The sequence below is a fragment of the Marinobacter sp. R17 genome (genome assembly GCF_003789045.1).
GTDB classification, from domain to species: Bacteria; Pseudomonadota; Gammaproteobacteria; order Pseudomonadales; family Oleiphilaceae; genus Marinobacter_A; species Marinobacter_A mangrovi.
The window spans coordinates 1-82405 of the sequence record NZ_RHGZ01000023.1; the positions used below are offsets into that span (position 1 = coordinate 1).

The 82405-nt window shown below is 61.8% G+C and carries 75 protein-coding genes and 3 tRNA genes; 37 read left to right on the top strand and 41 right to left on the bottom strand.

Annotated elements, in window-relative coordinates:
- Positions 1-356 precede the first annotated feature (356 nt).
- Both EB809_RS15380 and EB809_RS15385 read right to left on the bottom strand, forming a co-directional pair.
- Positions 357-1928 carry an ATP-binding protein gene (locus EB809_RS15380; RefSeq protein WP_123635720.1) on the bottom strand — a complete coding sequence of 524 codons (1572 nt, stop codon included), beginning with the start codon at positions 1926-1928 and terminating at the stop codon, positions 357-359.
- Between the two features lie 85 nt (positions 1929-2013).
- Entirely contained in the window at positions 2014-2751 is a 738-nt protein-coding gene (locus EB809_RS15385) for a response regulator (protein WP_123635721.1), read from the bottom strand.
- A gap of 318 nt (positions 2752-3069) precedes the next feature.
- Here EB809_RS15385 and EB809_RS15390 point away from each other — a divergent pair, with 318 nt between their 5' ends.
- Positions 3070-3849, top strand: a complete 780-nt coding sequence (locus EB809_RS15390) for a GNAT family N-acetyltransferase (protein ID WP_123635722.1) — start codon at positions 3070-3072, stop codon at positions 3847-3849.
- A complete protein-coding gene (locus EB809_RS15395; protein ID WP_123635723.1) occupies positions 3843-4658 on the top strand; it encodes a lysophospholipid acyltransferase family protein in 816 nt (271 codons plus the stop codon). The genes EB809_RS15390 and EB809_RS15395 overlap by 7 nt, the downstream gene beginning before the upstream one ends.
- Positions 4659-4665: 7 nt before the next feature.
- Here the strand turns inward: EB809_RS15395 and EB809_RS15400 are convergent, their stop codons facing one another.
- The 5 genes from EB809_RS15400 to EB809_RS15420 form a co-directional block, all read right to left on the bottom strand.
- Positions 4666-5127, bottom strand: coding sequence for a peptidylprolyl isomerase (locus EB809_RS15400; protein ID WP_123635724.1), 462 nt, complete (start codon positions 5125-5127; stop codon positions 4666-4668).
- A 48-nt stretch (positions 5128-5175) separates the two neighbouring features.
- Positions 5176-7341, bottom strand: coding sequence for an acetyl-CoA hydrolase/transferase C-terminal domain-containing protein (locus EB809_RS15405; RefSeq protein ID WP_123635725.1), 2166 nt, complete (start codon positions 7339-7341; stop codon positions 5176-5178).
- A gap of 143 nt (positions 7342-7484) precedes the next feature.
- Entirely contained in the window at positions 7485-7805 is a 321-nt protein-coding gene (locus EB809_RS15410; protein ID WP_123635726.1) for a hypothetical protein, read from the bottom strand.
- A gap of 180 nt (positions 7806-7985) precedes the next feature.
- The gene (locus EB809_RS15415) at positions 7986-9119 is read right to left on the bottom strand and encodes an alpha/beta fold hydrolase (protein ID WP_123635727.1); all 1134 of its coding nucleotides are present in this window, start codon (positions 9117-9119) and stop codon (positions 7986-7988) included.
- Positions 9120-9239: 120 nt separating this feature from the next.
- Complete coding sequence (locus EB809_RS15420) at positions 9240-10277, bottom strand: NADP(H)-dependent aldo-keto reductase (protein ID WP_123635728.1); 1038 nt, start codon at positions 10275-10277, stop codon at positions 9240-9242.
- 213 nt (positions 10278-10490) lie between these two features.
- Here EB809_RS15420 and EB809_RS15425 point away from each other — a divergent pair, with 213 nt between their 5' ends.
- Both EB809_RS15425 and EB809_RS15430 read left to right on the top strand, forming a co-directional pair.
- Positions 10491-11678, top strand: a complete 1188-nt coding sequence (locus tag EB809_RS15425) for a glycosyltransferase family 4 protein (protein ID WP_123635729.1) — start codon at positions 10491-10493, stop codon at positions 11676-11678.
- Positions 11647-12207, top strand: a complete 561-nt coding sequence (locus tag EB809_RS15430) for a phosphatase PAP2 family protein (RefSeq protein WP_123635730.1) — start codon at positions 11647-11649, stop codon at positions 12205-12207. Before EB809_RS15425 ends, EB809_RS15430 begins: the two co-directional genes overlap by 32 nt.
- Positions 12208-12216: 9 nt before the next feature.
- Here the strand turns inward: EB809_RS15430 and dinB are convergent, their stop codons facing one another.
- The gene (gene dinB / locus EB809_RS15435) at positions 12217-13278 is read right to left on the bottom strand and encodes a DNA polymerase IV (RefSeq protein WP_123635731.1); all 1062 of its coding nucleotides are present in this window, start codon (positions 13276-13278) and stop codon (positions 12217-12219) included.
- 106 nt (positions 13279-13384) lie between these two features.
- Between dinB and EB809_RS15440 the strand changes: the two genes are divergently transcribed.
- The 5 genes from EB809_RS15440 (at position 13385) to minE (ending at position 16048) form a co-directional block, all read left to right on the top strand.
- A complete protein-coding gene (locus EB809_RS15440) occupies positions 13385-13669 on the top strand; it encodes a DUF1244 domain-containing protein (protein WP_123635732.1) in 285 nt (94 codons plus the stop codon).
- Positions 13666-14082: a HopJ type III effector protein gene (locus EB809_RS15445; RefSeq protein ID WP_263317000.1), complete on the top strand. Its 417-nt coding sequence runs from the start codon at positions 13666-13668 to the stop codon at positions 14080-14082. The genes EB809_RS15440 and EB809_RS15445 overlap by 4 nt, the downstream gene beginning before the upstream one ends.
- On the top strand, positions 14082-14846 hold the full coding sequence (gene minC / locus EB809_RS15450; RefSeq protein ID WP_123635733.1) for a septum site-determining protein MinC: 765 nt from the start codon (positions 14082-14084) through the stop codon (positions 14844-14846). The genes EB809_RS15445 and minC overlap by 1 nt, the downstream gene beginning before the upstream one ends.
- 128 nt (positions 14847-14974) lie before the next feature.
- Entirely contained in the window at positions 14975-15784 is an 810-nt protein-coding gene (minD, locus tag EB809_RS15455) for a septum site-determining protein MinD (protein ID WP_123635734.1), read from the top strand.
- A 6-nt stretch (positions 15785-15790) separates the two neighbouring features.
- A complete protein-coding gene (gene minE / locus EB809_RS15460) occupies positions 15791-16048 on the top strand; it encodes a cell division topological specificity factor MinE (RefSeq protein WP_123635735.1) in 258 nt (85 codons plus the stop codon).
- A gap of 41 nt (positions 16049-16089) precedes the next feature.
- Here minE and EB809_RS15465 read toward each other — a convergent pair whose 3' ends face one another.
- Positions 16090-17085, bottom strand: coding sequence for a DUF2804 domain-containing protein (locus EB809_RS15465; RefSeq protein WP_123635736.1), 996 nt, complete (start codon positions 17083-17085; stop codon positions 16090-16092).
- Positions 17086-17236: 151 nt separating this feature from the next.
- Here EB809_RS15465 and EB809_RS15470 point away from each other — a divergent pair, with 151 nt between their 5' ends.
- The 3 genes from EB809_RS15470 (at position 17237) to EB809_RS15480 (ending at position 20069) form a co-directional block, all read left to right on the top strand.
- Positions 17237-17962, top strand: a complete 726-nt coding sequence (locus tag EB809_RS15470) for an START domain-containing protein (protein WP_223807995.1) — start codon at positions 17237-17239, stop codon at positions 17960-17962.
- A 161-nt stretch (positions 17963-18123) separates the two neighbouring features.
- Positions 18124-18612: an HPP family protein gene (locus EB809_RS15475; RefSeq protein WP_123635738.1), complete on the top strand. Its 489-nt coding sequence runs from the start codon at positions 18124-18126 to the stop codon at positions 18610-18612.
- A 101-nt stretch (positions 18613-18713) separates the two neighbouring features.
- A complete protein-coding gene (locus tag EB809_RS15480; protein ID WP_123635739.1) occupies positions 18714-20069 on the top strand; it encodes a PhoH family protein in 1356 nt (451 codons plus the stop codon).
- Between the two features lie 333 nt (positions 20070-20402).
- Here the strand turns inward: EB809_RS15480 and EB809_RS15485 are convergent, their stop codons facing one another.
- Genes EB809_RS15485 through EB809_RS15505 form a run of 5 tightly spaced genes read right to left on the bottom strand, consistent with a single transcriptional unit; the run spans position 20403 to position 24521 of the window.
- Complete coding sequence (locus tag EB809_RS15485; protein WP_123635740.1) at positions 20403-21467, bottom strand: succinylglutamate desuccinylase/aspartoacylase family protein; 1065 nt, start codon at positions 21465-21467, stop codon at positions 20403-20405.
- Positions 21468-21469: 2 nt separating this feature from the next.
- Positions 21470-22375 (bottom strand): 30S ribosomal protein S6--L-glutamate ligase, encoded by a 906-nt coding sequence (gene rimK, locus EB809_RS15490; RefSeq protein WP_123635741.1) that lies wholly within the window; start codon positions 22373-22375, stop codon positions 21470-21472.
- Positions 22372-22848: an ATP-dependent zinc protease gene (locus EB809_RS15495; protein ID WP_123635742.1), complete on the bottom strand. Its 477-nt coding sequence runs from the start codon at positions 22846-22848 to the stop codon at positions 22372-22374. Before EB809_RS15495 ends, rimK begins: the two co-directional genes overlap by 4 nt.
- On the bottom strand, positions 22823-23710 hold the full coding sequence (locus EB809_RS15500) for a mechanosensitive ion channel family protein (RefSeq protein WP_407944063.1): 888 nt from the start codon (positions 23708-23710) through the stop codon (positions 22823-22825). The genes EB809_RS15495 and EB809_RS15500 overlap by 26 nt, the downstream gene beginning before the upstream one ends.
- A gap of 7 nt (positions 23711-23717) precedes the next feature.
- Entirely contained in the window at positions 23718-24521 is an 804-nt protein-coding gene (locus EB809_RS15505) for a hypothetical protein (protein WP_123635743.1), read from the bottom strand.
- 208 nt (positions 24522-24729) lie between these two features.
- Here EB809_RS15505 and phrB point away from each other — a divergent pair, with 208 nt between their 5' ends.
- A complete protein-coding gene (phrB, locus tag EB809_RS15510; protein ID WP_123635744.1) occupies positions 24730-26133 on the top strand; it encodes a deoxyribodipyrimidine photo-lyase in 1404 nt (467 codons plus the stop codon).
- On the opposite strand, the gene EB809_RS15515 is transcribed toward phrB, so the two are convergent.
- From EB809_RS15515 to hemA, 4 genes are read right to left on the bottom strand one after another with little or no spacing between them, the layout of a single operon-like run.
- Positions 26127-26879 carry a HesA/MoeB/ThiF family protein gene (locus tag EB809_RS15515; RefSeq protein WP_123635745.1) on the bottom strand — a complete coding sequence of 251 codons (753 nt, stop codon included), beginning with the start codon at positions 26877-26879 and terminating at the stop codon, positions 26127-26129. The genes phrB and EB809_RS15515 overlap by 7 nt on opposite strands.
- A complete protein-coding gene (gene prmC / locus EB809_RS15520; RefSeq protein WP_123635746.1) occupies positions 26866-27729 on the bottom strand; it encodes a peptide chain release factor N(5)-glutamine methyltransferase in 864 nt (287 codons plus the stop codon). Before prmC ends, EB809_RS15515 begins: the two co-directional genes overlap by 14 nt.
- Positions 27722-28807: a peptide chain release factor 1 gene (gene prfA / locus EB809_RS15525; protein ID WP_123635747.1), complete on the bottom strand. Its 1086-nt coding sequence runs from the start codon at positions 28805-28807 to the stop codon at positions 27722-27724. The genes prmC and prfA overlap by 8 nt, the downstream gene beginning before the upstream one ends.
- Before the next feature lie 46 nt (positions 28808-28853).
- On the bottom strand, positions 28854-30197 hold the full coding sequence (hemA, locus tag EB809_RS15530; protein ID WP_123635748.1) for a glutamyl-tRNA reductase: 1344 nt from the start codon (positions 30195-30197) through the stop codon (positions 28854-28856).
- A 495-nt stretch (positions 30198-30692) separates the two neighbouring features.
- Here hemA and EB809_RS15535 point away from each other — a divergent pair, with 495 nt between their 5' ends.
- From EB809_RS15535 to EB809_RS15580, 10 genes are all read left to right on the top strand, one after another.
- Positions 30693-32444 carry a tetratricopeptide repeat protein gene (locus EB809_RS15535; protein WP_123635749.1) on the top strand — a complete coding sequence of 584 codons (1752 nt, stop codon included), beginning with the start codon at positions 30693-30695 and terminating at the stop codon, positions 32442-32444.
- Between the two features lie 11 nt (positions 32445-32455).
- Entirely contained in the window at positions 32456-33094 is a 639-nt protein-coding gene (gene lolB, locus EB809_RS15540) for a lipoprotein insertase outer membrane protein LolB (protein ID WP_123635750.1), read from the top strand.
- On the top strand, positions 33091-33945 hold the full coding sequence (gene ispE / locus EB809_RS15545; protein WP_123635751.1) for a 4-(cytidine 5'-diphospho)-2-C-methyl-D-erythritol kinase: 855 nt from the start codon (positions 33091-33093) through the stop codon (positions 33943-33945). The genes lolB and ispE overlap by 4 nt, the downstream gene beginning before the upstream one ends.
- Before the next feature lie 19 nt (positions 33946-33964).
- A tRNA-Gln gene (locus tag EB809_RS15550) sits at positions 33965-34039 on the top strand.
- 52 nt (positions 34040-34091) lie between these two features.
- A complete protein-coding gene (locus tag EB809_RS15555) occupies positions 34092-35036 on the top strand; it encodes a ribose-phosphate diphosphokinase (protein ID WP_123635752.1) in 945 nt (314 codons plus the stop codon).
- A gap of 158 nt (positions 35037-35194) precedes the next feature.
- A complete protein-coding gene (locus EB809_RS15560) occupies positions 35195-35842 on the top strand; it encodes a 50S ribosomal protein L25/general stress protein Ctc (RefSeq protein ID WP_123635753.1) in 648 nt (215 codons plus the stop codon).
- A gap of 21 nt (positions 35843-35863) precedes the next feature.
- A complete protein-coding gene (gene pth / locus EB809_RS15565; protein WP_123635754.1) occupies positions 35864-36454 on the top strand; it encodes an aminoacyl-tRNA hydrolase in 591 nt (196 codons plus the stop codon).
- A gap of 132 nt (positions 36455-36586) precedes the next feature.
- Positions 36587-37678, top strand: coding sequence for a redox-regulated ATPase YchF (gene ychF, locus EB809_RS15570; protein WP_123635755.1), 1092 nt, complete (start codon positions 36587-36589; stop codon positions 37676-37678).
- A gap of 18 nt (positions 37679-37696) precedes the next feature.
- A complete protein-coding gene (locus EB809_RS15575; RefSeq protein ID WP_223807996.1) occupies positions 37697-38434 on the top strand; it encodes a 4'-phosphopantetheinyl transferase in 738 nt (245 codons plus the stop codon).
- Between the two features lie 145 nt (positions 38435-38579).
- Positions 38580-38656 (top strand) — tRNA-Met (locus tag EB809_RS15580).
- Between the two features lie 104 nt (positions 38657-38760).
- Here EB809_RS15580 and EB809_RS15585 read toward each other — a convergent pair.
- Positions 38761-40188, bottom strand: coding sequence for a diguanylate cyclase (locus EB809_RS15585; protein WP_123635757.1), 1428 nt, complete (start codon positions 40186-40188; stop codon positions 38761-38763).
- Between the two features lie 340 nt (positions 40189-40528).
- Here EB809_RS15585 and EB809_RS15590 point away from each other — a divergent pair, with 340 nt between their 5' ends.
- On the top strand, positions 40529-40996 hold the full coding sequence (locus tag EB809_RS15590; protein ID WP_123635758.1) for a PACE efflux transporter: 468 nt from the start codon (positions 40529-40531) through the stop codon (positions 40994-40996).
- 33 nt (positions 40997-41029) lie between these two features.
- Here EB809_RS15590 and EB809_RS15595 read toward each other — a convergent pair whose 3' ends face one another.
- Together EB809_RS15595 and EB809_RS15600 are read right to left on the bottom strand one after the other, a co-directional pair.
- Entirely contained in the window at positions 41030-42040 is a 1011-nt protein-coding gene (locus EB809_RS15595) for an HAD family hydrolase (protein WP_223807997.1), read from the bottom strand.
- Positions 42041-42136: 96 nt separating this feature from the next.
- Positions 42137-43780, bottom strand: coding sequence for an arylsulfatase (locus EB809_RS15600; RefSeq protein ID WP_123635760.1), 1644 nt, complete (start codon positions 43778-43780; stop codon positions 42137-42139).
- A 418-nt stretch (positions 43781-44198) separates the two neighbouring features.
- Between EB809_RS15600 and EB809_RS15605 the strand changes: the two genes are divergently transcribed.
- From EB809_RS15605 to EB809_RS15630, 6 genes are all read left to right on the top strand, one after another.
- Positions 44199-45869, top strand: a complete 1671-nt coding sequence (locus EB809_RS15605; protein WP_123635761.1) for a methyl-accepting chemotaxis protein — start codon at positions 44199-44201, stop codon at positions 45867-45869.
- Between the two features lie 53 nt (positions 45870-45922).
- A complete protein-coding gene (locus EB809_RS15610) occupies positions 45923-46336 on the top strand; it encodes a YkvA family protein (protein ID WP_263317001.1) in 414 nt (137 codons plus the stop codon).
- A gap of 82 nt (positions 46337-46418) precedes the next feature.
- Positions 46419-47039, top strand: coding sequence for a flavin reductase family protein (locus tag EB809_RS15615; protein WP_123635762.1), 621 nt, complete (start codon positions 46419-46421; stop codon positions 47037-47039).
- A 146-nt stretch (positions 47040-47185) separates the two neighbouring features.
- Complete coding sequence (locus EB809_RS15620) at positions 47186-48547, top strand: glycine cleavage T C-terminal barrel domain-containing protein (RefSeq protein ID WP_123635763.1); 1362 nt, start codon at positions 47186-47188, stop codon at positions 48545-48547.
- A gap of 30 nt (positions 48548-48577) precedes the next feature.
- A complete protein-coding gene (locus EB809_RS15625) occupies positions 48578-49495 on the top strand; it encodes a methylenetetrahydrofolate reductase (protein ID WP_123635764.1) in 918 nt (305 codons plus the stop codon).
- An 18-nt stretch (positions 49496-49513) separates the two neighbouring features.
- The gene (locus EB809_RS15630) at positions 49514-51250 is read left to right on the top strand and encodes a formate--tetrahydrofolate ligase (RefSeq protein ID WP_123635765.1); all 1737 of its coding nucleotides are present in this window, start codon (positions 49514-49516) and stop codon (positions 51248-51250) included.
- 7 nt (positions 51251-51257) lie between these two features.
- Here the strand turns inward: EB809_RS15630 and EB809_RS15635 are convergent, their stop codons facing one another.
- Together EB809_RS15635 and EB809_RS15640 are read right to left on the bottom strand one after the other, a co-directional pair.
- Complete coding sequence (locus EB809_RS15635) at positions 51258-52400, bottom strand: GlxA family transcriptional regulator (protein WP_123635766.1); 1143 nt, start codon at positions 52398-52400, stop codon at positions 51258-51260.
- Between the two features lie 341 nt (positions 52401-52741).
- Complete coding sequence (locus EB809_RS15640) at positions 52742-55312, bottom strand: FAD-dependent oxidoreductase (protein ID WP_123635767.1); 2571 nt, start codon at positions 55310-55312, stop codon at positions 52742-52744.
- Positions 55313-55351: 39 nt separating this feature from the next.
- Here EB809_RS15640 and EB809_RS15645 point away from each other — a divergent pair, with 39 nt between their 5' ends.
- On the top strand, positions 55352-56092 hold the full coding sequence (locus tag EB809_RS15645) for a cytochrome b (RefSeq protein ID WP_223807998.1): 741 nt from the start codon (positions 55352-55354) through the stop codon (positions 56090-56092).
- Positions 56093-56187: 95 nt separating this feature from the next.
- Here the strand turns inward: EB809_RS15645 and EB809_RS15650 are convergent, their stop codons facing one another.
- The gene (locus tag EB809_RS15650) at positions 56188-56931 is read right to left on the bottom strand and encodes a Crp/Fnr family transcriptional regulator (protein WP_123635768.1); all 744 of its coding nucleotides are present in this window, start codon (positions 56929-56931) and stop codon (positions 56188-56190) included.
- A 120-nt stretch (positions 56932-57051) separates the two neighbouring features.
- Here EB809_RS15650 and EB809_RS15655 point away from each other — a divergent pair, with 120 nt between their 5' ends.
- Both EB809_RS15655 and lipA read left to right on the top strand, forming a co-directional pair.
- Positions 57052-57924: a LysR family transcriptional regulator gene (locus tag EB809_RS15655; RefSeq protein WP_123635769.1), complete on the top strand. Its 873-nt coding sequence runs from the start codon at positions 57052-57054 to the stop codon at positions 57922-57924.
- Between the two features lie 205 nt (positions 57925-58129).
- A complete protein-coding gene (lipA, locus tag EB809_RS15660) occupies positions 58130-59173 on the top strand; it encodes a lipoyl synthase (protein ID WP_123635770.1) in 1044 nt (347 codons plus the stop codon).
- Positions 59174-59236: 63 nt separating this feature from the next.
- Here the strand turns inward: lipA and EB809_RS15665 are convergent, their stop codons facing one another.
- Together EB809_RS15665 and EB809_RS15670 are read right to left on the bottom strand one after the other, a co-directional pair.
- Positions 59237-60091: a fructosamine kinase family protein gene (locus EB809_RS15665; RefSeq protein ID WP_123635771.1), complete on the bottom strand. Its 855-nt coding sequence runs from the start codon at positions 60089-60091 to the stop codon at positions 59237-59239.
- Between the two features lie 32 nt (positions 60092-60123).
- Positions 60124-61851, bottom strand: coding sequence for a diguanylate cyclase (locus EB809_RS15670; protein WP_123635772.1), 1728 nt, complete (start codon positions 61849-61851; stop codon positions 60124-60126).
- Positions 61852-62297: 446 nt separating this feature from the next.
- Between EB809_RS15670 and fabB the strand changes: the two genes are divergently transcribed.
- Positions 62298-63512: a beta-ketoacyl-ACP synthase I gene (fabB, locus tag EB809_RS15675; protein WP_123635773.1), complete on the top strand. Its 1215-nt coding sequence runs from the start codon at positions 62298-62300 to the stop codon at positions 63510-63512.
- Between the two features lie 134 nt (positions 63513-63646).
- The gene (fnr, locus tag EB809_RS15680) at positions 63647-64393 is read left to right on the top strand and encodes a fumarate/nitrate reduction transcriptional regulator Fnr (protein WP_123635774.1); all 747 of its coding nucleotides are present in this window, start codon (positions 63647-63649) and stop codon (positions 64391-64393) included.
- Positions 64394-64414: 21 nt separating this feature from the next.
- Here fnr and EB809_RS15685 read toward each other — a convergent pair whose 3' ends face one another.
- Entirely contained in the window at positions 64415-65278 is an 864-nt protein-coding gene (locus EB809_RS15685) for a sugar nucleotide-binding protein (RefSeq protein ID WP_123635775.1), read from the bottom strand.
- Positions 65279-65540: 262 nt separating this feature from the next.
- On the opposite strand from EB809_RS15685, the gene EB809_RS15690 reads away from it, so the two are divergent.
- Positions 65541-65900, top strand: coding sequence for a hypothetical protein (locus tag EB809_RS15690; protein WP_123635776.1), 360 nt, complete (start codon positions 65541-65543; stop codon positions 65898-65900).
- 18 nt (positions 65901-65918) lie between these two features.
- Here EB809_RS15690 and alr read toward each other — a convergent pair whose 3' ends face one another.
- From alr to mpl, 14 genes are all read right to left on the bottom strand, one after another.
- Positions 65919-67010, bottom strand: coding sequence for an alanine racemase (alr, locus tag EB809_RS15695; RefSeq protein ID WP_123635777.1), 1092 nt, complete (start codon positions 67008-67010; stop codon positions 65919-65921).
- On the bottom strand, positions 67010-68407 hold the full coding sequence (gene dnaB, locus EB809_RS15700) for a replicative DNA helicase (protein ID WP_123635778.1): 1398 nt from the start codon (positions 68405-68407) through the stop codon (positions 67010-67012). Before dnaB ends, alr begins: the two co-directional genes overlap by 1 nt.
- Positions 68408-68626: 219 nt before the next feature.
- Positions 68627-69073 carry a 50S ribosomal protein L9 gene (rplI, locus tag EB809_RS15705; RefSeq protein ID WP_123635779.1) on the bottom strand — a complete coding sequence of 149 codons (447 nt, stop codon included), beginning with the start codon at positions 69071-69073 and terminating at the stop codon, positions 68627-68629.
- A gap of 20 nt (positions 69074-69093) precedes the next feature.
- A complete protein-coding gene (locus EB809_RS15710) occupies positions 69094-69960 on the bottom strand; it encodes a hypothetical protein (protein WP_123635780.1) in 867 nt (288 codons plus the stop codon).
- 21 nt (positions 69961-69981) lie between these two features.
- Positions 69982-70212 (bottom strand): 30S ribosomal protein S18, encoded by a 231-nt coding sequence (rpsR, locus tag EB809_RS15715; protein ID WP_123635781.1) that lies wholly within the window; start codon positions 70210-70212, stop codon positions 69982-69984.
- Between the two features lie 29 nt (positions 70213-70241).
- Positions 70242-70655, bottom strand: a complete 414-nt coding sequence (rpsF, locus tag EB809_RS15720; RefSeq protein WP_123635782.1) for a 30S ribosomal protein S6 — start codon at positions 70653-70655, stop codon at positions 70242-70244.
- A gap of 193 nt (positions 70656-70848) precedes the next feature.
- Positions 70849-71583 carry a 23S rRNA (guanosine(2251)-2'-O)-methyltransferase RlmB gene (gene rlmB, locus EB809_RS15725; RefSeq protein ID WP_123635783.1) on the bottom strand — a complete coding sequence of 245 codons (735 nt, stop codon included), beginning with the start codon at positions 71581-71583 and terminating at the stop codon, positions 70849-70851.
- On the bottom strand, positions 71584-74115 hold the full coding sequence (rnr, locus tag EB809_RS15730) for a ribonuclease R (RefSeq protein ID WP_123635784.1): 2532 nt from the start codon (positions 74113-74115) through the stop codon (positions 71584-71586).
- 160 nt (positions 74116-74275) lie between these two features.
- Positions 74276-74362, bottom strand: a tRNA-Leu gene (locus EB809_RS15735).
- Positions 74363-74569: 207 nt separating this feature from the next.
- On the bottom strand, positions 74570-76438 hold the full coding sequence (locus tag EB809_RS15740) for a hypothetical protein (protein ID WP_123635785.1): 1869 nt from the start codon (positions 76436-76438) through the stop codon (positions 74570-74572).
- A gap of 167 nt (positions 76439-76605) precedes the next feature.
- On the bottom strand, positions 76606-77745 hold the full coding sequence (locus EB809_RS15745) for an acyl-CoA dehydrogenase family protein (protein ID WP_123635786.1): 1140 nt from the start codon (positions 77743-77745) through the stop codon (positions 76606-76608).
- A 194-nt stretch (positions 77746-77939) separates the two neighbouring features.
- Complete coding sequence (locus EB809_RS15750) at positions 77940-78704, bottom strand: ATP-binding protein (RefSeq protein WP_123635787.1); 765 nt, start codon at positions 78702-78704, stop codon at positions 77940-77942.
- A 23-nt stretch (positions 78705-78727) separates the two neighbouring features.
- Positions 78728-79411: a flavin prenyltransferase UbiX gene (locus EB809_RS15755; protein WP_317848728.1), complete on the bottom strand. Its 684-nt coding sequence runs from the start codon at positions 79409-79411 to the stop codon at positions 78728-78730.
- Positions 79404-80777, bottom strand: a complete 1374-nt coding sequence (gene mpl, locus EB809_RS15760) for a UDP-N-acetylmuramate:L-alanyl-gamma-D-glutamyl-meso-diaminopimelate ligase (RefSeq protein WP_123635788.1) — start codon at positions 80775-80777, stop codon at positions 79404-79406. The genes EB809_RS15755 and mpl overlap by 8 nt, the downstream gene beginning before the upstream one ends.
- A 212-nt stretch (positions 80778-80989) precedes the next feature.
- On the opposite strand from mpl, the gene EB809_RS15765 reads away from it, so the two are divergent.
- On the top strand, positions 80990-82252 hold the full coding sequence (locus tag EB809_RS15765) for a 6-phosphofructokinase (protein WP_123635789.1): 1263 nt from the start codon (positions 80990-80992) through the stop codon (positions 82250-82252).
- The last annotated feature ends 153 nt before the right edge of the window (positions 82253-82405 follow it).

Below are 82405 nucleotides of genomic sequence, written 5' to 3' on the forward strand. Positions count from 1 at the left end.
CGGCAGCGCCTCGTATCCGATTCTTGTTCATCGGCTCACGGTTTACGCTCCACGCTTCCTCCCCACGGTCGGTCGCCCTTCCGCAGTTGCGCTTCACTTCGCTCGCTGTGGCCAGCTCACGGGAGGACTTGCACCTCCAGGAGTGCGCCCGTGCCGGGCGCACAAAAAAAGGGGCCAAAAAATGGCCCCTCTAAAAATGACGAATGAAACAAGGAAAGTTCGTAAGAACTACAACCTCAAGTAGTCATCCCTTACGCTTTTCATCCTAGGCCGGCCGGAACAAGGCGTCAGTGGTGCTTGTGTAGCGGTTTGTTACAACACGTGTGCCGGTGCGACACGGTTCTCATCGCCACTGATCAATGGCTGTTTTCGCCCTGTCGGCGCGGCCATACCAGACTGAACGCAGCGCCGCCCATATCCGCACTGCGGGTGACAAAAGCCTGGCCGCCGTGCCAGTAGAGAATACGCCGTACGATGGACAGCCCCAGTCCATACCCCCCCGACGTGCGAGTACGACTGTCGTCAAGACGGGCAAAGGCCGTGAAGACCTTTTCCCAATCGCTCTCCGGGATACCGGGACCGTCATCCTCCACGTCAATGCGGCAGTTCTGTTCATCGAACTGGCAACGAACCCGCACCTTGCCCGCAGCATAGCGCCCGGCATTGCCCACCAGATTCTGCAGGGCCCGATGGATGTAACGCGGCTCCACGTCCGACAGGGCCCAGGATTCGCTGTCACCCACGAACTCCGCACTGAACTGCATGGCCGGTCGCAGTCGCTGCTGCTCGTCCACCACCTGCCGCGCGATGTCCGCCACGTTGGCCTCCTGGAGGTTCATGATGGGCCCGCCCTGCTCCAGCCGGGCGTAGGTGAGGATCTCGTCGATCAGCTCGTCCAGCTCCTGGATATCGCTGTCGATGCCGGTCAGCTGCTTTTCCCGGGACGCTTCGTCCGGGCAGTCCTCTATCATCTGCACGCCGAACCGGATTCGCGCTACCGGCGTGCGCAGTTCGTGGGACACGGCGTGAATCATTTCCCGCTGGACTTCCACCAGACGCTGGATGTGTTCGGCCATGCTGTTGAAGGTTCGGCCCAGGCGGCGTACCAGCAGGCCGCGTCGCGGGTCGACCCGGGCATTGAGCTCACCCCGGGCAATGCGCACGGCGACGGACTCCACCGCCCGCAGGTTCTGGTCCACGTCCCGCAGCAGCAGATACAGGAAGATGCCGGCGATGGCCGCCGCCACACAGAACACCAGCAGGATGACCGACCAGGCCATGGCGTGGAACGGCTCGGGCATCTCCATGCGCACCACAGTGCCATCATTCAACCGAAGGTAGACCCGCGCCGCATCCGATTTATCCAACTGGACGAAGGCCAGCCCCCGCTCCACCAGGCGCTCCAACGTCGGTCCGCCGGGAATATCAGAGGCTCCGGTGACCGGCTCGATAGCGACATTCAGTTCATCAGACAGGCTATCCATGCCCGCCGAGCGGTCCCGGGGCAGCAAGCCATTGAGATGGGTCAGGACCAGTAGCGCCGTCGCTTCACTGACGTCCCGATAGAGGTCACGAAAGGTCACGTCGATGATGTCGCCGGAGTTGGCCAGCCGTCGCACTCGCACCCCCAGCCCCTCGGTCGAGGTCACGACCTGGCCGTAGGACAAACGCTCTTCGTCCACCGGATCGAGCGTCATCTGCCCGACCGGTTCCAGGCGCAGACCGTACAGCGCAGCCAGCCACGGGTAACTCATCTGGGGGTGTGGGGAAACGGCGAGCCAGTCCATCAACGGGGTGGCGAAGCGCTCTTGCCAATCGCGCTCGCGGACCGAATTCACTCCGGAGTACAGCCCGGCAGACAGGGCCAGGATGACGAGCGCCACCAGCAGGAGGCGGCCGAACATATTCAGGAAGGGTACTAGGGGCATAGGGCCTTTCCGATGAACGCAACGTCGGACCGGATCAGGCCGGACAGCTTCCGCCGTTGCGATGGATCAGACAGAGATGGTCCCGTCAGGCTTCCTTGACGAACAGATAGCCCTTGCTGCGTACCGTCTTGATGCGACGCGGGTGTACCGGGTCGTCACCGATTTTCGGTCGAATACGGGAAACGCGCACGTCGATGGACCGGTCCTGGCCATCGTATTCAATGCCGCGCAGCGCGGTAAAGATTTCTTCCCGGCTCAGGACGCGGCCGGCGCTGGATGCCAGCAGCCACAACAGATCGAATTCGGCGCTGGTGAGATCGATGCTCTCGTTATTGAGCCAGGCCTCGCGCATGGAACGATCGACCACCAGGTCGTTGAACTCCAGTCGCACCGGTTCTTCGGTGGACTTGGGTTCGGCTTCACTCTCGCTCTTGTCGTTGACACGGCGCAGCAGCGCCCGGATACGCGCCAGCAACACCCGGGGTCGCACCGGTTTGGAGATGTAGTCGTCGGCGCCCATCTCCAGCCCCAGAACCTGGTCCAGATCGTCGGTACGCGCCGTCAACATGAGGATCGGTCCGGTGTAGAACGGGCGTACCCGCCTGCAGATCGAGAGGCCATCCTCTCCCGGAAGCATCAGGTCAAGGACGATAATGTCCGGCTCTTCCCGGCGGATACGCTCGACGGCATTGGCCCCGTTTTCCTCAACAGACACCGTCAGGCCGTTGCTTTCCAGATATTCCCGCGTTAAATCCGCCAGGCGCTTGTCATCCTCAACAATGAGAACTCTACAACTCTCGTTAGCTTGTTCCACGCCATCCATCTCTGATTTTGTTTTTCCGTTTACCGTCGATTGCCGCCGTCGGGTTCCGGCCCGTTCCGGGGTGCATTGCACCGGCCCTGCCGAGGAGGCCGGAGACCACTGAGGTTATCACCGCGGCAATCACGCTGCCTGAAGCTACGCCATGTAACAGCAATTATACATGCTGTTCAGAAAAATACATGGAATAGCCCCACAGTAACAAGTCGTGACATGGCCCGAAATCACGATTCCTGTCACGGGGACGTCACACACCGTTCATTCAACTGCAATCCGCGATTCATAGGCTCGACGGGAAACGGTCATAAAGAGAAACCTGTCATGTCAGCAGAACAAGCCCGTTCCGTCAGCAGCCCCCGCCGCCTGCAGGCCGCCATCACACGCGATCCTGCACAAGTGGAGGCGGCCCAACGATTGCGTTACCGCGTATTCTCGGAGGAGTACGGCTCTGACCTCGGCGCCACAACACCCGGCATCGACCAGGACACCTACGATGCCTATTGCGATCACCTGATTGTTACCGACAGCCTGACCGGGGAACTGGTCGCCACATCCCGCGTACTGCACCAGCGCGATGCCGAACACGCCGGCGGCTTCTACTCGGAAGGCGAGTTCGAACTGGACAGCCTGCGCCGACTTCCGGGACAGCTCGCCGAACTGGGACGCACCTGCGTCCACCCGGATTACCGCAACGGCGCCACCATCAGCCTGCTGTGGTCCTCCCTGGCCGAGTACCTGATTCGCGAACAGGTCGACTACCTGATCGGCTGTGCCAGCATCGGGATGGCGGACGGCGGCCTGAAAGCCTGGCGCATCACCCAGCAACTGCAGAAGCGCTACCTGACCGACACCAGCCAGCGGGTCAAGCCCAAGCGCGACCTGCCCCACCTGACGCATGTGTCCGCCGCCAGTCAGGCCAGCGTCGCCATTCCGCCACTGATTCGCGCTTACATGCGGCTGGGCGCCCGGGTTTGCGGCGAGCCCTGCTGGGATCCGGAGTTCCGCTGCGCCGACCTGCTGGTGCTGCTGGAAGTCAGCCAACTGGCCGGCCGCTACAGTCGCCACTTCATGCGTCCTGCGGAGGCGTCTGCCGCATGTTGATGCGACCGCTGCGCCTCACCTCACGGCTGACCCTGTTCGGCGTGGCGCTGCTGTTTTGCGCCGCACTGGCGTCGGTGATCACCGTGTTCGAGACCCTTACCCGACGATCCGTCGGGCGGGCCCCGTTTGCCCGCTTCTGCTTCGCGCTGGCCTCCCGCTGCCTCGGCTTTCGGGTCACCATCCGGGGGCAGCGTCCCGACACCACGGCGTTGATTGTCAGCAATCACATTTCCTGGTCGGACATACCGATCCTGGGCGGCGTGGTGCCCCTGCGGTTCCTGTCCAAGATCGAAGTGCGGCGCTGGCCGGTGATTGGCTGGCTGGCCGAGCAGGCGGGCACGCTGTTTATCCGCCGCGGCGGCGGACAGGCCCATGCCACCCGGGATCAGATCACGGAGACGCTGAGGCATGGGGAATCGGTGCTGGTTTTTCCGGAAGGCACGACGACGGTGGGCATCACGGTCTTGCCGTTCCACAGTCGGCTATTGGCGGCAGCGGTGTCGGCCGGCGTGCCGGTCCAGCCTATCAGCATCGGCTACCGACGCGATCAGCATCCCGACCCTCTGGCCCCGTTTGTAGGGGATGACCAGTTCGAGAAGCACCTGGTGCGCATGCTGCGGGAACCGGCCGTCCAGGTGGACATCATCCTGCATGCCCCGGTTTACCTGACGGCAGACGACGACCTCCCGGCTAAAGTCCAGGAGCTGTACGCCACTGTCCGACAGGGTCTGGCGGACATCCATCGTGGCGCCGGCCAGCCGGGCGCCCAGCCCGACGGCCAACCGCCGCGTCCGCATCTGGGCACCTGAAGCGGAATCAGGGCTCCAGCGGCTGGCCGGCGGCCATTTCGTCGTCGGTGGCCGCGCGCTTGTTGATGATTTCCAGTTCGAAGTAGAGCGTAAAACCCGCCAGCGGGTGATTGGCGTCCACCTTCACCAGGTTACCGTCGATCGCCACCACCTGCACGATCTGCGCGTCTTCACCGCTGTTGGTCTGGAACTTCATGCCCGGCTTGAGATCCTCCACACCGGCGAACGCCGACCGCGGCACCTTGCGGATCAGCTCGGGATTGATCTCGCCGTAAGCCATTTCCGGAGGAATGGTCACTTCCAGGCAGTCACCAATACCGCGATCCTTGACCGCTTCCTCGAGGCCCCGGATGACGTTGCCCGCGCCCAGCATGAACTGCAGCGGTTCCGCGCCGTCGGAGGTATCCACCACTTCGCCTTCCTGGTTTTTCAGGCGGTAGTGAACGGTGTAGATGGAAGAGCGTTGCATAACTCCGGTCCTGTCTTGCGGCCGCACGCCCTCAGGCGCACGGCAGAATTAAATGTGTCGCAGTGCGTGAATCAACAACCGCTGATCCAGCTTGGCCCGCCACCCCGAAGGTGATTCAAGATCCATGCGGCGTAAATACGGTGCCAGGGCGTCATCCGCCGGCTCCGTCCGCATCGCCTGCCACAACAGCTTGAATTTTCCGCTCCGTGACTTGGAGGCGCCCTGCAGCCGTTTCAATGCCCGCATCAGGGTCAGCTCATCATCGGTGAACTCACAGCCGAAAGGAAACTCGGGAAATCCGTTATCTCCCGCCGCCCGCAATGCCTGCCGAACGGAGTCGGGGGTATTGCGCTGCCAGGCGTCCGGCAGCTTGAACGAGGCGCGCACCTTACCGGCTTTCTGCGCCTGTTTCAGCAATTGCGGCTGGAAACGGGCATCGGCGATACGGATCAAAGCCAGGTAGACGTCTTCGTCGGAACGACCGCGCAGATCCGCAATGCCGTATTCGGTGATCACGATGTCCCGCAGGTGGCGCGGAATCGTGCAGTGGCCGTAGCTGAAGACGATATTGGACTGCGCCTTGTCGCCACTGCCCCGGGTACTGCGCAGGGTCAGGATCGAGCGGCCCCGCGGCAGTTCGTGGGCCATGGCGACGAAGTTGTACTGACCACCGACGCCGCTGACCACCCGGCCATCGTCCAGACCGTCCGAGACCACGCTGCCATCGAGGGTCGCCATCATCGCCGAATTGATGAAGCGGCTTTCCTGCCGCTGGGCGACCTTGAGACGCTGATCCCCAAACCGGTGATCGTAGAGATGGTTGATAAAATTCACGCTGGTCATGCAGATCTGTGACGCCTCGTGGGGCGGCAGGTGACGCAACTGCTCATAGAAGTCCGCAGGACCCAGGTAGAAGCCACCGTGCAGCACCGTGCCACCGGTCAGCCGGGTGCCCAGAATCGCCGCAATGAGCGCGCGGGCTTCCTCGTCGTCGAGGTCCGGATCGAAGCTGATGTCACTGACCTGCAAACGCCCTCCGCGGAACGCCACGTCGTCACGCACAATACCGAATTGCTGCAGCCACTGGACATCCCGTGCCCGTAGCGGTGAATCGATCAACTCCTCCGCTCGCAGGGTGTCGAGCGTGGCCAGGGACACATCGTGCCCCAGTTTGCCGGCGTTGATCAGTTCCTGCAGGGCCGTGTCCGGGTAGACCGCCCGGGTCAGGATGCCGGCCTTGAGCAGATGCAGGAAGCCGTCGACCATCATTTCGCTGCAGCCGTACAGCCCTTCATCGAACGGTTCGACGCCGCCCCACTCGGTTGCGACCGGGAAACGACCGGCCACATCCAGATGCTCATACACGCGCCGATAGGCCTCGTTATCCCGATGGCGCAGGATGGCTGAATGCACCACCGCGGCGCCCAGCGAGCCGATGCCCACCTGCAGCGTGCCACCATCCCGCAGCAGCGTACTGGCGTAGAACCCGATCAGATGATCGGCGGGCTTGATGGGCTGTTGGGGCACAGGAAACAGCGGATAGTCATCGGCCGGCGCGTCCACCATCAAATCGAACACGTGAGCCGGCACTTCCGCGTCATTGGCCAGGTAAGGCAGCGCCCGGTTCACCTCGCCGACGATCGCCACCGCGCGCCCTTCACTGGCCTGTTCGCGCAGCCGCGGAATCAGATCCAGCGTCAGGTCCGGGTTGCAACTGAGACTGTAGGACTCGTTACCGCCGTCCGGTTGCGGCGCCACCATCTGCGCCACCACATTGACGCCCAACGCCATCAGATCGCGCACTGCATGGGTGTAGTTGGTACAGATGTAGTTCTGCTGCTGCTGGCGATTGTTCAGGAAAGAGCCGGCCTTGAAGAAAAACTCGGAGACCGTGACGTTGTCGGGCAGCCGGCCATTCACCACATCCCGCGCGTAGGCCAGCTCGGGAATGTGCCCGAACAGCCGTTCCGCGAAGGGCTGGATGAAGCGCTTTTCCAGGGACGACTTGCCGGCGGGCGCGAGCGGCGAGATCGCGGTCACAATATGCAGTTTCAGCCCGGGGTCGGCCTTGGCCCGGGCGTAGAGGGCATTGGCCAGATGAATGGGTTTCCCCAGTCCCAGGGGCAATCCCAGGGTAATGTCACGCCCCACCCGTTCGATAATGGCATCGACACAGGCATCGGGCCGGGGAAACACAATCGGTGCAACCGCCATAAATCTCTCCTTGACCAGAGCGGGACGTCATCCGGTGAATCGACCGGAAGGCCCATCGTTCAGTGCCAAAAGATCATCACATGAGGGCGGCGGCGGGACAACGTTTTCAGGGGAAAATCAGTAGGCGAATCAGGCCGGTTGGCTCAGAAATCCCACTTCAGGTTCAGGCAGGCGCCATCACCCTGATCGATCAGTGCCAGGCCGTGATCGGCCTGAAAGCTCTCGGATGCGTAGCGTTTGCCGTCATCGTCGGTGCGTGAGAAACGCCACTGCAGCAGCCGTGAGCCCAGCTCGACCGCGGCATCCACGTCGTCCTGCTGCAGATCGTCTGGCATGGTGTCCTGCGAGGTATAGCGGTTGTCGAAAGCATCCTGACGGTATTCGGCACGTTCGGCCGCATCTGCCTTGACCATGAAGGCCAGCGAGTTGAGAACCAGCAGCAGGAGGAAGATGCGAATGACCATGGAGACGCCCGAAAATGCCCGATATCTATTCAAATTGGTTAGACATTAGTCTATCAATGAACGATCTGTAAAATGTGATTTAACGCAAACTTTGACGGCATTCCGGCGTCCGGCGGCCACTTTTTTGTCAATAAACGGTCACGCCATGTAACGTTATTTTTCAGGTCTGCCCGAGTGCAACTAATCGGACCGTTTTGACAGCCAATCCGCACTGATCCGCCAGGTGTTTTCCGGCGCACTGGCACCGGCAAAAACGCCGGCGTGACCGCCGGGAACCACGCAGAATTCCCGGTCCTCTGACGCGACGATATCCATCACCTTGTGGGCAGCCGGCACCCTCACCAGCTTGTCGGTTTCTCCGGCAAACGCCAGCAACGCGCAATCAATGCGATCAAACGTGGCCTTTTCTCCACCCAGTCGAATGCTGCCCCGGGCCATGCGGTTGTTGAGCGCCATGTGGACCACCATGCCCTTGATGGTCTCGCCCGGGTAATCAACCATGTCGTTGAACCACTTCTGCATGGTGCTGTGCACCTTCACGTAGTCCCGGTCCCACAGGTTGACCGCCAGTTCCAGCGAACTGACCAGGCTTCCGACCGGATTGGTCAGTTTGAACGCCAGGGCATTCATCCAGCCCGGAATGTGGAAATAGCGCGCCGGCAGGTCCAGAAGGGACACGTTAAGCACGCCGGAAACGATCTGGGCCGGCCGATAGACCGCAGACAGGAAGCCGCCGGCGATTCCCATCTGGTGCATATCCACCGGGCTGGCCACCGTCACCATATTGCGGATGTGACGATCGCCGGAGGCCGCCGCATACATCAGCGACAGCAGTCCGCCCATGCAGTAGGCGAAGATGGACACATCGGCCTGACCACTGTCCTCCCGAACCGCTTCAAGGGCAGCCGGCATCCAGTCGAGCACGTAGGTTTCCAAGGAGAGATCGCTGTGATCGGCCGTCACCTCGCCCCAATCCACCAGATAGACGTCAAAGCCCCTGGCCAGCAGGTAGCGCACCAGCGACCGCTGCGGCAACAGATCGAAAATCATGGAGGTGGCGGCCAGCGGCGGCACCAGCAGGACCGGCACCCGGAAACGGTGCGGCGATACCGACAGCGGTTCGTTGCCAACCTGGACTTCGTCAACGCCGAGAGGCTGGTAATGACGAACGCTCATGATGCCGTCACGATGAATCGTGCGGTACGGCGTCTGGTTGGAAATGTTGAAGTTGTCCGAAAACAGGCGCCGTTCCACCGAATGGATGGCAGCCGAGAGCAGTTTGCCGGTAAGACTGTCTTTGCGACGCGGGCGCATCAGGTATTCCGTTATTGTTATCAGCCGTGTTGCGATGATGCGTCAGCCGCCCCGGGCGCGCAATGGCACCGGGCACGGCTGGATCGTGCGGTTCCGGCCAATCGCTGGCCGAACAGCCCGCTACGGGCAGGGGTAGGTGAATTCAGCGTGCAGGTCTTCAATCGCCTGCAACACGTCGTCCGAGAGCGTCACCTCCGCCGACGCCACGTTTTCCTGCAACTGCGCCATGGTGGTGGCGCCGATAATGTTGCTGGTCAGGAAGCTTCGACTGTTCACGTAGGCCAGCGCCAGTTGCGTCAGGCTCAGACCGTGCTGTGCCGTCAGTTCAGCGTAGGCCCGGGTGGCCGCATCGGCCCGCTCACCGTTGTAGCGCTGGAAACGCTCGAACAGGGTCAGGCGGGCGCCGTCCGGCTTCTGGCCACCCAGGTATTTGCCGGACAGCACGCCGAACGCCAGCGGCGAATAGGCCAGCAATCCCACATCCTCTCGATGGGCGATTTCCGCACCGCCCACCTCGAACGAGCGGTTCAGCAGGTTGTACGGATTCTGGATGCTCACGGGCCGTGGCCAACCGTGCTGCTCCGCCAGCTGCAGGTAGCGCATGGTACCCCAGGGTGTTTCATTGGACAGGCCGATATGGCGGATCTTGCCTTCCTGCACCAGCTCAGCCAGGGCTTCCAGCGTCTCCTCGATCGGGGTCGCCTGCTCGTCGGCGTTATGCTGATAGCCCAGCTTGCCGAAAAAATTGGTGTTCCGATCCGGCCAGTGCACCTGGTACAGGTCGATGTAGTCGGTTTTCAGCCGCTGCAGGCTCGATTCCACCGCCGCGCGAATATGAGGCCGTGTCAGGCGGGGCCCGTCACGCAGATAGTCCAGACCGTTGCCCGGACCGGCGACCTTGGAGGCGATGATCAGGTCGTCCCGGCGACCACGCTGGTGCAACCAGTTGCCCAGGCAGCTCTCGGTCGCGCCCTGGGTCTCTTTACGCGGCGGCACCGGGTACATTTCGGCGGCATCGATAAAGTTGATGCCATTGGTCGTCGCGTAGTCCAGCTGTTCGAACGCCTCGGCTTCGTTATTCTGCTGGCCCCAGGTCATGGTCCCCAGGCAGATCAGGCTGACCTCGAGGTCGGTACGTCCCAACTTGCGCATTTGCATATCTACATCTCCAAAGCCGGTGCATTGTTCAACGGAATGTCACGGGGCTGTCGTCTAACTGTCATCTGGCCTTTCCATAGTGGAATGAGCGGCAACGGCGCACCCTGAGCGCGCGTTGCTCCAGAGATTCACCCGGACTCGCTGGCAGGAAAGCGTACTGACTATACCCCAAACCATCCAGCCGGCCCGAGTCGCCGTCATGACGGAGCGCACTTGATCGAGCGTCAGCGACACATCGCCATCGTCACCGAGACCTTCCCGCCGGAAATCAACGGCGTGGCCCACACCCTGGGCAAACTCTGCGAGGGCCTGCGCAGCCGCGGCCATCGGTTGTCGGTGATCCGCCCACACCAAAAGGGCGAGAGCAAATCAGCCGCATCGCCCGGCATCGATCAGACCCTCACCCTGTTTGGCCTGCCCCTGCCCGGCTACCCAGAGCTGCAGTTCGGACTGACCCGGGCCGGACGACTGGTTCGTCACTGGCAGAAGGCGCGCCCCGATGTCGTCTATGTCGCCACCGAAGGGCCGCTGGGCCTGGCGGCACTGAATGCGGCCCGCCGTCTGCAGATTCCGGTCTGCTCCGGCTTCCACACCAATTTCCACCAGTACAGCCAGCACTACCGGGCCGGCTGGCTAAAGAAAGCGATCGAAGGTTACCTGCGCTGGTTCCACAACCGGACCCAGCTCACGCTGGTGCCGACACGCTGCATGCAGTCGCGGCTGCATCGCATGGGTGTCGCCCCGGTCGCGGTCTGGAGCCGCGGAGTGGATTGCGAGCGGTTTGCACCCGGCCGTCGAGACAAGGCTCTGCGGGAAAGCTGGCACCTTGGCGATCGCGACCTCGGGGTTATCTACGTAGGCCGCCTGGCTGCGGAAAAAAACCTGGCGCTGGTGGTGTCCACCTTCGAGCGCCTGCGTCATATCCACCCGCGCGCCAAACTGATTCTGGTCGGTGACGGGCCACTGCACCGACGCCTGCAAGAACGCCATCCTGATTACATTTTCTGCGGCATGCAGCGGGGTGAAGCACTGGCCCGCCACTACGCGTCAGCCGACCTGTTCCTGTTTCCCAGCAAAACAGAAACCTTCGGCAACGTGGTCACCGAAGCCATGGCCAGCGGCCTGGCCCTGGTGGCCTTTGACGACGCGGCCGCCAGCGAGTACCTGCGCCATGAGGAAAACGGCATGAAAGTGCCCCTCGATGACGCCGCCGGCTTTGTCGAAGCGGCCCTGCGGCTGGCGGATCAGCCGTCGCTCGTCAGCCGACTGCGTAGCCAGGCCCGCCTGGATGCCCTGGATATCCACTGGCCCGGACTGGTCGAACAGTTCGAAAACATCGTGTTCAATCTCCGTTACCGGGAGAAACGTCATGCCGGCAAGCAAAGCGTCTCGCTTCTTTGAACGGGTCGACCAGCGGGAATTCCTGCTGTGTCAGAGCATCAACGGTTGCCTGCGCTACCGGTTCGTCCTGCCCTACTTCCGGGTGGTGAGCCGGCTGGGTGACGGCTGGTTCTGGTACGCCCTGATCCTCGCCCTGCCCATCCTGCACCCTCAGGCCGGCCTTGCGCTCGCACTGCTGATGGCAGCGACTGGCGGCGTCTGTACCCTGACCTACAAGGGGTTGAAGAAAACCCTGATCCGCGAGCGACCGTTTATTTCGTTCCCGGCGATCCATTGCGGCACACCGCCTCTGGACCGCTACAGCTTCCCGTCCGGCCACACGCTGCACGCGGTCTGCTTCAATACGCTGCTGGCCATGACGCTGCCTGAGCTGGCCCTGCTGATCCTGCCCTTCACGCTGAGTGTGGCGGCGTCCCGCGTGGTGCTGGGCCTGCACTATCCCAGCGACGTGCTGGCCGGTGCCGTGATTGGCGGGAGCATGGGAACCGTGGCGTCTTATGCCCTGCCGACGTTTATGCTGCTCGCCTGATCAGCCGGTTTACTCAAACAGACGTAACTGGCGCGTTGGCGCCGCGTCATCGCGGAAGCGCACCCCCAGCCCCAGCAGACGTACCGGCCGATCGGCCTGCTTGTAAAGCTCTTCCAGCAACGGCTGGAAATCCTCCGCGGCCGGGACCTCGATACGATCCCGCACCCGCTCCAGTGTGTGGGTGGAAAAGTCGCTGTAGCGCAATTTGACGAACAGTTTGTGGATCGGCCGGTCGGACTTGCGGCTCAGGCGGCGCTCCAGATCCTGCACCAGCGACGCCATCACGCGATAGCAGGCCTCGCGATTGGGCAAATCCTGGGAAAACGTCCGCTCCACCGACACCGACTTGGCGATCCGGGTCACCGTCACCGGCCGGTTATCCTCACCTCTGGCCATGTGATAGAGACGGGCGCCGTGGCGGCCGAAGCGTTCCACCAGATCCTCCCGGCTGAACTGCTGCAGTTGGCCGCAGGTGGTCGCGCCCATATCGTGCAGTTTGCCGGCGGTGACTTTGCCGACACCGAACAGTTTTTCCACCGGCAGATTGACCACGAACGCGTCCACATCCTCAGGCCGGATCACGAACAGGCCATCGGGCTTTTCCCAGTCACTGGCGATCTTGGCGAGAAATTTGTTGGGTGCCACGCCGGCCGACACCGTAATACCCACCTTTTCCCGCACCCGCTCACGCAGGTAGCGCGCCATCAGCGTGGCACTGCCTTTATGGTCCTCGACGTCGCTCACATCCAGGAAGGCCTCGTCCAGGGACAACGGTTCGATGAGATCGGTCAGTTCCCGGAAAATAGCCATTACCTGCTGCGACACCGACCGGTAGCGCGCCATATCCACCGGCACAGTGACCAGATCCGGACAGCGCCGCCGCGCCTCGGCACCCGGCATGGCCGAGTGGATGCCGTATTCCCGGGCCAGATAGTTGCAGGTGGACACGACGCCACGCGCCCCACCGCCACCCACGGCCAGCGGCACAGTCCGCAGCGACGGATCGTCCCGCATTTCCACCGCCGCATAAAAGCAGTCGCAGTCCAGATGAATGATTTTGCGTTGTGCCATAACCCCGGGCTAACCTGCCAGATCGAATGACTGTATATTTATACAGACTTGTATCTTACCGCTGTATGCCGAGAATGTCAGGATTCATCAAGAGGAGACGCCTGCAATGACTGACCGGACCCCGGATCAAACCGAAATCGAAGCGGCGGTGTTTCGTCGGCTGGTCGAGCATCTGCGCACCCACACCGACGTCCAGAACATCGATCTGATGAACCTGGCCGGATTCTGCCGTAACTGCCTGTCTAAATGGTACCGCGCCGAAGCCGAATCCCGCGGTCAGGAACTGTCCGACCCGGAAGCCCGGGAACTCATCTACGGCATGCCCTACGAGGAGTGGAAGGCCCGCTACCAGACCGGTAGCAAGCAGCCCACCGGCAAGTCGGACCAATGATGGATTTCCAGAACGCCCTGCGCGTCCATCTTGCGGCCCTCGACGCAGGGCGTTCCGACTTTGAGGACACCCTGGCGCTGGTAGACCGTTTCTTCGAGTTCACCCCGACCGCGTTTCGCAACGGACTTCTGGAAAATCGCCCCGACGAAAACGGCGGCTCCTGCCGCATCTTCGCCCTGGGCCAACTGGCTGGTCTGGCCGAACAGCAAACTTTGGCGTGTTTCGGGCGCCATTACCGCACCGTAATGGATGATCCGTCCGGAAGCAGCCACGCTAACATCAGACAATTCATGAGCACCGGCTGGTCGGGCATTGCGTTCGACGGGCGGGCGCTGGTCTTCCGGGCGTCGCCGCTCGACTCCCTGGATTCTGAATCCACTGACGACAACACCAACGACGGAGAAGGACGCTGATGCCGGAAGCGGACGCCACTCAAACCAGTCAATGCTTCCAGCTCAAGGGCGCGAACGTCTCGCTGACCGCCCTGGAACTGCATTTCTTTGAGGAAGACGCCTTCGAGGAAACCCTGCGCGACAAGATCCGCCAGGCGCCAGGCTTTTTCCGGGACATTCCGCTGGTCGTGAGCCTGGAAAAATACGAAGGCCCGACGGCCGAGCTGGACTTCTTCAAACTGATTGGCATCTGCCGCCGCCACAACATCCATGTGGTTGCGGTTCGCGGGGGCGACGACGACCAGCGACGGTTGGCCCGAAATGCCGCCTTGGCGCTGCTGCCGGCCACCGCACAGCGCGAACCCCGGGCGCCGGAACCGGCCGAACCCGCGGTTGAGGAAGCGGCGCCGACCACGCCCGATCCAGCGCCAACCGCCGCCGGTCCTGTTCCGGCGGCGGCTCGGCTGGTTACCCAGCCAGTCCGCTCCGGCCAGCAGGTCTATGCACCTGAAGGCGACCTGATTATCCTGGCGCCGGTTCAGGCCGGTGCCGAAGTTCTGGCCGCCGGCAACATCCATGTCTACGGCCCATTGCGCGGTCGCGCCCTGGCGGGTGTGCACGGCCTCTCAGAAGCGCGGGTTTTCTGCCAATCACTGGAAGCAGAGCTTGTCTCCATTGCCGGACACTATAAAATCTCGGAAGATCTGCAGGAACACGGCTGGAAGCAGGCTGTACAGCTCCAGCTCAAGGATGATTTGCTGGTGGTCACGCCACTCGACAAATAGGAGACCCGACAACGGGCTCCGAATAATAAGCCTCCGGCTTGATGCCAGAGAGGCCGGAAACAGGGAATCGCCCTACCGGGCCATTGAATTGATAGAACGCTTCACTTTCAGCTAACAGGACTGCAACCTTGGCTAAGATAATCGTCGTTACCTCAGGTAAAGGTGGCGTGGGCAAGACCACAACCAGCGCCTCGATCAGCACCGGCCTGGCGCGTCGCGGCTTCAAGACCGTAGTCATCGACTTCGACGTGGGCCTGCGCAACCTCGATCTCATCATGAACTGCGAGCGTCGTGTGGTGTACGACTTCGTCAACGTGATCCAGGGCGAAGCCTCCCTCAACCAGGCGCTGATCAAGGACAAGCGGGTTGAAACCCTCTACATCCTGCCCGCCTCCCAGACGCGTGAGAAAGAAGCGCTGACCCAGGAAGGCGTCGAGAAGGTTTTGAACGAGCTGGCCGAAACCTTCGACTACATCGTCTGCGACTCCCCGGCCGGAATCGAGCACGGCGCGCAGATGGCGCTCTATTACGCCGACGAGGCGATCGTTGTCACCAACCCGGAAGTTTCCTCGGTGCGCGATTCGGATCGCATCCTGGGCATTCTGCAGAGCAAGTCCCGGCGTTCGGAGATGGGGCTGGATCCGGTCAAGGAACACCTGCTGCTGACCCGCTACAACCCGGACCGCGTCGATCGGGGCGAGATGCTGTCGGTCGGCGACGTGGAAGAGATCCTCGCCATTCCGCTGCTGGGTGTCATTCCGGAGTCCCAGATCGTTCTGAACGCGTCGAACCAGGGGCTCCCGGTCATCCTGGAAGACGATAGCGATGCCGGCCAGGCCTACGAGGATGCGGTGGGCCGACTGCTGGGTGAAGAGCGCGAGCACCGCTTCCTGACTGCGGCCAAAAAGGGATTTTTCTCACGCATGTTCAAGGGGTGACGCCGAATGAGTTTTTTCGACTACTTCAAGAGTAAGAAGAAGAACACGGCAAATGTCGCCAAGGAGCGATTGCAGATCATCGTCGCCCATGAACGTGGCATGCGGGATCAGCCGGACTACCTGCCACAGTTGCAGCAGGAACTGATTGCCGTGATTCGCAAGTACGTGCAGATCGATGACGACATGGTGCAGGTCGAGCTGGATCGCAATGACGATTGCTCGGTACTGGAACTGAACGTCACCCTGCCCGAACACCAACAGTAGACCATCCGGACCGGCGCGCCTCGTGTCGGTCCGTGATTCGCCTACCAGCGGGCAAAATGATCCTCCATCAGCCCGCGCATGCCTGACACCGCCACCCGTTGCCCGTCGTTGCCCACAACATGGCCGTTGAACGTCCCCGAGTATTGGCGGAAATTGGACGCCAGCAGCCCCACATTCAGTTTCTCTCGCCGCACGCCGGCCGGTTCAAACGTGAGGTCGACGCGCCCGTCAGACGTGGTGACCCGCCAGGCGGAATCCGGCGCATAACGATCGAACTCGAACCGGGCCAGATCCAGTTTGATGAGTGTCCCATCCAGCCACAGGGCGTTTTCGGTCACGCCGGTCTCGTTGACGCCCGCGGCCAGGTTCAGACCGACAACCGTGCCGTCATCCGCCGTTCCGGCCAGACAGGCCCAGTTCCAGGCCGTTTCCCGGCGCATGAAACCCGCACTCCAGTCGATCGTGCCGCGCATGCGCTCATCCATCGCATACACCCGATCGCCCCAGCGAGCCTCACCACTCACCGCCAGACCGGCCGATTTACGGGTGAAGACCCAGCCGTCATAGCCGGCGCGACTGCAGACCCGCAGAGGAGCCGAGTCACCGCTCAGCGTCAGGTTCAAAGACACATCGCCCGCTGACAGCTCAACATGTCGCTGGTGCCCGTCACCCTGGATATCGATGCGCGTCCTGCCCCGATGAAAGCGGCCATGGCCATGCTCCGGATACTGATCGCAATCGGTGCCCAGCGCCAGCGGACTGAGCCAGCTCTGCTCACGCATCTCGCCAGTACGGAAATCAAAGATATAGAAGAAGGCGTTGCTGACCAGCCTCAGGTCCACCACCGCCAGCCCCATCAGCCAGTCCGGTCCCATCGCGCTGATGAACTGGAACTGATTGAATCGCCAATACCGGGCCACCCGTGAACGCGGTCGGTCCATCACCGAGCGCAGGTCAAAATCGCAATAGTTAACGTGGTCAATCGGTGTATCGAGAACACCGGTAAGGGGCTGTCCGGAGGGCTGGATCAGGTCCATGAGTGGTGGTTGTCCTTATTCTGACAGCGCCCGATCAGGCCGATGGGGACAGCGCTCGGCGGATCCCCAAAACTGCCGGTCAGGTATCATTCTGGCGTTTAAAGCGCGTGTTATCGTACCGCCCACTATCGCCGAAAAGAAGGATCCCCCGTTGAGACTGACGACACGCACACGCTTTTCCCTGCTTCTGACCGCCCTGCTCACACCAGCTTTGGGCCATGCCGGCACCCTGCCGCCACTGGACGCGGACTGGCAGTTGCAGAAGGAGGACGACAACATCCGCATCTACACCACCGAGGTCAAGGATTCGGATTTCGAGGCCTTCAAGGCGGTGGCGGACCTGGACGTGTCCATGGCGGAGCTGATGGCGGTAATGATCAATCCCGAATCCTGCCTGGAATGGGTCCACAACTGCGCGGCGTCGGAAGCCTTCGGTGATGGCAACTTCCATGACCGCTACGCTTACTCCGTCAACGACATGCCCTGGCCAGTGCAGGATCGCGACTACGTCCTGCGCATTCGCACCCATGGCGACCGGCAAAGTGGCGTGGTGGAAATGGATCTGAATGCCGTCCCCGGGGCGCGGGCGGAAGATGACGACTACGTGCGCGTGGATAAATCGGACACCCTGTATCGCTTTGAGCCCCTTGGACCGCAACGCACCCGCATGACCTGGGTCCAGCACACCGAACCCAACGGCGCCATCCCCAGCTGGCTGGTGAACTCACTGGTGATCGATATTCCCGTCAAATCCATGCGCAGCCTGGAAAAGGTCGCGCACAAGCCCCGCTATGCGGGCTACCGGCTCGTCTACAACGACCAGGGCGAACTGGTGAATGTGGTCAAATCGGGTCACGCGGAGGGTGACGACGATTAGAAGAGCGTATAAGCTTCCAGTTAGAATCCTGAATAGGATGCAGGTGAAAGGCACCTGAAGAGCGCCGCACCTGTTGGTACACCAGGGGCCTGAAGCAGTCCAGCTGGACGGGACGCCAACACCGGTTTAAAGGCCCCACGCGTCAGAGCAGGATAGCGATAATGACGGTTCTCGCACGCGAGATCATGACACCCAGTGTAAAAGCAGTCCCCCAGTCCTGGACGATGGACCAGTTCACCCGGTTCCTTACCGACCACGAAATCACCGGCAGCCCCGTCACCGATGATGAGGGCCGTATCATCGGCATTGCCACCCTCAAGGACGTGGCCGAATTCCGCTGGTCGTCTTCCCGCCCCTCCGATGCCGAACAACAGTTGACGCCGGAAGAGCAGAAGGAAGCCCGCCGCCTGCGCATGTTCATCTTCGAGGAAATGGGCAAACTGCCGGTGGAAGTCCGGGACATCATGACCCCGATTGTCGTCTCGGTCGCCGAGGACACCCCCGTGCGGGAAATTGCCGACCTGATGATGGAAGAACACCTGCACCGCATCTTTGTTACTCACGAAGGAGAAGTCACCGGCATCATAACCACCTACGACATGCTGAAACTGATCTCCGACAACTCGCTGACACAGCGCTGCCTGCTATGACAGAAACGGCAACGCGTGCCCACGCGTCTGCGGAGAACGATCAAAACGTCCATTGCGAGGTATCGAGCCCTATGCCCTCAGCACCGCAAGAGCGGAAAAAGATGTACGTCCTCGACACCAACGTCCTGATCCACGACCCCAACGCCCTGCTCAATTTCGAAGAACACGATGTGATCATTCCCATGACCGTTCTGGAGGAGCTGGACAGTCTGAAGTCCGGTAAACAGGCGGTTGCGGCGGATTGCCGCCAGGCCATCCGCAATATCGATAAACTCCTGGGCGACGCCACCCCGAAGGATATCGAACGCGGCGTGCCCATTGTCCGGGCCCGCAAGGCGGACCCGCTGGGTACGCTGTCGATCCTGATGAGCACCGAACACTCGAGCAATCACGCCCTGCCCGAGCACCTCAACGACAACAAGATCATCAACACCTTAGCGGCACTGCAGGCCCGCAATACCGACCGGGACATCATCCTGGTCAGCAAGGACATCAACATGCGCCTGAAGGCGCGCGGTTTCGGCGTGGAGGCACAGGACTACCACAACGATCAGCTGCTGGACGATATCGACCTGCTCCCGAAGGGCTACCGGGAATTCAGCGGGTCGTTCTGGGACACCATCAACAAGGTGGAAACCGTACAGCGCGAAGGGGTCACCGAGCACATCCTGCGGCGCGAAGAGGAACTGGCCAAACTCAACATCAACGAGTTCGTGCTCGACGAGCAGGGCTTCGTCGGCAAGGTCGTGGATATCGAAGAGGATCGTCTGGTCCTGCAGGACCTGCACCAGCAGGATCTGCTGAACCGGGAGGTCTGGGGCCTGGTGCCGCGGGACATCTACCAGGCGGTGGCCCTGAACCTGCTGATGGACCCGGATGTCCACCTGGTCAACCTGACCGGTTCTGCCGGCTCCGGTAAAACCATCCTGGCCCTGGCGGCTTGTATCGAGCTGACCGTCGCCAGCAAGACCTACAAGCGCATCATCGCCACGCGAAGCACCCAGGGGCTGGACGAGGACATCGGCTTCCTGCCGGGCACCGAAGCGGAGAAGATGGAGCCCTGGCTGGGCGCGATCGTCGATAACCTGGAGGCGCTGCACGAGGACGACGAGAACATGACCGCCAGCGTGGACTACATCCTGTCCAAGGTGCCGCTGCACTTCAAATCGCTGAACTACATTCGCGGGCGCAGCTTCCAGCACAGCCTGATCATCATCGATGAGTCCCAGAACCTGACACCGCACCAGATCAAGACCATCATCACCCGGGCCGGCAACGGCTCCAAGGTGATCTGCCTGGGCAACCTGGCGCAGATCGATACGCCTTACCTGAGCGGCCTGAGCTCCGGCCTGACCTACATGACCGAACGCTTCAAGGGCTTCCGCCACGGTGGGCACATCCACCTGCAAGGGGTGCCGCGGTCGGCGCTGGCGGAGTTTGCGGAGGCAAACCTTTAGGGGGATAGACGGCGAACCGAATTCTTCGGTACGCCGTCCCCTCTCTCCAGACCTCCGCTCCTAGCCCCTGCCCATTGTCAGAGACAATGGGCGTTTCGGCGGACGAAGCGATGCTTCGTTGTCTCCGCCTCCACCCCGCCAGCAAAGGGAGGCCTATTCACCGACGGCTCGCGTTGCACATTATGTTTGGGGATAGCCGCTCCCCCTCTCTCCAAACCTCTCTCCCGCCAGGGGAGAGAGGCCTATACGGCCGACAGCTCGAGTTAGCTCCCCTCTCCCCTCGCGGGAGAGGGGCTGGGGGAGAGGGGAATCCCGACCTGGCACACTTTCGGGCTACTTCTCCCGATCGTCCCAAGGATGCACCGGCAACACCGCCTCGGTCACCTCCGAATCGAACTTGGAGCGGAAATAGTCCATCGCCTTCTCCGCTTCCGCCAGTTCCTCAAAGCGGGCGATGTGATAGATCGCCTCACCTTCGTTCACCAGCGGCAGGTTGTTCATGCCGATGACGATGCCGGACACCGATGCCAGCAGTGCGGTTTCCGTCTCGCCGAAGGGATCGGCAATCACCGCCAGCTTCTGCCCTTTGCGCACCCGCTGCCCCAGGCGCACGATCGGCCGCATGATCCCGTCGATGTCGGCCCGCACCCAGGTGGAACTTTCCGCCAGCTCGGACCGTTTCCGGACCTTGATGCGTGAAGCCTTCTGGGGAAGCATCTCCAGCGCCCGCATCACCCGGATAATGCCCCGCACGCCGCTGGAGATGATCACATCGTCGAAACGAAGCGCCTCGCCGCCTTCGAACGTGATAACCGGAATATCCAGTGAATCCGCATACTCACGCAAGGTGCCTTCGCGAAGGCTGGCATTCAGGATCACCGGTGCCCCAAAAGCCTCCGCAATACGGATCGTTTCCGGGTTCTTCAATTCCGCGCGAACCTGCGGCAGGTTGAAGCGGTGGATCGCGCCCGTGTGCAAATCGATGATGTGGGTGACGCTCTCCATAATCTGGGTGCGGAACAGGTAGGCGATCCGACCGCCCAGGGAGCCAGTCTCCGACCCCGGAAAACACCGGTTCAGATCACGCCGGTCCGGCAGGTAGCGGGTGCGCTGCACAAAGCCGAACACGTTGACGATGGGCACCGCGATCAGCGTGCCGCGCAGGTGGCGTAACGCCCCGTAACGCAGGACCCGGCGGATGATTTCCACACCGTTGATCTCGTCGCCGTGGATGGCCGCGCAGACCAGCATCACCGGGCCATCGCGCCGGCCGTGAACCACTTCCACCGGAATATGCAGCGGCGTATGGGTGTAGAGCTTGGCCACCGGCACTTCGACGGTCTGTCGTGACCCGGCGGGGATTTCGTGTCCCGCAATCTTGAATGGGGCGCGCGCCATCGTCAGCCTCTCCCTTTGGTCCGTGTCTTCCACGGCTTCTGGTTCTTTTCCGTCCAGTCGACGATCATGCCCGCCACGTTCTTGCCAGTGGCGGTCTCAATACCTTCCAGGCCCGGTGACGAATTCACTTCCATCACCAGTGGCCCACGGCTGGAGCGCAGCAGATCCACCCCGGCCACGTTCAGGCCCATGGCCTTGGCGGCGGCAATTGCCGTACGGCGTTCTTCGGGAGAGATACGGACCAGGGAGGCCGTGCCGCCGCGATGCAGGTTGGAGCGGAATTCGCCCTCGCCCGCCTGGCGCTTCATGGCCGCAATCACCTTGTCCCCAATCACGAAACAACGGATGTCGGCCCCGCCGGCTTCCTTGATGAACTCCTGCACCAGGATGTCCGCCTTCAGGCCCATAAAGGCCTCAATCACACTTTCCGCCGCCTTGCGGGTTTCCGCCAGCACCACGCCGATGCCCTGGGTGCCCTGCAGCAGCTTGATGACCACCGGCGAGCCGCCCACCATGCGGATCAGCTCGGGCACGTCATCCGGCTTGTTGGCGAATCCGGTCACCGGCATGCCCACGCCCTTGCGGGCCAGCAACTGCAGCGAACGCAGCTTGTCCCGGGAGCGGCTGATGGCCACGGATTCGTTGACCGGGAACACCCCCATCATCTCGAACTGGCGCAGCACGGCGGTGCCGTAAAACGTCACTGACGCGCCGATACGCGGGATCACCACATCGAAATCGTCCAGGATTTCCTTTCGATAATGGATCTCCGGATTGGCGGAGGTGATGTTCATGTAGCAATGCAGGCAGTCGATTACCCGCACATCGTGCCCGCGGTTAATCCCCTCTTCGACCAGTCGGCGGGTGGAGTACAGGGATTTGTTGCGAGAAAGCACGGCAATCTTCATTTAGAGCTCCCAGGGGCCGGATCACCGGCCAGATAAGAGTGTTCGGGAACGACCAGCGCACGGCCGGACATGGCGGTGCGCCCCAACAGCATGCGGAAGCGCATGGTATCGCGGTTGGTCAGGGTCATTTCAATGGGCCAGTGGGCTTCGCCCACCACCACGTTCGTGCTGATCACCAGACGTTGCTCGCGGTGGCCGCCGGAATCCGAGACCATCCGTTCGTCCAGCACCAGGGCATCGCATTCCACCACCGAGTGCAGGTTGTTCTGTTCCGGGTGGACCCAGAATCGGACACGGCGCTCTCCCTTCTCCGTGTAGGGTTCCATTCGAAACGTGTGCAAACAGGAGGTGCGTGCTCCGGTGTCGATCTTTGCCTTGATGCGATCGATACCCAGATCGGGCAGGCCCAACCATTCGCGCCAGCCGAGTGGCGTCAGCGCCAGGGGATCAACGTTCTTCTTGCTTGTCGTCATCGGTTCCTTCCTGTCGGTTCTTCTCCGGAATCAACTGCACCTGGAAAGGCGCTGAGGCGCTGCCCGCGTGAACGCTCGTCTGCGGGAAAGGAATCTCAATGCCTTCCCGGTCAAACAGGGCCTTGATGGCCTCCATCATGGAACTGCGGCCTTCAAGCACCTTGTCGGCCGGGACCCAATACGAAAACTGCAGGTCTACCGAGGATGGGCCGAAACCGGTGGTCAGGACAAACGGCTTCGGTTCCTCCAGGCAAGCCGGATTGTCGCCAGCCAGCCCCAGCAGCAAGGTCTGAACGCGCTTCAAATCCTCCCGATAGGCCACGCCAACGTTCAGGTCGAGGCGGCGAATCGGGAAGCGCGAGCGGTTAATGACCCGCGTCTTGATCAGCGTTTCGTTGGGAATCCTGACGTACAGGTTGTCCGCCGTTCGCAATTTAACGCTGAGCATGTCGATCCCGATCACCTCGCCGATGGTCCCATCCACTTCGATGAAGTTACCAATCTCGAACGGCTTCTCCACCAGCAGGAACAGTCCGCTGATCATATTCGAGGCGGAAGTCTGGGAGGCGAAGCCGATGGCAACGGTAAGAATGCCGGCCGCCCCCAGCAGGACGTCCGGCGCGAAACCGGCTTCCCGCAGTGCCGCAATGATAAAGATGACAAAGACAGCATAGAACACCAGCCGTCCGAACATCGCCGTCACATGCCTCGAGGAGCGGCTGCTCAACAAACCGCCCATTCCTCTCGATGCCAGGCTCGCCAACACAAACCCCAGCGCCAGCAGGATGGCCACCCGGATCCAGGCAAACCAGTCGATACCGCCCAACTCCGTGGTCAGCGCTTGTCCAATTCCGTCCAACAATCGTCTCCTATCCGAAAATCCGGTCCAGCGCCTTGGTCAGCACGCCCCGGTCATAGCGCATGCGACCGGCCGCGAGCATCTCGCAGGCGCCGGCTTCCGACGGCAAACGCCGGGAAATCCGCATGGCCGCATGCTCCATATCGGTGTCGCAGGTTACGGTCACCCGGGGCGTCCAGAGCTGGCCGCGATCGTTCATGTGCAGCGACAGATAGGGTGTCGGCAGACTGAAGCGCTCCAGCAGCAGGGGCTCCGGCCGCCGGTTGCAGATCCGCACCGGGCTGATGGCGCGCCACGGCCGCTTGGGCACCGCATCCAGCACCAGCCGGGCGTAGGTGGGCGCTGTGTAGCACAGTTCGCCGTCCATCGTGGATCGGCCGACCCAGGTCAGCGACGGCTCCGCCAGCGGCAGCTCGATCAACTGGGTTCGTGTATTGCCCACCAGGATGCGCAACCACACCAGGGTCGCCACGTAGATGGTGCATTCACGGCCGGCCGGCAGGGTCAGCGGCTGATAGGGGCGGATCATGGTCGGCCGGTCCGCCAGCGCCGGCATGAACAGCACGTCGCCCCCCTCATCCGGGCGGATAAAGCGGTGCTGCTTGACTTCGCTGCCGGGCAGGACGTGGCTGACCAGCTGGCGCCAATCGGTCCGGTCCGTTTCACCGGCATCCCGCTCCCAGCGGACCTGCCATTCATTGTCGAGCAGCGTCACCCAGAGCCGGGTTTCACTGAGTTCGTGTTTCTGGGTCTGGCCGGACTGCAGCGCAAAAGCGTGATTCCAGCGGCCGGGGGCATCCTGTGCCTGCTCCATGGTCTGTCGTGTGTCTCGCTTGAAATGGGGATGGGCGGTTCCTGGCGCACTATTTAGACCGGAACGCGGACTCGCTCAAGTAAGCATTAATCCCCATGGGGAGTTGCCCATAAAATCCAATAATTTCATTTAACTATAATCCAAACATCCGGGGGCCGCGAATACATGGGTAGCATTGGCTCACGGCAACACAGTGAAAGGACATGACATGACGCAGCTCGCCTGGTTCCGCAACGATCTCCGGGTCGCCGACAACCCCGCCCTGGTGGCCGCCTGTGCTGGTGACGGGCCGGTGGAAGCCTGCTTCCTGATGACGCCGGGCCAATGGACCGAGCACGACTGGTCGCCGGCGCGTGTGGCACTCGTACTCGACCATCTGGAAGATCTTGGCAGGCAACTGGCTGGCCTCGGTATTCCGTTGCACGTTCTGGAAGCGGACCGGTTTGACGACAGCCTCGACGCACTGGAAGCCCTCGTACGCGAACGCAACGTGACCACGATCCATATCAACGAGGAGTACGGCGTCAACGAACGGCGCCGGGACAAGGCCGCTCACCAGCGATTGGCCGACCAGGGTATCGCCTTGCACAAATACCGGGATCAGACCGTTGCGCCGGTCGGCAGCGTGCTGACCCAGCAGGGCGATCCCTACTCGGTGTTCACCCCCTTCTCCCGCCGCTGGTGGGACTGGGTGGAGACCACGCAACCGGAATGCCTGGCCATTCCCGCGCCCCAGGGCCCGAAAATCAAGGCACCGCCACGCCCGACCACACCCGAAGCCTTGCGGAATCCACCGCCGTCATTGGTCGCCGTGGGTGAAGACGCCGCACACCGGGCTCTGATCGAATTCCTGGAAGAACGGGCGGGCCGCTACAAGGAGGATCGGGACTTTCCGTCGATCGACGGCACCAGCCTGGTCTCGCCCTACCTGGCCAGCGGCATCCTGTCCGGCCGCCAGTGCCTGCAGGCTGCGCAGGAAGCCATGCGCCACCAGAAGGACGCGACCGGAATCCGGGGCTGGATCAACGAGATCTGCTGGCGCGACTTCTACGTCCACATCCTCTATCACTACCCGCGGGTGAGCATGCACCGGGCCTTCAAGCCGGAAACCGAGGCGCTGGTCTGGAACACCTCCGAGGACCATCTGAAAGCCTGGCAAAATGGCGAGACCGGCATCCCGCTGGTGGACGCCGCGATGCGGCAACTGAAGGAAACCGGCTGGATGCACAATCGTCTGAGGATGGTGACGGCGATGTTCCTGTCCAAGAACCTGTTCCTCGACTGGCGCCAGGGTGAGGCCTGGTTCATGAGCCACCTGGCGGACGGCTTCCTGGCCTCCAACAACGGCGGCTGGCAGTGGAGCGCCTCGACGGGGACCGACGCCGCGCCCTACTTCCGGGTCTTCAATCCGGCGACCCAAAGCGAACGCTTCGATCCGGATGGTGCCTTTATTCGCCGCTTTGTGCCGGAGTTGCGGGATCTGGACAACAAGCGCATCCACAACCCCGCAGCCGGTGGCACGGTGCCCAAGGGGTATATCCGGCCGATTGTGGATTTAAAGGAAACGCGGAAAGAGGCGATCGCCCGGTTCCAGGCGTTAAAGGATCAGTGACGCTCGCGACAGACCGGGCAGTTCGGATCGCGGGCGAGTTTCATTTCACGCCACTCCATGCGCCAGGCATCGAGTAGCAGAAGCCGTCCGGCCAGGGAAACGCCCACACCGGCCAACACCTTGATGGCTTCCATCGCCTGGCAGGCGCCAATCATGCCCACCAGCGGTCCGATCACACCGGCTTCGGAGCAGCGCAAATCCTCATCGCCGGTTTCCGGATACAGGCACTGATAGCAGGGCTGCTTCGTATCCCGGGTGTCAAACACGCTGACCTGCCCTTCCCCGCGAATGGCGGCGCCGGACACCAGCGGTACGCCGGCGTTGACGCAGGCGCGGTTGATGGCAAAGCGGGTGGCGAAGTTGTCGGTGCAATCCACCACCAGGGCCGCGGCAGCGACTTCTGTCTGCAGGGCATCGCCTTCGAGGCGCGATTCGACGGCGTCCACCATGATCTCCGGGTTCATCGACCGTACGGCTTCCGCCAGACGCCCCGCCTTGGGCTGATCCAGGTCGGCCTGACGAAAAGCCACCTGGCGCTGCAGGTTCGCAACGTCGACCCGATCGTCGTCGGCGATCACCAGATGGCCCACGCCGGCCCCGCCCAGGTAGAGCGCTACCGGGCAGCCCAGGCCGCCGGCGCCCACAATCAGCACGCGCGCCTGCTTGAGACGCAGCTGCCCCTGCACATCCAGCTGCGGCAACAGCAACTGGCGGCTGTAGCGCATCAGCTCGTTATCCGTCAGCATCGTTTTCTCCCTTCTCGATTCTTCCCAGGGTATACCGGTCATTGCTGCCATAATCCCGACCGGTCTCGACCTTACTGAACCCCGCCGCCATAAACAGATCGCGCACGGCCGGTCCCTGATCGAACCCGTGCTCGACCAGCAGCCAGCCGCCCGGTCGCAACCAGTCCGGTGCGGTGGCGGCAATTTCGCGGATATCGTCAAGCCCGTCGGCACCCGCCACCAGAGCCGACGCCGGCTCGAAGCGGACATCCCCCTGGTCCAGGTGATGGTCTCTCTCGGCGATGTAAGGCGGGTTGCTGACGATCAGGTCAAAACGGGCCGACGCCAGATCCCGGAACCAGTGGCTGCGACTCACCTGGACCGGCAGGCCCAGCCGCTCCGCATTGCGACGGGCCAATGCGACCGCATCGTCCACCGCATCGGTGGCCTGGACCGACCAGTCCGGCTTCTCACTGGCCAGCGCCAGGGCGATCGCGCCCGTGCCGGAGCCCAGATCCAGGACGCGCGCCTGTTCGGGCAACGGCAGATCCAGGGCGGCTTCCACCAGGCACTCAGTATCGGGGCGGGGAATCAGTGTGCGGTCACTGACCTCCAGCGTGAGTGACCAGAAGCCCTGATGGCCCAGCAGGTGGGCCACGGGATGGCCGGTCATCCGGCGTTCGACGAGGGTATTGAAACGGGCGATATCCGTTGGCGCAACTTCATGTTCTGGCCATGTGCGGAACCAGGTAGGATTGCGATCGAGCACCGCTTCCAGCAGCAACTCGGCATCCAGCCGGGGCGAGTCACCGCCAATACGGGCGGCGGCATCGGCGAGCAGACGGGCGACGGTGTCGGGCGCGTTACTCATCCGCCTGACTGGCCAGCAACTCGGCCTGGCGCTCCTGCTGCAATGGGCCGATCACCGGGGACAGGTCGCCGGCAATGACTTCGTCAAGCTTGTACAGGGTCAGGTTGATGCGGTGATCGGTCACCCGGCCCTGGGGGAAATTGTAGGTACGGATCCGCTCCGACCGATCGCCACTGCCCACCAGGCTCTTGCGCTGGGCCGCTTCGGACTGCTGCTGGCGCTCGGTTTCGGCGTCCTGCAGCCGGGCCGACAGCAGACTCATGGCCTTGGCGCGGTTCTTGTGCTGGGACCGCTCGTCCTGGCACTCCACCACAATGCCCGTCGGCAGGTGGGTAATGCGGATCGCGGAATCCGTCTTGTTAACGTGCTGCCCACCGGCGCCGGACGCGCGGAAGGTATCCACCCGCAGGTCCGCTTTGCTGATTTCAATGGCATCCGCCTCGTCGGCTTCCGGCATCACCGCCACCGTGCAGGCGGACGTGTGGATGCGGCCCTGGGATTCGGTTTCCGGCACCCGCTGTACCCGATGGGCGCCGGACTCGAATTTGAGGGCACCATAGACCTGGTCGCCGGTCACCCGGGTGATGATTTCCTTGTAGCCCCCATGCTCGCCCGGGCTGTCGCTGATGACTTCCACTTTCCAGCCACGGGTTTCGGCAAAGCGGCTGTACATGCGGAACAGGTCACCCGCAAACAAAGCCGCTTCGTCGCCGCCGGTGCCGGCACGGATCTCCAGGAAGGCATTCTTACCGTCGTCCGGATCTTTCGGCATCATCAGACGCTGCAGTTCTTCGTCGAGTGCTTCAACTTTCTGGCGGGCGGACGCCATCTCTTCCTCGGCCATTTCCCGCATCTCGGCATCGCCGTCGCGGAGCAGCTCCCGGGCTTCAGCCACGTCGTCGTTGGCACGCTGGTAGGCCTGATAGCACTGCACGACCGGCTCGATTTCCGCGAATTCCTTGGAAAGGTCCCGGAAGCGATCCTGATTGGCAATGATGGACGGGTCGCTGAGCAACGCGCTCACTTCCTCGAATCGGTCATTGAGCCGATCAAGTTTGGTCTGAATCGAAGATTTCATGCAGTGTCCAGGTCAGCGGACCCGGGCGGGTCCGGAAAAAGCGTGGTCAGATCTTACCATTGAAATGGGGGTGGCGCGCAGGGTCGGACTCATCGGTCGTGTCTGCTGCTGACGGGGGTGCCAGCAGGTCGTCCTGGGCACGGCCCAGTTGGTGCAGTTCACGCAGCCAGTAGGTGACTTCGGTGCGGCCTTCCGCGGTGGCCTTGCGCACCTGGACGGACGGTTCGTGCAGCAACTTGTTGGTGATCCCCCGTGCCAGGCTGCGCAGCAGGGTTTCCGGATCGCCGCCGTTGCGCAACTGCTTGAGAGCGCGTTCGACTTCCAGGTCGCGCAGGTCTTCGGCATGGTTGCGGTACTGCTTGAGGGTCGATACCGCATCCAGCGCCCGCAGCTGATACAGAAAGTCTTCGGTGCCGGACTCGATCAGCCGCTCGGCTTCCCGCGCTGCCCCTTCCCGGGAGCGGAGGTTTTCCTCGATCACCTGGCGCAGGTCGTCGACCGCATAGAGATAGACGTCGTCCATCTGCGCCACTTCCGGCTCGATGTCCCGCGGGACCGCCAGATCCACCATGAAATACGGCCGGTGCTTGCGGATTTTCAGGGCACGCTCAACGGCTCCCTTGCCCAGTACCGGCAACTGGCTGGCGGTGGAGGCAATCACGATGTCCACGCCGGGCAGATGTTCGGGAATCTCTGACAGCAGGATGCCGTGACCGCCGTGTTGCCGAGCCACTTCCTGGGCCCGCTCCAGCGTCCGGTTGGCCACAATCAGCGACGGCACGCCGGCCTCGCGCAGATGGCTGGCCACCAGGTCGATGGTGCGACCGGCGCCGATCAACAGCGCCTTGTTGCGGCGCAGGTCGGAGAAGATGTTGCGCGCCATGCTCACTGCAGCATAAGCCACAGACACCGGGTTCTCGCCGATGGTGGTTTCCGTGCGGACCCGCTTGGCCACGGAGAAACTCTGCTCGAACAGACGGGACAGCAACGAGCCACTGGCCCCGTGGGACCGGGACAGCGCATAGGCTTCCTTCAGTTGTCCCAGAATCTGGGGTTCGCCCAGCACCATGGAATCCAGCCCGGACGCCACCCGCATCATGTGACGTACGGCTTCGGCATTGGAGTATATGTAGAAGGACTCGGCGAGCTCGTCGGTCTCCATATCGTGGAAACCGGCAATCCAGCGCAGCACAGCGTCTGCGCAATCGTCTTCGGCGGCGAGGAAGAGTTCGGTGCGATTACAGGTGGACAGGATCGCGGCTTCGTTGACGCCAGCCACGACTTTCAGGGCGGAGAACGCCTCCCCCATGCGCTCCGGGGTGAACGCCACCCGCTCCCTCAGTTCAAGGGGAGCCGTACGGTGATTGATGCCCAGAGTCAATAATGCCATCGAACAGCGCAAACCTGTATAAAAAGCGGGATGTAGGATGCTTCTTAACACCCCATTCTAGCGACGCCATCCCGATGGCGCTACCCACGGGTTACCGCTATGCCACCTACTTTGGTACCGAATCCACCTTGAAGCGCATGAGAAAACAGTCATTGGGCAAGCGTTTAGCCTTGTGCCATTATAAGCCAGCAATAAGGGAGCCTCTGAGTCACTCCAGAGCACCTCTGGCTCTCAGGGCGTTCCACGTTCTGCGCCGTGTTTTCAGTTCATGGCGACTCACAAGAGCCCGGCCCGACCGGAGAGCCGCGTCGATTTGCCGCACCAGATCGAACTGCTTTCATAGTGTGGAGAACTGTCAGGAGTGATTCAGCGGCGCCGGACTCAGGAACTTTTTCCAACGGTTCCGCGAACTTTTACAGGGACGAACTGACAGACGTGACGACACGCGAATGGATTAATCAGAGGTCCCTCAAGCCAATGGCCATCGGACGTACCATGAAACCTGTTTTTTCTGTTGTAACCGTCCTTCTGGGACTCGGGCTCGCAGGCTGCGCCAACCTCTCCGGAACAGACGATCAGACCGATACCGGAAAATCGACCGAACAGCAGGCCGTCACGCCGCCCCCCGAAGACACGATCAATTACGCCGACTTCGATCAGGACACCCTCTATAGCCTGCTGGCAGCCGAAGTCGCCGCCCAGCGCGGCCGCTATGACGTGACCCTGGTCAACTATGTGGAAGCGGCGAAGTCCTCCCGGGATCTCGGCGTCATCAAACGCGCCATGCGTATCGCCCAGTCACTGAACGCCGACAACGCCCAGCTGCAGCTGGCCAACCTGTGGCTGGAAGTCGAACCGGACAGTCTTGAAGCACACCGGGTCGCTGCTATCCAGTACGTGCGCCAGAAGGACTTTGATCTGGCGCTCTATCACATGGAGCAGATCCTGGCCCAGGGTGAGGACGCGGATTTCGACGATCTCGCGGCGCTCTCGGCTCGCTTGCCCAAGGAAGATCAGGCGCAATTGCTGGCGCTCTACCAGGATCTGGAAAAACGCCATCCGGACAATCGTGAGATCCAGTACGGCATCGCCCTGCTGCTCAAGTCCCAGGGCGAAACCCAGGCCGCTATGGACAAGCTGGAACCGCTGCTGGACGAATCCGAGCAACCGGCCTTCCAGCCGGCCATCATCCTGCGCGGCGACCTGCTCTACCAGATGGGCCAGAAGAAGGAAGCGCTGGACTACCTGCGCCACCAGTCCCGCCGCTACCCGAACAATCGCAAACTGGGCACCCTGTATGGCCGCATGCTGATCGAAGAACAGCAGATGCAGGCCGCCGAAGACCAGTTCGAGGATCTGATGACGCGTTTCCCGGACGTGCCCGAGTTGCGCCTGTCCTACGCCCTGGTCGCCCTGGAAAACGGCAACACCGATGACGCCAAGGAGTCGCTGCAGATCCTGATCGACAAGGAGCAGCACGTCAGCGAGGCCCACTATTACCTGGGCCGCATTGCCGACGAAGCGGGCGACACGGAGGAAGCCATAGCCCAGTACAGCCAGGTTGGTGAAGGCAACCACTTCCTCCCGGCGGTGTCCCGGGCCACGCACCTGCGAGGCAGCAGCGGCGATCTGGACAACGCCCTGCGGGACCTGCGCGCGCTGCGCCAGCAGATGCCGGACCTGGCCGAGAACCTGTGGCTGGTCGAGGTCAACACCCTGCTCGACCTGGACCAGAATGACGACGCCCTCGGCGCCGCCACCGAGGCCCTGCAAACGTTCCCGGACAACGCCCGTATCCGCTACGCCCGGGCCATGCTGTTCGACGAGATGGGCCGCACCGAGGAAGCGGAAGCCGACCTGCGTCAGATCATCGATACCCATCCGGACAACGCCGTGGCGCTGAACGCCCTCGGCTACATCCTCACCGAGAAAACCGACCGCCTGAAGGAGGCGCGCGAGCTGCTGGAGAAAGCCCTCAAGCTGGATCCGGACAATCCCGCCATCCTCGACAGCGTCGGCTGGGTTCACTTCAAGCTCGGCCACATGGCCCAGGCCCTGGACTTCCTGCGTCGCGCCTACGACGCCTTCCCCGATCCGGAAGTGGCCGCACACTACGGTGAAGCCCTCTACGTCAGCGGCGACGAGGATCAGGCCCGCGTGATCTGGCGCCGCGCCCTGGACGAGCACCCGGACGACACCCAGGTCCCCGCCACCATGAAACGGCTGGGTGAGGAGCAGGATCTTTGAGTCGGTACCCGATGACTGTCCTGCGTTACGGCTTTGCCCTGATCCTGACCCTCACATTAGCCGCCTGCGCCAGCGTTCCCAAGGCGCCGCTGCCGGACGGCCTGACCAACCAGCCGCCGGCGGACTGGGCCCAGCGCAGTGCCCAGCTGACGCAACTGACCCGCTGGGAGCTGCAGGGCAAGCTGGCCGTCAAGCAGCCCGACGACAGCGGCTCGGCCATCATCAACCAGTGGCAACAGGTGGACGAGCAGTACCATCTGCTGCTTTCGTCGGCGTTCCTCGGCGTTGGACGCACCGAACTGGAAGGCATGCCCGGCTACCTCAGCCTGACCATGCCGGATGGCAAGAACTACCGATCCAACGACCCACAGCAGCTGATCCAGGCGGCCACCGGCTGGCATTTCCCGCTGGAAAGTCTGACCTGGTGGATCCGCGGCCTGCCCGCCCCGGGCGACGACTTCGAGCTGCTGTTCGACAGGGGCGGCGAGCTGGCCGCCATTCGCCAGCAGGGCTGGGATATCCGTATCGATCGCCGTCAGTCGTTCATTGACGGTTATCCGGCGCTTCCGGCACGCATCACGGCCCTGAAAGGCGAGCGCCGCATACGACTGGTCATCACCCAATGGCAGGCGCTCGGCACCTCGTCATGACGTTTACGCTGCCGGCGCCGGCCAAACTCAACCTGTTCCTGCACATCATCGGCCGCCGCCCGGACGGCTACCATGAACTTCAGACGCTGTTCCAGTTCCTGGAGTACGGCGACGAGCTGACCTTCTCCCCCGCTGCCGGCTCTGAGGTCATCCTGGAACCGGCCATCGAAGGCGTGCCTGAGGACAGTAACCTGATCATGCGGGCCGCGCGCCTGCTGCAAGCCGAAGCAGCACGTGAACTGCCGGGCGTCCACATCCACCTGACCAAACGTCTGCCCATGGGCGGTGGTATCGGAGGCGGCAGTTCCGACGCCGCCACCACCCTGCTCGGCCTCAACCATTTCTGGCAGTTGGCTATCCCGATCGATCGACTGGCCGAACTCGGCCTGCAACTGGGCGCCGATGTGCCGGTGTTCGTACGTGGTCACGCCGCGTTTGCCGAGGGCGTCGGTGAGCGCCTAACCCCCTGTTACCCCCCGGAAGACTGGTTCGTTGTGATCAAACCTGACTGCGAAATAAACACTGGAATGATTTTTTCCGAGGAAGGGTTGACAAGGAATACGCCGCCGATCACAATAGCGCCCGCTTTTGAGGGAGACGCCTCAAGGTACCGAAACGACTGTGAGGATATAGTCTGTAAGCTGTATCCTGAGGTTGAAAAAAGCCGGGACTGGCTTTCAAAATTCGGACCTGCAAGATTAACCGGAACCGGGGCTTGCATATTTGGACGTTTCCCAACAGAATCCAAGGCCCGCGAGGTTTGGGATTCTAAGCCCTCCGGCATCACCGGGTTCGTCACGAGAGGGGTGAATCGCTCACCGCTTCACGCAAAGCTGACAGAGCTAGACTGATGCCGAAAAAGCACGATACTGGGGTGTCGCCAAGTGGTAAGGCAACGGGTTTTGATCCCGTCATGCGCAGGTTCGAATCCTGCCACCCCAGCCACCTTTCTCCCGCTTCTTCTGAACTCAACGCTGAAACTGAGAAGGACTCCGTCGTGTCCAAGTTAATGATTTTCGCCGGCAACGCCCACCCGGAACTCGCCCGTAGTATCGCCCAGAAACTGCACATTCCATTGGGTGAAGCGACCGTCGGTAAATTCAGCGATGGCGAAACCACCGTTGAAATCAATGAGAATGTCCGTGGCCACGATGTCTTCATCATCCAGCCAACCTGCTACCCGACCAACGACAACCTGATGGAACTGATCGTGATGGCCGACGCCCTGCGTCGCGCATCCGCCACACGCATCACCGCCGTCGTGCCCTACTACGGCTACGCCCGTCAGGACCGCCGCGTTCGCTCCACCCGGGTTTCCATCAGCGCCAAGGTCGTCGCGGACATGATTACCAGCATCGGCATCGACCGGGTATTAACCGTCGACCTGCACGCCGATCAGATCCAGGGTTTCTTCGACATCCCGGTGGACAACATCTACGCCACCCCGGTCCTGCTCGACGACATCGAACGCCAGCGTTTTGACAACTTCATCGTCGTGTCTCCGGACGTCGGCGGTGTGGTTCGTGCCCGTGCCGTGGCCAAGCGCCTGAACGATGCCGACCTGGCCATCATCGACAAGCGTCGTCCGAAAGCCAACGTCTCCCAGGTGATGCACATCATCGGTGACGTGCAGGACAAGACCTGCATCCTGGTAGACGACATCGTCGATACCGCCGGCACCCTGTGCAAGGCAGCCAACGCGCTGAAAGAGCATGGCGCCGCCCGGGTTGTGGCCTACATCACCCATCCGGTTCTGTCCGGTCCGGCGATTGAGAACATCAACGCCTCGCAACTGGATGAACTCGTGGTTTGTGACACCATTCCACTGGGTGACAAAGCGCGCAATTGTGATAGAATCCGCCCCCTAGCAATGGCTGAACTGCTCGCCGAATCGATCCGTCGCGTCAGCAACGAAGAATCGATCAGCGCAATGTTCGAATAAGCCCGCGATTTTATTGAGTTAATGAACAGGGAGCCCTCATTCGGGCTCCTTGTTTGTTTGAGCCCCGGAAAATGGTTACGGCTGACTTCCGGGATATTGGAACCACCCTGCAATCACTTGGTCGCGAGTCTGCACGGGTGTTTATTGAGGTAATGATCATGGCCCAAGAATTTGTTCTCGAAGCATTCCTTCGTGACGACCAGGGGAAAGGTGCGAGCCGCCGCCTGCGTCGCGAAGAGCGTAAAATCCCTGCTGTCATCTACGGCGGCGGTAAAGATGCGCAAGCCATCTCCATGTGGCACAACGACCTGAAAAAGGCCCTGGAAAACGAAGCCTTCTTCTCTCACATCCTGACTCTGGATGTTGCGGGCAAGAAAGAAAGCGTGATCCTGAAGGACCTGCAGCGTCACCCGTACAAGCCGACACTGTTCCACGCTGACTTCCTGCGCGTCGACAAGGACCACGAGATCCACGTCAACGTACCGCTGCACTTCCTCAACGAGGAAAATGCACCAGCCATCAAGCTGCAGGGCGGCGCGGTCAACCACCAGCTGAACGAAGTGGAAGTCATCTGTCTGCCGCAGGATCTGCCTGAGTTCATCGAAGTCGACATGATGGACATCGAAATGGACCAGACCCTGCACCTGAGCGACCTGAAACTGCCGAAAGGCGTCAAGGTTGCGGCTCTGCTGCAAGGCGAAGACTACGACCAGGCGGTCGTCTCCGTTCACCTGCCGAAGGGCACCAAGGCTGACGAAGCCGAAGATGCCGAAGCAGACGGTGAAGAAGGCGAAGACAAGGAGTAATCGCTCCAGGGGCGCAGTCGCATGGCACAGGCAGTACGCATGGTGGTGGGTCTCGGTAATCCCGGAGCGGATTACGAGAACACCCGTCATAACGCCGGCGCCCTCTTCGTGGAAGCTCTGGCCCGCGCCGCGGGCCAGAGTCTTCGTCCCGAAAAGAAGTACCATGGGCTCTATGCCCGCATTCAGTGGCAGGGTCACGACCTGCACCTGCTGAATCCCACCACGTTCATGAACCGCAGCGGCCTGTCCGTCAAAGCCCTTGCGGACTTCTTCAAGATCCAGCCCGAAGAGATCCTCGTCGCCCACGACGAACTCGACCTGCCACCCGGCACGGCCCGCTTCAAGAAAGGCGGCGGCCACGGCGGTCACAACGGTCTGCGGGACATCATCGCCCATCTGGGCACCAGGGAATTCCAGCGCCTGCGCCTTGGTATCGGCCATCCCGGCGACAGCCGCAAAGTCACCGGCTACGTGCTCAGCCGCCTGACCAAAGCCGACACCACGCATCTGGACAACATCAGCGACGACATCATGCGCGTGCTGCCAGACGTTCTCAACGGCGACCTGGCCAAGGCCATGAACGCCCTGCACAGCGTTCGCCCAAGCGCCTGACGCTATCCTGAGCTGATCCGGCCTGCTCCAACCTATCGACTGAAATCCGTTTACGGCCTTTGCATATTCGCACCGGTCGGGCCACATCGGTATAATCCAGCATCAAATTTTCGCATTCAGCAGAGGCTTTTCATGGGTTTTAACTGCGGCATCGTCGGCCTTCCCAACGTCGGCAAATCCACCCTGTTCAACGCGCTGACCAAAGCGGGTATCGGGGCGGAAAACTTCCCCTTCTGCACCATTGAGCCGAACGCCGGCGTCGTTGGCATGCCCGACCCGCGCCTCAACAAGCTCGCGGAAATCGTCAAGCCGCAGAAGGTCATCCCGACCACCATGGAATTCGTCGACATTGCCGGCCTGGTGGCCGGGGCGTCCAAGGGCGAAGGCCTGGGTAACCAGTTCCTGGCCAATATCCGCCAGACCGATGCCATCGCCCAGGTGGTGCGCTGCTTCGAGGACGACAACGTCATCCACGTGTCCAACAAGGTCGACCCGGCCGCCGACATCGAAGTGATCAACACCGAACTGGCCCTGGCCGATCTGGAAACCGTCGAGAAAGGCATCAAGCGGGTCGAGCGCGTTGCCAAGAGCGGCGACAAGACCGCCAAGGCCCAGCTGGAGGTCTTCCAGACCCTGCTGCCGGTGCTGAACGAAGGCAAACCGGTGCGCAGCATGGAACTGGATGAGGACAGGATGGCCCTGATCCGCGAGCTGTGCCTGCTGACGGTCAAGCCGACCATGTACATCGCCAACGTCAACGAAGACGGCTTCGAGAACAACCCGCACCTGGACAAGGTGCGTGCCATTGCCGCCGAAGAAAACGCCGTAGTCGTGCCCATCTGCAACAAACTGGAGGCGGAAATCGCCGAACTGGAAGACGACGAGAAGTCCATCTTCCTGGAAGAGATGGGCATGGAAGAGCCGGGCCTGGACCGCGTCATCCGTGCCGGCTACAAGCTACTGGGCCTGCAGACCTACTTTACCGCTGGTGTGAAGGAAGTCCGCGCCTGGACCGTCCGCATCGGCGCCTCGGCCCCACAGGCCGCCGGCGTGATCCACACCGACTTCGAGAAAGGCTTTATCCGCGCCGAAGTGGTGAGCTATGACGACTTCGTCGAGAACAACGGCGAACAGGGCGCCAAGGAAGCCGGCAAATGGCGCCTGGAGGGCAAGGACTACATCGTCCAGGACGGTGATGTCATTCACTTCCGCTTCAACGTATGAGCCTGCGCGGGGATGTCCATGAAGACCTCCCTACCCCTCTGCTGCAGCAATCTGGATGACGGCTGGCCCTGGCGCCAGCCGTTGCCCGGCTTGCAACTGATCTCCCTCGATTTCGATCCAGACCAGCTCCGCCCCGGCGATTTCCGCGACTGCGAGATCCTGCCCCCAGCCGCCGTCCAACGTGCCCGGGGTAAGCGCCAGACCGAATACCTGGCCGGTCGCCTCTGCGCCCGTGAAGCCCTGCAACGCCTGACCGGAGAGGGAATCGTCCCGGAAACCGGCCATGACCGCGCTCCGCGCTGGCCGGCTGACTGCGTCGGCTCCATCACCCACAGCCAGGGTAAGGCTGCCGCGATTGTCGGCGCCCGCCAGCACTACGCCGGCGTGGGCCTGGACCTGGAAATCACCATGACCGATGCCCGGGCCCGCAAGCTCGCAGGGCAGATCCTGACCGCCGACGAGCACACCCGCGCTGCCGACGCCATGGCTGCGGCCCCCGGTCTCTGCCTGACCCGCATCTTTTCGCTCAAGGAGAGCCTGTTCAAGGCGCTCTACCCCATCACCGGCCAGCGATTCTATTTCGAACACGCCGAAGTGCTGGAGACCCCCTCAGAGGGCCACAGCCGCCTGCGCTTGCTAAAATCTTTGTCGGACGACTGGCCCGCAGGGGCCGTGATTGACGCCCAATATACCGAGCACGACGACCACATCCTGAGTCTGATCGCCATCCCCGCCGGACCCGCTCCGACGCCCTGACAGCCCCTTTCCGCGCATTTTTTCAACCAATCCGGGCGCACGCAATCGACGGCATCCACGGATCCCCCAAAAGGGGTTGACAGCTTCGCCCAAAATCCCGAGAATACGCGCCTCGTTTGGAGCGCTTCTGGCCTCAAAACGAGATGGCAAGGTAGCTCAGCTGGTTAGAGCACGGCACTCATAATGCCGGGGTCGGCGGTTCGACTCCGCCCCTTGCTACCAGTATTCAAAAAAGGCCCCTCGCGAACGCGTGGGGCCTTTTTTAATGCTCGACAGAAAGCGAGTTGAACCGCCAAATGGGGATTCACCCGGAGTACGCCTACCCTTCAACCAGCCACCTCATCCCCAACCGCCAGACAGATCCGGTCCCGGCCCCCGGTCTTGGCTCGATACATCGCCTCATCCGCCCGATTCACCAATGTGTCCCGATCATCGTCGCTGTGAGCGAGGGCCAGGCCGATACTCATGGTCAGCTCGACCGGCTTGCCTGTCGGGGCAAAGTCGGCCGCGCGCAGGTTATCCGCCAGGCGCTCGAGAAAATTCTGGGCGCCTTCGAGGTCGGTTTCGGGCAGCACCATCAGGAACTCCTCGCCGCCCCAGCGGGCCGTGATGTCGGTGGTCCGGGTGAGTTCGCGAACTGTATCGGCAAACAGTTCCAGCGCGGCATCGCCGGCGGCGTGGCCGTGTTTGTCGTTGATGGCCTTGAAATGGTCGAAGTCGAGCAACGCGACGGCCAGGGCGTTACCGTAACGTCTGGAACGATCCAGTTCGGCGTTCAGGCGCTCTTCCATATAACGTCGATTGAACAGGCCGGTCAAGGAGTCGGTACGCGCGAGCACTTCCAGTTCCAGCCGGGCCTGTTCGAGCTTTTGCATGTCCTCCCGCCGGGCCAGTTCATGCCCCACCCACTGGGCAAACAGGCGAACCAGCTCGATATCCTGGTTTGAGAAGGGGCTGGTCGGCTCGGGGCTGGAAAAGTTCAGGGTGCCGTACCGTTCGCCATCCACGAAGATGGTCGCGCCCAGATAGGCCTCCAACTGGAAGTTGATGTAGCAGGGGTGCGTGCGGATATCGCTTTTGCTGGCATGGTAGAAACCGCGGACATCCCCGACGTTGAACACCTGGCTGCAATAGGTTTCGGCAAAGCGGAACGTCATGCCCGGATGCAGGGCATTGTCCGGGTCGATAGCCCGCACGATGGTGTAGGTGTCGCCTTCGATATGACTAAAAATGCCGATCGGCAGCCCGAAATGTTCGGTACCCAGCCGGAGGATCGCGTCGACCCGCTCGTCAAAATTCAGTTCGCGAGATGTGGTGATGGCGTGCAGCTGACTCAAGGTCTGCTCCGTCACCAGGCGATGAGTGACGTCCCGGATAAACGTCAGGAACACAAGATGCTCCTGCTCCGGGCTGTCGATGGGGCTAATCAGGGTCTCGCCGTCGAAAGCATGGCCGCTTTTGCGCCGATAGTGAACCACCACGGTCTCATCTCCCGGATCGGCCTCCGTGTCGATCGAGCCGGCACTCGGGAAGTCGGTGGCCTCGTCGGGATCGGCGTGAAGCATTCGGGTCTTCTGCCCGACCAGCTCGGCTTCGTCGTAACCGAAGATCTCACAGGCCTTGCGATTGACCATGACAATCCGCTGCTCGGAATCCGCCGCAATCACGGCCACGTCCATATTGGCAAAGACGAATGGCAGCACACCACCCAGTGCGGACAACGAGGTGCCCTGGAATACGGAGGTCAGTGGCATAGACAACACTCCCGCCCACACGCCATCCTCTCTGGCCACTCGGAGCGGTATCCATACTGCTGCCCGGTTATTGTTTGATGATCGGTCAAAACCGACAACACGTGATGCATTGATGACCCTGTCAGTATATCGCATATAAACCTATCGGCTTGCATTTGGCGCTTCTGCAAGCATCCGGCCACGCCATGTACGCGTGGTCCGGGTTTGCGATCGCGGTAAAACTACGCATTCAACTCTTCCGTGCGAATCGCTAAAAAGGCAACATTCAACGCTTTTGAGGACGACCTCACCCAGTCTGGGACTCGAATGCGGGACGACCCGCTTTGTTTGGAGCCCTGCCATGCGCACCCCCAAAGACCGGATTCGTCAAGCCGTCAGTTTTGAAGTGATTGGCTTGGTCCTGGTCATTCCACTGGCCTCCTGGGCCTTCGACCTGCCGGTCAGCGACACCGGCGTTCTCGGCCTGATCGGCGCCTCCCTGGCGACCGGCTGGAACTATGCCTTCAACCTGTTGTTTGACCACGGACTAAAGCGCTGGAGAGGTACGACCCGGAAGACCTTCCGGATGCGTTTGGTGCATGCGATCAGTTTCGAGACGGGGCTGATGCTGGCGTTTCTGCCCATTGTTGCCTGGTGGCTGGAGGTGGGACTGGCCGAGGCCCTGGTGATGGATCTGTCGTTCGTCCTGTTCTACCTTGTTTATGCCTTCGTGTTCACCTGGGCGTATGACACGATCTTCCCGGATCCGGATGCCTCGCCCTCACAAGCTCACCGCGACAGCACCGCCTCCCTGTCGTCTTCACGTTAGACGGCCGGGGGCCATCGCCCCCGGCGTCACTCGTCAGCTTCCTTCGGGAAAGACGCGGCTCCAGTCCTGCTTCATATCGATCACCACCCAGCCTCGTTCGGGCGCCTCGTCCAGCGCCTTGTCGAGTTGGCCGATGTGGGACTGGCGGTCGTAGGCCCATTCCCGGTCGCTGTCGGTGTGATGCAGCAACACACCCAGACGCGGCACCTGATCTTCTTCGCTGCGCGGGATGGTGGTGTACTGCAGCATCTGCAGATCGCCATCGGAGTTGCCGACGGCCATGATCGGACGGCGCCCGATCTGGCGATAGATGCCAACGGGTTTGCCTTCCTTATCGTCCACCAGAATGATGTTGCCGGTCTTGACGATCTCCGGCACGCCATCGCGCATCTCAAACTTGGCATCGCTGGTGGTGCCCATCACCTGTTCCGGTGGAATGCCGTAGGTGTCTTCGGCAAATACGCGAATGAAGTCGACACCGCCGCCGGAAACGATGTAGGTCTTGAAGCCATTGGCGCGCAAGTAAACCAGCAATTCCAGCATCGGCTGGTACACCATTTGGGTGAACGCCCTGTTTTTGGTGGGATGTTTGGCGGTGGCAAACCAATCGGTCACCGAATCCTGAAAGGCTTCAGCGGTCACGTCGGCATGGGCCGTCAGCAGCACTTTCATCACGCCCTCCATACCATTGGCCATCAGCCCTTTCACGTCACCATCGATAGCGCTCTTGAAGGGTTCAGTGGTTTTCCAATCGGGATGATCCGGCGCCATCTGGCGAATCCGCTCCAGGGCATACAGGGCCTGAAAGTACACCGGCTGCTCGGCCCAGAGCGTGCCGTCGTTATCGAAGGTGGCAACGCGTTCGGCCGGTGGCACAAAATCCTTCGAGCCCTTGTCAGTCACTTTCTGGACGAAACCGATGATGGCCGATTTGGTCTGGCCATCGTTCCAGGATGCCAGCGGGTCGCTGTCGGCGGATTGCGCGACGGCGCAACAGGATGAGAAAAAGATTATAAAGATAATACGGAACCATTGGATCTGCATCAGACACAGCCTCCGGAAGCGTGAATCGGGAAAGCCCATGGAATGAGTCAGCGATCTGAAAGCGGCGAGCCTCAGCCCGCCGCCGGTTTCAGAGGGTTACTCGGTGTGGCCCATATCGATACCACGCTTCTCCAGTTCCTTCTTGACACTCTGCATTGCCCGGAAACGATCAATGGTCATCGGTCCGGAGTAGGCATCCGACTGCAGAGGACGCGGTGGATACTTTTTATAGGATTCGGCCACTTGCTCCAGCTTCGCCGAGAAGAACGGCAACGCCCAGGTATTCTCGCGACCCGAGGTCATGAAGATGTCGTAGCGTTCCTGCGGATCTTCCCAGAGGTTGTAGATCTGCGGCACTACGGCGGAATACTGGGACGGGCCGCGCCAGCCCAGCTCGGCAGCCGGCGCTTCGGATCCGGCAATCGCACCGTTGTCGCCCCGCTGGTTGAAGACCGCTTTCCACTGATCGATGCGAATGGCACCAGGCATCAGTTCGGTTTCGGTGAAGTAGAGCCAGAAGTCCCGCTGCCACTGTTTCTCGTCCACGCCGGAGAACAGGATGGGGGCCATATCGAAGCTGTCGAAGATGATGGGTTCGCCGCCACGATCCTCCGTCGGCAGTTCAACGCCAGCGACATGGGCAAAGGTGGCCATCAGATCCAGGCCGCCGGCGATTTCGGTGGCCTTGCTGTCAGCCGGAATCTTGCCGTTCCACTTGAAAATGGCCGGTACCCGGAAAGCCCCTTCACGATCCGTCCCCTTGGAACCGCGGAACGGAGTCATACCGGAATCCGGGTGCACATCCTGCCACGCGCCGTTATCTACCGTGTAGACGATCAGGGTGTTGTCCTCGATACCCAGTTCCTTGATCTTTTTCAGGATCTTGCCGGTCTGGGCATCCATTTCCACGACCTTGTCACCGTACTTGGATTTGACGCTGGAGGCTCCGACGTAATCCTTGGCCGGCAGGTTCGGCTGGTGGTTGGCGGACCAGTTAATGGACATGAAGAAGGGCTCCTTCTTCGCCGCAAGGCGCTCCATTTCTGCCACGGCCTTCTCAGCGGACACCGTATCCAGGTTGGCCAGGTCCTCTTCCGTCATATCTTTCATCGACAGGACTTCCTTGGCCTTTTCACCGGCGTTGCCCTCGAGAATGCCGATGGTGTTCTTCTCGAAGAATTCGCGCTGTTCTTCGGTGATCTGCGGATTCCAGCCTTTCAGCGCATAGGTCATGGCGTTGAGGTGATAAAGCAGGACGTTTTCCATCTTGTCGTAACCCTGAGCATTCGGCAGCGCATAATCCGCTTCACCCAGGTGCCACTTGCCTGTGAAATAGGTGTTGTAACCGGCTTTCTTCAAGACCGAGGCCAGAGTCCACTCTTCTTTGGGCAAACCGCCGCCTTGCCCCTGGAACGCCACCGTCGTCATGCCCGAGCGATTGGGATTACGGCCGGTCTGCATGGCGGCGCGCCCCGGCGTGCATGACGCCTGGGCATAGAAGTTGGTGAACATCATGCCTTCTTTGGCCATTTCGTCGAGATTGGGGGTATCCATCCCGCGGGAGGCTCCACCGAGGTAGGCACCCAGATCCCAGTACCCCGTATCGTCCGAAATGATCATGACGATGTTGGGTTTGGAGCCGTAGGTGGAGTAATTCTTGTGGTTATCTTTGGTTTCTTGGGCAAAACTCTGGCTGGCTACAAACAACATCAGAAAAGCCGACAACACTAGACGTTGCATGGCATGTCTCCCTGTCGATATTAGGCCGCCGAACGCTCAGCACTTCATCGGGCGATGAAAGCATCCTATCGCCGCCTTCACTGGCAGCTTGGAGTTTTCAGTTTAGTCATTTCTGAGCAATTTGCCGATTTTGTCTCCTGAATGGACCCTGACCGTATGTGCTCGCAATGGCGTCACATTGATCCCAATCATTACGCTGGTCAGAAAAGTGGTTTTAAATCGCGCTTTCAACGGATAGCCCCAGCAACCGTGTAAAATACTAACGACAAATGGTTGCATTTATTCGCTTTCCAAACCTATTGGGCATTACTAGAGTGTCGATAAAGAAGGCACCATCGCGCGCCAGCGTATCTGGCATTGCGCGAACCCGGTAAAGACGGCCCTGGTGGGCCAAGCGCTGCTGTCTGGAGAACCATCCGTGAATGCTTTTCTGAACCAGTTTTCCCTGAAAACCAAAATTGTCGGGATTGCCGTCACCATCCTGATCATCTTTCTGGCCAGTTCCGGCTACGCTCTCTATGCCATTTCCGGCATCGGTAAGGAACTGGCGCTGGTGTCGGATAAGGACATCCCCCTGGCCGGCTCACTCTCCCGCATCACCGAGCACCAGCTGCGCCAGACCATCGCCTACGAGACGGGCTATCGCGCGGCACTTTCCGGTAACGGCAGTAAGGAGGCCCTGGCCACAGCCCGGGATCACTTCGATGCCCTGTCCCGGGAAATCGATGAACAGATTCGCCAGGCCCGGACCATGGCGGCGGATCCGGGTGCAGACGCGGACACCCGGTTGCGGCAGGAACTCGACACCGTGCGCCAACAACTCAAGGATATTGCGTCGGCCCATGGTCGATTTGAGCAGCATGTGGATCAGGCGTTCGCAGCTTTTGCAGCGGGTGACCTGGAAACTGCCGGCAACCTGACCGACGACATCGACCAGGCCGCCAGCCAGCTGGACGACGGACTGGGAGCGCTGCACGAGGACGTGGCCGGCTTCACCCAGCGCAGCGCCCAGGAGGCGGAAGCGCACGAGCAGGCGGCGCTGGGCACCCTGACCACGCTGATTGTGATCAGTACCCTTGTGGGGCTGCTGGTGAGCTGGGTGGTGGCCAACGCCATTGTGCGCGGTATCCGCCGGGCCATCGTCACGGCGTCCGGCGACCTGACCCAGGAAATCGATGTGGACAACAAGGACGAAGTCGGTGAGCTGTTGCACGCCATGAACGGCCTGCGCCGGAAACTGCTGGACATGATCAGCCAGATCTCGGCCATCACCGCGCAACTGGCGGCCGCTTCCGAGGAAATGGCGGTGATCACCGAACAGACCAGCCGGACCATCGACGAGCAGTCCTCGGAAACCGAACAACTCGCCACCGCCATGAACGAACTGGCCAGCACCGCCCAGGACATCGCCCGGAACATCAGCGACACGGCCCAGTCGGTCAACGAGGCCAGCGATCACGCTAACGGCGGCCGGGCCACGGTGGAAAAAAGCATCCAGGAAATCTCGAAACTGGCGGACGACATCGAGACATCCGCCCAGGCCATCCGCCAGCTGGAGGAAACCAGCACCACCATCGGCAACGTGCTGCAAGTGATCCAGGCGATCGCCGAACAGACCAACCTCCTGGCCCTGAATGCCGCCATCGAGGCAGCCCGGGCGGGCGATCAGGGGCGCGGCTTCGCCGTGGTGGCGGATGAGGTGCGGGCCCTGGCCAGCCGGACCCACGAGTCCACCAAGGAAATCGACGACATGATCAACCAGCTGCAGTCGGTGTCCCAGAAGGCGGTCGCCTCCATGGACAGCAACCGCCAGCAGGTCAGCCGCACGGTGGACTACGCGTCCGAGGCCGGCTCCCAGCTCACCACCATCACCCAGGTGACGGCACGCATCCAGGACATGACGCGTCAGATTGCCAGCGCGTCGGAGGAACAGGTGGGCGTGACCGAGGAAATCAACAAGAACATCGTGCAGCTCAACACCATGTCGGAGCAGACGGCCCAGGGTGCAGAGGAAACGGCGACCGCCGGTCAGGATCTGACGCGGATGGCCAATGAGCTGCAGTCGATCGTCTCGCAGTTCCGGGTGTAGAGTTCCAGAGCGATCCCGGCAGCGACTCCAATGACGACAGGCTATCATTTACCGTGAACCTGCTGTTTTGTCTAAGGCAGCTTGCCACTCGCCTGAAAGCAGACACCCTCGCCCTGTACCTGGCGGCCCGGGACCCTCGCACACCCTGGCTGGCCAAGGCCGTCGTCGCGATCGTGGTGGCCTACGCGCTGAGCCCCATCGACCTGATCCCGGACTTCATCCCGGTGCTGGGCTATCTGGATGACATCATCCTGCTGCCACTGGGGATTGCGCTGGCGATCCGGCTGGTGCCGGAAGCGGTGATGTCGGACTGCCGCGCCCGCGCCCTCGATGCCTTCAAAAACGGAAGGCCGGTCAATCGCTGGGCAGGGGTGGCGGTTGTCGCAATCTGGATGGCGGCGATCGTCGTACTTGGCGTGGTGGGATACCGGATGTGGCTTGAGGCAGGCCAAGGCGCCCGTCACTGACTCCCGCGGCGTCGGCCGACTTCCGTTACACTGCAGGCACTGTCCGTATCCCTGCTTCCCATTCACTGTTCAGGAAGGCGTTATGTCCGATTCGATGTATTTCTATGAACCCGCCAACGGCCATGGGCTGCCCCACGATCCGTTCAACGCGCTGGTGGCGCCGCGCCCGATTGGCTGGGTGTCCACACGCGGCGCCGACGGCATCCTGAACCTGGCGCCCTACAGTTTCTTCAACGCGTTCAACTATCACCCGCCGATCGTCGGCTTCTCCAGCATTGGCTACAAGGATTCCGTGCGGAATGCCCAGGCCACCGGCGAGTTCTGCTGGAATCTGGCCACGCGCCCGCTGGCCGAGGCGATGAATGCATCCTGCGCCGCGGTCGCGCCGGAGGTGGATGAGTTTGAACTGGCGGGCCTGACACCGGAACCGTCCCGGGCGGTGAACGTGCCCCGGGTGGCGGAAAGCCCGGTGTCGCTGGAGTGCAAGGTCAGTCAGGTCCTGCAACTGGCGGGTGCCGACGGCCAACTGGCCGACACCTGGGTGGTGTTCGGTGAAGTCGTCGGGGTCCATATTGCCGAGCACCTGCTGAAAGACGGCATTTACGACACAGCCGCGGCCCAGCCGATCCTGCGCGGCGGCGGTCCAGCGGACTATTTCCAGGTGGAAGAGGCCCAGCGCTTCCAGATGTACCGCCCCGGATAACCCCTCTCCCTACACCGGCTGGCGTCCATCATGAGCCGGCCGGTGCCGCTTTCAGTCTTTTCCATGTCGCCTCTGTCCACGCTGGCCGATGCAATAACGCTCACATTGAAACCATCGAAAACCGCACAAACCCTGAGGAGGCGGCGATGGCGATCAAGTTCGAGCAGGCCCTGTTGGATTATCCACAGCAACGTGCCGGCGCGGCGCGACACCCACAGAGTGTCGACCAGTCCGACCGCCGGGTTCCCATCAATCTGCGCCAGTCCGGCCCCACGCCGGTGGAAATGCTGATTTCCACCCGGGTGCGCAAATCACCCTACTGGCATCTGTCCGTGGAATCCGGCTGCTGGCGTGCCACCGTGTATAACCGTATGTACCACCCACGCGGCTACGTGCATCCGGAAGATGGCGGTGCCATGGTGGAGTACGACTCCCTGATCCATGACGTCACCCTCTGGAACGTGGCGGTGGAACGGCAAATCCAGGTGAAAGGCCCGGATGCCGAGGCGTTCGTGAACTACGTCATCACCCGCGATGCCACGAAGATCAAGCCCATGCGCGGCAAGTACGTCGTCCTCTGTAACGAGGAAGGCGGCATTCTCAATGACCCCGTTTTGCTGAGGATTGCCGAGGACGAATTCTGGTTCTCCCTGTCCGACAGCGACCTGGAACTCTGGCTGCGCGGGGTCAATACCGGCAAACGTTTCGACGTCAGCATTGCCGAGATCGACGTGGCCCCGGTGCAGATCCAGGGCCCCAAATCCGAAGCCCTGATGGTGGATCTGTTCGGCGACGCCGTCAGCGAGCTGCCCTACTATGGCCTGATGGCCGGTCAGGTGGCCGGACACGACGTGATCGTCTCCCAGACCGGCTTTACCGGCGAGAAGGGTTATGAGATTTATCTGCGCGACGCCACTCTGCACGCCGAGGATCTTTGGTACACGGTCCTGCGCACCGGCGAGAAACACAACCTGCGGGTGATCGCGCCGGCCCACCATCGCCGCATCGCGGCCGGCATCCTGTCCTGGGGACAGGATGTGGACCAGGAAACCCTGCCCTTCCAATGCAACCTGGCCTACCAGGTCCCCCGCAACAAGGATGCGGACTACATCGGCAAGCAGCGACTCGAAGAGGTCCGCGCCCAGATGGAAGCCGGCAACCCGCCTTTCCGCCAAATCATGGTGGGGCTGCGCTTTGACGGCGCGCCGGTGACCGACTACGCCAACGATTTCTGGCTGATCAGCCAGGCGGCCGGCGAAGAGCCGGTGGGCTATGTCACCTCGCCCTGGTACTCCCCGGAGCTGGAAACCAACATCGCCCTCGGCTACGTGCCCTACGAGCTGCGCCACATCGGCACCCGCCTGACAGTGAAGTTACCGCCGGAGTATGTCGGGGCGGACGGCAACCTGGAAGTTGACGCGGAAGTCGTCAACGTGCCCTTCCGACCGTCGGTCAACCCCAACGCGCGGGAGCGGGCCAAAGCCAAGGGTATCGACTTTGCGGATTAAACAGACCCACAGACAGGTGGTGAGCGTGCCATGCAACTTGTCCATGAACAGATGACCGATCCCGACGCCGATACAGCCTGCGGCGAGGAACTGGACTTCCTCGCCCGGTCGGCGTCCATAGAGCTGACGCCCCGGCAGATCCTGACCACGGATGATCTGAGCCGCTGGCTTGCACCGGGCACCGCCGTCTACGTCCCCTTCCTGCCCAAGGCCCGCTACGACGACACTGTCGATGCCTGCTGCCAGCTTCGAGCCGCGGGGTTGGACCCGGTCCCCCACTTTCCGGCGCGGGCGGTTGCCAGTGCCGGACAGGGTCAGGAGTGGCTGGAACGTCTGGGTGCGGCAGGCGTCGACAAACTGATGGTGATCGCCGGCGACAACGGCGATCCGGTCGGCCCCTTCAAGGACACCCTGGCTTTGCTGGAGAGCGGTCTGCTGACCCGCTACCCCTTCGCCCTGGGCGTGGCCGGCCATCCTGAGGGCCATCCGTCGGCGGACCATCCCAGCCTGATGCAGGCCCTGCAAATCAAGCGGGACTATGCCGCAACCACCCAGACACGCATGTGGGTCACCACCCAGTTCGCGTTCGAGGCCGACAGCTTTACCGACTGGCTGCAGACGGCAGGCGACCACCTGGCGCCGCTGCCGGTCTACTTTGGCATCGCTGGCCCCACCAAGTTGCGCACGCTGATGGCCTACGCCGCCCAATGCGGTGTCGGGGTCTCAGCCCGGGCGCTGATGCGCCATCCGGAGACCGCCCGACTGCTGCGCTCGTGGACGCCGGACGGATTGGTGGAAGCCTTGGCGCAGTACCGGGTGGCGCATCCGCTCACGCTGTTCAAGGGGATTCACCTGTTCCCGTTCGGTGGTCTGAAACGGGCTTCCCGGTGGCTCGAGGACCTGCGCAGCGAAACGCCCGACTGCGCGGCCTCCCCGGGCAGAGCCTGACGGCAAGGAGGACACCCCATGTCCGTTCAATACCACGAATCGGCCTCTGTTACTCCGGCCGAGCCGGAACTGCCACCGCCCGGCACGCCGGACATCGAGATCGCCCGCGCGGTCCAGCCCCAGTCGATCCTGTTGCTGGCGCAGCAGCGGTTTGGCCTGCCCGCGGACAGTCTGATTCCCTTTGGCCATTACAAGGCCAAGCTCAACCTGAAGCATCTGGGACTGCCGGATCCGGCCACCTACGGCAAGCTGGTACTGGTCACAGCCGTGACACCGACGCCGGCAGGCGAAGGCAAGACGACCACGAGCGTGGGCCTGAACGACGGCTTGAACCGATTGGGCGTAAAGTCCTCGGTGTGCCTGCGCGAACCCTCGCTGGGCCCGTGCTTCGGTATGAAAGGCGGCGCCGCCGGCGGCGGACGGGCGCAGGTGATTCCGATGGAGGACATCAACCTCCACTTCAACGGCGACTTCCACGCCATCACCGCCGCCCACAACCTGCTGGCGTCGATCATCGACAACCATATCCACTGGGGCAGCGAATCCGGACTGGATCCCCGTTACATCAGTTGGCGCCGGGTGATGGACCTGAACGACCGGGCCCTGCGCAACACGATCATCGGCTTGGGTGGTGCGGCACACGGGCTGCCCCGGGAAACCGGCTTCGACATCACCGTGGCGTCAGAAATCATGGCCATTCTCTGCATGTCGGACAGCCTGGCCGACCTGCGCCAGCGACTGGCGCGGATCATCGTCGGCCGTCGCCGCGACCTGTCGCCGGTCACCGTGGGCGACCTGGGCGCCGAAGGCGCCATGACTATCCTGCTGCGGGATGCCCTGCAACCCAACCTGGTGCAAAGCCTGGAGCACAATCCGGTCTTCATCCACGGCGGTCCGTTTGCCAACATCGCCCACGGCTGCAATTCGGTGATGGCCACCCGCTATGCCCTGAGCCTGAACGATGTGGTGGTCACCGAAGCCGGCTTCGGCGCCGATCTGGGGGCGGAGAAGTTTATCGACATCAAGTGCCGCCAGAGCGGGCTTCGGCCGGATGCGGCGGTGCTGGTCTGTACGGTCCGGGCGCTCAAGATGCAGGCGGGCACGGCTCGAAACAAACTGGCTACGCCGGATGTACAGGCGGTCTATACCGGCTCCGATAACCTGCAGCGGCATATCCGCAACCTGCGCCAGTTCGGACTGACGCCCGTTGTTTCCATCAACTGCTTTCCCTCTGACAGCGACGATGAAATCGCCGCTATCCAGGCCCTCTGCAACGACTGGGGCGTGCAGGCCATCCCGGCCCGGCATTGGGCTGAAGGCAGCGCCGGCGCCAGCGATCTGGCCCAGGCGGTGCTGGATCAGATGGACAGTGGCACGCCCGACGTCCAACTGCTCTACCCCGATGAACTGCCACTGGCCGAAAAGATCGAAACCATTGCCACGCGCCTCTATGACGCGGCCCGTGTCGACTTCTCGCCGGACGCGGCACGCCAACTGGAAGAATACGAACAGCTCGGTTTCGGCCACTTGCCGGTCTGTATCGCCAAGACCCAGTACAGTTTTTCCGCCAATGCCAAGTTGCGGGGCGCACCGAGCGGGCATGTATTGCCGGTACGGGAAGTCCGGTTATGTGCGGGCGCCGGATTCGTTGTGGCCGTCTGCGGTGACATTATGACCATGCCCGGCCTGCCACGGCATCCCGCGGCGCTTGATATGGGGCTGAATGCCGACGGCGACGTTTACGGGCTGGTATAGGAAGTGTTCAGAGAGTGCCGCTGCCAGACTTCCGATCGTCCGGCAGCGGCGTATAGGTGAAAACCCCGAATGTGGGTTCCGCCCGAGCGCGCTGGAGCGCTTCCGATGCGGGCGAGCGAAGTTCGAAGGCCTGCGTCGGTGCGGGCTGATCCATGGCGTTGATCGGGCGCACGTTGGCCCGCGCCGATCGCGGTGGCGTTCCCATGTACTTGCGGTAGCAGCGGCTGAAATGAGTGGCCGAGACGAAGCCACACATGGACGCGATTTCGACGATGGAGCAGGACGTTTGCTTGAGCAGCCGCCGCGCCCGGTCGAGTCGCAGTTTGAGATAGTAGCGCGAGGGCGTACAGCCCAGGTGTTTGAGGAACAGCCTTTCGAGCTGCCGCCGTGAAATCCCAGCCAGCTGAGCCAGTTCCCTGAGTTCGATTGGTTCCTCGATATTGGCTTCCATGAGCTGGGCGACTTCCGCCAGCTTGGGCTGGGCCACCGCCAGTTGGTGTCGAAGAGGGACCGGCTGCTGCTCACTGTCCTCACGCATCCGGTCGCACACGAACATATCGGAAATGGCATCGGCCAGGGACTGCCCGTGGCGGCGGCACAGCAGGTTCAGCATCAGGTGCAGCGGCACTTCGCCGCCGGTGCAGGTCATGCGGTCACGATCGACGGTGAACAGGCGATTGTTGCAGTGCACCCGGGGAAAACCTTCCTGCAGGGCGGCGAGGCACTCCCAGTGGGCGCTGCACCCATAACCATCCAGCAGCCCGGCACTGGCGAGCACATAGGCCCCGGTACACAGGGCCCCCAAAGTCACCTGTTTACGGGCGAGACTGCGCAGCCAGGAAACGTCGCGACTGGAAAAGCTCTGGGTGACGTCGATTCCCGCCACCACCAGCACCAGATCGAAATCCCGGGAGGTACCCGTCGCGGCGTCGGGAACCAGGGTAACGCCATCACTGGCGTGGACGGGCTGGCCGTCAACGGAGAGCAGCTGCCAGGTGTAAAGTTCTGAACCGGTGAGCTGATTGGCCATGCGCAGGGGTTCAATGGCGCTGGCCAGGGCCATGAGGGTGTAGTTCTCGATCAGCAGGAAGCCCACCCGATATGGCCGGGTCTCGCGGCTAACTGCATCGCCGTTGGTCGAGCCAGTCATGCCCTTACCCCTGAGGACGCTGTGGTCCTTGCTAGACCTCTTTCTCGACAATAAGCCTCACACGAACCAGGCGCAATGACTTATCGACGAGCGGCTTTCCGGTAGGCTCCGGGGCCAGTTTATGACGGCACCGTTTTGGGGCATGATCCAGATGCGACAGAATTCGGGCCGCATCTGTTCGTCTGCGACATCCTGAATAGATCCCGCTGGGGTTCGAACGGCGTCATGGGCCGGGTGAGCGGGACCGTCTGGGGCCATGGATGGCCCCAGTCGAGCGTACAGGGACGTATTTACAGCGTGTCCCGGTCAGCCGGCCCATGACGCCGCCCCGAGTGACCGTCTCAGGACCGCATCCTTTCATTGTCCGGATCATAAAGCGCCCGATAACCCACCGACTCAATCCGGATCCGGTACTTTTCACCGAAGTATTCCAATAGAAGCTCCCGACCTTCCTGGGCGTATGCGTGGGGAATGTAGCCCAGCAGGATAACCTTGCCGACCGATGGGCCGAAAGCAGCGCTGGTGTTGTAGGAACGTCGGCCCTCACTGTCCACCAGCACTTCGCCGGTCTCCGGATCGAGGATCGGCCACTGCCCCACCGGATAGCGAGCCACGCCTTTGGCGTCCCGGTTCTCCAGCATGGTAAGGGTACACAGATAAGCGGGTTGGGCCGGTCGCTCGCGTTGCTCCAGGTAGGCCGCCTTGCCGTGGAAGTCCGCTTCCTTGACCTTCTTGCGGGCCAGGTCCGCTTCATACAGGTTGTACTCGGTTTCCAGATCCACGTTCTGCAGGCGCAGGCTGTTTTCCAGGCGCCGAGTGTTGGCGTACGTCTCGATGCCCACCGGTGTGACGCCGGCTTCGAACAGCAGATCCCAGAGCCCCAGACCGTAGCTGAACGGCACATAAAGCTCCCAGCCCTGTTCGCCCACATAGGAAATGCGGAACGCCCAGACCGGAATGCCCTGCACCCAGATTTCCCTGGCCGTGGCGAAGGGGAACCGTTCGTTGGACAGCTCATCCGGATCATCCAGGAAGTGGGCCAGCGTCTCCCGCGCCTTCGGCCCCCAAAGGCCCAGGGTGGCCAGGGAATCGGTGCGGTCGTCCAGCCGGTAGCGGGTCAGACCCCGCTCTTGCGCCATGCGTCGGATCCAGACCAGGTCCCGGTGGCCGGTATCGCCGCCGCAAACCACCCGGTAGGCGTCTTCGGCCAGTCGGATAATGGTCAGGTCGGAATGAATACCCCCTTGGCCATCCAGGAAGTGGGTATAAACGCCCTTGCCGACCGGCGTGGTGCCGCCCACCCTGGCGACCGACAAGTATTCCATCAGCGCCTCGGCGTCCTGGCCGGAGATGTCGTAGATGGCAAAATGGGACAGGTTGATCATGCCCACGTTCTCGCTCATCTCCAGTTGCTCGGCGTTGGACACGTCCCAGAAATGCCGGCCGTCCCACTCGTTCTCCCGCACTGGAATCCTATCGCGGTACCTGGCCAGCAATGTGGCCTCGTTGGACTGGTAGCCGTGAGCCCGCTCCCAGCCGGCCGCTTCCATGAAGTAGCCGCCCAGCGCGACTTCCCGTAGATAGAACGGACTCGTACGCAACTGCCGGCCACTTTCGTAGGGTTCGCGTGGGTGGACGGCTGGCGTGTAGATTTTCTTGGCCACTTCATAGCAGCGGCCGTAAACGTAGCGGGAGGTCTTCTGGGCCGGATAGAAGCGGGCGATGTCGACGCTGTGCGGATCCATTTCCGGACAGCCGGTGGTCATCCAGTCCGCCAGCAGCTTGCCGGCCCCGGGACCATCCTTGACCCAGATGGCCTCGCAGAACCAGAGATTCCGCACTTCCGGCGTTTCGCCGATCATCGAGCCGCCATCCGGCGTCACCGACAACAGGCCATTGAACGAGCGTTTCTCTTCCCAGCCCAGTTCACCGAGGATCGGCGTCATCTCGATGGCTTTCTCGTAGGCATGCATGACCTGCTCCAGCGACAGGTCGCGCATGGAGGGCGACAGCCGCGCCTCGCCCGGCTCGGCGATGTCCCGGGCGTAGACCAGCCGCGGGTTTTCATGCTCGTAGTAGCCCCACTCCATGTGCCCGCCCTCAGTGGTGGACGGGTCGCCGGTGTCCCGCACGTAGGCGGAGTTGCCCTGGTCGCGGAACAGCGGCCAGACCAGCTCCTCGCCGGTGCCCTTGAGCGCCTCATAGGGTCCGAAGAACAGCAGAGGATGCTCCACCGGCATCAACGGCAGGGGCGCCCCGGCCGTGCGGGCCATCAACGGGCCCCAGATCCCGATGGTCAGCACGACGTATTTCGTCTTGATGTACCCCCGGTCGGTTTCCACACCCTGGACAACGCCGTCCTTGACGTCGATGCGCCGCGCCGGGGTGTTGGCAAACGCCTGAAGGTGGCCGCTGGCCACCGCCTCATCCACCAGATCCCCCGCCACAGTCTGTGAGCGTGGCACCACCAACCCCGCATCCGGGTCCCACAGGGCGCCCTGGATTTTGGTCTCGTCCACCAGGGGGAACAACTCCTTGGCCTGAGCCGGCGTGATCATGCTGACATTGGTGCCAAAGGCCCGACCCGAGCCCACCTTGCGGATCAGCTCCGCCATGCGCTCGTCGTCATCAATATGCGCGACTTCCATGCCGCCCTTTTTCAGGTAATTACCACGCTTGGCGTAAAACGCCTGACTGTATTTCGTGGTGTAGACGTTGAGCTTGTCGTGAGAGGTGGTGAAACAGAAATCGGAAGCGTGGGAGGTTGACCCGATGTCCGTCGGGATGGCGGATTTCTCGAGGCCGACGATGTTGGTCCAGCCCTGCTCGATCAGGTGATGGGCCACCGAGGCGCCGACGATGCCACCCTGCCCGATGATAACGACATCTGCACTTTCCGGAAGTTTTGCCATGCTCTTCCCCCGCTGCTGGGGCCTGACGGCCACTGAAGGATGAATCAGGCTGCATTCCGGGCTACCCTGAGAAACCAGCCTGCATTCAATCTGAATCCGAATCCCTATGGCTGCCTAATCGGATACGACACACAGTTGTCCAAAAGCGGCATTGGCGCCAGAAGGACCACTTTTCCGGTCGCCGCCGGCCAACGAGTTATCAGCGGCAAGTGGCTGGGCGTTGCGGCCAACGGCCACGATCAGAGGGTACAAGCGATGAGAGACAACACGGAGCGTTACGGGCAGGTCAGCCGTTTTTTGCATTGGGGGATGGCGCTGCTGATTTTATGGCAGTTCCTGAGTGCGATCGCCCACGCCCTGATCAAGGACACCCCGTTGGAGTCGTTCCTGTGGGGAACCCATAAACCGATGGGATTGCTACTGCTGGTATTGGTGGTGATCCGGGCCCTTTGGGCGCTGTCCAATTTGGCCAACAGGCCGGCAGCCATCAACAAGTTGGCGAAACTCGGTCACCTGGGGATCTACCTGCTACTGCTGATCATTCCTTCCCTCGCGCTGTTGCGCCAGTATGGCTCCGGCAAGCCATTCGAGCCTTTTGGCGTGCCTTTATTTGCCGGTTTTGAGGGTGAGGAAATCAACTGGATGACCGCGCCTGCCAATCTGCTTCACAGCTGGCTGGGCTGGCTGTTGCTGCTGACCATTATCGGTCACATCGCCTTCGTCATCCGTCATCGCCGCAAGGCAAACGAAGTCGATGTCTTGCCCCGCATGTGGGGCTGACGGCGTCAAAAATAGAGTAGAGACCATCCGGGATCGCGAAGGGCTGCGATCCCGAACAGGGTACGGCGCACCGGAACCAGCCGGTCGGCGACGTCTCAGACGCGGCGGCTGCGTCCGTTCTTCAAGCGGGAATAGGTGGCGGTGGCCACACCCAGCCAGGCGGCCAGCTGGTAATCCGGCACCCGCTCGACCAGTTCCGGATAGTCGCGCACCATGATCTGGTAGCGCTCTTCGGCACTGAGCGTCTGGCGCTCGAACTCGCGCATGGTGGAGCGCTCGGCCAGCTCTTCCATCAGGGCCAGGGCAAACTGGGCCCAGGCGCCTTCGCCGTCCTGCTTGATGCACTCACGGAACGGCAGGAAATCCGCCTCCCAGAGAGTGCATGGGGTGACGGTGGTCAGGCACAGGGTGTTGCGCTCGGAGCGGGTCCGGGCAAATACCGGCCAGATGGCGCTGCCTTCGTCAAAGAAGTGGTGGATGCTGACACGACCGTCCTCGTTCTTGCGATAGAGACGTGCAATGCCGTACTCGACGAGGTAGATCTTTTTCCAGGTGTTATGGCGTTTCTCGAGATTCACTTCCGCCCCGTAGGTGCGGTGCTCGAAAAGAGACGCCATGTCTTCCAGTAACTGCCGACGCTGACGGGAAAGCCGGTCCGGAATCCCCCAGCCCAGAACCCGTGCCAAACTGTTACGCAATGCCCGTAGACGCCCTTCGCCGGGATCCTTGGTGGACCAGCCGTAGGCTTCGGGAAATTCATTGGCAAGGCACGGTGCAGAGGACGGTTGGTTCAGGACGTGCGTGGCAGATGAAGCAAGTACATCATCGTGTTTACCCATTACATAACTCCACCCGAACGTGCGAAATCGTTAGCGCGCTATTATTGCATCGACTTTCACTCACAAAAACTGATTTATATTGCTATTATTGAGCAATATTTCTGATTGAATGCAGGATGTATGGACACCGAACTCGCTCGCACGTTCCTGGTCGTGGCCGAGACCGGCAGCTTCGTAAAAGCTGCCGACCGGCTGAACATTTCCCAGACCACCGTCACCGCCCGCATCCGCTCGCTGGAAACCCAGTTGGGGCAGGCCCTGTTCGAACGCGGTCGGCACGGCGCCAGTCTCACCCCCCAGGGGGATCGGTTCATGCCGTCGGCGATGTCGATCCTGCAGGTCTGGGAGCGCGCCCGACACGACGTCAACGTCTCCACCGAGCACGAGCATGTGCTCTCCGTCGGCGGCGAGCTGAGCCTGTGGAATCCGCTGTTGCTGAACTGGCTGGTATGGATGCGAAAGAACTGCCCGGAGATTGCCGTGCGCGCGGAGGTGGGCGATTCCACCAGCCTGATCGGCAAAGTCGAGCGCGGCATCCTGGATATCGCCGTGGTCTATTCGCCGCTCTACCACCCGGGCCTGGTGGTGGAAATGCTCGAGGAAGAACGCCTGATCATGGTGACCACCGACCCCTCCGGTTCCACGGCGGAGAACGAGCATTACGTCTACGTGGACTGGGGACCGGAATTCTCGTCACAGCATGACAAAGCCTTCCCCTCCCTGAAACGCTCCGGCATTTTCGTCGGCATGGGGCCAATGGGGCTGAGCTACATTCTGTCGGCCGGCGGCGCGGGCTATTTCCGGGAGCGGGCGATTCGCGGGCTGCTGGACGAGGGGCGGCTATTCCGCGTACCCAACGCGCCGGCCTTTCCCTACCCGTCCTATATGGTGACCACCGAGAGCGACCATCCCCAGGCCGCCATCGGCCGGGGCATGGTAGGCCTGCGCCGGGTTATCCGGGACGGTATGTCTCCCTGGGTCATGCCGGTATAATAGGCCAGGTATACGCGGCAACGCAGCCGCCGGTTCTCGGTATTCACCTACCGGGCCAATGGGACATTAGCCGTAGATGGCTTGTCAGGTTCCCGTGCAATCTTTAACCTTTAGAGACCACGGGCCTCGATGTAAAACGCTCCGGCGTTCCCGGCCCCGTAAAGATGGATTCCCCCTTTTCTAACCGTAGTGAGCAGCATTCCCCATGACTGATGGCGCCAGCAATCGCATTACCAGTGGTTCAAAATACCGCAGCGAGCAAGGATTCTCGGCCATCAAGGACGGCATCAAGCGGTCCGGTAACGCAGACAAACCGGTCAGCCGCAAACCCAGCTGGCTGCGCGCCCGCATGCCGGGTGGCGAGCGTTTCGACGCCGTGCGCCGCAATGTGGCCGAACACCGGCTGAGCACCGTCTGTCAGGAATCCCACTGTCCCAACATCGGTGAATGCTGGAACAACGGCACCGCCACTATCATGGTGATGGGATCGGTCTGCACCCGCGCCTGCAAGTTCTGTGCGGTTGATACCGGCAACCCGAAAGGCTGGCTGGACCAGGAAGAGCCCGAAAACACCGCCAAGTCCGTCGAACTGATGGGCCTGCGCTACATTGTGCTGACCTCCGTCGACCGGGACGACCTGGACGACGGCGGCGCCGCTCATTACGCCGCCTGCGTCAGCGCCATCAAGACCCGCACGCCGGAAGTTGCCGTTGAGGCGCTGACGCCGGACTTCGACGGCGTGCATTCTGCCATCGAGGCGGTTGTGGATTCCGGCCTGGACGTGTTCGCCCAGAACGTCGAGACCGTCGAGCGCCTGACCCACTACGTGCGCGACCCACGTGCCGGTTACGAGAAAACCCTCAAGGTACTGGAACACGCCAAGAAGCACCGCCCGGATGTCCTCACCAAGACCAGCATCATGCTGGGCCTGGGCGAGACCGACGAGGAAATCCTCCAGACCATGGATGACCTGCGCGCCGTGGGCGTCGATATCCTGACCCTGGGCCAGTACCTGCGCCCCACCCCGAACCACCTGCCGGTCGAACGCTACGTCACGCCGGAAGAGTTCAACCGTTATCGGGAAATCGGCCTGGAAAAAGGCTTTATGGAAGTCCCCTCTGGCCCCATGGTTCGCTCCAGCTATCGCGCGGACCGGGTGTTCGAGCAGAACAATCTGGGCCTGGCCATGCCAGCGGTGCCAACGCCGGAGAAGGACGAGAACCTGATCCCGATGAAGGCCGTGGACTGACAGACCGCACCGCCCGGAAATCGAAGCCAGCATCACGATGCTGGCTTTTTTGTGTCCGCTCGATCAGCCGGTAAATCTCGCCAGCACCGAACGCACGGACGACCGGTAGCCGCCGCCAAACAGGTTCAGGTGATTGAGCAAGTGGTAGAGGTTGTACAGCGGCACCCGCTCTTCCCAATCCGGTGCCAGATCGGCGTTGGCGGCATAAGCGGCGTAGAAGTCAGCGGACTGGCTGCCGAACAATGTGGTCATGGCAAGATCCGCCTCGGCCCAGCCGTAGTGGGCCGCCGGATCGATCAGGACCGGCTCGCCGTCCGGGCCGGCGTGGATGTTCCCGCTCCAGAGGTCGCCGTGGATCAGGCTGGGCGGTTGCTCCGGAATCCAGTCGGCCAGGCGGTGGGCAATGGTCTCCACTGCGCGCACGTCGGCCGCAGGCAGCAGCCCCTTGTCCCGGGCCAGACGGGCCTGGAACAACAGCCGGGCCTCGCCAAAAAAGGCGAAACCGTCCGCCATGCGCGGATTCGGTTGTGGCGTCAGGCCGCAGTAATTGTCGCAGGAAAAGCCGAAGGCACTGTCCGTGGCACGGTGCATCTTTGCCAGTTGCTCGCCCAGTTTGCGGCCAAAATCAGGCCCTGGCGAGCCGGACACCCATTCCAGCAAGAGCCCCTGATCCGACACGGCCAGCACCCGGGGAACCCGGATCGCACCGGTGGCCGACAGGGCTCGCAGGCCCTCCGCTTCGGCCTCGAAAAAGCCGGCCGGAGGCGCCTGATGAACCTTGAGAAAAACCGTCTCACCGTTTTCAAGCACGACACGAAACGCGTCGTTGATACTGCCGCCGCCCATGCCAGGGCGCTCATTCGCCGACGGCAGGCCGGCCTGGGTCAGCAGGGATTTGAGGATCGAATCCGTCGACATGAGGCACTCCTTTCGGCGTGTCTGTGCGGTGGTTACCGGTATTTGCCCCGATACAGCCGGCAGCGATTGCGCCCTTCCCGCTTGGCCTCATACAAGGCCCGGTCGGCGTCCCGGATCATTTGCTGCGGGGACAACTGAACGTCGGCCGCAAAGATCGGTGCTATGCCGGCCGTCAGTGTGTGGGTGATGGTTTTCCTCTCATACTCGGTCGGGTGCTCCGCGAAGTCCAGCCGGATCCGGTCGGCGATGGACAAAGCCACGTCTTCCGAAGGCACCTGCAGCAACAGGACAAATTCTTCCCCACCATACCGGATGCAGACGTCGGCAGGCCGGCAGGTGCGAGTCAGCATGTTCGCCAGATCCACCAATACGTGGTCCCCGGCCTCGTGGCCATGAGTGTCGTTGATCACTTTGAAGTGATCCAGGTCGATCAGGATCAGGAACACCGGCAGGTGGGTCCGCTCGAACCGCTCGCGGAACGTCTCATAGGCGATACTCAATCCACGTCGGTTATTGAGGCCGGTCAGCGGATCCTGGTGCGCCATGCGCAGGGCCAGGCGGCGATCGCGGTCCCAGCCCATCAGCCGTTCGCCCAGGGCCACCAGCAGCAGCAAGGCTTCCAGCACACCGGCGGCCTGGGCGAAGCCCAACGACTCCATCCCCCAATGCAGCCAGGGGGTGCCCGCACTGATCACGCTCAGGGCCAGACCGATGCCGTAAATCACCCAGGCAATGGCGTACCAGCGCGCGTAGTGCTGACCCTGGCGATAGGCCCAGAACCCCAGCGGCGCCAGCAGGATCAACGAGATCAAGCTAATGAATGACAGTACCAGCACCGGTTCATAGAGGCCGGCAAATCGCATCAGAATGCCCAGCACCATGACCGCCTGGATGCCCCTGATCGTCCGGTCGATGCCCGGAAAGCGCTGCCGGGTCCGTAGGAAGGTGCGGGAAAACTGGAAAGCACTGGCCGCCATCAATAAATAGAGAATGTGGAAGCCTTCGTTGTGCCAGAACACCGATTGGGGCCAAAGGAACTGGAAGGCGAATCCGTTGAGCAGCGCCCACATCAGCGTACTGGCCACCAGGAACACGGCATACTGGAAAAACAGCCACTGGCGCAGCAACCAGGCCCCGATCAGCGAAATGAACACCAGCACCAGCATGGCGCCGTAATACATCCCGTAAATAGCATACGACTGCCGCGATTGCGCCGCGAACCGATCGGCGTCGTCGAGTTTGATGTTCAGGCTGACGCTGTCCGGCTTTTCATAGGCCAGTCGCAGATAAAGCGTGGTGGAGCCGCCCGGGGGCGTGACATGATGGAACGCCAGCGTGCGGTAGTTCAGGGGGCGACTGTGGTAAGGCGCGCGGTCGGTGAGCGACAGCGTGTGCGGCGGCCCACCGTTATCGGCCCAGTAGACCGTCATCAGGTCGAGATAGGCGGTCTCGTGGCTCAATACCCAGCGCCGGGGCCGGTCGGCTTCGTTTCGCAGTTTGAGGCGCACCCAGAAAGCCTGGTTACTGATGCCCTGATTGACGTCCCGGTCGGTGAGCGGCCGGAACCTGTCCAGGGGCAACTGATCCAGCGTGGTGGCCTGTGGGGTGACCAGAAATTCCGCCGGAGAACGGAGGAGCTCGTCACCCAGATGCGAAATATCCAGTACGGGCGCCGGTGGAAGAGCTGCGGACGCAACACGGGCGACGCACAGTAAGCCTATAATAGTAACGAAAATAAATGATCTGACGACAGCGAACATGCCAGGGTCTGTTTCAATGAGTCGGTGCAAGTCTAGACGAAGTTGAAGCCCTAGTGTCCCGTCTGGTTAATTCGTTGATCTACTGAGCGCCTGAACGCTTTGAGAGCAAGGCGCGGTAGCGAAGGTTTGGCGGCCGGCGCTCCGGTGGTTCCAAATCGAGCTGCCGCAACACCGCTATCAAAGCGTTCAGGCGCTCCCGAAGGGCGCACCGCTGACGCCTCTGGACCTGCGTTGCCAACCCTGGATGTGGAACCACCACACCGGCGGGCTGGCGCCTTGGCCAGAGACGTCAGCGGTACGCAGTAGGTCAACGAATTAACCAGACGGGACACTATTCAGTTTTTCCGGGAACACGGTCGCTCGACCAAGGTCACATTCCGTAGGCGGCCAGCCAGGCTCTAGAATGGTAGTCATCATTTTCGACCACGTCACGGATGGAGACTGCGATGAGACGTGTTGTGATCACGGGCATGGGTATCGTGTCGTGCCTGGGAAACAGTATCGAAGCGGTGAATGACAGCCTGAAGACAGGCCGTTCCGGCATTCGCTTCAACGAAACCTACCGGGACCAGGGCTTCCGCAGCCAGGTCTCCGGCTCGGTCGATGTCGACACGTCGGTGATCGACCGCAAGGTACGCCGCTTCATGGGCCAGTCCGCGATGTACAGTTATCTGGCCATGCAGGAGGCCATCGAATCCGCCAAGCTCGACGAGAGCCTGATCTCCAACGACCGAACCGGTCTGATCGCCGGTTCCGGCGGTGCGTCCTGCTCCAGCCAGGTGGAAGCCGTGGACATCATGCGCGAGCGTGGCGTCAAACGGATTGGGCCGTACATGGTGCCGCGCATCATGACCAGCACCGTATCCGCCTGTCTGGCCACGGCCTACAAGATCCGCGGTGTGAACTATTCCATGTCCTCGGCCTGCGCCACAAGTGCTCACTGCATCGGGCACGCCATGGAACAGATCCAGGCCGGCAAACAGGACATCGTTTTTGCCGGCGGCGGCGAAGAGGAAGACTGGACCCTGACCATGCTGTTCGACGCCATGGGTGCCCTCTCAACCAAGTACAACGACGCACCGGAGACCGCCTCCCGTCCGTTCGACAGTGGCCGTGACGGCTTTGTCATCGCCGGTGGCGGCGGCATGCTGGTGGTCGAGGAGCTGGAACACGCGAAACAGCGTGGCGCCAATATCATCGCCGAACTGGTCGGCTACGGCGCCACCAGCGACGGCTACGACATGGTCGCACCGTCCGGCGAAGGGGCCCAGCGGTGCATGCACCAGGCTATGTCCACCGTCGACGGCAAGATCGACTACATCAACGCGCACGGCACCAGCACGCCGGTGGGCGATGTGGCCGAGATGGGCGCGGTTCGCAAGACGTTTGGCGAGCACATTCCGGCCATTTCCTCGACCAAGTCGCTGTCCGGCCATTCCCTGGGTGCGGCCGGTGTCCACGAAGCGATTTATTCGCTGCTGATGCTGCAGAACGGCTACATCGCCGGTACCAGGAACTACCATTCGCCGGATGCGGAAATTGCGCATATGCCGATCGTTGGCCCTGATGCAAAGTCCGCTCATCTGGACCGCGTTATGTCGAACAGTTTCGGTTTTGGTGGCACCAACGCCTCGCTGGTCTTCCAGCGTTTCAACGGCTGAACTGACAAGCAGGTCGCCCTCCCTCGGTGAGGGCGGACCTTCCCCTGAACGACGCGCACCCGTAAAGTTGGCAAATAGGGCCTGTCGCCTTTAAGGTGGGTACAGTGGAAACGGAACGGGGAAAGGTCATTCAAATGGGCGAACGCATCTCCACTTTGCGCGCCTCCGCGCTGAAATCAAGCTGCCAGGAATGCAGTCTCAGCAATCTCTGTCTTCCCCTGGCCGTCAGCGAGAACGAGATCGAACGTCTCGAGGATGTGGTGCAGCAGGGACGGACCATTGATCGCGGGAAACATGTGTTCCGCCAGAAGGATCCGTTCAAGGCCTGCTACGCCGTTCGCAGTGGCGCGGTCAAGACTTACATCATCGCCGACTCCGGCGAAGAGCAGATTACCGGCTTTTACCTGCCCGGCGAGATCATCGGCCTGGACAGCATGGGGCCGGAGGGGTATTCCTGTTCTGCCAAGGCACTAGAACGCAGCAGTTTCTGCGAAATTCCGTTCAACCGTCTGGAAGAGCTCGCCACCCGGATTCCCTCGCTACAGCACCACTTCTTCCAGCTGATGAGCCAGGAAATCAAGAACAGCCACAACCTGTCGCTGCTGCTGAGCAAGAATTCGGCGGAGGAACGGATTGCCACGCTGCTGTTGTCCCTGTCCTCCCGCTTCAGCCGGCGCCGACTGTCGGCGACGAAGTTGATCCTGCCCATGCCCCGACATGACATTGCCAATTATCTGGGGCTGGCGGTGGAAACAGTCAGTCGTGTCATGACCCGCTTCCAGCGTCAGGGTCTGATCGACTCGCATGGCCGGGAAGTCACGCTGCAGGATATTGACGGCCTTCAGGCAGTAGCGCATGGCGGTTGCCAGAAAGGCGACTGACACCGCCGCAACGTCGCCGGATCAGTGAGTTTCCGGCTGGGCCGTCCCGGCAATCAGGGCGGCCTCCTCCTTGAGACGGGTGCGCCAGGGGTGCTGCTTGACACCGAAGGTGTTGCGGATCTTGATGCAGCCCAGCGTGGTGTTTTCCGGCTCCAGCTTGGCCCAGGCCGGCACCTTGTCCACCACGTGCACTTCCGACAGTTCCGGCAGCGCATTGACGATCTCCAGGCCCAGTTCGTACTGGCTGATTTCCTCGGCACCGGCGTACTGGTAGGTTCCCCACACTTCCGCCCCGCAATCGATCTGCAACACCAACGCCCGGATGACTCGCGCCAGGTCCCTCAGGGCCACCGGCTGGCCTCGATGGCGGCTGGACAATTCCAGCTGCGTCGCACCTTCGGCCGAGGCGCTGATCTTGCGGATAAATCGATCCAGACTCCAGCCCGTGCGCAGGATCAGGTGCCTGGGTAATAGCGTGCGCAGCGCCTGTTCACACTCCCACTGCCAGTTGCCGAGCTGACTGAACGGCTGCCCCGGGTTGGAGGTGATGTAGGCACTCTGCTTACGCCCGTCGAACACATAGCAGGTGGACAGCTGGATCAGGGCGATGTCGTGGGCACGGGCGTGCTCGGCCAGCGCCATGGGAATGGAGAAGGTCCACTCGCGAATCGTCTCCGGATCGCGCTCGGCGGCCTCAGGATCGTTGTGCCAGAGGGTATTGACGATCAGGTCCGTTTCCTCGGGAATCCAGTCTTCCAGCGCGGCGGGATCCACGCCGTCCGGACTGCGGATCAACAGCGGCCGGATCGCCAGCGAGGTGCCTCGCAGCGTCTCCAGCACCAGGCGTCCCAGGGGACCGTAATCGTGTACAACCAGAACATTCACGCGGGTCAATCAACTCCAGATCAGTCAGCAAGTGGACGGTTTTTGGCATTCCGAATGCGGCAGCATGCCACCGCAGTGCCGGCAGACTCAATCCCCGCTGGCACGAGTGACAGTGGGTGCCGAGGGCTCCAGCCAATGGCCCCGGATCAGACCCGAATAGAATAAGGCATCGGCGCTGATTCCGCATCCGTCTCGACATCGACAGAGTCGGCTATCGGATCCGCGCGGCTTTCGAATCCGATCCATCGACACAGGGATACGCATGCTCAAACAACAAAGCCACATCGTCGCCCCCATTCCCGACGCTCTCCGTAACAAGGCCCTGCTCACCGTCGAGGAGCTACGTTCCCGCGGCAAGGCGGACAAGCAGGCCATTGACGAGCTCTACGGCCTGATTATCGAGCTGACCGAAGAGGGGCTGGATTTCTTCTTCCTGGAGCCGCTGCGCCGGCTGCGCGCCAGCAGCATGTTGATGGGCATGGCCAAAATGGGCATCGGCAGCATGCTCAAGGGCAGCAAGATGGTGATTCACAAGGTCCTGAAGAAGCTGGACGACAAGAGCCTGGCGTCCATCCTCGACTTTATCGAAGAGATCATCTGCGAGCCTGAAAACGCCGCCTGAGGCCATCCGGGGCGGTGGCTACTGCCCCGAAATATCACCGTCGTAGACACGCGGTACCCGTGCCGTAACGCCGGTCAGCAATTCGTAGCCAATGGTGTCGGCACAACGCGCCACCTCATCCACCGGCACATGGGCACCCCAGAGCTCCACGCTATCCCCCGGTCGGGCATGAGGCGCCGCCGTCAGGTCCACCGCCAGCATGTCCATCGACACCCGTCCCAGCGTACAGGCCCGGGCGCCGGCCACCCAGACGGGTGTGCCGGTCGGGGCATGACGCGGGTAACCGTCGCCATAACCGATGCTGACGATACCCATGGGCGTCGGCCGCTCCGCCCGCCAGGTGGCGCCGTAACCGACGCTTTCTCCCGGCTGGAGGGTACGAACGGCGGTGATCCGGGACTCCAGCGACATGACCGCCCTCAGCCCGAGCTCCGCGGCGGACTCGACAATCATCGGCGAGGCGCCGTAGAGCATGATACCCGGGCGCGTCCAGTGGAACCGGGGCGAGTCGACGCGAAAATGACCGGCTGAATTGGCCGCGCTGAATTCAAGATCGGGAAAGCGGGAAGAGAGCTCGCTGAAAATGCCGTTCTGATAATCCGTCATGGGATCATCGCGATCGTCGGCACAGGCGTAGTGGGTCACCATGCCTTTGAGGGTGACCCCGGCGATCGCTCGCAATCGCTGCACGACGGCTTCCACAGCGGCGGGCGCAAAACCCAGCCGGTTCATGCCGGTGTTGACCTTGAGCCACACTGTGACGGCCTGACCGGCCGACTCCAACGCCGCGACTTGATGGTCGCTGTGAATCACGGGCTCCAGTTCCAGCTCCGCACAGGCGGTCACATCGGCGTCGTCATGGAATCCCTGGAGCAACACGATGGGCTGGCGGATACCCGCCTCACGTAAACGCTCGGCCTCTTCCAGGCAGGCCACTGCGAACCGTTCGGCCTGGTCGGACAGCGCCCGGGCCACCGGTTCCAGACCGTGTCCGTATCCGTCCGCCTTGACCACCGCCATGGCCTTGGCATTCCCCGACTGGCGCTGGGCCAGTGCATAATTATGCCGAAGAGCCGAAAGATCGATGCGCGCCCGGGTGTGCCGTCCCATCAATAATCTCCACCGTAATCGCCGTGGGCCAGATCCTCGAACTTGGTGTACTTGCCAATGAAGGCCAGTCGGACGGTACCGATCGGACCGTTCCGCTGCTTACCAATGATGATTTCAGCGATGCCCTTGTCGGGGCTGTCCTCGTGGTAGACCTCATCCCGGTAGATGAACATGATGACGTCGGCGTCCTGCTCGATCGCACCGGATTCCCGCAGGTCCGAGTTAACCGGTCGCTTGTTGGGGCGCTGCTCCAGACTCCGGTTAAGCTGCGACAGGGCCACCACAGGGCACTGCAGTTCCTTGGCCAGGGCCTTCAGGGAGCGCGAGATTTCGGAAATTTCCGCCGTCCGGCCCTCGGTATTGCCCGGCACCCGCATCAGCTGCAGGTAGTCGACCATGATCAGACCGATCTCACCGTCATTCTCCCGCGCCACACGGCGCGCCCGGGAGCGCATTTCGGTCGGACTCAGACCAGGGGTGTCGTCGATGTAGAGCGGTTTGTCCTTCAGCAGACTGACCGCGGACGTCAGCCTCGGCCAGTCTTCTTCTTCCAGCTTGCCGCTCCGCATCCGGGTCTGGTCGATGCGGCCGAGGGAGGACAGCATCCGCATGACGATGGAATCGGCCGGCATCTCCATACTGAACACCAGGGCCGGCTTGTTGCTGCCCAACAGGGCGTTTTCTACCACGTTCATGGAGAAGGTGGTCTTACCCATGGAGGGACGACCGGCGATGATGATCAGGTCCGACGGCTGCATCCCCGACGTCCACTCGTCCAGATCCTTGAACCCGGTGGTGATGCCCGTGATCGCATCACCGGATTCAAAAAGCTCCTCGATACGCCCCAGCGCCTTGGTCAGGATCGGGTTAATGGCCTGGGGACCGGAACCCTCCTTGGTCCGGGATTCGGCAATCTGGAAGACGTTGCGCTCAGCCTCGTCCAGGAGCTCATCACTGGTGCGCCCCTGGGGATTGAACGCCGATTCCGCGATATTGCCGGACACTTCGATCATCTGACGCAACACCGAGCGTTCACGGACGATCTGGGCGTAGGCCTTGATATTGGACGCCCCCGGCGTCTTCTCAGCCATTTCCGCCAGGTAGGTCAGGCCGCCGGCGTCCTCAAGATCCCCGGCCCGGTCGAGAAACTCGCTCAGCGTCACGACGTCCAGCGGTTCCCCTTCCCCGGCCAGACGCTCGATGGCGGCGTAAATCAGGCGATGATCCTGGCGGTAGAAGTCGGCGGAGGCGATGACTTCCGAGACGGCATCCCACTTGCTGTTGTCCAGCATCAGACCGCCCAGGACCGCCTGCTCGGCCTCTATGGAATGCGGGGGAACCTTGATACGCGAGGTATCGGAGTCAGGGATGGTCTGCTTTACAATGGGATTTGCCATGATACCGCTTACTGAATCCAGCAATGATGGAAGTGGAGCGATCTAAGATAACCGCCGATGGAAAGCGCGACAAGCGATCCGCGCTGGTTTTAATTTGCGCCCCAGAGACACAGAAAGGCCCGGCAGACGTGGAGGTCTGCCGGGCCTTCCGGCACGGCCGTGTTCGGGCAATGCGCTCGCCGACCGACCTCCCACAGGGAAGGCCGGTCCGCTCAGCGATTACTCGGAAACGACAGTGATCTTGACGCTGACTTCGACGTCGGTGTGCAGCTGCAGCTCGATGTCGTATTCGCCGATCGCGCGCAACGGGCCTTCCGGCATCCGTACTTCGCTCTTCTCGACTTCCGTACCACCGGCTGTCACCGCGTCAGCGATGTCACGCACACCGATAGAACCGAACAGCTTGCCTTCGTCACCCGCTTTGGAGGTGATGGTGAAGGCGGCACCGTCCAGCTTCTCGGCACGGGCCTGGGCAGCTGCCAGACGCTCGGCCGCGGCTTTTTCCAGTTCGGCACGACGTGCTTCGAATTCCTGAACGTTGGATTCAGTCGCCGGAACCGCCTTGCCAAACGGCAGCAGGAAGTTACGACCGTAACCCGCTTTTACTTTGACCTTGTCACCCAGGGAGCCCAGGTTTGCGACTTTCTCGAGCAGAATAACTTCCATCTCGTTAACCTCTTCGTACTTTATTCTGCCGGCTCAGAGGGCTTTAAGCGTCCCCTGAAATCCAGCCAGCTATCCACAAACGCCAATATAAGCAACAACAACATCAGACTCGGGCTTAACAGCACCAGGGCCAGGTAGAACAGCACCAGCCACTGGATGCTCATGTTCCGGACGCCGACGATGCCGTGGATCATGGCCAGTCCCGCAAACATCAGCGGAACCGCAGCCGCCCAACTGACCAGGGCGGTGTTCACGCCCAGCAGTGGTGCGCCAAACATGATCGCCACACACAACACGGCGACGGGCCGGCTCAGTCGCAGGGCATGGAACTCGCTCCGGAAACCGCCCGGATTGTAGAGTGCGGCCTGCCAACTGCGCGCCAAGATCAACACGGCAACCGCCAGCAATTGGTAGGTCCCTGCCATACTGGCACTCATGACCTGCCGGAACACACTCTCGAGTCGTCCACCCAGCTCACTGGCGACATCCGGGTTGTACTGCTGGTAAAACGCAATCCCGGTATTCACCAGATCCTTGAGCAACTGGGGAAACAGCAGCGGCAGCAACACACCGGTTACCAGCGCCAGACCGCTTCCGGTCAGCAACGCCTTTTCCCAGGAGGTCGTGGTGCGTAACACCACCACCATCAAAAACACCTGGATCAAGACGAACAGAGCGGTCGGATCATTGCCCAACCAGCTCCAGCCCAGAGCCGGCAGCAGCGCCCAGAGTCCGACGTTGAGTCCCTGGGACAGACCCAGTCTCAATGTGACCAGGCCGACTACGGCCGCTCCAATCCAGAAAAGAAAGGGAAGCGCGGTGGCTACCGCCGCTACCCCACTCGCCTGCAGGGGACCGCGCATCGCAAATTGCGCTAATGCACGCATGGTCCCGAGTCCTGTTACCGCTTAATTGTCGTGGCTATCGGTATACGGCAGCAGGGCCAGGTAGCGCGCGCGCTTGATCGCGGTCGCCAGCTGACGCTGGTAGCGTGCCTTGGTACCGGTGATACGGCTGGGCACGATTTTGCCGGTTTCAGTGATATAACCTTTCAGGGTGTCCAGATCCTTGTAATCGATCTCTTTGACACCTTCTGCCGTGAAGCGGCAGAACTTACGACGTCTGAAAAAACGAGCCATGCTTTAACTCCTCAACAACCGGTGATGGATTACTCTTCTTCCTGCGTGCTGGCCGCCGGGCGACGCTCGCTGGACTCCTGGGAACGACGCGGACGGTCGTCGCCTGAACGACGCTCTTCACGGTTCTCGGAAGCCTTCATCGGGGACGCATCGGTATCCGCGTCGTCGCGACGAATCACCAGATCACGGATGATTGCATCATTGAAACGGAAGTTGTGAGTCAGCTCGTCGAGCACGTCCTGTGAACATTCGACGTTGAACAGAACGTAGTGAGCCTTGTGGATCTTGTTGATCGGGTATGCCAGGTGACGACGGCCCCAGTCTTCAAGACGGTGTACAGCACCACCGGCTTCGGTGATGGTGTTGGTATAACGCTCGATCATCGCGGGCACCTGCTCGCTCTGATCCGGGTGTACCATGATAACGATTTCGTAGTGACGCATGAGTTCTCCCTACGGATTAAACAGCCTCAGCCAGGATGCCCTGGTAGAAGCAAGGAGCTGGTATCAAATACCAGATTTCAGTCCGGTTTCCCGGTTTCCCGGTTTCTCTGCCGCTGTCGGCAGACAATAGAAAACCACCCCCAATTTAGGGGGTGGCGTATTTTAGGCAAGCATGGAGTTGATTGCAAGGTAATCAGCTGCTGCGCTGACGCACTGCCTCATAAAGACAAACACCCGTCGCCACGGAGACGTTCAGACTCTCCACCGTGCCGTTCATCGGGATATTGATAAGGGCATCGCAGTGCTCACGGGTCAGGCGCCGCATCCCCTTGCCTTCGGCCCCCATCACCAGGGCCACCGGGCCCTTGAAATCGGCCTGATAGAGCGTGGCATCCGCTTCGCCGGCGGTGCCGACGATCCAGACGCCGGCATCCTGAATCGAGCGCATGAAGCGGGCCAGATTGGTCACCCGGACCAGCGGCACGGATTCGGCCGCCCCACAGGCCACTTTACGCACCGTCGGGTTGAGCGAGGCGGACTTGTCCTTGGGCACCACCACCGCCTGCACGCCGGCGGCATCGGCGCTGCGCAAACAGGCCCCGAGATTGTGCGGATCGGTCACCCCGTCGAGAATCAGCAGGAAAGGCGCCGACCAGCCCGACAAGGCGGCCAGCAAATCATCTTCCTGCCATTCGCGGCTGGGCGCGACCGCCGCCACGATGCCCTGGTGGACGCCATCGACCCGACTATCCAGCTCTCGACGATGGACAATGTCCCAACGCACACCTTGAGCATCGAGCGCGCCGGTGATGGCCTGTGCCCGCTTGTCCTGACGTCCGGTCTGAATCCAGACCTGCTGCAACCGTGCGGGATCGCGCTTGAGAACGGCGTCCACGGCGTGCCAGCCAAAGATAAACTCCTGCGCCACTTATTGACCCTTACCTGACTTCTTCTTTTTGGCGCCACCCGCCGCGGGCCCCTGCTTGGGCTTACCGCTGGATGACGGCGCCTTGCCTTTCTTCCTGCCTGACGGTTTACCCGACGTCTTCTGGGCTTCGCGGGCCGCCTCCTGGGCGAGCATTTCCTTGGCACTCAGCGGCTTATTGCCCTTGCCGCCGGCGCTGCGCGACTTGCGGCTGCGCGAGCCCCGCTTGTCATCGAACTTTTTAGCGCCGCGCTCGCCCTTGGCCGGCAGCGCATCGCGATCCGCCTTGCGGCGACGCGGCTCGCTGACCAGCTCCAGATCAATCTTGCGGTCTTCGAGCCCTACGCGCACCACCTGTACCCGGACGGCATCACCCAACCGGAAACTGATGGCGGTACGCTCACCGACCAGGCGGTGCTTGGCCGCATCGTGATGAAAATAGTCACCGCTGAGCGTGGACACGTGAACCAAACCCTCGATGTAGACCCCATCCAGCTCCACAAAGAACCCGAACGGCACCACGGAGGCAATCAGCCCGTCGTATTCTTCGCCGACGTGCTCCTTGAGGTACTCGCACTTCAGCCAGGCCATGACGTCGCGGGTGGCGTCGTCCGCACGGCGCTCGGTCATCGAACAGTGTTCGCCCAGTTGAACCATGCGGGCATGGTCGTAGGGGTAGTTCGCCAGCTCGTCGTCACGCTGATCCGGCTTAACGACGGTGTCATCGTTATTGTCGCCGTGGATGACCGACTTGATCGCACGATGCACGATCAGGTCCGGATAACGCCGGATGGGCGAGGTGAAGTGAGCGTAGCTGGCAAAGCCCAGCCCGAAGTGACCGCTTTCTTCCGGACTGTAGACCGCCTGACTCAGGCTGCGCAGCATGACCATCTGGATCACGCCGGCATCCGGACGATCCCGCACCTGCTCCAGCAGGGCCTGATAATCCGCGGAGGTCGGCTTTTCGCCGCCGCCCAGTTGAAGACCGAGCTCGCCCAGGAACAGGCGCACCGCCGCCAGGCGCTCTTCCGCGGGTCCATCGTGGACCCGGTAAAGCGCCGGCATCTTGTGCCGCTTCAGGAAGCGGGCCGTGGCCACGTTGGCGCACAGCATGCACTCCTCGACAATCTTGTGGGCGTCGTTGCGCTGGACCGGGACAATTTCCTCGATCTTACGGGAAGCGTCGAAAATGACGCGGGTCTCGGTGGTTTCGAAATCGATCGCGCCACGCTCAGTCCGGGCGGCCCTCAGCACCTTGTACAAGGCGTAGAGATCGTCCAGATGCGGCGCCACATGCGCATACTGGGAGCGCAATTTCCTGCCGATACCGGAACCGGGCCGCTCCAGCATGTCGCTGACTGACGTGTAGGTCAGGCGCGCCTTGGAGTGCATCACGCCCTGGTAAAACGTATAGCTGCTGATCCGGCCATTGGCGCTGATGGTCATATCACTGACCAGACACAGCCGATCCACTTCCGGGTTCAGGGAGCACAGGCCGTTGGAGAGCTTCTCCGGCAGCATGGGCACCACGTGATCCGGGAAATAGACCGAGTTGCCCCGCTCCAGGGCCTGCTCGTCCAGCGGCGAACCGGGACGCACATAATGGGAAACGTCGGCGATGGCGACCACCAGCCGGAACCCGCCCCGCGGACGACGCTCGCAGAAAATGGCGTCATCGAAGTCGCGCGCGTCCTCGCCATCGATCGTCACCAGCGGCAGGTCCCGCAGGTCCACCCGATGCGCCTTGTCCGGCTCACTGACCGTTTCCGAGATAGCGGCGGCCTGCTCGCCGACCGCCTGGGGCCAGGCGTGCGGAATGTCGTAGGAACGGATCGCGACGGCGATCTCCATACCCGGCGCCATATGATCACCGAGCACCTCGACAACGCGGCCCGTAGGCTTAGTGCGCACCGTAGGCTGGCGCATCACCTCGACCACCACGTACTGGCCGTGACGGGCCTCGCCGCAATCGTCTTCGGCCACCATCACGTCCTGGTTGATCCGGGGATTTTCCGGAACCACAAAGGAGATGCCGCTTTCGCGGAAGAGACGCCCCACAATCTGCTGACTGCGACGCTCCAGAACTTCGACAATACGCCCTTCCCGGCGCCCCCGGTCATCGACCTGATCCACCCGCGCCGCGACACGGTCACCGTGAATCACCTGCCGCATTTCACGGGCACTGAGGAACAGATCGCTGCTGCCGTCGTCCGGCACGAGGAAACCAAAGCCCTCGCGATGCCCCTGGACGCGCCCGGAGATCAGGTCCGCCTCGTCGATCGGCAGATAGGCGCCCCGGCGGTTGCAGATCAACTGACCATCGCGACACATGGCGATCAGCCGGCGGCGCAACGCCTCGATGCCTTCCGGTGAGGTCTGCTCGAGTTCGGTACACAGGGTTTCATGGGTGGCGGGCGCGCCGCGCTCGCGCAGGTGAGCCAGGATGAACTCGCGGCTCTGGATAGGGTTTTCGTATTTTTTGGCCTCACGGTTCGCGTGAGGGTCATCACTATTCGCTTTTTTCTTGGATACCATTAAAAAGAATGCCTTAAGCCGGCAGCCCGATACAGGAAACAAAAACAGAGGCTGCGGTTGATTGTGGCTGAAGTATAACCCCGACGGTGCGGAGATACCTAAAAACAGGGGATCGACAACATGACGGGGAAGTAAAGATGCCACTTCTTGAGGGAAGAAGTGGTGCCGAGGAGAGGACTTGAACCTCCACGGGGTTGCCCCCACTAGCACCTGAAGCTAGCGCGTCTACCAATTTCGCCACCTCGGCAGATGACTTGCAGTCAGCGCTCGGTTAAACCCTTGCCGTTCCAGGCACATGATTTATCGGGCTTTCTGCTTCCAGTGAAAGGCTGTCCCTCACCAGATGGCGCGTACTTTAATCATTCGGATTTCAGCTGTCAAACATTTTTCCTGAATTTTTTCGTCTCTCTTTTCTTCCGCGTTCCTATCACACCAGCGCGCCGCTGGCCGAACACTATAGCGTATCGGCCAGGTAATCGGACAGGCGGATATACTGGTAACGCACGATGCCATAGAGCTGACTGCTCACCAGCCGGGAGTGCACCCCGCCACAGGTCCATTCGTCGTGGCCCGCCTGGTACTGGGCCAGGCGCGCCTGACGGACCAGGCCGTTCTGGTCCTCATCGACAAAGTCCTCATCCCTGACACCGTCGTAATCCCACTGCAGCAATGATCCGGTATCGATCGCCGCATCAAAGAACACCCGACGCAGGAGTTGTTGGCGTCCGTCGCGAACGTCCCAATCCAGCTTCAGACCGGTGACCTCGCCAGTGGATGCCACGACAGCGTCGTCCATGCCCGTCGCATCGCCGACATACCGGTAGCTCTGCTGGGCGGACACCACCCGCGCCGCATCCTGATTGTCGCCCGCAATCGCGTCCAGACAGGGAACCACATCGCCTTCCAGCGTCATGGCCTGACCGCCCAGGCCGGAGGTAGTGTAGGAGTAGGCCGGATCGACCGCATACCCATCGCCGACCGGCGTGACACTTTCACCGTCCAAGGTAACGGCCTGCAGAACGCCCTGTTCGTTGTAATTCAGCTGGTAGACCTGTTGGGGCGTGTCTCCCAGCTCACTGGAGGGCGCTGAGCCGTGACAACTGGTGGCGGAATAGAACGAGGCCGTGCCGCTGTCCCAATCGAACACCAAACGTTCATTGACGTCATCGTCGTCCCAATAAGGCCGGCTGGTGTTGTAATCCAGGTAGAAGCCATCCAATCCTTGGACATTGAGTTCGGCAACCCGGCCATGCACCCGGGCCAGGCGCGCGATTTCCGTCAGCGATGGGGTCATGCAGCCGTCGGCATCGATTCGCTGCAGCACGCCGGCTTCGCTGTAATAGAACGTCAGTTCAGCGGCGATGCTGGCATTGCTCTCCAGGGCGCTGTCGCCGGTGGGCACGCCCTGGTCCGGCGCGCTGACGGTCAGGGACTGCAGCAGCACCGGGTTTTCAAGATCCAGTGGCACCTCCGGAATGGCCACGGACGATACATCCACGTTGCTGTATAGACCGCCGCTGCCGACCGCGTCGTCCACCGCCCGGACCACCTCATCGGCGTAGCCGTTGTAGCTCAGGCGCATGATGCGCAGCGCTTCCGTAGAGAACGGGGCCACTTTGCCATCGGAGCTGACCAGCGCCGATTCCATATCGTCGGGGAACTGGGCCGCCAGGAAGCGGGCCATGGCCTGGGCGTAGGCATGGGCACGATCGTCACCGGCCCGGACATAGTCGCCGGTCAGGTTGATGCCCGACAGGCGCTGACCGAGATCGGTGGTGACATCCAGGTCCCCCGCCACCAGGAAACGACGCGCATCCACCAGGGTGGTCAACGGCGAGTCAAAACGGACACCGGGTGGCGCCGACATCATATAGGCCGCCTGTTGCACCACATTACCGGCGTCGGTTTCCTCTTCCGTGACGCCGGGAATAACGGTCACTACCAGCGGGTAGTCGCGCCAGTCCAGATCCGCGGCCTGAGCGGCATCAAGCTGCAGCGCCGAGAGATCGAGGGTATAGACGCCTCCGGCACCGGTGATCGCGGTGGGCTCACCGCCGGCGAGTGTGATGGTCCGTTCCGGGTTGGTGCCCACCGTCACGTCGACGCTGCCGCCGTCATACTGGTAGTCGCCATCGAGATCGAGCCAGACGCGTGCCTTGTCGAGGTAGCCGTCAATCACGCGCCCGCTGACGTCTTCCGACGCGGGTTCGTAGAGTCCGTCCGTATCGCGGCCGTCCACCGGTGAGTCCGGCAATTCGCCGTCACCACAGGCTGTGAGCAGGAGCAGGCAGGCACCGGTCAGGAGAAATCGTGAACGCGTCATGGCAGCAACCGTTGTCCTTGTTATAGCTGTCGGAGGCTCCACTGTAGGCGATGGCCGGGCGGCTATCCTTGATAGGCTTGGCAATTTGTAAATTTGGGTAACCGGCGGGCGCTATAAGAAAAAGAGAAGGCCCGGCAGGGGCAGCACCTGCCGGACGCTGCAGGACATCAGATGGAACGGGCCACGATCTCCTTCATGATCTCGTTGGTGCCGGCATAGATCCGCTGCACCCGCGAATCCGCCCAGGCGCGGGCGATGGGGTATTCCCACATATAGCCGTAGCCGCCGTGCAGTTGCACGCATTCATCCATAACCCGGCACTGCAGGTCGGTGGTCCACTGCTTGAGCATGGCGGCGGTCGGAATGTCCAGCTTCTTCTCGAGGTGCAGTTCCAGGCAGCGATCCACGAAGACCCGGGCGGCGGTGATGTCCGCTTTCATCTCCGCCATCTTGAAGCGGGTGTTCTGGAAGCCAAGGATCGGCTTACCAAAAGCCTTGCGCTCTTTGACGTAGTCCCGGGTCCAGTCCCAGGCGGCTTCCGCCGCGGCCACCGCGGTCAGGGCAACTTGCAGACGCTCCGCCGGCAGCTCCTGCATCAGCTGCATGAAGCCCTGCCCTTCGTGACTGCCCAGCAGGTTGCCCACGGGCACTTTCACGTCCTGGAAAAACAGCTCTGAGGTGTCCTGGGCCTTCAATCCCACCTTTTCCAGATTCTGGCCGCGCTCGAAACCTTCCCAGGCCGTTTCCACCAGGAGCAGACTGGTCCCTTTGGCGCCTTCCTTGGGATCGGTCTTGGCAACGACGATCACCAGATCCGCCATCTGGCCATTGGTGATGAAGGTCTTGGACCCGTTGAGGATGTAGTGATCGCCCTCCCGGACGGCGCTGGTTTTCACCCCCTGCAGATCCGACCCGGCGCCCGGCTCGGTCATGGCGATGGCGCCGATCATGTCGCCGCTAGCCAGCTTGGGCAGGTAGGCCTGCTTCTGTTCCTCAGTGCCGTAGTTGAGGATGTACGGCGCCACGATGTCCGAGTGCAACGCCCACCCCAGGCCGGAGGTGGAGGCCCGCACGATCTCCTCCATGATCACCGCGCTGTAACGGAAATCAGCGCCGACGCCGCCGTATTCCTCGGGCAGGCACGGACACAGAAAACCCAGCTCACCGGCCTTGCGCCAGATGTCCCGGCTGACCTGACCGTCCTTTTCCCATTGGGCGTGGTGCGGCACAGCCTCCTGCTGGAGGAATTTGCGGACGGAATCCCGGAAGCCTTCGAGATCGGCGTCAAACAGCGTGCGTGGAATCATGATAAACCTCTGCGTTTTTGTTATGGGCGCCGCCGGCTGAACGTCAGGGGCGCCTCAAGCGTGTGGTGTCAGAGGTTTTCAGTCTCCGGCGGCGGGCCCGGAGCCACAATGGTGAAAAGCATCAATCCGCTTGGCTAAAACGACCGCGGCGCCCGAAGGCGCCGCAACAAAGACAACAGGGTGAGCCGACCGGGTCAGCCGAAGTAATCCGAGTAGGCGTTGTAGAAATGCTGCGCGGCCCGGCCGCTGCGGCCGCCCTTACCCAGCGCAAACCGGATCGCCAGCTTGTGCAGCTCGCCCCGGTCCTCCACCTGCGGGAAGAGCGCGTCCACCAGGTGCAAGTACGCGTCCTGGTTGAACGGGTAGAACGACAGCCAGAGACCGAACCGGTCGGACAGGGAAACCTGCTCCTCGATCGCTTCCCCCGGATGCAATTCGCCGTCGACCACCTGGGCCTGCTGGTTATCCGCCATGTATTCCGGCATCAGATGGCGGCGATTGGAGGTGGCGTAGACCTTGATGTTTTCCGGCGGACTCTCGATGGAACCCTCCATCACACTCTTCAGGGCCTTATAGGTGCCCTCGCCCCGCTCGAACGACAGGTCGTCGGAGAAAATGATGAAACGGTAATCCAGGTCGCGCAGGTCATCGACGATTTCCGGCAGGTACAGCAGGTCGTCCCGATCCACCTCCACGATCCGCAAACCCTGGTCGAAGTAAGTGTTGAGGATCGCCTTGATCAGCGACGACTTGCCGGTTCCACGCGCGCCCCACAGCAAGGCGTTGTTGGACGGCTGCCCGCGCAGGAAGCGTTCGGTATTGGTAACCAGCTTCTGCTTTTGCGGTTCCACTTCCAGCAATTGGTCAAGGCGCACCGGATCGATCTGCTTCACGGGACGCAGCGCGTTACGATGACGACGCCAGATGGCGGCGGGGGTAGTCTGCCAGTCAATGCTCATGACATGTGGTTCCTGTTGATGACTCAATCCGTCTTTGGCTTCGATTGACCGGCGAGCTTCCGGGACACGCGCTCCGCGCCCCAGCGGGGCATCAGGTCCTGTGGCAGGCCCAGGTGATCGAGGATGCGCGCGACGATGAAGTCCACCATATCCGCCACGGATTCCGGATGATGGTAAAAGCCCGGGCTCGCCGGCATGATCACCGCGCCCATGCGCGTCAGCCGCAGCATGTTGTCCAGATGAACCTCGGAATACGGGGCTTCACGCGGTACCAGGATCAACGAACGCCGCTCCTTGAGTGCCACGTCGCCGGCCCGTTCGATCAGGTTGTTGCTGGCACCGGTGGCCAGCGCCGACAGGGTGCCGGTACTGCACGGGCAAATCACCAGCGGCGCGCGGCTGCCGGAACCGGAGGCCGGCGGGGCGAACCAGTCCTCCCGGCCGAAGACCAGCAACTGGTCCGGCGCGGCACCGTAGTGCTCGGAGAGAAACGCCTGCAGGGCGTCCGGACTGCCCGGCAGCGACAGGTCGGTCTCGGTCGCGACAACGACCTGGGCCGCCTTGCTGATCATGAAATGCACGCGACAGCCCGCCGCCAACAGACACTGCAACAGGCGCAGGCCATAAGGCGCACCGGAAGCGCCAGTCAGGGCCAGATTAACAGTGGGGCGATCCACCGGGGAATGCGTGGGCTTGCCTTCAGTCAACAGTCTGCTCCAGTTTTGCGATCAACTTGCCGTGAATACCGCCAAAGCCGCCGTTGCTCATCACAACGATGTGACAGGGGACCGGCAGGTCGTCCAGCACCAGGCCAATCAGCCCTTCGACGGTGGTCGCCGTGCTGTGCCGGGGATCGTCCGCCGGCACCAGCGACTTCAGCCAGTCCATGTCACTGAGGTTAGCCCAGATCACCCGGTCTGCCTGCTCGCTGCTGGGCAGCAGGGTATCCCGGTGAACGCCCTGCTGCATGGTGTTCGAGCGCGGCTCGATCAACGCAATGATGGGCTCATTGCCGACTTTCTTGCGCAGGCCGTCGAGCGTGGTCGCAATCGCGGTGGGATGGTGGGCAAAATCGTCGTAGACCCGAACCCCCTTCACATCCGCCAGCAATTCCATACGCCGCTTGACGCCGGAAAAGCGGTTCAGCGCGGCAATGGCATGGTCCGGCGTAACGCCCACGTGGCGCGCTGCTGCAATAGCCGCCAGCGCGTTGCGGACGTTGTGCAGGCCGGTCTGCTGCCAGCTCACGGTGGCCACCGGCTGTTCGTGATGGACCACCATGAATCGGCTGCCATCGTCCGCCAGCAGTTCGGCGCGCCAGTTGGCCTGCTCTACTTCGCCCGCCACGGAGGTTGTCTGAACGCTGCTCCAGCAGCCCAGATCCAGCGCCGCGTCCAGGTGTGTATCGCGCGCGGGCCGCACGATCAGCCCGTTGGACGGTACGGTGCGGACCAGGTGATGGAATTGGCGCTCGATGGCCTCGACGTTGTCGAAGATGTCCGCGTGATCAAATTCCAGATTGTTGAGAATCAGCGTGCGAGGGCGGTAATGAACGAACTTGGAACGCTTGTCGAAAAAGGCGCTGTCGTATTCGTCCGCCTCGATCACGAAGAAATCGCTGCTGCCCAGCCGGGCGGAGACGCTGAAGTCCTTGGGAACGCCGCCCACCAGGTAGCCGGGATCGAAGCCGGCCTGCTCCAGAATCCAGAGCAGCATGGATGTGGTTGTGGTCTTGCCATGGGTGCCCGCCACGGCCAGCACCCAGCGTTTGCGCAGGACTTCCCGGGTCAGCCACTCGGGGCCGGACATATAGTCGATGCCCCGATTGAGCACCGCTTCCACTTCCGGATTGCCGCGGGACATGGCATTGCCGATCAGCACCAGATCCGGTGCGGGCTTGAGGTGGTCGGCAGAATAGCCCTCCACTAACCCGATGCCCTGGGCTTCGAGCTGGGTGCTCATGGGCGGATAAACGCCCTGGTCGGAGCCGGTCACCGTGTGCCCGGCCTCCCGGGCAAGCACCGCGAGACTGCCCATAAACGTCCCGCAGATGCCGAGGATGTGGATATGCATGATTGTCCTGTTTCCGTTCAGCCGCAGACGGCCATTGAATCAAAGACTGAAGCGTCCTGTATCGCTGCTGCGGCGTCAAGCCGGGGCGCACCGAAAATGGGTGACGCGGGCCGATTCGGGGTTGCCGGATCCTACAAGACCGTCATGAAATGTACCCGAGATTAACGTATCATTCGCGCGAAGTGACCAATCTGCAGGAGGCGCCAGCAACCATGGCCATCAAGAACGCGTTCTACGCCCAGTCTGGCGGTGTCACCGCCGTGATCAACGCCAGTGCCTGTGGTGTGATCGAGACTGCCCGCAAGCATCCGGAAGCGATCGGCACGGTCTACGCCGGCCGCAACGGGATCATCGGGGCGCTCAGGGAAGAACTGATCGATACCAACGAGGAAAGCGACGAAGCGATTGCGGCCCTGATGCACACGCCGGGCGGCGCCTTTGGTTCCTGTCGCTATAAGCTGAAGAACTTCACCGAGAACAAGCGCGAATACGAACGCCTGATCGAAGTGTTCCAGGCCCACAACATCGGTTACTTCTTCTACAACGGCGGCGGCGATTCCCAGGACACTGCGTTCAAGGTCTCCCAACTGGCCGAGCGCATGGGCTACCCGATTACCTGCATCGGTGTTCCCAAGACCGTCGATAACGACCTGCCGTTCACCGACTGCTGCCCGGGCTTTGGTTCGGTGGCCAAGTACATCGCCACCTCCACTCTCGAAGCCAGCCTGGACATCAAGTCCATGTGCGAATCGTCCACCAAGGTCTTTATCCTGGAAGTGATGGGCCGGCACGCAGGCTGGATTGCTGCCGCGGGCGGCCTTGCCGGCCAGGGTGAAGGCGATCCGCCCCACATCATCCTGTTCCCGGAAATCCCGTTCGACCGGGACGCCTTCCTCAAGCGCGTGGAATACAGCGTGGAGAACTACGGCTACTGCGTGGTCGTCGCGTCCGAAGGCGCCCAGTATGAAGACGGTCGCTTCCTTGCCGATGCGGGCAGCAAAGATGCCTTCGGCCACACTCAACTGGGTGGCGTTGCACCGGCACTGGCCAACATGACCAAGCAGGCTCTGGGCTACAAGTACCACTGGGCCGTGGCCGATTACCTGCAGCGCGCGGCACGCCACATCGCTTCGGCCACTGACGTCGAGCAGGCCTACGCCGTGGGCAAGGCCGCCGTGGAAATGGCCGTGGCCGGCAAGCAGGCCCTGATGCCGACCATCGTGCGTGAGCAGTCTTCCCCCTATCGCTGGCACATCGGCGAAGCGCCACTGAGCGAAGTAGCGAACCAGGAAAAGAAGATGCCGATCCACTTCATCACCGACGACGGCTTCGGCATCACCCAGGATTGCCGCGAGTACCTGTCGCCGCTGATCAACGGCGAGGCTTTCCCGCCGTTCGAAAACGGTCTGCCCAAGGTTGCCAAGTTGCAGAAGGTGCTGGCCGAAAAGAAACTGCGGACGGCATTCGACATCTGATCGACGTTCCGGTACGCATAAAAAAGGGTTCATCGCGGATTAGCGGGAAAAGAAAAGGAAGACGGCGGTAAAACGGGTTAAGTTTGCTTTCGCCAAAAACCAAACAAAAACCCATTCACCGCCGTCGTTATGAATGCTAATCCTCTTGCCTTG

Excerpts from the sequence above, each read along its gene's own strand:
- EB809_RS15380 (WP_123635720.1), bottom strand. The coding sequence starts at position 1,928 with ATGCCCCTAGTACCCTTCCTGAATATGTTCGGCCGCCTCCTGCTGGTG.
- EB809_RS15385 (WP_123635721.1), bottom strand. The coding sequence starts at position 2,751 with ATGGATGGCGTGGAACAAGCTAACGAGAGTTGTAGAGTTCTCATTGTT.
- EB809_RS15390 (WP_123635722.1), top strand. The coding sequence starts at position 3,070 with ATGTCAGCAGAACAAGCCCGTTCCGTCAGCAGCCCCCGCCGCCTGCAG.
- EB809_RS15395 (WP_123635723.1), top strand. The coding sequence starts at position 3,843 with ATGTTGATGCGACCGCTGCGCCTCACCTCACGGCTGACCCTGTTCGGC.
- EB809_RS15400 (WP_123635724.1), bottom strand. The coding sequence starts at position 5,127 with ATGCAACGCTCTTCCATCTACACCGTTCACTACCGCCTGAAAAACCAG.
- EB809_RS15405 (WP_123635725.1), bottom strand. The coding sequence starts at position 7,341 with ATGGCGGTTGCACCGATTGTGTTTCCCCGGCCCGATGCCTGTGTCGAT.
- EB809_RS15410 (WP_123635726.1), bottom strand. The coding sequence starts at position 7,805 with ATGGTCATTCGCATCTTCCTCCTGCTGCTGGTTCTCAACTCGCTGGCC.
- EB809_RS15415 (WP_123635727.1), bottom strand. The coding sequence starts at position 9,119 with ATGCGCCCGCGTCGCAAAGACAGTCTTACCGGCAAACTGCTCTCGGCT.
- EB809_RS15420 (WP_123635728.1), bottom strand. The coding sequence starts at position 10,277 with ATGCAAATGCGCAAGTTGGGACGTACCGACCTCGAGGTCAGCCTGATC.
- EB809_RS15430 (WP_123635730.1), top strand. The coding sequence starts at position 11,647 with ATGCCGGCAAGCAAAGCGTCTCGCTTCTTTGAACGGGTCGACCAGCGG.
- dinB (WP_123635731.1), bottom strand. The coding sequence starts at position 13,278 with ATGGCACAACGCAAAATCATTCATCTGGACTGCGACTGCTTTTATGCG.
- EB809_RS15440 (WP_123635732.1), top strand. The coding sequence starts at position 13,385 with ATGACTGACCGGACCCCGGATCAAACCGAAATCGAAGCGGCGGTGTTT.
- EB809_RS15445 (WP_263317000.1), top strand. The coding sequence starts at position 13,666 with ATGATGGATTTCCAGAACGCCCTGCGCGTCCATCTTGCGGCCCTCGAC.
- minC (WP_123635733.1), top strand. The coding sequence starts at position 14,082 with ATGCCGGAAGCGGACGCCACTCAAACCAGTCAATGCTTCCAGCTCAAG.
- minE (WP_123635735.1), top strand. The coding sequence starts at position 15,791 with ATGAGTTTTTTCGACTACTTCAAGAGTAAGAAGAAGAACACGGCAAAT.
- EB809_RS15465 (WP_123635736.1), bottom strand. The coding sequence starts at position 17,085 with ATGGACCTGATCCAGCCCTCCGGACAGCCCCTTACCGGTGTTCTCGAT.
- EB809_RS15475 (WP_123635738.1), top strand. The coding sequence starts at position 18,124 with ATGACGGTTCTCGCACGCGAGATCATGACACCCAGTGTAAAAGCAGTC.
- EB809_RS15480 (WP_123635739.1), top strand. The coding sequence starts at position 18,714 with ATGTACGTCCTCGACACCAACGTCCTGATCCACGACCCCAACGCCCTG.
- EB809_RS15485 (WP_123635740.1), bottom strand. The coding sequence starts at position 21,467 with ATGGCGCGCGCCCCATTCAAGATTGCGGGACACGAAATCCCCGCCGGG.
- rimK (WP_123635741.1), bottom strand. The coding sequence starts at position 22,375 with ATGAAGATTGCCGTGCTTTCTCGCAACAAATCCCTGTACTCCACCCGC.
- EB809_RS15495 (WP_123635742.1), bottom strand. The coding sequence starts at position 22,848 with ATGACGACAAGCAAGAAGAACGTTGATCCCCTGGCGCTGACGCCACTC.
- EB809_RS15505 (WP_123635743.1), bottom strand. The coding sequence starts at position 24,521 with ATGGAGCAGGCACAGGATGCCCCCGGCCGCTGGAATCACGCTTTTGCG.
- phrB (WP_123635744.1), top strand. The coding sequence starts at position 24,730 with ATGACGCAGCTCGCCTGGTTCCGCAACGATCTCCGGGTCGCCGACAAC.
- EB809_RS15515 (WP_123635745.1), bottom strand. The coding sequence starts at position 26,879 with ATGCTGACGGATAACGAGCTGATGCGCTACAGCCGCCAGTTGCTGTTG.
- prmC (WP_123635746.1), bottom strand. The coding sequence starts at position 27,729 with ATGAGTAACGCGCCCGACACCGTCGCCCGTCTGCTCGCCGATGCCGCC.
- prfA (WP_123635747.1), bottom strand. The coding sequence starts at position 28,807 with ATGAAATCTTCGATTCAGACCAAACTTGATCGGCTCAATGACCGATTC.
- hemA (WP_123635748.1), bottom strand. The coding sequence starts at position 30,197 with ATGGCATTATTGACTCTGGGCATCAATCACCGTACGGCTCCCCTTGAA.
- EB809_RS15535 (WP_123635749.1), top strand. The coding sequence starts at position 30,693 with ATGAAACCTGTTTTTTCTGTTGTAACCGTCCTTCTGGGACTCGGGCTC.
- lolB (WP_123635750.1), top strand. The coding sequence starts at position 32,456 with ATGACTGTCCTGCGTTACGGCTTTGCCCTGATCCTGACCCTCACATTA.
- ispE (WP_123635751.1), top strand. The coding sequence starts at position 33,091 with ATGACGTTTACGCTGCCGGCGCCGGCCAAACTCAACCTGTTCCTGCAC.
- EB809_RS15560 (WP_123635753.1), top strand. The coding sequence starts at position 35,195 with ATGGCCCAAGAATTTGTTCTCGAAGCATTCCTTCGTGACGACCAGGGG.
- pth (WP_123635754.1), top strand. The coding sequence starts at position 35,864 with ATGGCACAGGCAGTACGCATGGTGGTGGGTCTCGGTAATCCCGGAGCG.
- ychF (WP_123635755.1), top strand. The coding sequence starts at position 36,587 with ATGGGTTTTAACTGCGGCATCGTCGGCCTTCCCAACGTCGGCAAATCC.
- EB809_RS15575 (WP_223807996.1), top strand. The coding sequence starts at position 37,697 with ATGAAGACCTCCCTACCCCTCTGCTGCAGCAATCTGGATGACGGCTGG.
- EB809_RS15585 (WP_123635757.1), bottom strand. The coding sequence starts at position 40,188 with ATGCCACTGACCTCCGTATTCCAGGGCACCTCGTTGTCCGCACTGGGT.
- EB809_RS15590 (WP_123635758.1), top strand. The coding sequence starts at position 40,529 with ATGCGCACCCCCAAAGACCGGATTCGTCAAGCCGTCAGTTTTGAAGTG.
- EB809_RS15595 (WP_223807997.1), bottom strand. The coding sequence starts at position 42,040 with ATGCAGATCCAATGGTTCCGTATTATCTTTATAATCTTTTTCTCATCC.
- EB809_RS15600 (WP_123635760.1), bottom strand. The coding sequence starts at position 43,780 with ATGCAACGTCTAGTGTTGTCGGCTTTTCTGATGTTGTTTGTAGCCAGC.
- EB809_RS15615 (WP_123635762.1), top strand. The coding sequence starts at position 46,419 with ATGTCCGATTCGATGTATTTCTATGAACCCGCCAACGGCCATGGGCTG.
- EB809_RS15620 (WP_123635763.1), top strand. The coding sequence starts at position 47,186 with ATGGCGATCAAGTTCGAGCAGGCCCTGTTGGATTATCCACAGCAACGT.
- EB809_RS15625 (WP_123635764.1), top strand. The coding sequence starts at position 48,578 with ATGCAACTTGTCCATGAACAGATGACCGATCCCGACGCCGATACAGCC.
- EB809_RS15630 (WP_123635765.1), top strand. The coding sequence starts at position 49,514 with ATGTCCGTTCAATACCACGAATCGGCCTCTGTTACTCCGGCCGAGCCG.
- EB809_RS15635 (WP_123635766.1), bottom strand. The coding sequence starts at position 52,400 with ATGACTGGCTCGACCAACGGCGATGCAGTTAGCCGCGAGACCCGGCCA.
- EB809_RS15640 (WP_123635767.1), bottom strand. The coding sequence starts at position 55,312 with ATGGCAAAACTTCCGGAAAGTGCAGATGTCGTTATCATCGGGCAGGGT.
- EB809_RS15645 (WP_223807998.1), top strand. The coding sequence starts at position 55,352 with ATGAATCAGGCTGCATTCCGGGCTACCCTGAGAAACCAGCCTGCATTC.
- EB809_RS15650 (WP_123635768.1), bottom strand. The coding sequence starts at position 56,931 with ATGGGTAAACACGATGATGTACTTGCTTCATCTGCCACGCACGTCCTG.
- EB809_RS15655 (WP_123635769.1), top strand. The coding sequence starts at position 57,052 with ATGGACACCGAACTCGCTCGCACGTTCCTGGTCGTGGCCGAGACCGGC.
- lipA (WP_123635770.1), top strand. The coding sequence starts at position 58,130 with ATGACTGATGGCGCCAGCAATCGCATTACCAGTGGTTCAAAATACCGC.
- EB809_RS15665 (WP_123635771.1), bottom strand. The coding sequence starts at position 60,091 with ATGTCGACGGATTCGATCCTCAAATCCCTGCTGACCCAGGCCGGCCTG.
- EB809_RS15670 (WP_123635772.1), bottom strand. The coding sequence starts at position 61,851 with ATGTTCGCTGTCGTCAGATCATTTATTTTCGTTACTATTATAGGCTTA.
- fabB (WP_123635773.1), top strand. The coding sequence starts at position 62,298 with ATGAGACGTGTTGTGATCACGGGCATGGGTATCGTGTCGTGCCTGGGA.
- fnr (WP_123635774.1), top strand. The coding sequence starts at position 63,647 with ATGGGCGAACGCATCTCCACTTTGCGCGCCTCCGCGCTGAAATCAAGC.
- EB809_RS15690 (WP_123635776.1), top strand. The coding sequence starts at position 65,541 with ATGCTCAAACAACAAAGCCACATCGTCGCCCCCATTCCCGACGCTCTC.
- alr (WP_123635777.1), bottom strand. The coding sequence starts at position 67,010 with ATGGGACGGCACACCCGGGCGCGCATCGATCTTTCGGCTCTTCGGCAT.
- dnaB (WP_123635778.1), bottom strand. The coding sequence starts at position 68,407 with ATGGCAAATCCCATTGTAAAGCAGACCATCCCTGACTCCGATACCTCG.
- rplI (WP_123635779.1), bottom strand. The coding sequence starts at position 69,073 with ATGGAAGTTATTCTGCTCGAGAAAGTCGCAAACCTGGGCTCCCTGGGT.
- EB809_RS15710 (WP_123635780.1), bottom strand. The coding sequence starts at position 69,960 with ATGCGTGCATTAGCGCAATTTGCGATGCGCGGTCCCCTGCAGGCGAGT.
- rpsR (WP_123635781.1), bottom strand. The coding sequence starts at position 70,212 with ATGGCTCGTTTTTTCAGACGTCGTAAGTTCTGCCGCTTCACGGCAGAA.
- rpsF (WP_123635782.1), bottom strand. The coding sequence starts at position 70,655 with ATGCGTCACTACGAAATCGTTATCATGGTACACCCGGATCAGAGCGAG.
- rnr (WP_123635784.1), bottom strand. The coding sequence starts at position 74,115 with ATGGTATCCAAGAAAAAAGCGAATAGTGATGACCCTCACGCGAACCGT.
- EB809_RS15740 (WP_123635785.1), bottom strand. The coding sequence starts at position 76,438 with ATGACGCGTTCACGATTTCTCCTGACCGGTGCCTGCCTGCTCCTGCTC.
- EB809_RS15745 (WP_123635786.1), bottom strand. The coding sequence starts at position 77,745 with ATGATTCCACGCACGCTGTTTGACGCCGATCTCGAAGGCTTCCGGGAT.
- EB809_RS15750 (WP_123635787.1), bottom strand. The coding sequence starts at position 78,704 with ATGAGCATTGACTGGCAGACTACCCCCGCCGCCATCTGGCGTCGTCAT.
- mpl (WP_123635788.1), bottom strand. The coding sequence starts at position 80,777 with ATGCATATCCACATCCTCGGCATCTGCGGGACGTTTATGGGCAGTCTC.
- EB809_RS15765 (WP_123635789.1), top strand. The coding sequence starts at position 80,990 with ATGGCCATCAAGAACGCGTTCTACGCCCAGTCTGGCGGTGTCACCGCC.